The sequence below is a fragment of the Flavobacterium agri genome (genome assembly GCF_013401995.1).
Lineage (GTDB): Bacteria > Bacteroidota > Bacteroidia > Flavobacteriales > Flavobacteriaceae > Flavobacterium > Flavobacterium agri.
Genome location: NZ_JACBJI010000003.1, coordinates 460,125 through 575,467 on the forward strand (window position 1 = coordinate 460,125; position 115,343 = coordinate 575,467).

A 115,343-nucleotide genomic window follows, 5' to 3' on the forward strand; every position below is an offset into this window, starting at 1 on the left:
AAATGAATTCGTGGTCGAAAATGCCCAAAAAATCGAATACCACTACAAAAAAGCAGGACCGATCAAAATCGAATAACATGGCAAAACGCATCAGCAACGAAGGCTCTGTAGGCGATGTCCTGAAACACATCATCTCACAGAACAAACTACAACCCGGAATGGATGCGATCGCGGTTCAGGACGCGTGGTTTTCGCTTATGGGCAACGGTGTGAAAACCTACACGCGTGCGGTCGCCTTGAAAGGGACAACGCTTTACGTGGAATTGACTTCAGCCGTTTTGAGAGAGGAATTGAGTTACGGGAAATCGAAAATCGTTTCGATGATCAATGAAGAACTTGGAAGGGAAGTGGTGAAAGATGTAGTTTTGAGGTAGATTTTTGGATTCCGACGAAGGAGGAATCTAGGCTTGTGCGCCTAGGAAGAGATTTCTCCTTCGTCGAAATCCCAAAAAAAATCCCGTCCAATCAAGAACGGAATCTCATATTTTCAACAGAATCAGCTTACTGCTTAAAGCGTACTGCCATCTTAAAACTGCTCGCGTCCGGCAAAGTGGAAAGCGCCTTCAATAGCCGCGTTCTCATCGCTGTCAGAACCGTGAACCGCGTTCTCGCCGATTGATTTCGCATATTTTTTACGGATGGTTCCTTCTGCCGCGTCAGCCGGGTTCGTAGCTCCGATAAGTGTACGGAAAGCCTCAACCGCGTTGTCTTTTTCAAGGATTGCAGCCACGATCGGTCCGCGAGTCATGAACTCAACCAATTCGCCGAAAAACGGACGCGCGTTGTGTATCGCGTAGAATTGTTCCGCATCAGCCTTTGTCAATTGCGTCAATTTCAAAGAAACGATCTTGAAGCCCGCTTCTGTAATCATATTCAAGATTCCACCGATGTTGCCAGCCTCGACAGCATCAGGCTTGATCATTGTAAAAGTTCTGTTAGTTGCCATAGTGCTTTTTAAAATTTGGCGCAAAAATAAGGCGATAAACCGAATAAAAAAAAGAATAAGAATGCCTTTTCAGGCAATTTTTCAAAAAACGCCGATAATCGCGATGTCAAATGACGATAATGTCAAAACGCTGTTCCAAAGGTTTTAACGTGCGCAAAAGAGTAGGAACGAGGTTTTCTCCGGCTTCGATGTAAAACTCCGAAAAGTTCGCCTGCCGTTCCTGCAAACCTTGGAACGGAAAAAGTTCGTTTTGCAGATTCGTGAGTCTCTCGAGTTCGTCCGCGTGTTTGCGTTTTTGCGCTTTGAGCAGACGTTTCTCGAGGTTTTCCAATCCCTTGGTTTGTTTGGCTTCCTGCGCTTTTACGGCTCCCGAAAACGACCTGTCGGTTTGTTCGGAAAGCGCGAAAAGATCAGCGAATTGCTTTTGCAGCGCGAGTTTTTGTGGAAGAAGATTTAACGGAAATTCCGAAAATTCGGCAACTTTGCGATTCACGAGTTCAGCTTGCTTCGTAAACAAATCCTTCCAGCTCAATCCCAAATTGTCGGCTTTTTTCGCTTGTTTTTCTGAAGAAAGCAAAACCGAATTCCGAACGAGCAACACAGGGAAAGTCACATCAACCGCATCGAAAAACGCCTTGAGCTCAAGCCAGTACGCGATTTCGCCTCCGCCGCCGATGTAGCATAAATTCGGAAGGATGACTTCTTGGTAAAGCGGCCTCATGATCACGTTCGGACTGAATTTCTGCGGATTTTTATCGACTTCCGACAAAATTTCTTCCGTCGAAAAAGCGATTGAAGTCTCGTTCACGACGTATTTTCCGTTTTCGAAAACGATGCGTTCGCGAAGTTTGTCGTCCAGATAAAACAAGTTGATTTCACGAGGATTCACCTGAACGTTATATCCGAAATCTGTTATTGTTTCGGACACTTTTTGATAAGAAACGCGCTCGGTCAATTCCTGCTTCACATAAGGCGCGAAAAGTCGCTTCAGATCACGGTCGTCACCGTCGATAATCACCAAGCCGTATTGGCCGAAAAGTTCATTGGCGAGCCAACGTGTCGCTTCGGTAAGATTTTGGTGTGCTATGTAGGCTTTTTGGAAAAGATCGGTGATTTTTTTCGCATTTTCAGACGGCCCTAAATCCTGTTTGAAAAGCTCGAGTAAACTATTCAACCCTTCGGTAGACAAACGTCCGACAGCTCCTGAGCTTTCGCGATTCCAACGGAACTTTTTGCCTTTGAAATTGAAATACGAAATCTCTTCGAAATCGTGGTCTTCGGTCGCCATCCAATAAACCGGGACGAAGTCGTTCTGCGGATAGTTTTCTTTCAATTCTTTCGCCAGATTCACCGCCGAAATGATCTTGTACAAAAAGTACAGCGGCCCCGTGAAAAGATTGAGTTGATGCCCCGTTGTTACGGTAAAAGTCGTGTTTTTCGAAAGCAGTTCGATGTTCGTTCGGGTAGCCGATGAAACATCGAAACCGGCATATTGTCTTGTAAGCGATTCGACGAGAACCTGTCTGTTTTCCGACCGGAAATTCTTGCCTTTTTCGTTAATCTGATCCTTGAAGTTGTCGATCGACGGAAAACGGTTGTACCAACTTTTAAGCTCGGGTTTCTGATTGAGGTAATCGACGATCAAAGAAGAAAAATAACCCGAATCCTGATAGCTGATACAGTCGCTTGGCATAGTCAAATTGAAAAAGTTGCTCAAAAATACGAAAAGAATTTTGCCGCCTTTTCCCGTAGGGAAAGTTTTATGACGAATGCATTTGGTCGATAAAATTTCGAATTCGGATTTGGAAATCTCAAAAACTATTTTAAATCTTTGCCACCAGAAATGTATAACTCTTAAAACCAAACGCGATGCGTCTATACCAAAGTTTTGACCAAAACAGCACACCGAAGGGATTCCGTGTGTTCGCGTCTTCGTGTTTTCTCAAAGTTTAGCCACTAACTAACCTCAATATGAAAAACCCGAAGGCCATTTAGTCTCCGGGTTTTTTTGTGGATTTCACTTTCCTGTCCCGGAGTTTTTTGACTGTCATTCATCTTGCCACCGATTCGGCTGATGAAAGCTTAGCCACGAATTATCCGATTATCACAAATGGTTTTGGCCACGAATTACACGAATTACACAAATTCAGACCTGACCGACAAGTGATCGCTTTTCGATTAAAGATTTCACGAATCAGATTTGAAATAGAAACCCAACAAAATCGGACATAACCGATTAGTGTCATTTCAGCTCAAAGTCTGCAGCTTCACATTTGTGATATTCGTGTCATTCGTGGCAAAAAAAAAGCCATACGTGGCCCAAAATCACAACAAAAATCATCATGGGAAATAAACTCTCAGGGAAAGACCTCATAAAATTAGGCTTCCCGAAAAATAACGCGATCAACATCGCGCTCGGGCAAATCAACCGTTACCGCAAAAAAGAAAAAAAGGAACGCATACTGCTCGAAGCAAAACAAGTGCTGCTCAACCCCGAAAAATTCACCGCAGACGGGACTTGGGGAAAAGTAGCCGAAGGATTGACCAAACCGGTCGAAGTAAAGTTCAACGAATTGATGAACACGCGCGCACCGTTCTCAATTTTCGGGGAAAACGAAATCGACGAGCAAGCCAAACGGCAGTTGTACGACGCTCTCAAATTGCCGATAGCGGTTTCCGGAGCATTGATGCCAGACGCGCATTCGGGTTACGGATTGCCGATAGGAGGCGTTCTCGCGACAGACAACGCCGTGATTCCATACGGAGTCGGTGTCGATATCGGATGCCGCATGAGCTTGTCGATTTTCGATTTGCCGGCATCTTTCCTCAAAGGAAAAGACCACATGTTGGTCCAGATCCTCAAGGAACACACGAAGTTCGGCATGACCGAAACGCACAAGATCAAAGCCGATCACGAGATTTTCGCCCGAAACGAGTTCAGCGAAATCCCGTTCGTGAAAGCCTTGCTCGACAAAGCCTACAAGCAGCTTGGAACATCGGGCGGCGGCAACCATTTCGTCGAATTCGGGATCGTCGATCTCACTTCGGATCATCCGGAATGGAAAATGGGAGCGGGGTCGTATTTCGCGGTCCTGTCGCACAGCGGCTCTCGCGGACTCGGTGCCAACATCGCTAAGCAATACACGTATCTGGCGACGAAGCAATGTCCGCTTCCGAAGCAAGTGCAACATCTGGCGTGGCTCGACCTGGACACGCACGACGGTCACGAATACTGGCTTGCGATGAATCTTGCGGGCGATTACGCAAAGGCGTGCCACGACGACATTCACCGTCGGATCGGAAAAGCGCTAGGCAAAAAACCGTCAGTCACGATCGAAAACCACCACAATTTCGCGTGGAAGGAAATCGTCGACGGACAAGAACGCATCGTACACAGGAAAGGCGCGACTCCGGCGGCAAAAGGCGAACTCGGCATCATTCCGGGTTCTATGACGGCACCGGGATTTATCGTTCGCGGAAAAGGAAATGCAGAAAGCCTGAATTCGGCTTCTCACGGAGCCGGAAGATTGTTTTCACGTGCCAAGTGCAAGCAGAACTTTACCCAAAGCGACATCAAGAAAGTGTTGGCTGCGGCCGATGTGACACTTGTCGGAGGTAATATAGACGAAGCGCCGATGGCTTACAAAGACATCCGAAAAGTCATGGCGAACCAAACCGAGCTCGTCGAAGTGCTGGGTACGTTCACGCCCAAAATCGTAAGAATGGATCGCTGATGGAAAAGTTTTTACAAATCACATCAGGTCGCGGTCCGGCCGAATGTACGTGGGTCGTCGCCCAGGTTTTGAAGAAAATGTTGGAAGAAGCCGATGCGGAAAATCTCGAAGCGTCGGTCATCCAACACCAATCCGGGCAACAAAACGCAACGGTGGAAACGGCGACGGTAAAAATTTCGGGCAAATCGGCTGAAGATTTTGCCAAATCATGGGTCGGAACAATCCAATGGATCGGACAAAGTCAATTCCGCAAGATGCACAAACGCAAGAACTGGTTCATCGGCGTTTTCGAGATCGACATGTCTAAATCGGTACAGATTTCCGAAAAAGACATTTCGTACCAGGCCATGCGAAGTTCGGGAGCTGGCGGACAACACGTGAACAAAGTGAGTTCGGCAGTACGCGCAACGCATCTCCCGACGGGAATTTCGGTCGTCTCACAAGACAGCCGTTCCCAACATCAGAACAAAAAACTGGCCACCGAGCGCCTTCTGGTAAAACTGGAAAGCGAAAAGTTGGAACAGGTGAAACGACAGGTTTTCTCGGAATGGGAAAACCAATTGAACGTGCAACGCGGCAATCCTGTGCGCACGTTTTCAGGATCAGATTTTAAGAACAAGCCGCCCGTGAAAGGCTTCAAAACCGAACGAAGGCGGCTCAAAAACGATTTACGCAATGAAGACTATCAATAAATTTTTGGCCCAAGCCATCGACTGCTATCCGGGAAATCTCGAGGCAAGTATCGAAGCGCTCGATTACGCATTGTCTTATGACGATAAAAACACTATGACGCTTTGTCTGTACGGACGTTTGATGAGCGAACAGCTTTTGAGGTTCGAAGAGGCGAAGTCCTTTTTCGAGCGTGCATTGGCCATCGACATCAATGCGGTAGAGATTTATCCACATTACATCAGGACACTTGCCAACAACGAAGATTTCGAACAAGCCAAAAAGCTCGCGGCATTTGCCATTACGGTAAAAGGTATCAACAAATACCAGCTAGCCGAGGCCAAAATCGACCTCTTCGAAAAGATGCACGCGTTCGACGAAGCCGAGTCTGCGATTGCCGAAGCCAAGTTGTGGCACGTTTGCTCTTGGGATTTGAACGATTTGGAAGCTGCCGAAAAACGCATCAAAATGAAGCGCGACTTGGTCGATGGCAAGCAGCCAAACCAAAAAAATAAAAAGAAAAAGAAGGAAAAAGCCGCATAAAAGCGGCTTTTTTGTTTTTATCGTTTGAGTGAGAAATGACCTTTGTGTTCTTTTCCGTCGGCGCGAGTAACCGTGAACCAATAATCGGTAGATGGAAGCGGCTTCCCGTCCAATGTGCCATCCCAACCTGGTCCGTTGGGTTCAAGTTGACACAGGAATTTTCCGTAGCGGTCAAAAATATTGACGACCATGGTCGGCTCGATCTGAGAGAACTTGATGCGCCAAAAATCGTGCGACCCATCGCCATTCGGAGTAAAAAACTTCGGATACGTGAGCAAATAAACCGTTTCGTCTTTTGTGCCACATCCGTTTTTGTCGCGCACGTAAACCGTGTACTGGCCGCTCGGCAAATCGGTAAAGACATTCGAATCCTGGAAATGGTCGTTGTCGAGCGAATATTCGTAATCGCCCAATCCCGAAACGACTACCGTAATCGAATTCTGTTCGTCTGTCCAATCCGAAACCATGACTTGCTCGATGATTGCGCTGTTCGATTCCACTACCGACAGGTCTACTGTCGCTTCACAAGTCTGGCCGTTGACGGTTTCGAAAACCGTTACCGAATAATTTCCGGGTTGGCTCACGACAATCGATTGGGTCGTTTGCCCGGTAGACCAAGAGTAAGCGTCGTAGCCCGAATCGGCAGTAATTACAGCGGGACTTCCGGAGCATATTGACCAAATAGTTTTCATTACTGGTCTCGGTTTAGGAATTACATTGAGCACGGTCTTGAAAATCATCGGGCATTCGCCTGGCTGTTGCACGCGTATGAATATAGGCTGAGGATTCACCGTGTTGGTGTACGACGTAGGCAAACCTCCATTTCCCGCTAAAGCATCTTCAACAGACAAATAATAATCGAAGTCATAACTTCCGGAAGGAATCAACGGCAAAATCGTATAGGCCGTGTCATAGAGGTTAAAAGTCGTAAATCCGTCGTAATCGTCGTCGCAGGTGTAAAGATCCGGAATGGACTGGAGCGCAATGGAATCGACATGTAACGTAAGGATCGCGATTTCCGAGCAACCGTTCGCATTGGTGATCTCGACCCAAATCGTTTGAGGATTGATGGTATTGGAGAACGACGAGGCATTTGGGATCGGATTGTCGTTTTCGAGGTTTTCAAGCGATGTGAAATACGCAAAAGTCAGGTTGTTGTCTGTCGAAAGATTGGATTCGGCTTGGGTAAGGTCGAAAATTTGTAAGCCGTTCATCGCAAAATCGCAAAGATGTAATTCGGAATCGGTGAAATTCGGTTCGAGAAAAACGTTTAAGGTCAATTCTGAAACCGAGGAACATCCGCTGCCGTTTTCGACGCGGACATACAGCGCCTGCGGATTGGTTTCGTTTTCGTAATTCGAAAGGTTCCCGATCGCGCCTGTCTGTAAAATGGCTTCATTCAACGTCTTGTAGTACGAAAAAGTATAACCCGAAAGGGGTGTGATGGCTGTTTGTGCTTGGGTAAGATCAAAAAAGAGTTTTCCGTCAGGATCATCATCACAGCCTGAAAGCGAGACTTGAGGCGCGATCGGATCGGTATTCGGAGCCACGACCACAGTTTGGTTTTGAGACGAAGAGTTTCCGTTTCCATCGGCGAAAGTCCAAGTCACGGTATACGTTCCGGGCAAATCGTAAACAAGCGGATCTATCGTCGTGCCGTTGATCGTTCCTGCACAATTGTCGGTAGCGGTTGGAACCTGTGAAACGGTTGCCGAACACAATCCGCTGACCTGAGGCAATTGCGGAAAATCGGGCACAGGGCCGGTCGAATCGCCAACGTTGACCGTTACGGTGATGGTCGCATCACATCCCAATCCGGAAATCGCGCAGGTATATTCGCCTGCTTCGGCCGGAGTAGCGTTTTGGATTTCAGGATTTTGAAGATTGGATGAAAAACCATTCGGGCCAAGCCAAGCGAATGAAGTCCCGCCCGTGGCGTGAAGCGAAATCGTACCGCCCACGCAAACATCCGAAACCGGCTGGACTGTTCCTGTAGAATTGCAATCGAGGAATTTCGCAAGATAAGTGTCTGGATTCGAGGCAAACATGGATTGGTGCGCGCCCGGCGTCGCAATGCCGGTCGTACTGCCGTTTACGTTGCCGAACATATAAATGGCTCCCGAAGAGTCGAGTGAAACGCGTCCTAGTTGGGTTGCCATATTTCCGCCGTAATACGTTCCCCAGACTCTTTGTCCGCTCAAATTGAGCTTGACGATATAGTTTTTGTGGTACGTGCCCATGAACTGGAGATAAGCGTCGGGAGTACCCAGACCCGTTTCTCCCGTTCCGGGTCCTGCACCATATAGCTCGTCGCTGGCATTTACCGTGATGTTGCTCAATGGGGTCGGGAAATACGTACCCCAGATCTTTTGCTGGTTGACGAGATCGAATTTTATGATGAAAGTACTCCCGACAATATTACTGTTCTGGATAAAATTTGGGTAAAAAGTATTGGGCGTGCCGATGCCTGTCTCGCTCCAGGTACGTCCTTGCAGATAAGCGAAATTTCCTTTTATTTCAGCGCCAAGAACCCAGTCGTTGCCTTCACCGCCCATATAAGTTCCCCAAATGCGCTGGCCCGAAGTAGTAAATTTTATGATCATGCCACTGCTGAGTTGTGTCGTTGGCTGATAGGTACCCGGTGTTGCGATATTATCGGTAACCGCCGTTGAACCGATCGCGTAGATTCCGCCATCGGCTCCTTGCCCGCAATGCATAAACCCGGAAGGCGTTGCGCCTCCGTAATAAGTTCCCCACAGGCGTTGTCCGTCGTGGTCGAATTTTGCGAGGAAGGCCGACATACTACCAGCATTTCCCGATGGCGACGTTTCCATAAAAGCACCTGTCGAGGCCAATCCTGTTTCGCTGTTCGTCTGTCCGCACAAATAGGCATAACCTTGGTTGTCTATGGCGATCGAAAGGCCATCTTCGTTTTGCATTCCGCCGTAAAAAGTTCCCCATTGACGTACGCCTTGCGGGTTCATCTTCACCAGATACGCATCGGAATATTGCGCATGTACCGGTTGGAAGGTGCCCGGAGTCGATAAGTTTCCGCCGTAAGGAGTTTGCCACGGACTGAACGCACTGCCTCCGAAAAATAAATTCCCGGCCGTATCGAAAGCCATATGTGACGCGATTTCGTCAAAATAGGTTCCCCAAAGCAATTGGCCGTCGGGATCGAATTTGGAAATGAACGCTGCTGTCCATGACGTCACGAATTGCTGATGGCTTCCGGCTGTCGTGAGGTTTGTGCTGCTGGCGGTTTGCGCAGAAACATATACATTGTCGTCGGGAGAATTTTTGAGTTCGATTGCGATTTCCTGACCTGTTCCGCCGTAATATGTTCCCCAAAGGCGAACCGGAACCGGATCGATAGTTATCGTTTGGTTTGCGTTTAGCTTTTGAGCACCTGAAAATCCGTACGTGTTTTTTGCGATTTGTCGGTAGCGGATGTCTACGATTTGACCGGACTCTTCATTTCCGATCCAACTTTTAGGCAAGGATTCTTCCATTTTTCCGAACCTGAGCCTCATCGAAAGTTTGTCATTCTCGAGTTTCGTTTTTGTGCCTTCCCATTTCATTTTGATATCCGAAAGATTTGCCCCAGGCTTGATCACGAAATTGTACTCTACGGGCTTGGATTGGTCTTCGGGCACAAAAAATACGAGATCAATATTCGGATATAAGTTTTCATAAAGCACTTTTTGGTAATGATGCACGAACAAAACGCCAGCCTTTTGGCCTTTCACGGTGTAATAATTGCGAAAATCTTTCGATTTGCCTTGACTTTTTATCGAAACATTCGGATCACTTCCTACAAAATCGACATCTACACGATGAAAAGCAGTTTTGAAAAAGACATTCCTTCTAGGCTTGGTTACGTCGCAGTTCTCGAACATTTCTTGAGAAAAAGCATCTTCGGCTTCGTAGACATCATATGAAAAACCATTTTTCCTCAATTGGACGTTAAGCCCTTTCGTATTGAGCAAATAAAGCACAGACGTATTCTGATTTCCGTTTTGGTCTACAATCTGTCCGCGATTTTCGTAAAATCCGTTGTGTTGGGCAAACAGATTTCCAAAACAAAGCACAAGCAGTAAGTAAAGTTTTTTCATAAACCCTATTTTTGTAAAAAAATCCTTTGCGACCGAATATTTTTCTGATCACGCCTCCGTTCACCCAGCTGAACACGCCTTATCCCGCGACGGCTTACCTCAAAGGTTTCCTGAACACAAAAGGGATTTCGTGCGTTCAAGCCGATTTGGGGATCGAGGTGATACTGGAATTATTTTCCCGGGTTGGACTGGAAAAATTGTTTGGGCACGCCAAAGATAAAAAAGCAACCGGATATACGGCTAACGCTTCGAGAATCCTTGCACTTTCGGACGATTATATCAATACCATAGATTCGGTCATCGCTTTCCTTCAAGGCAAAAATCCGACACTCGCCTTACAGATTTGCCAAGACGATTTTCTTCCCGAGGCTTCGCGTTTTTCCCAACTCGAAGAACTCGATTGGGCGTTCGGTTCTATGGGCACACAGGACAAGGCCAAGCATTTGGCGACCTTGTATCTCGAAGATATTTCCGACCTGATAGTGGAATGCGTAGACGATAACTTCGGATTTTCGCGCTATGCCGAGCGTTTGGGCCGCAGCGCGAATTCGTTCGACGAGCTGTATGCCGAATTGCAAAAACCGCTTTCGTATATAGACAAGATCACGATTTCGGTGCTCAAACGCAAAATCGACGAAATCGATCCTAAACTGGTGTTGGTTTCAGTACCTTTTCCGGGCAATCTTTTTTCTGCTTTCCGATGTGCGCAATGGATTCGGCAAAACCATCCGGACGTCAAAACCTCTATGGGCGGCGGTTTCCCGAATACCGAATTGCGTTCGTTGTCCGATGTGCGCGTCATGGAATTCTTCGATTTCATCACGCTCGACGACGGCGAACTTCCCGTAGAATTGCTCATCGATTACATCGGGCTGACCAAAAATCCTTCCCAAGGTCCGCTCAAGCGCACATTTTTGCTCGAAAACGGAAAAGTCGTCTATAAAAACGATTCACTACGCCACGATTACAAGCAGAATCACATCGGAACGCCCGATTATTCAGATTTGCTTTTGGATAAATATATTTCCGTCATCGAAATCGTCAATCCGATGCACCGCATGTGGAGCGATGGCCGATGGAACAAGCTCACAATGGCGCACGGCTGTTATTGGGGAAAATGCACGTTTTGCGACATTTCGCTCGATTACATCAAGATTTACGAGCCCGTCGCGGCCACTATTTTATGCGATCGTATAGAAGAATTGATCGCACAAACGGGGCAGAACGGTTTCCATTTTGTCGATGAAGCTGCGCCGCCGGCATTGATGCGCGCGTTGGCGTTGGAAATCCTCAAACGCAAACTCACCGTGACGTGGTGGACGAACATCCGGTTCGAGAAAAGTTTCAGCTACGATTTGTGCCGACTTTTGAAAGCGTCAGGTTGCATCGCGGTTTCAGGCGGACTCGAAGTCGCTTCCGACCGGTTGCTCGCGCTCATCGACAAAGGTGTCACGGTCGAGCAAGTCGCCAAAGTCACGCGTAATTTTACCGAAAACGGCATTCTCGTGCACGCGTATCTGATGTACGGTTATCCGACCCAGACCGTTCAGGAAACTGTCGACAGCCTTGAAATGGTGCGACAATTGTTCGAAGCCGGAGTGTTGCAGTCGGGATTCTGGCATCAGTTCGCGATGACGGCTCATAGTCCGGTCGGTATAGAACCTGCGAAATTCGGTGTCGTTCCCGATTCGGACATCGTCGGAAGTTTTGCCAACAACGACATCGCATTCAAGGATACGACGGGAATCGACCACGACAAATTCAGCTTCGGACTCAAGAAATCGCTTTTCAATTATATGCACGGCATCTGTTTCGATTACGCGCTTCAGGATTGGTTCGATTTTAAGATTCCGCGCACGAAGATCGATCCGGATTTCATTTACAACGCGCTTCAGGACGCTTCGGATTTCGATGCCAAACCGACTTCGAAAATCGTCTGGATCGGCAAGCGTCCGATGGTTTCGGCTTTCACCAAATCGAAAAAAGGAAATTCATGGAAAATGGTATCGCTTGAATTCCACGACAGGCGTTCTGTCACCGAAGTCCAGGTGGGGGAAAAAGAAGGCGAGTGGTTGCTCAAGATTCTCGAACAGGTTTCGGCGGTTTCGGGAAAACCGATGACTTTTGCACAGCTGAAATCGGATTTTGAAAATTCGGGATTGGAAGACTTTGAATTGTTTTGGTATTCGAAACCGGTTGCGAAATTGCGCGAAGCCGGATTATTGGTGTTGTGATTTAGCCACGAATTTCTCGAATGTCACTAATTTATTAGGGCTTTTAATGATACTAATTTTAAGCTTGGTTTACTGATTACAGGTATTTTATTCACTTGGAACTTTAGGGTCATATCTTTTGTGTACAAAAGAAATTTGCGGAATAGCAAGTAGTTATTGCGTCTCGAAATTCGAGATATTCGAGGAATTCGTGGCAAAAAACTATCCCACGAATCGAAATCCGATACCGTGTAAATTTTCAATTGCAATCCCGGGCTCATTCGCCAAAATCTTGCGCAAACGCGAAATGAACACATCAAGGCTGCGTCCCATAAAGTAATCGTCGTCTCCCCAAAGCGCCTTTAGAATCTGTTCGCGCTTCAAAACCTGATTCTTATTGTCGAGAAAAAATTTGAGCAATTCCGATTCGCGTTGCGTAAGCGTGATTTTATCGGAACCCGAAACCAAAACGTAGTTCAAATGGTCGAATGCGAATTTCCCGACTTTGTATTCCGATTTTTGGGTAGCTGTAGATTTTTGGGAGCGCTTGAGGAAAATCTCGATTTTCAGGACTAATTCTTCAATCGAAAACGGTTTGACCAGATAATCGTCGGCGCCCAATTTGAGACCTTTGATACGGTCTTCCTTCAAGGTTTTTGCCGACAGGAAAATGATCGGGATGTTCGCGTCTACCTTGCGGATGTCTTCGGCGAGCTCAAATCCGTCGCGTTTGGGCATCATGATGTCGAGGATGCACAAATCGAAATCCTGTTCGTTGAAATGATCGAAACAAGCGTTGCCATCGGGACAATGCACGACTTCGTAACCTTGCTGCTCAAGGTTGTCTTTGGTGAGAAACGCAAGGGTTTCGTCGTCTTCGGCGTACAGGATTCTGGGCATTGGAATCAGCGAATGAGAAAATTAGCGAATAGGAATCGTCAATGTGACCGTAATTCCTTTATCTGGATTGTTTCTGGCGGAAATCTTCCATCCGTGCAACGTACAAATCTTTTTCACGTAATACAAGCCCAACCCGAATCCGGTGACTTCGTTCGAAAGTTTGTTCGGAATACGGTAAAACTTGTCGAAAATATCCGAAAGCTTGTTTTGCGGGATGCCGATGCCGTTGTCGGCGAAGTCCATTTTGAGCATGCCGTTTTCTTCCGAAATCTTTACGGTTATCGAAGGTTTGCCGTCGCAATATTTGATTGAATTGTCGATGAGGTTGTATACGATGTTCGTGAAATGGAACGCATCGGCCAAAATGAAAACGTCTTTTTCCGCTTTGATCGAAATCGTGAGCGTTTCGTGCTTGAGTTGCATGTTTTCGACGACTTCGTTGAGAACCGTAAGTACGGAAATCCGCTTTTTGTCCATAGTCAACGGTACGGAATCGCTTTTGGCGATGCTCAGGATCTCACCGATATGACTGTTGAGCTTGTTGCTTTGGCTGATGATGATGTTCGTGTATTTGTGAAGTTTTTCGTCTTCTGAAATCTGGGGTTGCTTGCTCAGATAGTTCGAGGCGAGCAAAATGGACGAAAGAGGCGTCTTGAACTCATGCGTCATGTTGTTGATGAAATCGCGCTGCAGTTCGGAATATTTCTTCTGCTGCAAAATCGTCACGATCGAATATACATACACGAGTAAAATGATGATCAGCGCGCCCGACAGGAAAAACCAGAACTTGAGCGAGCTGAACAGATACGTCGTCTCGTTCGGGAAACGGATCGCGAAATAATAGACGAGATTTTTGTGTTTCGGGAAATACACCGTCTTCTTTTCCTTGCTTTTGACCGACGAAGAAACGTAATCGCCATAAACCATCTCGTCGCTTTGGCAATTGTACATGGCATATTCGAAATCGGTGTGGATGTCGCTTTTCTCGAATTCGCCTTTGAGGTAGAATTCCAAGACATCGGGTTCGAAATCGTTGTTGACGTTCACGATGTAATAATCGTTCGAGACCTTGACGACCGGATTTTCACTCGGCAAATCATGGTTCGTGCCCTCATAAAGTTTACGAGCGACTTCGAGCAACGCGATGTGCACTTTTTGCGAAAACTTCTTCTCTTCGAGCGAATACGCCTGTTTCGTCCACAGCAACTGTGCGATCAGGATGCCGATAATGGCGACGAGCCCGAGGATGATGATGGCGTTGAGTTTCCCGATTTTCATATGCCAATATTAGCCAAAAAACGCGCGTGATTTTTCGGTTAACAAGTCATTAACAAACATTTGATAGCGGTTAACAGCGATTCGGAAAGGAACGAGATAGTTTTGGGGTATCGATTTCAACCAATCCATAATCACTTAAAAGAATCCGATCATGAAAACAGTAAAAGTACTTTCGCTTGCCATCGCCTTCGGGTTGATGTCTTTCGCTCCCAAAACAACCATCGGCGATCCTGTCGTGAAAACCGCAACGGCTTCTCCGGTTTCGTGGAAGTCAGAATCCATAGAAATCGGCAACATTCCGCAAGGCACGCCAAAAACCATCGAGTTCAGCTTCAAGAACACCGGAAAGACCGATATCGTCATCACCAACGTAAAAGCGTCTTGCGGCTGCACGGCCACAGATTACACCAAAACACCTATCAAAGCCGGCGAGACCGCGGTAGTGAAAGCTACGTACAACGCGGCGGCAAAAGGTGCCTTCCATAAAACGGTAACCGTTACCACAAACGCCGAGGAAACTCCGAAGGTCTTGTCGTTCCAGGGAACCGTCATCTAAATACTTGTTTATAAGAGGTTAACAGCCCAAAGGTCACTCACTTTAAAATCCCTTGATTCGGTTAGGAAGCAATTTCACCAGATCGGGGGATTTTTTTTGATTGGATAAAACCGTAATTTTCTCACAACCAAATCAAACGGCATGGAACAGAAATACGGTTTTACGAAAATGACGGTTGCGGAATTCGAAACCTGGCTTGCGAATCTTCGCGTGGCGCGCACGATTTTGAAAATCCAGCAGCATCATACTTACATTCCTTCGTACGCACACTTTAACGAAAGTAACCATTTCGAACGCCAATTGGCGATGAAAAACAGCCATTTGAACAACGGTTGGAGTGACATCGGCCAGCATTTTACCATTTTTCCCGACGGAGCCGTCATGACCGGACGTTCTCTAGAAATGACGCCCGCTTGCATCTACAACCAGAACGCGAATTCGATCTGCATTGAAAATCTGGGTTTTTTCGACATCGGAAAAGACGTGATGCGTCAGAGTCAAAAGGATGCGATCATTTCGGTCACGGCCGCCTTGTGCAAGCGATTCAATATTCCCGTGACCACAAACGGAATCGTGTACCATCATTGGTTCGATCTCAATACCGGCGCGCGCAACAACGGTACGAAGAACAATAAATCGTGTCCGGGCACGAATTTCTTCGGAGGAAATAAAGTCGCCGATTGTGAAGCGAATTTCCTGCCGCTCGTATCGGCCAAACTCAACGGTATGATCAAGACAGATGATTCCGCGGTGCTCAAATATGTGGTCGTCGATACCGATTTTTTGAACGTCAGGATGTCGGCTTCGGCTTCATCGGCGAAAGCCACAGGCCGCGAGCCTGCACTTTTCGGGGCTGTGTTACGCGTTTATGAGGTGAAAAACGGTTGGTTCAAGATCTCGAATTCCAAACCGCATTGGGTTTCGGGCCGATATACGCAAGACGTGAAATTTGCGACCGTTTCTGCCGATGCGCTTAATGTGAGGACTGGCCCAGGTGTCGATTTCCCGAAAACCGCAAGTTTGAAAAAAGGAGAGGAAGTTTTCGTGGTTTCAGAGGAAAACGGCTGGTGCAAGATCGCAATGGAAGAGAAATGGGTGAAAAAGAGTTATTTGAAACTTAAGGAATAAGGCCACGGGATGATTAACTTTGAATTATCGATAAAACCGTCCGACAAAAAATCAAACAACAAACACATGAAAAAACTACTTGCTATCTCAGCTGTACTCGCAATGTTCGCGTGCAGCCAACATCCTTCTGAATTCAAAGGTTTGGGCGGAATCGAAATCGGGAAGGATTTCGCTTCGATTCCTTCATCAAAATCGTTCACCAATACGATGAAGAACGAATATTTCATTGAAGGCTATGAGCTCGGCGACGGCATAGGCCGGATTTCAAAACTAAACATAACGACCAACGACGCCCGCCAAATCATCGAAGTAAAATTTTCGGAAGACCCAAAAACAGACGTCGAGAAAATCGAACAAGCGCTTACAGGTTTGAAACCCATCGGAAAACCCATCGTAAACATGGATGGATTTGAAATGAAAGCTTATATGTCGGTAGATTCAAGCGTTGTATTTACGCAGGTCATCTCAAAGTATTCGATGTTCAAAAACGGCCTGCCCAAACGCGAATTCCGTTATTCGAGCCAACAAGCCTTAAAGCAAAACGCTGAAGTCATAAGGAAAAGTGTTTCAGCTCGAAAAGCCGATAGGTAACCATGCAAAAAAAAGGGCTTGACAATCCTATATCGCCAAGCCCATTGCTATTTTAACATTTCGGCTTAAACCGCTTCTCCGTACAAGTCGAATTCGGTAGCGTCGATGATTTTTATGTCGACGAATTCTCCGGTTTTGAGATAGGTTTTGGATGCGTCGATAAGCACTTCGTTGTCTACATCGGGGCTGTCGAATTCTGTCCTTCCCACGAAATATTGACCTTCCTTGCGGTCGATGATGCATTTGAAAGTCTGCCCGATTTTCTCCTGGTTCAATTCCCATGAAATCTGCGACTGGATTTCCATGATGTCGTTGGCGCGTTGTTGTTTCACTTCGGCAGGAACATCGTCCTCGAGCAAATAAGCGTGGGTGTTTTCTTCGTGAGAATATGTAAAACAACCCAAACGCTCGAAACGCATCTCGGTCACCCAATCTTTGAGGATCTGGAAATCTTCCTCGGTTTCTCCCGGATAACCCACGATTAACGTCGTACGAATCGTCATTCCGGGAACGGCCTCGCGGAATTCCTTCAACAATTTTGTAGTTTTTTCTTGGGTCGTGCCGCGTCGCATCGATTTCAAGATCTTGTCCGAAATATGCTGAAGCGGAATATCGAGGTAATTGCAGATTTTAGGTTCGCGTTTCATCAATTCAAGCACATCCATCGGGAAACCGCTTGGAAAGGCGTAGTGCAGGCGAATCCATTCGATGCCTTCGATCGCAGCCAACGCCTCGAGCAATTCGGCAAGATTCCTCTTTTTATATAGGTCGAGACCGTAGTAAGTCAAGTCTTGAGCGATAAGGATCAATTCTTTTACACCGTCTTTCGCGAGGTTTGTCGCTTCCTTGACCAACTTTTCGATCGATTGGGAAACGTGTTTTCCTCTCATGATCGGAATCGCGCAAAATGAGCAAGGTCTATCGCAACCCTCGGCAATCTTGAGATACGCGTAGTTTTTTGGCGTCGTCGTCAAACGTTCACCCAGTAATTCGTGTCGGTAATCGGCGCCCAAAGCCTTGAGCAATTGCGGTAATTCCGTGGTTCCGAAATATTGGTCGACATTCGGGATCTCTTTTTCCAAATCAGGTCGGTAACGCTCGGAAAGACAGCCAGTCACGAACACTTTGTCGACAACGCCGCGTTCTTTCTTGTCGGCATATTCCAAAATCATGTTCACCGATTCCTCTTTCGCATTGTCGATGAAACCGCACGTATTGATTACGATGATGTTGCCTTCGTTTTCGGCGGGCGCTTCATGCTCGACGTCTTTGCCCGATGCTTTGAGTTGGCCCATCAGCACCTCGCTGTCGTACACGTTCTTGCTGCAACCCAGCGTAATCACATTGATTTTGTTCTTCTTTAACGATTTGGTTCTCATATGGTAAACCCTGTTTTGGGGCTGCAAAAGTACAAAAGATGCGCTAAAGTTTTAGGTGTCGGAGTGCTTAAGATGGAAAGTTGTGATTTTTTTAAGTTGCGACAATCGGAAAACACAAAGCGGATTCACGAATTGAAAGGATTGGAATTTGGAATTTTAGTTTTAGTTCCGATGCTTCGGGATGAAAAAAAATCCGCTTCCCAAACGAAAAGCGGACTCCTGTGTAAAACTGGCAAGTTTTAGAAATCGAACGTCATCGACATCGAGACGTTGTGGTTTTTGGTCGTCACTTCGGCCGCATCGGTCATACCAGTTGCAAAGAATTGCTGTTGATAATCGCGTTGCCAATAGTTGTAGGCCAGATCGAGCTTGATCCGTCCGAAATTATAACCCAAACCGCCCGAAAATCCGATCAGGTCGCCCATCACGTCATCGTTCTCATACGGGCTTGATTCGCTTCTGAAACCGCCGCGGAAACTCCATTGTTTGGCTCTCCATTCGGTTCCGATACGCAATTGGTAAGCCGAGGTCAGCTGGTCGCTCATTGCGTCGTTGATGTCGCGGTAATCGCTGCTCGGACTGTATTCGGTATTGCCGTAATCCTTGTAGGTGATGTCGGCGCTGATCAAACCTCTCTTGCCGAAAATATAAGCCGCACTTCCGGTCCATTTTCCGGGTGTGCGCAAACGGTAGTCCTCATATACGTTCACAACGAACGGATCGACGATCACGTTTCCGCCTTCAGCCGAAGTGGATCGCACGTATTGCATCAATCGGTCTTCCAATCTATACCAGGTCGGAGATTCCCAGGCAACGCCCAAACGCAAGCCTTCGGTAACTTTTACGATAGTTCCCAATTGGAAAGAGAATCCATCGCCCAACGTGCGAAGCTGGTTGTTGAAACGCATTTGCTGAACACCGGCGGCATCGTCGTTCGTGTTCGATTCGTAAATGCTGGACCATTGCGTATAATCGGTGAAATGCGAATTGAGGTTGAGTCCGAAAGACAGGAAATCGTCGTATTGCACAGATCCGTTCACGCTGACTTTTCCGTTGTAACCTCTGGTTTCGGCGCTGTATTCCTGGTAATAATTGCCGCCTGCGGGCACATTACTCGTGTAGGTGTCATTGTCCGGATTGTTGGTAACCGGATTGATGATATAACCTTGATAGCCCAAAAATGCTTGTTGCGCGCCGAATCCGTAAACTTCGCCTAAATATCCGTAAAGATCATCGATGGTTTCTCCGTTCTGCAACGTCAAAAGATCGAGCGTCACACCGCCTTGGTTCGCATATCCGAGGAAATAATTGCCGATGGAATTGTTCGGATTCGTTCCGGCCGCGAAAAACGAATTGTCGAAATTGTTTGTGTTTTCGTAATTGGCAGCGATCGCGAATTTTTTCCATTTCGAGTCTTCGTTGTGGTTGCGCAATACGAAAACGACTCCGGCCTGGTTCAGGTCGAGTGCGTTGTAATTTTCGGAATTTTCAGACCCGAAATAGTTCGATTCGTTTTTCGGATTGAAACTCGACAACGTGAAACCGACTTGTGCATTCGAGAAAATTGCCGATCCTGCAGGGTTCACGTTCATAGACGACAAATCGCCTCCAAGCGCGCCGAAAGCACCGCTCATGGCCCTGAATCGGGCGGTCCCGTTCAAGTTGTCCTGCGCAAGACGAACGGCATCGTTAATAGAAAGTTCTTGGGCCTGGATAGCCGAAGCGGCCAAAAGCGTCCCAAAAACAAGTAGATATTTTTTCATGACATTTTTATTTAGGTTCAAAAAAATACCTATGCCGTAACGTTTCGTCGAAAGACATAGGTATCATTAAATCTTGGGCTGTATTATCTGCGTCCGCCTCCGCCACCGCCGGAACGTCCGCCACCGCCACCACCGCCGTAACTTCCGCCGCCTCCCGAAGAACGACCGCCTCCTCCGTATGAAGGGCTTGGACTATAGGTTCTCGTTGGTGAAGAAGGGGTAGAGTATGATCTTGGTTGTGAACTCCTTGGCGTGTTGTAGCTTTGGTTATTATTTCTAGGTGTGGTCGAATACGTTCTTACGCCGTTGTTGGTACGTGTTCCATTGTTTGTGAAGGTGCGTGTTCCGCGTGTCCCGCTATATTGGGACGAACGGACGCCGCCCGCAGTGTAACTCGTGTTGCGTCTTCCTCCGGCAGTTGCGTATTGACGGCCTGCGTAATCACGACGTCCCGGCGAAACATAACCGCGAACGCCTCTCGGACCATTGTTGTAAGCATATCCGTAATGGTAAGGATAACCGTATCCGTAATAGCCGTAGTACGGATATCCGCCCCAGCCATAACCGTAGTAAGGGTAGCCGTAACCCCATCCGTAGTTCCATCCCCATCCTGGTCCGTACCACGAATTCCAACCCCAGCCGACGCTCCAATACGGGCTGTACCAGTAGTTGTTCCAGTAATTATAACCCCAATTGTTGTCGTAGACATTGATGGTCACATTATCGGCAGAACCTTCCCAAGAAGGGTTGCCGTTCGCATAACCTCTTTCGGTCTGTGTTGAATCGTTGACCGATGAATATTGCTCGACATCGGTGATGATTTCGTCGTCCTGAAGGGAATTGAAGTATTGTTTGTAGCCGTTGCCCGAATCGGCGGTCTGGCGTGAAGAGCGTTGTTGCCCGTCGCCGTAGATCCCGTCATTCGAAGCCGTGCTTTGGGAAGCGCCGCAAGAAGCGAGCAACCCAAGCATCCCGAAGAGCAGTCCCAGGGAAGCTAAACGTGTAGGAAAATAGTGAGTTTTCATAAGGAAGTGCATTTTTTTTATTGTCGGTTTGTATTGTCCGACATAACAAATTTAGTTAGTTTTGCCAGACTTTTTAGTTAAAAAAAACGAAACAATTTTTGTGCCAAAGAAAGAGTTATGAGTAAGAACCTTACTACAAGATCGGAAGATTATTCAAAATGGTACAACGAACTCGTCGTAAAGGCCGATTTGGCCGAAAATTCGGGAGTTCGTGGCTGTATGGTCATCAAGCCTTACGGATACGCCATTTGGGAAAAAATGCAGGCAGAACTTGACCGAATGTTCAAGGAAACCGGACACTCCAACGCCTATTTCCCGCTCTTTGTGCCCAAAAGCATGTTTGAGGCCGAGGAAAAGAATGCCGAAGGATTCGCCAAAGAATGCGCCATCGTAACGCACTATCGCCTTAAAAACGATCCGGATAAGCCAGGAAAACTAATGGTCGATCCGAATGCGAAGCTTGAAGAAGAGCTTATCGTGCGTCCGACATCCGAAGCCATCATTTGGTCGACTTATAAAAATTGGGTTCAGTCGTATCGCGATTTGCCGCTTTTGATCAACCAATGGGCGAACGTCGTGCGTTGGGAAATGCGTACGCGTCTTTTCCTGAGAACGGCCGAATTCCTATGGCAAGAAGGGCACACGGCCCACGCCACTAAAGCCGAAGCGATCAAGGAATCTGAAACGATGATGAACGTGTATGCCGATTTCGCCGAGAATTTCATGGCGATTCCCGTCATAAAAGGATTGAAGACCGAAACCGAGCGTTTTGCCGGAGCCGAAGAAACCTATTGCATCGAAGCGTTGATGCAAGACGGAAAAGCACTCCAAGCGGGAACTTCCCACTTCTTGGGGCAGAACTTCGCCAAAGCGTTCGATGTGAAATTTACGTCTAACGAAGGTAAACTCGATTACGTTTGGGGTACGTCATGGGGCGTTTCCACGCGTTTGATGGGCGCTTTGGTAATGACGCATTCCGACGACAAAGGGTTGGTATTGCCACCGAATCTTGCGCCTACTCAAATCGTGATCGTGCCCATCCATAAGACAGATGAGCAATTGGCAGCGATTACCGAGGAAGTGAACAAGCTTGTTGCCGAACTCAAGAAAATGCGCATTTCGGTCAAATTCGACGACCGTACCAATATGTCGCCGGGCTTCAAGTTCAACGAATACGAATTGAAAGGCGTGCCGATCCGTTTGGCTATCGGTCCTAAAGATTTGGAAAACGGTACATTCGAGGTGGCCCGTCGCGATACGCTCACGAAAGAATCGGTTTCTAAAGACGGAATCGCATCGTATTTGCGCGATCTTCTCGAAACGATACAGAACGACCTTTTCGCGAAAGCGCTCGATTACCGCAACACGCATATTACCGAGGTAAACGATTTCGAGGAATTTAAATCGGTTCTTGAAAATAAGGGCGGATTTCTGTCTGCACATTGGGACGGAACACCGGAAACCGAAGAAAAAATCAAAGAATTGACCAAGGCGACTATCCGTTGTATTGCGTTGGATAGGGTAGAAGAGGCCGGAAAATGCGTGCTCACCGGAAATCCTTCAAAAGGTAGAGTGCTGTTTGCCAAGGCTTATTGAGAAAATTCGAAAAAAATAAATCACAGCTCTTGCGAGAATAGAAATTAGTTGTATTTTTGCATCCGCAATAGAGCAATGGCCCGTTCGTCTATCGGTTAGGACGCCAGGTTTTCATCCTGGTAAGGGGGGTTCGATTCCCCCACGGGCTACGAAAAAAATCCTGAAGAGATTCGGGACTTTTTTTTCCAAACCAATGGTCCGTTCGTCTAGGGGTTAGGACGCCAGGTTTTCATCCTGGTAACAGGGGTTCGATTCCCCTACGGACTACAAGTTAGTTGTAAATTAGTTTTATAGGGTAAAACGTCAGTGTCTCGGCCTTTATCTTATTAGTTAAAACCAAAGTGATCGTAGATTGTGGGAGGTTTTTCTTTTTTAACTAAGCATTTTATCACTTACAATTAAATTAAAAGAAAATGGCAAACCATAAGTCAGCCCTTAAGAGAATCAGAAGTAACGAGAAAAAGCGCGTGCTTAACCGTTACCAGCACAAAACAACACGTAACGCTATCAAAGCTTTGCGTTTGGCTACTGATAAAAACGAAGCTTCGTCTAAACTGTCTGCAGTGATCTCTATGATCGACAAGCTTGCTAAGAAAAACATCATCCACGACAACAAGGCCGCGAACTTGAAGTCAAAATTGACTAAGCACGTTACTAAACTGGCTTAATTCTTTTTTTGGATTAAAAAAACAAAAGCTCCCAATCGGGAGCTTTTTTTATGGCTTCATCTTAGAAGATGTGTTGGAGTTCGGCCAGCATTTCCTTCGAAATCGGCTTCGACCTGAAATCGATGACTTGCTTGTACGATTTCGATTTCTCTATGTCCTGCGGATCGATCGTAGATGAAAGTACGATAACCTTCGCATCCGAAAACGCTTCATACTTAGGTGTCGAGAATAGGTCAAGAAATTCCCATCCGCCCATTACGGGCATGTTCAGGTCCAGAAAGATCAATTTAGGGTAGTCGCTTCCGACTTTGAGCAATCCGTCGAAATAAGCAATGGCTTCTTCCCCGTTTTGGGCCGTGTCTACCTGTTCGGCAAATTCGGCCTTCGCGATCACCATCTTGTAAAGCATCAAGGTGATTGGGTCATCGTCCACGCATAATAATTTGTGTAGCATTGTAGTTTTGTGGTTTTTGGGAAATATTAATTAGTCGTCTGTTTTTTAAAGGTTAAGGTGAAGGATGTGCCTTTGTCTACGGTACTTTCCACCGTAATCGATCCGCCCATGCTTTCCACCTGCGATTTTACGAGATAAAGCCCGAGGCCTTTGCTGTCGGGATAATTGTGGAAACGCTGGTACAATCCGAAAATCTTGTCGCGGTTGCGTTCCATGTCGATTCCGATTCCGTTGTCCTTGAACACGAGCTGGATCGAATCGCCTACGATCTTCGACGATACGAAAATCTTGAGTTTGCGTTCGGTCGATCTATATTTGATCGCGTTCGTAAGCAAATTGAGCAAAATACTTTCGAGGTAAGCTTTGTTGATATTGAGGATCGAAACTTTCTCCAATTTGAGGTTGATGATAGGTTTGTACATCCCGATCATAAAACTCAGCTGATGGAACACATTCTCGAACACATCCTTGATCAAAACCTCTTCTTTTTGTATCGACGGATTGTCCTTGATGATGACGACCCTTACCAAATCGCTGATCGTCTCATTGAGCAAATGCGTCGATTTGTGGAAACCGTTGAGGATTTCCTTGAGTTCCTGGTTCTCGATAGGCATGTCCTCGATCAGGTTGAGCAATCCCGTAAGGTTCGACAAAGGTGCGCGCAGGTTGTGCGACGTGATATAAGAGAACTGCTTCAAATCCTTGTTGTTCTGCGTAAGCTCGCGGATTAACTGCTCTTTTTCTTTCTCCTGACGTTTTTCTTCCGTAATGTCGCGCTGAATCGAAATCCAATGCGTGTGCTCGCTTTCGGCGTTCCAGATCGGGATCATCGATACGTTGACCCAATATTCTTCTCCGTTCTTGCGCGCGTTGAGCGTCTCGAACTTGAATTCCTGTTTGTTGCGCATCGATTGCAGCAAACGGTCGAAATCTTTCTTGGCGGGCTTCCGGTTCATGAAGATACCGGGCATTTTGCCGATGACCTCGCTGGCTTTGTAACCTGTCATCGCGGTAAACGCCGGATTTGCGAAAATCACTTTCGGAAGCGAATTCCCCGTCTTGTCGGCTTCTCCGATGATGACCGAATCCTTCATTTGAGTGATCACGGTTTCCATGAGTTTCAATCGGTGCTCTTCCTGCTTTTGGCGCGTAACGTCCTGCATGGCTCCGATCATACGGATGGCCTTGCCTTCTTCGTCCTTGACCAAAAACGCCCGGTCGAAAACGTATTTGTACGATCCGTCGGCGCAGGCGAAACGGTATTCGTCCTGCCATTTTTCGGTCTTCTGCTCCAAAAAGGAATAGAGTTTCACCGACATTTTGATACTGTCTTCGGGATGGATGCGGTCAAACCACCATCTCGAGGATTCTCCGACCTGGCTTTTCTTATATCCGAAAACGCCTTGTATTCCTCTGTTCCAATCGAATTTGTCCTCAAGGATATTCCAATCCCAGATCGTATCGCTGGTCGCTTTGGCCACGATGTCGTATCGTTCTTTGGCGCGTTCGGTTTCCTCGAAAGACTCGCGGTTTTCGATAAGCACGCCTATCATATTGGCCACGCGCTCCACGAGGTTTATTTCGTCCGGATGCGGGGCTTTAGGCGTCTTGTAGTACGTGGCGAAACTACCCACGACCTTGCCGTTTCCTTTCTTTACGGGAATCGACCAGCAGGCGCGAAGTCCGAAATGGCGGGCGACTTCTATGAAATCTTCCCAAAGCGGATCGTTTTCGATATCGGATACGATCACTTTCTTGCCCGTATACATCGATGTTCCGCACGAGCCGGCTTTAGGTCCGATCGTAATGCCGTTCACCGCGTCTATATATTCCTGCCCTAAAGAATCGCCGGCGATGTGACGCGCCGTTTTGCCGTCTTCGTTGAGCATCAGTATCGTGCAATACGAATCGGGAATCAATTCTTCTATGTTCGCGACGAGCTTGTTGATCACGACTTCGAAATTGATTTTCGGATTCGCGTTGAGCTCGTAGATCTGTTTCTCGAACGAAAGGATGGTTTCCTGTAATTTTCGCGTAGAAATATCCTGCATCGCGCCTACTTTTTTCGAGGCGACGCCTTTCTCGCGTATGATGTCGAAACGATCCAAAATGTAGGCATAGCTGCCGTTTTGCCGCTTGAAGCGGTATTCGATCTCGAAATGGCTGTTTTTGCGGTCCTTGATCGCGTTGCGCAATTTTTCGAGCGTGCGTTGTCTGTCCTCGGGGTGCAGATGGTCCTTGAAGAAGTCGTTAGGAGCGACGTCTTCGGCGAATTTATATCCGAAAAGGTTCGTGTAGTTCGTGCCCAAAAGCGAAATCTCGCGCGTGTCGTAATCGTAGCTGTAAATCGCGTCGCTGGTCGCCTTTGCGATGGCCGTAAGCCTTTCGTTGATTTCTTGTATGCGTTTTTCGTGCTCGACACGGGCCGTAACGTCGCGCGAATTCAAAACCAATCCGTTGATGGCCTGGTCGTTGAGCGCGTTCGTTCCGATGGATTCCATCCAAATGTAATTGCCGTTGATGTGCCGCAATCGGAATGGAAGCGAATAAATGCGGCTTTCCGAAATCAAGCCTTTGTAGAACGCGCGCACTTTTTCGATATCGTCCATATGTACCAGATCGAGAATGTTCTTGTTGGCGATCTGGCCGTTCTTTCTGCCTAGTATGGATTCGTGGTTCGGGCTTGTGTACAGGAAATTCCCGTCCTTGTCGAGAATCGTGATCAAATCGCCGCTTTCCTGAACCAACGTCTTGAAGCGCTGTTCGCTCGACAATATGGCTTTTTCGGCGTTGAGTTTTTGGGTGATGTCGTTAGAAATCACCATGCGAGCGCGTTTTCCGTCAAAGTCGATATCGTTGCTTTGTATGGAAACGTCTATGGTTTCGCCCGATTTTATATGGTGTCGGTAATGTCCCGGGCGCAGGTCGAAAACGTTTTGCGGTTGTTTTTCATTCGAAATCCCGACGGTTGCGAGTTCTTCGAGAGGATGGATCTCGTCCATGGTCATGTTCAGGAACTCGGTACGCGAATATCCGTAATGCGAAATGGCCGCGTCGTTGACATCGAGAATCTTCAGGGTTTCGATGTCGTAAATCCAATTCGGCACCGGATTGGTCATGAAAAGATTCCGGTAATTTTCCTCGGAACGCCTTAATTTGCGGCTGATGCGGTTGCGCTCCAAACTATATGTTATGCTCTTGAACAACGCGATCGGCGTCAAACCGTCTTTTTCCAGATAATCGGATATGCCATAGGAAAGCGCCAGATACGCGAATTTCGTATTGATCGAGCCCGTGAGCACGATCACCGGCGTCTGTTCGACGATAGGTTTCATGGCCTCGAGCAAAGCTTCGCCGCTAAGGTCGGGCAGCGTCAGGTCGAGAATAAGCGCGTCGAAAGTCTTTGCAGAGATTTGTCGTTTGGCTTCCTCGAAAGAAGTGGCGCGTTGGCATTCCGGATTTTGGAACGCTTCGGCCAAATACTCGCATATCAAGACATAATCTCCCGGATTGTCCTCTACTATCAACACATGTAATCCGGTAGTTTTATACTCCATTACTGCAGTTTAAGAGGTTCGACATGGGACAAACGCGTCGTTGACAAATCCTGAAATGAAATGCCGCCATGACTTTCACAAGCCTGGGAGAACTAGGGTCAAGGCCGGGTTTCGCCAAAGACATGGAAGATTTCATAGTTAAAGTAGGGATAAACAAATATAAGCGAAAAAACTATTTTTTGATTGAAAAATTAAACGTACTTCCCACGCCCGGTTCGCTCGTCGCCCATATGCGTCCGCCGTGGTTTTCGACGATTTTCTTGCACACCGACAATCCGATTCCCGTGCCCGAATACTGCTCGCGCGAATGCAGCCTCTGGAACAGTATGAAAATGCGTTCCAGGTGTTCCTGGCGCATCCCGATGCCGTTATCCGATACCGAAAATTGCCAATGCGTAGGGCTTTCTTCCGATATTATGACGATTACCGGCTGTATGTCGGCCTTGCGGTATTTTACGGCGTTGGTCATGATGTTCTGGAACACCTGGCGAATCAGTGTCTTGCCTCCGATAATCACGGGCAATTCGTGCTTTTCTATGATCGAATTGTTTTCGGCGAAAAGCGGCTTGTTGAGCGATATGATCTCGTCAACGATTTCAGAAATGTTGATCGACTCCTGTTTGAAATCTTTTCTTCCGACACGAGAATATTCGAGCAGATCCAGAATCGTCTGCCTCATCCGGATCGCACCATCTACGGCATAATGGATGTACTCACGTCCTTTCTCGTCTAGGTTTTCTTCGTATTTTTTTTCGATTTGCGTCAGGAATCCCGTTACCATACGCAGCGGTTCCTGCAGGTCGTGGGAGGCGATGTAAGCGAATTGCTCGAGTTCAATGTTCGATGCGGCCAATGCGTCGTTGCGCTGTTCGAGTTCGCGGTTCATGTCGCGAAGCCGGTTCAGGTAGTGGCGGTTACGCGCTTCATATTGGCGCAGCATGTAAAGAAAAATCATGCCCGAAACCACAATGAAGCCACACCCTTTGACGCTTTGGTAAAAGCGTTCTTCGGGATAGTTGAATTGACCGAAAAACCAGTCGCTCGCCAAAATCCACGTGATTCCGGTGATCAGGTAAATCGAGATGATTCGGGTAGAGGTTCTTTTCACTTATGGTATTTACTCACGATAAATATAACGAAATAGCGGTCGGGTTCTTGCAGTCGCTGTTAAAATATTCGCATGCTGTACAAAAGGACCATTTATCTCCTTATTACGAATACGTTAAGGCTATTTTCAAAAAGGTTTTTTATCCAGAAATAAAGTGTACCTTTGCGCCTTCAAAAAAAGGATATGGAATCTATCAGGAATATTGCGATCATCGCCCACGTTGACCACGGAAAGACGACCCTTGTCGACAAAATCATGTACCACTGCCAGCTTTTCCGCGAAAGCGAGAACGCCGGAGACTTGATCCTCGACAACAACGATTTGGAACGCGAAAGAGGTATCACCATTACTTCCAAGAACGTTTCGGTTACCTATAAAGGAACCAAAATCAACATCATCGACACTCCGGGGCACGCCGATTTCGGTGGAGAAGTAGAACGCGTACTCAACATGGCAGACGGTGTTTTGCTGTTGGTAGACGCTTTCGAAGGTCCGATGCCGCAAACCCGTTTCGTTTTGCAAAAAGCGATCGGTCTTGGTTTGAAACCATGCGTGGTGATCAACAAAGTCGATAAGGAAAACTGTACTCCGGAAGAAGTACACGAAAAAGTTTTCGACCTGATGTTCGAATTGGGCGCCGAAGAATGGCAGCTCGATTTCCCGACCGTTTACGGATCGGCCAAAAACAACTGGATGAGCGAGGACTTCAGAAACGTGACCGACAACATCGAGCCACTTCTCGATATGGTTTTGGAACACATTCCGGCTCCTAAAGTCTCAGAAGGAACACCACAATTGCTGATCACATCACTTGATTTCTCATCGTTTACCGGGCGTATCGCCATCGGACGTCTTCAAAGAGGAGAATTAAGAGAAGGACAACCGGTTTCTTTGGTAAAGAGAGACGGGAAGATCATAAAATCAAAAATCAAGGAACTTCACGTTTTCGACGGTCTTGGCCGTAAGAAAGTACAGTCTGTTGTCGCAGGTGACATTTGTGCGCTTGTAGGGCTGGAAGGATTCGAAATCGGCGATACCGTTGCAGATTTCGAAAATCCTGAAGCGCTTCAGACGATCGCGATCGACGAACCTACGATGTCAATGTTGTTCACGATCAACGATTCGCCTTTCTTCGGAAAAGAAGGAAAGTTCGTGACTTCGCGCCACATCAAAGACAGATTGGCGAAAGAACTAGAGAAAAACCTAGCGCTTCGTGTCAACGATACTGATTCTGCCGATAAATTCATGGTCTTCGGACGCGGCGTTCTTCACTTGTCGGTCTTGATCGAGACCATGCGTCGCGAAGGATACGAACTACAGATCGGACAGCCGCAGGTTATCATCAAGGAAATCGACGGCGTGAAATGCGAACCGATCGAAGAATTGACGATCGACCTTCCGGAGCACGTTTCAGGACGCGCCGTAGAATTCGTAACGGTAAGAAAAGGTGAGATGCTTTCTATGGAACCGAAAGGCGACCGCATGATCATCCAGTTCAACATCCCGTCACGCGGTATCATCGGGTTGCGTAACCAATTGCTTACGGCGACGGCTGGTGAAGCAATCATGGCACACCGTTTCTTGGAATACCAACCGTTCAAAGGAGAAATCCCGGGACGTATCAACGGATCTTTGATTTCGATGGAAAACGGTAAAGCGATTCCGTATTCAATCAACAAACTTCAGGATCGCGGTAAATTCTTCGTGGATCCTAACGAAGATATCTACGAAGGCCAGGTTGTGGGTGAAAACTCGCGTGCCGACGATATGACGATCAACATCACCAAAACCAAGCAGCTTACGAACTTCCGTTCAGCCGGTGCCGACGACAAAACGCGCATCGTGCCAGCGATCAAATTCTCGCTTGAGGAAGCTTTGGAATACATCCAGAAAGACGAATACGTAGAAGTTACGCCGAAATCGCTTCGTTTGCGTAAGATCTATCTTAACGAGAACGACCGTAAGCGTTACAAAATCGACTGATCGAATTTGAGATAAATAAGATAAATAAAAAAGCCGTCAATTTTACTGACGGCTTTTTTTTATGCTTTTACTTCAAAAGAACATTAAGCGGCTAAATACAGTTATTGTTTCGGGTTGAACGAGGTCTTGACACGTTTCGCCTGGCTTAATTAAGCTTAACTTTCTTAATTGTAAAAAAACCATCAGCTACAACTGATGGTTTTTTATGTTTTTATTTTTTTGGAGCTGCAGTCTGAGCTTTCGGTTTCTCGCCCTGCTTCTTTTGCGTCGACTTGCCCGAAGTAATGGTTTTTGGTTTTTCGTCCACCAAAATAGCCGGAGCATTGGTTTTAGGCGTGTTCGGATTGCCAAGCAGGAAAGTCAACGGCTGGCTCAATCGCGTCGCCCACGATTTCTCGGAATGGTCGTCTCCCTTAAATTCTTTGGTAATCCAGTTCTTCGACGTGAATTTGTGTTCGGTCATCAACGCGTCCACCTTTTTTTGTGTCGTACCGTAATTCGCGTCGAGACCTTCCGTTCCGTAATCGAAATAGATTTTATGATTGGCCGGAGAAGGCAGTTTTTTGTTCATGTATTTGAGGAAAGCACCTGGAATCGGGTTTTGGGCCACGCCCGTAGCGCCGATCCAATGCGTAGACATGCAAGCCGCGCCTCCGAAAGTTTCGGGATATTCGCAAATGGCGTAAAGCGAAATCAATCCGCCCATGCTCGACCCGGCGATAAACGTATTGGCTGCGTCGGCCTTCGTATTATAATTCTTGTCGACGAAAGGCTTGAGTTCGGTCACGATGAACTTGAGGTAATTGTCGGCGTTGACTTTTGCGTTGAACATCGGTTTTTCGCCGAAATACAATCCGTAGATCGAATCTTTGGATTTCTGTGTGAGTGATTCGAACGGTTTTTGCGGAAAGTAATCGCTGAAGCGCAAATCGGGAACGTTCCAAATCGCGACGACGATGAATTTCTTGACGGTGCCTTCCTTAATTAGTTTTGACGCCGTATTGTCTACTTCCCACGACATTTTGTTCCAGGTGATGCTCGGATCGAACAGCATCTGTCCGTCGTGCATGTACAAAACAGGATACTTCTCGTTTTTGTCATAACCCGGCGGAAGCCAAATATCCACATCGCGTGGCTGTACGAGTTTCGATTCGAATTTTTCAAAGTGTTTCAAAGCTCCGCTGTTTACTTTGGGTTGTGCGTTTCCGAACAAACCGGCAAGCAACAAAGCGGCAATAGTGATGGTTGAGCGCATAGTTTTGGTTATCGTTGTTATCGTTTTAATGTAAAGTGTCCTTTTGCAGAGCGGCCGTCCTCGAGTTCGATCACGAACCAGTAATCGTCCGAAGGCATAGGTCGGCCATTGTACGTGCCGTCCCAGCCATCGCTCGTGGCCTTGAGTTGTTTGAGCAGTTTGCCGTATCGGTCAAAAATCCTCACGATCGAATTGGTGTTCCGGATTCCGGTCGCGCCTTTGAGGTTCCAGGTGTCGTGGAAACCGTCGGCGTTAGGCGTAAAATATTTCGGGAAGCCCATGACCGATACGTCTGTCCAGATCGCAGACGGGCAACCGTTCGCGTCCATAACGTAAATCGTGTGTACGCCAGGAGCGACATCGGTAAATACATTGCTGATCTGTCCCGCATTTTCGTGGTCTAGGCTATAGGTGTAATTTCCGAAGCTGTTCGCGCCAAGAGTAACCGTGATCGTATTGGAATCCACAAAATCGACCACATCGACGCTTTCAATGATCGCCTGGCTCGAATGTATCACGGGAATGTAACGCAATTTCGAACAACCGTGCGAATTCGTCACACGCACCGAATACAATCCTTCGGCGATTACCGTAAGTGTAGGCGCGGTGTTGGCGATTAATCCGCCTTCGTAATACCACGAATAGTTGTAGTCGGACGGAGATGATCCGTCTAAAATTCCCGCGTCAATCTGCGTCGTGAACGTAGGCGAATTCAAACAAACCACATGCGGAATCAATGCGTCGTTCGTATCGATATCAGGCAAACGGTATACCTTGAGGTTGATGATGTACAGACGCGAGCAACTGTTTGCGTTCGTGTTCTCCAGACGCGCATAAATCGTAGCATCGTAGGCCGTGAGATTCGTATAGTTTTGAGGATTCTGGATCTCGTTCTGTTCCAGAAGTGCATCGTTTACCGTCTCGTAAAAACGCACGTTCTGGCTTGGCGAGTTGCCGATGTCCGCATCCGTAAGGTCGAATTGGGTAAAACCGTCTTCAGACGTAAGTTCGTCGCAAATTCCCGGAAGGTTTATCGTCACGTTCGCCAAAAGGTTGACCGACAAATTCAACGTACTCAAGCTGTAGCAACCGGTAGTCAAATCGGTAAGTTTCACCGTAATCGGCTGCGGATTGGAAATATTGGTGTAATCGTTGTCAAGCGGCGTCCCGTTGTTTTCGGCTTCCGTAGCATTTAAGAAATACGCGAGCGAGAAGTTGGTATTCCCGTTCAAAAAGCTTTGATCGGCTTCAGACAGGTTGAAAATCGTAATACCGTCGGGATTGTCGCCCGTATCGCATTGTACCAATGTCCTGTTTAACACGGGCGGAAGTGCATTGACCTGGATCGTCGCGGCATCGGAAACCTTTCCGCACACGTTACCCGCGCGATTAAGCAACGCGCGATATTTATAACCGTTCATCGCAAAAACGACGTCTGTAATGGTAAGCGTGTTGGTCGTCGTTCCCGAATAGAGCGGCCCGTCCGAAATGTTGGTATAGGTCGTGCCGTTCGTGGAAACCTGCCATTGATACGTCACGCCCGGGTTGACGTCTATCGCAATGACGGCATTCTGTAATTCACATGTGACCGTCGGATTCGCCACGGGTTGTGTATTGATGACGATCGGTGCCGGGATGTTGTAATTCGGATTCGGAGTCGTATAACCGCCGGCCGAGGTCACCACGCCCGATGCATTCACAACAGGAGCGGCATTTCCGATGAAACCGTCGGAATTCGCATCGGTAAACCCGGCTTCGAGCACGTCGTTACATTCATCTCCGTCGTTGTCGCTTTCGATGAAATCCCAAATCCCGTCGCTATCGGCATCGGCCATATTGAAATTGATGATGCCGCTGTTCGGAGCCGTTTCGATCCCGTTGGCCAAACCATTGGATCCGAAAGTTGCGGGCGCTCCGTCGATTATCCCGTCATTATTGGCGTCGATTGCCGTACTGCCCGATTCGGTAAGGTCGAAAATACCGTTGTTGTCGCTGTCAAGATCGAGGAAATCGGGATGGCCGTCATTGTCGCTATCGGCCGCAGCCATATTCTGTGGAAAAGAATCGTCAAGCCCGTCGCTGTTGGTGTCGTTGCCCGAAAGTGGCTCGAATTCATCTCCTTGTGATTCGTAGAAATCGGGAATGGAATCGTTGTCGCTGTCAAGGTCAAGTGCATCGGGCGTACCGTCGCCGTCACTGTCACGAGGCACGCAACTGGCCACGATCCTGAATGTCGCGCGATTTTCGGCTGCCGCGTCGAGGTTTTTATGTGTAAATGTGAGTGTATTGGCCAAATGACACCTGAAGCTGAATGTGCCGCTTCCCGCCGCGAGCGGATTGGTGCCGTTAAGCCTGAATCGGATCTCGAAAGACGAGAATTGTGTGATCCCGCTTTCGTAAATCCCGTCGTAATTGGTGTCGATGAGAAGTTGGTTGTCTGGATTGAGAACGGTAATGGTACGATTCGTCGGCGCACTTACGATAAATTCGCCTTGGGTATTGGTCAAGTCGGCTGCATTCGCCGTGGTCACGTATTCGAGTGAAAAACTTACCGGTTGCGCGAAATTCATCTGATACACCACCGAATTTCCGTTGCCTGCACTCACCGAAGTCACAAAATTCCCATTGGCACTTCCCGCAAAAGGAACGGCGGTCGGCGTGCCGACACCAGCAGGAAAACTTCCCGTAAAACTGTTGGTATATGCGCCCGAACCCGCATTCACGTTGCCTGCAAGCGGATTGCTCAAATTAAAAGGTACATCGCCAAAAGATTCCTGGCAGTTCGTGATGCCGTCGTTATCAAGGTCGATGTCGGAGTTGTCGGTCGTGCCGTCTGCATCGGTATCGGGAGCGCAAAGACTGACCGGGATGTTGTCTGAAATCAATTCGGTCCCGCAAGCGGCTATTCCAGCCTTCACATAGTAATACCCGGGTTCGGTAGGCGTGAAGCTGCCTAAAGTAGCGCCCGGAATCACCGATCCGTTGAGATACCACTGGAACGTATCGAAACCCGTAATCGTGTTTACCGTAAGCTGGACGTTGGGCAAACAGTTTTCCTGAGTGATGTCTATTTGGTCGAAAGTGACTTCTGGTTTGAACGTAAATCCGGAATAATATCCCCCGAAAGTCGCGGCGTCACTCGAGCCGTAAGAAGCTAAGTACAATTGTGTGGTCGAGGTAACGGCTACATGTCCGTCAAGCCCCAAAATCGTATAGGTTTCAAAATCGGCGTTTCCGGTTACCGATGTCGGGCCAACAATCGTCACGCCAGTCGCGGCAAGACCCGCAAGCGTCAAATCGGTACCGTTTACGTTAAAATTCAATGTAGATCCGACTTCTGTAACCATAGTGATTCTGCCGTTGAATTCCCGTGTGCCGACTTCGTTTATGAATGGTATGTTATCAATCACTTTCGGCGTCTCGCAACTCAAAGGCGGAACGAAAAACATCTCCTGGTTCGCCTGATCGCCTCTGGCGTCGTCACCTATGCTTTGGTAGGCGAACACATTCTTGTTGGTATGTACCGACATGTTCCCGTTACCGTCGAACTGGAAACCTTCAAAAAATACGTATTCGCCTGCATTAAGCGTAATGACGCCTGGCGAGCCGTTTCGCGTGACTTCGGTTCCGTCTTCGTCGGCTATGATGAGAACGGTTTCTACCTCGTTCATGCCCGTACTTTTTATGAAAATGTAGTCGGTTCCGGTGCGCTCGGCCGAAACGATCTGGTCAAAACCCAAATCGAGGTTGGCCATCGTTCCGTTCGTGCCTCCGAAAGACCCGCAATTCACCGCGATCGGTTTGTCTGAAGTCACGAGTGTTCCCAATAAACCTTGCCTGTTGCCGTTTGACGGCCCTTGAACCGCTGCCACAAAACTTTCTCCGCTGTTGAGCGTGACCGAAAAAGGCGCATTTCCCGCAAATTCATTGTTGATGAACGTTACGCCGGCCTGCATGCCGCTGAAGTTGACCGTCGTATTGTTGTCTGTGGCGAGTACCGAAATGAACGTCAATCCGTTTTCGCTGTAACCGTCGTTCGGGTTGCGGAAACCGCCCACACGGAAACGCGTGCCCAAAGCCGCCATTCCTTTCGATACGATTTCACCGGCCTGGTTGCCGTTGCCCGCAATCAAACGCGCCGTGACGTATACCAAATCTTCGGCTTCGACGATGAATCCGCGATCGGAAAACGTATTTTGTGAAGACGAGGCGTCGAGTACAAGATTGGTATCGCTTCCGAAACCGATGCTGTACACATACGGAATATCGCGCGAAACCGTACCGTTCACGATTGCGCCTCCGATGTTGATGATCCGGAAGTTTACAGGTGTGATGCTAGGTGTAGAAATGTAAAGGAATTGCTCTTCGGCAGATACGTTGAACGAAGAAACCAAAGGCGGAATGTAATGGGTTTTGCTGAACTGCGCGAGGCAATTTAGGGACCACAGCAAAAGAAGCAAGGGTAATTTCTTTTTCATGCCCTAAAAATAGGGAATTAGCACTTATCTTTTAAGAGAAAAATGCCCTTTAACTATGCGTCCGCCTGCAAGTTGCAACGTAAACCAATAATCTGTCGACGGAAGTTCCCTTGAATTGAATTTTCCGTCCCATCCGATCGAATATCCGTCGAACTGGCACAACAACTTTCCGTATCGGTCAAAAATGCTGACAAGGCTCGAAGGTTGTGAATTTAAGGCAGTTACTTGCCAGTAATCGTGTATGCCGTCGCCGTTCGGAGTAAAATACGTGGGATAGTCTACGATGAACACCGAAAACGGCCCGATCGTATAGCATCGGTGTAGGTCGCGAATGTAAATGTCGTAAGCGCCTCCGGGCAGATTCCCGAAATTCGGAGTGCTTTGGAAATGCTCGCCGTCTACAGAAAATTCATATTCGCTATTGCCCGAATAATGTACGACGATCGAATTGTCGTTGCCTTGGAAATTAGTGATTTCGGCCCATTCGAAAACCGGCGGATCGGGCGTAACGACCGTAAATTCCTTTACCGCCTGGCAACCGTTGGCATCGGTGACGGTAAGGGTGTAGTTTCCTATGGCGTTCACCGTAATCTGGCTTGAGGTTTCCCCTGTCGACCACAAATACGACGCAAAGTTGCCGGCCACCGATAACGTTAGGGTTTCGTCCGGACAGATATTGAGCGTTTCATCTTCGAATCCCGGCGGAGTCAAGGCCGTCACGTTAAGCGTAACCTTGACGATGTCGTAACAAGCCGATCCGCTGACCACACGCGCATAAATGATTTGCTGGGACGCGGTCGTATTCGTGAAATTGTTCGATAGCGGATTAGTTTGCGTCAAAGCATCGAGATTGCTCGCGTAATATTCTACGGTAAGGCCTATCGGAAGTCCGTTGAGCACCAGAGGCGTGGCTTGTTGGTCGAGGTCGAAAGCCGTAAAGCCGTCTACTGTACCGTCCGTGTCGCATACCGTCAGGGCTTGGGGCGATGCCGGATTGTAAGTGAGTTGCAGGATTAGTGTGGCATACACATAACAGTCAAATCCATATTTCATTTTGGCGATGACCTGGGTGTCGTCCATAGCGTCGTAATACAAAGGAGGAATCGGGTTCGTATTCGAAATCGCATCGGCCATACTTTCGTAAAACGTCACCGGGTTGAACGCTGTGTTCCCCAAAGTAAGTGCGTCGATCGCATTGGTCAGGTTGAACGTAGAAATACCGTTGTTGTCGGGATCGCATTGCACCATCGTCACAGGACTTTGGTAGGCCGGTTCTGTCGAATACTCGAGTTTGATTTCACCCGTAGAAACACAGCCGCTTCCCAAAAGGATCTCCACCTTGTAAGTGCCGGGTTGGGTAACATCATAAGTGGCCAATGTCGCACCCGGAATCAAAATATCGTTTTTGTACCATTTATAACTTGTCGCCCCGTTTTCCTGGGCATTGAGCGTTAACGTCGAATTCGGACACAACGCATTGAACGTCGAAAGCAGACGGTCGGCACCCAAGTCTTTTTCTACCTTGAAACTACCGCCTTTGAGGAAAATAGCCGAATCGTAAAGGTTGTTTCCCTGATCGGCGACGACGAGCTTTATGTGGTACAAAACACCGGCTTGCACAAAAGCTTTTGCCGTTAGCGGTTTGGTCTGTCCGTTGTAATTGGTCGGATGTTCGTCTGCGTTGAAAGCGTCAAAATATTCCTCGTTCTGCGGCGGACAAACCGTTCCCGGACCGCGCACCGTATTGACCGTAACCGGCGTAGAAGTCTGGGGCACGACCGCAAGGTTCTGGTAAGGATCGGACGTATTGGCTTTTTTGAGCAGGAACGCGAATCCGTCGGTATACGCGCATTGGTTTTGGGACGGGTTCGACAAATATTGCTCCGATGAGAAAATATATTCAAAACTGAATTCGCTGGCCTGCGGAAGGAAATCGAACTCTAATACGGTCGCGTTTATCGTATTGTTGACATTGAGTGCATTTTCAAGGTCGTTGTCTCCGTTCCAGTTCGTCGGCCCTTCGCTTAGCAAAGAGGTATTTGGCCCGACAGCCGATGCGGCCCGTCCGGTTGTGAGTACGACGCCATCCTGAAACGGAAACGCGCTGCCGTTGGCATTGAAATATCCGAAAGTGTTGCCGCTTGAAAAACTCCATCCCGAAACCACGATGTTGCTGGCTTGTCCGCAAGGGTTGTTGATCAAAACATCGTTCACGAGTTGGAACGTCGTGTAATTCTCGTCTACCGAGATGTATTGGGCCGAGGCGTTGCATCCGAAAAGCCCCAAAACGAAAATAAAAAGTATCTCCCGCATCCTGTTCATAGCACGGGCAAAGATACTATAAATCGCGTTTTTGCAGGATTTTGTACGAGAAATAAACGAAGAATGCGATCCAGAAACACACGACGAGCATCGTGACTAAACTTACATCCGAACTTCCGAAATCGTCCACTCCCAAAGTGCTTCCTGCCTTGCGCACGATACTAAGTTTCGTAAACGGTTCCTTGATTAGATTCGACATGGCTTCGAGCGGTAAAACCGAAATCAACTGGCTAGCGGTTTCGCGTTTGTCGGTCACGTACCAAATGCCAAGGAAGGCCAGTTTCTCGACGATATACCAAAGGATGATGAAACCCAACGAAAATGCAGATCGCTTGACCAAAATCCCTGCAAAAAGACACATCGCGAAAAATCCGGCAAGTTTCAGGAAATACGCCGGGATGTATTCCATGTGCATGAAAATCGTATCGGCTTCTGTGTACGATGAAAAACACAGGCCAAGTATAAACGAGACGACGAACACGAAAAGTGTCGAAATGCCCGCGAACAGGACTACGGTGAGGAATTTCGAGGTAATGAATTCCTTTTTGCTCATACCGTCGATGAGATTCTGCTTAAGCGTTCCGTACGAATATTCGTTTGCCATCATCGAGACGATGATTACCGCAAGGAACAACTTGAAACCGCTGGCGATATAAGTGTTGAAATGCCAGATGTACGGGAAGTTGAAAATGCCCATATCGGCCAAATGGAACTTGAAATTACCGATGTCGAATTTGATCGATGCGATCAACGCGATCGAAGACAACAGCACGAAATAGCTCACGGTCAGTACGCGGCTCGCGCGGTTCATCCAGATTTTTTGGAGTTCTATAGAGAGGAGACGTTTCATGATTTGTTTTGTTTGCTGGTAAGTTCAAGGAATTGCTCTTCAAGGCTGGTTTTGCGGAACACCAAATGGCTCAGTGCGATGTTTTTCGAAAACAGGTAACGGTTGAGTTCTTCGGGCTCCAGATGCGATTTGAGATACACGGTAAGCCTGCCGTTTTCTTCTTTGATTTTGTCGACGGCTTGATGCGATTCGATCGCCGTTTTAAGGTTTTGCATATCCGAAGCCTCGAGTTCGAAGAAACCTTCGTTGGCCGACATGCCGTCTACGCTGCCCGAATACAACATTTCGCCTTTGCGCAGCACCACGACGTGCGAACATACTTTTTCGACCTCGTCGAGTAAGTGGGATGCGAGCAAAATCGTCGTTCCCATCGCGGCGATTTTTCGGATGATGTCGCGGATTTGATGGATACCTTGCGGATCAAGCCCGTTTGTCGGTTCGTCCAGGATCAGGATTTCGGGATCGTTGAGCAAGGCCGAAGCGATGGCGAGACGTTGTTTCATCCCAAGCGAGAACGTGCGGAATTTGCTGTCCTTGCGTTCCATCAACCCGACGAGCGTGAGTTTTTCCTCTACTTTCGAATACGGGATGCCTTTGATCTTGCACACGAGTTCGAGGTTTTTGACCGCCGACATATACGGATAGAAATTCGGGCGTTCGATGATCGCGCCCACTTTCTTGAGCGCTTCGTGCGTTTCGAGCTTGCCGCCGAACCACGAATAGTCGCCGCCCGTGCGGTTGACTACGTTGAGCACGATGCCCAAAGTTGTCGATTTTCCGGAACCGTTAGGGCCAAGGATGCCGTAGACGTTGCCTTTTTGTATGTCGAAAGAAACGTTCTTGACTGCGTGTATCAGCCCGAACTTCTTGTCGAGATTGCGGATGGATAGGATTGTTTCCACTTGGTTGGGTTTTATCTTGAAACGATTCAAGAAATGTTTTGTTACAGCTAAAATAGAAATTCGGCCGATTTTTCGCGCAAATAAAAAAGCGCCCCTTGTAGAGCGCTCTTCCAAAACTAACCTTTATCACGAATTAATCAATTCTTGAGGATGATGATCCAATCCCAATCGGCGGGATTTCCAATTCCTACACTTGGCGTGTAAAGGAAAATCTTGGCGCTCGCCTCGGGATTGCTTTGCAGGTATTGACGCACTTTGACCAAACCCTGCACATGCGACCAGGGCTGGTTGTAGTCGAATTCCTGGCCCGACGGGTTGAAGACGTTCTCGAAACCGTTCGGCGTCGCGTAATCGTCGGTAAGTACATGTTGGAAAGAATCGGCTGGTTCGAAACTTTCTGGAAAATGAAGCGTCCCGAGTCCCATCCAATGGATTTCCCCGTCGAAAATTTTCGTGTCGAGCTCGTCGTAATACAACTTGACCCAACCGAAATCTCCGGGTTCCTGATACTCGTTGGTCACGGTAAAAGTCGTAGCCGGTTCGTCGAACGTGAATTCGGTGCCGCCTTCGAACTCGTTGGTCGTATAATCGACTTTGAGCATGAGTACTTTGTTTCCGGTTACGGGATCGATGTTCGGCGATGATGTCGCATCATCACCCGTACATGCCGACAGCAGTACGAGCGACAGCATGAGAAGTAAATTTTTAGATTTCATAAGCAATTTGATTGATTGTATTGTTGAGATGTAAAATTGCTGATGAGGTTGCGGCTATAAATGTTAAATTTTAAAATAACCGGAAAATGGCAGCAGTTGCAGTTGCAGATTGGAAGAAACCCTACAGAAAGAAACAGAAGCAGGTCAAGGAAAGTGAAGGATGCAGTTGGGATAGTTTTCGGGTACAAAAAAAATCCCGCTGATTCTCTCCAACGGGATTTTCCAATATTTCGACAGCATATGCCGCTACTGCAACTGCCGTCTGATTAAGCCTTCTGTTCCTTATTAAAGTAAACGAGATAATAATACATCTGCTTTTCCTCGTCCCATCCTTTTTCGACGAATTTCTCGGCGCTTTCGGGATTCACGAAATCGAGTTTGATCTGGATGTTCGTGTCGAGGTTGATCACGTTCTTGATGGTTTTGCGCACATCCGAAACCGCGGCGTTCGCGATAGGGAAGGTGGTCACGTCCTCGATGCTGAATTTCTCGCCTTTGTCTACTTTGTAGTTCTTGAATTCAGGGATCAAGTCTGGGTTGTCGAGCACTTCGTTCAAAAATGCGGTTTCCTCGAACTGGTCGTTTTTGGCGAAATGGTTCACCGCGCGGTTCATGAACATGACTTCTTCTTTTTTGTCCTCGGCCGGAAGCACCACGTCTTTGGCGAAGCTTTGGCAGAATTTGAGGTATTTCTTGGTCATGAAGTTCTCATCCTCGAACAAGTCGACGTTAAGGAAATGCTCGAGCCAGTAACGCGCATCGTAGCGGTTCGAATCTACCGACAGGATTTTGTAACCTTCTTCTTTCTTGTAATTGAAGATAAGGCAGCCTTTGTCCAATCTGTTGAGGCTGATGCCGTGCTCGAGACGCATTTCAAGATTGCTTCCCGATTCGTCGAATTGCAAAAAGTCGCTCTGGATTTCACTTTTGAAAATCCCGATTGCATCGACTTTGTTGTTGTCTATCGAAATATTCGTCAAGTACGCCACATAAACCTCGCCGTTCTTGATGTGCGGATGTCCCGACTGCTCGTACAAATGATGCGTGATCCTTTTCGAGATCTCGTGCGCGTTCGACGGATTGGTGAAAAGCTCGTCGGCAAGTTTGAACATGTCGTTGTACTCCAAATCGACCTCGTGCGCGAATTGGTAATAATTCTCTTCCTTGTCGCGGAACGGCTTGAAGAAAAACTCCTTCAAAAGCGGCGTAAGCTCGTCGTTCGGATGGAACGGCTGTTCAGAAAGGAAAGTGCCTTCGTTGCGGCTTTTGTTGCCGACGCGGTGAAGGGAAAGGGTTTCGATTTGGGTGTTGAATAGGTTGATCATTTTTTTGGATGATAGATGATAGACGGATAGATGATAGACAAAATCCGTGCGTTAAATATTGTTTTATAAAGGATGTGTTCTGGATTCGGAAAGGTCTGACTATAGCGTCTATTATCTTAAGTCTGGATCAATTCCAATTCTCCTCAAACCCGTAATCCTCAAAATTCTCACTGTCGCCGAATTCATCGAAATCGTCCTCGTCGAATTCATCTTCGTCGAAATCCATCTCGTTTTCCGATTCGAATTCCTTGTTCGGCGCTTCTCCGGGCATTACGCCATGGCTGAACAAAACTGCCGGATACGCTTCGCCTGCCTGTTCTTCTTCGATGGCGGCCAATTCTACAAGGAACGTCCACATATTCATGAAGTCGTACACGTAAATGATTTTGGTCTGGTCTTCGTTCAGGATCGAAGACAGCTGATAGTCGGCCATGACCATTTGCTCGCCGGCCACGTCGCCCGTGTCGAACAACGGGATCTCGTCTTCCTGGTTCCAGTTTTCGTCGCACGTATAAAAAGAAGCGACTTCGGCACCGTCAAAACCGAAAGCGTTCACAAGTGCGTTGTGGAGGTCTTCGAGCGTGTCTTCGCTAAGGATGGCGATGTCCCTGAAAACGTCTTCTTCGGTGTCCAGAATCGCCCTGAATTTGTAAACCATGATGCAAAAATTAGAGAACGCAAATATAAAACACAAAAGGGCTTCGGGGCGAAAAAGTAATCAACAAAAAACCGCCCCGTATTTACGAGGCGGCTTATTATTCAAGCGTTTTGTTTACAGTACGGTAACTACGCCGTCGATAGATTGGCGCGTAAACGGAGGCGTATCTGCTAAATTCCCCGAAAACGTACAATTGCTTGTAGAGGTGGCATACAAGAAAAGCGCTACGTTGCCTATCACTCCGGTGTTGAGGCTTACGTCCGAATCGGTGAGATTCGTGATGTGGAGCGTCCTGGTGACAGGTTGTTTGAGCGTGTTGCTGTTAAATGTAAGGTTAGCGCAATTCGTAATCTGTACGCAATGGGCGTTGGCGTTGGTCGACGTATTCTCGATAGTGTTGTCCTTGACGATATTAGCCAGCGGATTGTTGTTCAGATACAGCGCATTCGCATTCGCGTTCGGAGAATTGTTGAGTATGCTGTTAAGCGTCATCACCATTGATCGCCCGCCTACGACACTCACCGAACCCAGCGTCACGAAAGAGTTGCTTTCTACTTCGAAACCGCCTACTCCTGCGAATTTACACGAGCCGGTCGTACTGATGTCGTTGCCCAACAAATATACTTTGTAATTTTCCTCACCCGCGGCAACATTTATGTTCTGCAGCCAAATACCGGTAGATGTCGCGCCTCCATCAATATCGATGTCATTGTATTGTATGTAGAGCTCGTCAGACATCGTCGAATTGGTCACTTTTATGCCCGAACTTCCCGAAACCGTACTTGTGATGGTGTTCGATTCGATGCGGCAGTTCAGGACATTGCTGAAGGTCATCGCATACGAAGTACAGTCCGTAAAGGTATTTGACGACACGACGGTATCGCGGTTGTACAGAATCAATCCGATGTTGCAATCCTCTACCGTGTTGTCGTGAATCGAATTGTCGTGGTTTACGATGCTTGTCGCCGAATTGAACCCACATGTGATTCCGAAATTGGAATTCGAAACATGATTGTAGGCTACCGTGATGTTGTCGCCATACACATAACCGATCGCCGATTCGCTCGTATTGTTGGTAATGGATACATGGTCGGCCAACGAAGCGTAGTATGCTCCGCCAATACTGCCCGACTCGTTGTTGTCGTGTATGCTGATGTCGTGCGGATGCTTGAGCCAAACCAGTTGCGTATGATCCGTATTCCACACGCGGTCGCCCTCTACGTTTACCGACATTTTCGGCAAGGCGCCAAGAGACGGAGACATATTGATGCCGGCGTCGCGGAACGTGCAATAAGCGATTTCCATATTGTATCCGTCGGTAACCGAAATATTTGCGCGACGGTTGCGCTCGAACGTACAATGACTTACCGTTATATTATAAGGTTGAGTGTAATTGGGCTGGTTAGAAATGACTTTTCCCGAAATATAAAGCCCGTCGCTATTGGCCTCGCGCATGGCAACGCTCTTGAGGCTCACATCGTGTGCGCTCGTGATCCGGATCAGGTGGCCGTGTACGGTCGTGTTGTTGTGCAGCACGCGATCCCCGTAAATCTGTCCGCCCGAAATCGATACGTTCGCGATATCAGGAACCGAATACGTACCGCCGATATCCATGAACGCATAACCCGCAACACTATTGGGCGTGACCCTGAAAACCGTATTCGCATCCATGACGAGCGCAAAATCTGACGGGATCTGCAAGCTTTTGTTTGCGGCGAACGTCACGTTCACATAACAATCGAGCGCGCCTATCTGCAATCCGTCATAGCCGTTGGCCTTGGCCAGGTTGATCTGGTTCTGGATGCATTCGCGATTGTTTCCCAAAGGGTCGTTGTCTACCGTCGAAAGATTGATACATGAGGCATCGAACGGCATCAGGTTGAGTAACCGGGAGGTTTCGTTGTTTTTCTTTTTGGCTTCGGTCGTCGACAGCAGATCATCGTCCGAACACGAAAACAGCGCCAACAGCGCCAAACTGAAAATTGCTTTTTTCATACGTAGTTTATTTAAGGTTGTTGATTACACACCGTTTCGCACACGTCGAGATGGAAATAGGGCAATCCACGACCAAAAACACCACGGAAGTGTCTGGGAATGGCTATTGTTGTTTGGAAGTCAAAAAGATAACGATAATTCTGCCACGAAAGTATAAAGCATAAAAAAAGCCCGCGTTAACGGGCTGTCAATTTTAGGCGATGCACTTTATTTTATCGTTGCGAGCAACGTCTGTATTTCGGTGAATTGCTGTTTCAGTTCGGTTGCCGATGCCTGCGATTTCGCTTTGCGGTCAAGGGCTTCCACTTTTACAGAAAGTTGGTTTACGGCTTCTTCGGTTTTCTTGTTCTTGAAGTTCGCCGGAGCTTCGGACGCCTTGAGTTGCTGAACTTGTTGCATCAATGTTTCGGTGAACGAAAAAGCGTGCGGGTTGTTTTGCTCGAGGTTCAGATTGATCCTGGCGGCGACTTCTTTTACGTCGTTGAGTTTCGGCCAATTGGTTTTTGCGGTCTGAGCCGATGCGAAGCTTACCGTGAGGAACAAGGCAATAAACGCGAGAGTTTTGATGTGTTTCATGGTTTAGTTGAGTTTTTTATAGCATTCAAATATAACAATTTATTCTATTCGGCCAAGTATCAAATGAGTAAGTGCACCCACGTGATGTCTCACAGTATTTTGTAGGTAAGCTGAAGGCCATACGAACTGTAATCGCCAGACCAATATGGGTCGTTTATGAGTTCTCGCTTGGAATTGTATCGCAATTCGATGCCGAACCTGTTCATCGCAAAGCCGGCTCCGACAAAAACGCTCGACGTCCTCCTGAATTCTACATTGAGCGTGCCCGATCCTGTTTTGTAGGCAATGCCGGAATCCGACAGAAGCGAGCCGAACGCATATCCCAAATTCAAGAACAACCTGCTTTTTGGTGTCAGATAGAAATGATGGCGTATACCCACGGGAATTTCGACGAATTTATAGGTAGCGGTGGCAGAAGCGTCAGGTGTTTCGTATTTGCCTTCATACGACTGGAAATTCGGCGCCAAAAAAACCGACCACTTGTTTTTGTTGAAGGCAAACATATATTCGGCCTCAACGCCTATTACAGGAACGGCTTTTTGTTCGAACTCGCCTTCGGTCGTGGTGAAATAGCGGTATTTGAAATCGAGTTTCGAGAAATTGACTCCGGCTACGATCTTAAGGTTGAGACCTCCGTTTGTCCCTTTCGCGTTTTTGTCTGTCGTTTTTTGTTCGTGTCCGGCATATTTGATGAATAGTTCCGAAAGATCGCGTTCGTTGTATGACAGGCGCTCAAATGTCGAGACCGGGAAATTTTTAGAAGCCATGAGAACCGACAATTGCTGTCTGAATGCACTGTTCTGGCCAATCGTCGCTGCATCTTTGCGATACTCCTTGAAAATAAGCTGCTCGGCTGTTGAATGAGGCGGCGAGCTTACAAAAAAACGAGTGGTATTACCTTGTGTATATTCGTATAGCGTAAGGTCAGATTTTACGAGTACCTTAAGCATTGCCGTCGCTTTTTCCCATTGCGGATTTTTCGAATCGCTGAGGTTGGCAATGTCGGTAGGCGAGCGGTCCACAGAGGTCGTGAACTTTACGAATACTGTATTTCCGACCGAAAACTCGCGCATCTGGTCGATTGGAATCATACGGGTATCGCTGTTTTCGTCTGATCTGAACTCGATCACATCCGGATTTTGGTTCCAGTCGTGGTTCTTTATGAAACCATTTACTTTGGTATTTTGGTTGTCGATGTAATAACCGGGTTCGAACCGGATTTGCGAAAAAGCCGAAAATGCGATGAAACACATAAAGGCAGGTAAAATTTTGTTCATGGTGTTCTGTTTGTTCGGCGGTGAAAATACTAAATATTCAACTTGGTCTCAATTCATCGTCCAAAATCTACAATTCGGTAAACTTTGTTTTCAGGTATCACATTGGCGATGCAAATTTGTCCCGTAATCAAAACAACCGACATGAAATCGATCTTTACATTTTCACTTTTGCTTCTCGCTTGCATCGGATTCGCCCAAACCGAAATCAAGGGCAAAGTCACCGACCAGAAAGGCGAACCCATTCCCGGAGCGAACATTTTCATAGAAGGCGCTTACGACGGTACGAGTTCGCAAGACGACGGTTCTTTCGCGTTTTCGACTGCCGAGACCGGAAAGCAGACTTTGGTCATCTCGTTCCTGTCGTTCGAAACGATCAAGATGGAAATCGATGTGGCCACCTATCAGCCGCAAACCATCAAGATGCGCGAAAGTGTCAATGTGTTGGATGCAGTGATCGTCAACGCCGGAACCTTCGAGGCAGGCGATAAAGCGCGTGTTTCGGTACTGAAGCCTTTGGATATCGTGACCACCGCAGGTTCGGCAGGCGATATCGTGGCGGCGTTGCAAACGCTTCCCGGAACGCAAACCGTAGGCGAGGACGGACGTCTTTTCGTTCGCGGTGGCGAAGCCGATGAGACCCAGACGTTCGTAGACGGTATCCGCGTAGCCCAACCATACGGATCGACCACGAACAATTTACCGACACGCGGTCGTTTTTCGCCATTCCTGTTCAGCGGTATCAGTTTTTCGACCGGCGGTTACTCGGCCGAATACGGCGAAGCGCTTTCCTCGGTATTGCTTTTGAATACGCAGGACGATCCCGACCAAAACAAAACCGACATTGCGCTGATGACCGTCGGGCTCGGGCTTGGACATACCAAAAAGTGGGAGAAGTCGTCAATAAGCGTCAACGCGTCCTATATCGATTTGGCGCCGTACCAATGGGCGATTCCACAAAACGTGAGTTGGAACAGGCCGTTCCAGCAGCTTTCGGGAGAGGCAGTCTATCGCAAGCACTTCGAATACGGATTGCTCAAAGTGTATGTGGCTTTCGATTCGTCTCGCTTCGACGTCAATCAGGAAAGTATCAACACGCCGACCGCGACACGCGTCGATCTTCGCAACGACAATTTGTATTTCAACGCGTCGTACAAAGGCGATTTGGGGCGCACATGGCAGCTCACCGCGGGATTGGGTTACGGATTGGGCAAGAACAACATCGGGCTTGACCTCGACGACGTGAAGAACACCGAAAATGCCGTACACATGAAACTCAAACTCAGTAAACGTTTTTCCGATCGCATCAAGCTCAACGTCGGAGGCGATTACTTCATCACCGATTTCGACGAATCGTACCAATTCTTCCAAGGCGAAAAACTCAACGCGGGTTACACGGCCGGAATTGCCGCGGCCTATTCTGAAGCCGATGTGTACTTTTCTAAAAAACTCGCGATGAAAATAGGAGCGAGGGCTGCTTACAACGACCTTCTGCACGAATCGGTGTTGTCGCCGAGAGCTTCTTTGGCGTACAAACTAGGCAAGAAAGCGGGACAGGTTTCGTTTGCGTACGGCGATTTCCAGCAATCGCCCAAAGCCGATTACCTCAAATATTCCGATTTCCATCGTTTCGACAACGAAAAGGCCACGCATTACATCCTCAATTACCAATACACGCGCGAACGCCAGACTTTGCGCGCCGAAGCCTACTACAAGGATTATCGCAATTTGGTCAAATACGACGACGACGTGCCCCAATTCGATTCGAACTACAGCAACAACGGCTCCGGATACGCAAAAGGCATCGATTTGTTCTGGAGAGACGGGCGTACGTTCCGCAACCTCGAATATTGGATTTCGTATTCGTACATCGATTCCAAACGCGATTACCGCAACTTCCCGATCGAAGCCACTCCGAATTTCGTCGCCAACCAAGGCCTTTCGGTCGTGACCAAATATTGGATCGAGGATTGGAAATCGCAGGTGAGTTTGACACATTCGATGGCAACCGGACGTCCGTTCGACAATCCGAACAAACCCGGTTTCCTTCAGGACAAGACGCGTGCCTACAACAATCTTAGCGTGAGTTGGGCGTATCTGCTCACACAGCAGAAGATTTTGTATTTCTCGGTCTCGAACGTGCTCGGAACGCAGAACGTGTACAATTATGAATATGCCAACACGCCCAGCGCGAATGGTGTTTTCCAGAGACGCGAAATCACGCCGACCGCCGACCGTTTCTTTTTCGTCGGGTTCTTTTGGACCATCAGTGCCGATAAGAAGAGCAATCAGTTGAAGAATCTTTAATGCTTCAGCGATAGTTTCAATTCATCATCAAAAATCGACAATTCATCCACAATTAATTTTTCGACAGGCTTCATCAACCTAATTTTGATTCAGAAATAAAAACAAATAATCAATAAAAAATAACCGACCATGAAAACAATTACCACAATCGCATTATTCATCTGTACGCTGACGTTTGGCCAGAGCAAATACGAACAAGGGATGACAAAAGCCTTCGAACTTTGGGGACAAGGCAAAGACACCGAAGCTTCGGCCATGTTCGAACGCATCGCCGCCGCCGAACAAAACCAATGGCTCCCGAATTACTACGTGGCTTTCGTGAACACGATTTCATCGTTCTCGACCAAAGACCGCGCTACGGTAAGCGCCTTGCTCGACAAAGCTCAGAAAGCGCTCGACGTAGAGATGATCAAGAATCCCGAGAACTCCGAAATTTTGGTGATGCAGGCCATGATCTATACCGGATGGGTGGCTTTCGACCCGATGACCAACGGCATGAAATATTCGGGCCAGGTCATGGAATTGTACGACAAAGCCCAAAAACTCGACCCGAACAATCCGCGCGCCGTTTTCGGTAAAGCCGAGTATGAAATGGGTGGAGCCAAATACTTCGGTACGGATACCGCTCCGATTTGTGCCGAAATCAAACGCTCTTTGGAGCTTTTCGCCAAATTCAAGCCCGAGACGCCATTTCATCCTAAATGGGGACAGGACAGGGCAGAAGCGGCAGCCAAAGAATGTGAGAAGAAGTAATAAACGATTAAATTAGCCGATATGAAAACCAGTTTCGTCATCGTACCGCGACTCATCGGGCTAGGAACCTTGATTTTCCTGCTCATCAATTTCCTGAACATGATTTTTGGGACGAAGCTGGTCATCAACATCGGATTGTTGTACACATTCCTGTACACGCTGGTCTACACGTTCGGGCTTTATTATGCGAACGCTTTGGTTTTCTCGTATCTCGACAGGAAATTCCAGGACGAGCGGTTTTCGATAAAACGCATCGTGCTCGGTTTCGTGATGTCGTTCGTGGCTTCGCTGGCGACTGTTTTCCTGTTGCGCATTCTCGAGGACGTGATCATCGAACAGCGTTCGTTTACCGAGTACATCGCCAACGAACGCGCAAGCAATTATGTGTTCGCGATCGGCATTACGTTCGTGATTACGCTTTCGGCTTACGCGGTCGGATTTTACAAGGCGTACAAGGAAAACCAGATCAAGGAACAGAAAATTATTGCAGGCACGGCATCGGCACAATTCGAGAGCCTCAAGAACCAGATCGATCCGCATTTTTTGTTCAACAGCCTAAACGTTTTAAGTTCTCTTATCGAGGAGAATCCGGAAAGTGCACAAAAGTTTACGACTTCACTTTCAAAAGTATATCGATATGTGCTTGAACAAAAAGATAAAGAACTTGTAAGCGTAGAGGAAGAGCTATCTTTTGCCAAAACGTACATGAACCTGCTCAAGATGCGTTTCGAGAACAGTTTGTTTTACGAGCTTCCGGCGAATATACCGAATGCTGAGGCAAAGGTCGTTCCGTTGTCGTTGCAGCTGCTTCTCGAGAACACGGTAAAGCACAACATCGTAAGCGAGCAGAAGCCGTTGCACATCAGGATTTTTGTTGACCGCGACTATTTGTGCATCGAGAACGATCTGCAGAAAAAGCAAGTGTTGCAGGATCGCAGAGGTGTCGGCCTTCAAAATATCGTGAACCGATACGCGATCGTAACCAAACGCAGCGTACTCGTCGAAGAAAACGAAAAGACATTCACCGTCAGGATTCCGATCCTGACCAAACAAATAACCGTTATGGAAACACAATTCAACGCTCAGGAATCGAGCTATTACAATGCCCAGAAAAAGGTCGAGGAACTCAAGGCTTTTTATGGCAATCTGGCGGCCTATATCATTTTTGTCGGCGGACTCATGGTGCTCAACCTGATGACTTCTCCCGAATACCTTTGGTTTTTATGGCCTGCGGGCGGATGGGGAATCGGCGTGGCCGTTCACGCGATGAAGGTATTCAACTACATGCCATTCTTGGGTAATGACTGGGAAGAACGCAAAATCCGCGAGCTTATGGACAAAGACAAAAACAAAAAATGGAAGTGATGGAAACCGACAAATTCGAACAAAACCGCGAGTATCGCAAAGCGCGTAAGCAAGCGCGGGAATTGCGTGGGTTTTACATCCACCTGATGATCTATTGCGTGACGATTCCGTTCCTGATCGCAATCAACCTGGTCTTCGTGCCCGAGTTCTATTGGTTCCCGTTTTCGGTTTTCGGATGGGGAACGGGATTGCTTTTCCACTGGATGGAAGTCAAGAAGTACACGCCATTCCTGGGGAAAGGCTGGGAAGAGCGCAAAATCCGTGAGTTCATGGAAGAAGAGAAAAACAAATACGACAACTTTAAAAAATAAGCGTTATGGAATTGAACAACGATCCAATGGACCAAATGCGTTTCGATCGCGCACAGAAACGCGTGAAAAAGATAAGCGGGTTCTACAAACACCTTATCGTGTACCTGATCATCAATGCGGCCCATATCACGATGAAGGCAGTGAATCCGGACAAAGGCGAAGAATTCTTTACATTTTCGACTTTTTCGCTCGCCTTCTTCTGGGGTATCGGATTGCTGATGCATGCGTTGAGCACGTTCGGTCCCGGAGCCGTTTTGGGTTCCGATTGGGAAGAGCGCAAAATCCGCGAAATCATGGATAGGGAAAAGAGGCAAGGTAAAAAGTGGGAGTGATTTTTATTTTTTATTATTTATTTTCATTGTTTATGTAGATGGGTGTAAATAATTAATAATCAATTTTAATAAAAAATGAAAACGATAATAATCGAAGACGAAAAACCGGCTGCAAGATTATTGCAACGCAAACTGCAAAAACTAGGTGTTAGCGTCGAGACGATGCTGCATTCCGTAGCCGAATCGTTGGAGTGGTTTTCTTCTAACGAACATCCCGATCTGATATTTCTCGATATCCAATTGTCTGACGGCTTGTCGTTCGAGATCTTCGAAAGCATCGACATAAAAAGCGCGGTGATATTCACTACGGCTTACGACGAATACGCACTTAAGGCGTTTAAGTTAAACAGTATAGATTATTTACTTAAACCGATTGATGAAGAAGATTTAGAAACGGCCATCGGTAAGTACAAAACCCGTCTACCCAAAAACGAAGTGCCGAATCTGGACTTCGACCAAATCAGGAAACTGCTCGTGAATCCGTTCGAGAAAAGCCATAAGCAACGGTTTACGGTAAAGATCGGCCAGCATCTCAAGGTTGTGCCGGTAAGTGAAATCGAGTGTTTTTACAGTCAGGATAAGGGCACTTACATCCATACTTCGGATAATCGCGATTACCTGATAGAATCGACGCTCGAGCTTCTGGAAAACGAACTCGATCCGAAGCAATTCTTCCGTGTGAGCCGCAAGTTTATCGTTTCGTTGCAGGCGAGCCGTGAAATCGTGTTGTACAGCAATTCACGCCTTAGGGTCGCACTTCCGACGTACAAAGAGGATGAGGTGATCGTAAGCCGCGAAAAAGTGGGCGATTTCAAGCAATGGCTCGGTTAGAAGCCAAGTTTGTGATGCAATGACAGCATGATTTGCGCTTTCGAGTCGTTCTCGAGCATTTGGTTCATCCATCCCAATTGCACCGCGAAATTATCGGTGATTTTATAACCTGCGCCAAGATAGATGCGGTCGCGGTCGAACACGTTCTGCGTGTCGTCGGTCTTCTTGCCGTTGATGAAAATTTCGTTGTATAAGGCGATATAAGCCGTTTTCTTGGCAAGCGTAGGGTTGTTTAGCGGAATGTCGAGAAAAAGGCAATAGCGGTAACGGGTGTTGAAATCACGACCTTCCACAAAGCGTTGCTCATACCTGAAACGATGGCGGAAAAACAATCGCCACGCACTTTGGCTCAAAACCGCTTCTTCGTAAATCCTGTTTTCCCTTACCGGATTGTCCGGGGTTTCCTCGACTTCGGACTGTACGAACGCATAACCCGCTGTCGCGTTCAGATTATCCAGAAATTGGTATTTTACGCCCGATCGCAACAGTAATTGCTGCATATCGCCGCCTAAATCGTGGTTGCGATACTGCGCTTCGACGTCTAAAGAGAATTTGGAATCCTTGGGTTTGATATTCCCGAAATAAATATACCAGGCGCCGGTTTTGTCGCTTTGGCTGTTTGCGGAAAAGGCCAGGAATAAGGCAGATAGGGCAAAAAACGTTTTCTTCATGCCGCAAAAATAAGCATTCATGCCTGTTTACAAAAGAACTGTCCCGGGGGCCGAGTGTTCTATTCGGAGTCCGGGACAGGTGTTTTTGGCGACTTGGTATCTCGCGGTCATTCAAATAGCGAGAGGATTTCCTTTTTCGTCTTGCCTAATTTTTGTTGCAATTTTCCCCACATTTCGTCGTCTTTTCCTTCTTCGTAGGTCAAATCGTCATCGGTGAGTTCGGCATATTTTTGTTTGAGCTGTCCTTTTAGCTCGTTCCATTTTCCTTTGATTTCGGTTGAATTCGGCATGGCTTTCTGGTTTTGGATTTTACAATATTGACTTCTGTAAAAGTCCGAAAACAACCATTGTCAACCATTACAACATTCTGTTTTTGGGTTGCAGGATTTCAATTGTGTTTTAAAAATAATTAGTTTAAGTCGTTTGTATTAAATATTTAGAAAACAATTATTTAAGTATTTGGTATAGATTTTTATTATGATGATTTTTCAACCCATTTCCTAAGATTTCGGTATTCCAAAAGCATGTAAAACTGGGTTCCGAACAAAATCGACGCGATCACCAAATGCACCGTTTGCGACCCGAACGGAAAGTCGAAATACGCCATCGCGATTCCCGATACGATTTCTGGCACGAGCAACCACATTACCCATTTGATTTTTTCGAAGCCGAGATTTTTGTTCGTGTTCCGAAGCAACAAAAACAAGTTCACCAAAAACACGACGATCGAAAACGAACGGTGGAAATAAAACGTCATGTGCGGATTTTGGAGGATCATGTCCATTTGATCGTATCCGACGACTTTCACCTGTTCGTCCACATATTGACGTACTTGTGTTCCGAGCACGATCTGGATCAACGTCAACACCAACGCAAACGCAAGGAAATTCCCGAAGAACGCATCGCGTTTACGCCCGACGAATTCGGTTTTCGACTTCCAGATGATCTGTAAAATGACGGCTACGATGACCAAGGCCACAACCATGTGCAACGTGATTTTTATCGGATTCAATACCGAATACACTACCGTCGCGCCGAGCCAGCCCTGGAATCCCATAAGGAACACGCTAAGCCACGACAGCCATACTATCGATTTCTTCTCTTTTCGCCATGCGAACGACGTCACGGCCATCACGAACACGAAAATTCCCGCCAAAGCGCCGCAAAGACGGTTCAGGTATTCGATCCAGGTATGCGTCGGATTGAAAATCGCGTAATCGTGTTTGGTATAAGGACGCCATTGCGAAGCGTCGTAAGTTTCCGCTGTCGTAAAATCTTGTTTCGCGACCCAAAGCGCCTCGTCCTTAATGATGACTTGTCCCGATTCGAATGCTTTGTGCGGTCGCCACGTGAGTTGTTCGACATCTGTAGGCGGAATGTAGTAACCGAAGCATTTCGGCCAATCGGGGCAACCCATTCCGGAGCCCGTCATACGCACCAAAGCACCCGCGATGATTACGGCATAAACGAGTACCAGGCTGATTTTGGCAATAGTGAGGAAGTATTTTTTCATTTGCGAAAGACATTAATTGAATTCATTAGGGATTTTCCTTTCCGATGTCGTCGATTTCGTGTGGTGTTTCCAGGTTGGCCTGCTTGCGAAGCCGCATTCCGCGATATGCATAGAAAATGGCCGGAACGCCAAACAGAAGCAGGATGATGATCAGCGAAGCGATCGCTGCCGGCCCGCGATCGGAAGGAAGGCTATCAGCAAACATGCCTAATATGAACATTTCGACGGTACAGATAAGCAAAGTCAGAAAGAATCCCGAGACAGCGCCTTTGAATACGCTTTTGTGAAATTTATGGCTTTGCAATGCCCAAAGTATGCTCCAAAAGACAGCGACAAAGGCCAAGATGCCCAAAGCGACTGACAATCCGCTGGTCATGATTTTTTAAGCCCCATTTTGTGTGCTTTTTCAATGACGAATGCCAAAGCCGGTTCGTATTCGTTCGGGATTTCGCCTTCGAGGATCGCTTCTTTGACGGCTTCTTTCAAAACCCCGATCTCACGCGACGGCGGAATATTGAAAATCGCCATGATTTCCTCACCCGTGATCGGCGGCTGGAAGTTGCGCACATGGTCGCGTTCTTCGACTTCGACGATCTTTTTGCGCACGATCTTGAAGTTGTCGTGGTATTTCCTGAATTTCTTCGGATTCTTGGTCGTGATGTCGGCCTCGCACAAGATCATGAGGTTTTCGGTGTCTTCGCCCGCATCGAAAACCAATCTCCTTACGGCCGAATCGGTTACGGTGTCTTGCGCCAAAACGATCGGACGCGAACTCATCGAGACCATTTTCTGCACGAACTTCATTTTGTGGTTGAGCGGCATGTGCAGCCTTTCGAAGATTTTCCTGACCATTTTGCCGCCGACGAATTCGTGTCCGTGGAAACTCCAGCCGTTTTTCTTGTGATGGCGTTTCGTAGGCGCTTTTCCGATGTCGTGCAACAAAGCCGACCAGCGCAGCCAAACGTCGTCCGTATTCGGGCAAATGTTGTCGACGACTTCCAAAGTGTGATAGAAATTGTCTTTGTGCGTGTGGCCTTCGGATTCGTCTACGCCTTGAAGCGCGGTCAATTCGGGCAAAATGATGTGCAAAAGTCCGGTTTGGTGAAGCAATAAAAATCCGACCGACGGTTTTTTCGTCATTAGGATCTTGTTCAATTCCTCGACGATTCTTTCCCCTGAAATGATATTGATCCGGTCTTTGTTCCTTGAAATCGCGTCCAAAGACTCTTTTTCGATGTCGAAACCGAGTTGAGCTGCAAAACGGATGCCTCGCAACATCCTCAACGGATCGTCCGAATACGTGATATCGGGATCTAAAGGCGTGCGGATGATCTTGTTTTCCAAGTCCTTTTCACCTTCGAAAGGATCGAGCAGTTCGCCGTAATTGTTTTCGTTAAGTGAAAAGGCGAGTGCGTTTATGCGGAAATCGCGTCGGTTCTGGTCGTCTTCCAAAGTGCCGTTTTCGACAAAAGGCTTTCGGCTGTTTTCCTGATACGATTCTTTCCGGGCGCCCACAAACTCGATTTCGGTGTCCTCAAAACGCAACATGGCGGTTCCGAAGTTTTTGAAAACCTGTACTTTGGGTTTTTTAGGGAGCAATTCGGAAACTTTGAGCGCCAAATCGATTCCCGAACCGATCGCGACGATGTCGATGTCTTTCTTGTAATCGCGACCTAACAGGAAATCGCGTACGAATCCGCCGATGACGTAGCTTTCAATGCCGAGTTCGGCCGATGCTTTCGAGACGATCGGGAATATTTTGTGGGTTAGGGCTTGTTTGTAGTTTGTCGTGTTCGCCACGGAGTTTTGTTTTTTTGCCACGAATTACACGAATGGCACAAATAAAATTCAAATTAAAAAGGTGCTCTTGGTGTGATAAATAGTAACGTAAATTAGTGAAATTCGTGCCATTGGTGACTGACTCACTTCCGGATCACCTTCACCTGCGCATCACCCGTCAACTTAATGATCGCAGACGCTTTCTCGGCTTTTTCGGCACGTCGCAAATTTACCACATAATCAACCCCATTCACGATCGCAGGCGAGATTTCGGCAAACGACAAAGGCGTAGGTTCACCCGAAATGTTCGCCGAGGTCGAAACCAGCGGCTTTTTCATGCGTTCCATCAACTTAAAGCAAAATGGCTCTTTGACGATGCGCATGCCGAGCGTATTGTCGGGAGCGATGATGTTTTTGGCCACGTTTCTCGGTTTGTCCAAAATCAGCGTAGTCGGTTTTTCGGATAAATCCAAAATCTGCCAGGCAACTTCGGGAATCTCGTTGAAAACCTGGTACAACATCCTGTCGCCGTTGACCAAAACGATCATGCTTTTCGATTCTTCGCGCTGTTTCAACGCGTAGATTTTCGCAACCGCGGCTTCGTTCGTGGCATCGCAGCCGATTCCCCAAACCGTATCGGTCGGATACAGGATGATGCCGCCGTCTTTTATGGCTTCGTAAGCGTTGTGGACTTCTTTTGCTAGGTATTCCATCACTTGAATTTGTAAATGCCGAGCGCCTTTTTGATGGTTTTGCTGAGCACTTTGTATTTCACGATCCACTTGTTCTTGAGCGACAGTTTGAGCCACTCGCGATGCGGGATCAGGTTTTCGGATATGAATTTCGAAATCTCGTCGGACACGATGAAATCGACTTTCAGTTTGTCCCATTTCACATTGTCGTATCCGTTGAAATTGTTGACTTTGTTCTTTTCGTGAATCACCGCGATCCACAATCTTTTGTGCGTGACTTGCGTGATGCGTCGCTCTTTTTTCCAGATGTTATGGTCGTTCGACCAGATCGTCTGCGGATTCTCGTTCTTCTCGATCAAACTGATGAACGGATTGAAGATATGTTCTTTCTTGCCCAACATCACCGTCGGTTTCACCTGAAGCGAATATCCTTTTATCACGTCGATCACGCGATATTCCTGCTGCTTGAACTGCTTCTGGATTTCGGCGATGAAATCTTTGTGGATCGTGTCGTCGTTGTCGATGCGCGAAGTGATCAAAAACGGTTTTTCGTTGGAATGTTCCGAAATATATTTTTGGATTTCGGGATAGAAATTCCCCATCCCGTCAATGTAGAACACGAGGATGTTGTCGTGTCCGGCCACGAGTTTTTCGATTTCGGACTTGTATTTTTCGGGAGTCGTCGTATCAAAATAGATCAGCCACTTGAAATTTTTGGTCGATTGGGCCGCGACGGACGGAAAACAAAAATTGCGGAACAACCATAAACGGTCTTCCATCCATTCGTCCGTGAGCAGGCTCTCGTTATTCTTGGTAACGGCCCACTCCGGGTTGCGAAGGTTGAATCGCGTAATCAGGTAATGATCGAAGAAATCAGACATTCAAATAGTCAAATGCTTTTTGCGCAAAGGTAAGATTTGTTTGCCTGCAATCGTCAAGCACGCCCGAATAGGCTTGCACTTTTTTGATGTCGGCTTGCCAATTGTCGAAACTCGAGATCACGGGCTGGTATTTGAAATCGTAAAATTTGGACGAATTCGGGATCACGAGCACTTTTTTTCCGAGCATCAAACTCCAGTACATCGCGTGGTAACTGTCGGTCATGATCGTGTCGGTCTGGCCGATGAAACGCACCACGTCCTCGAAAACCGCATTGTTCGCCGTAGACGGAAACGCCTCGAATTGTTTTTGCACTTTCTCGTTCCCGAGCGTTTTTTTGTGGAAAATGATGCCGATTTCGTTTTCGACCGTCCATTGTTTATCGAAAATCGGATGCAGGCAGCTCGCGCAAGGCACCCATTCTTCTTTCATGCCGTAATCGCGTACGCCGACGAGACCGAATTTCGACGTATCGACGTTGTATTTCGTGATTTTGCCGTAAGTCGACGGGCTTTTCGCGTTATGTCCCAAACCCCAAAGCACGGTTTTTTTGCCCTTTTCGCCGAGTTGTTCGAAAAGCTTCATCTGAAGGTCGAAACCTTCGCGGTTGAGCAATCCGCCGCCGCCGATGATCAGCGAATTCTGCGTTATTTTCTCGAACCAATTGTCGCGGACTTCCTGATCTTCGCGTTTGTAATCGAAGATGTCGAGGTATTTTCCCTTGAGGTTGTCGAAGTAATGGTGCACGCCGCAATAGTAATCACCAATGTTCGTCGGGTCGTAACGGTGCAGGTTGACCACGTCGTCATTGTTCTGGATCGGCGATTTTAAGATGCGGCTGATGACTTCCTTTTTTCTGGCAGAGCGCCCGAAGTGCGAGAATGTCGATTTGAGGAAGTCGTTTATACCCATGAAAACTTCAAAATTCGTTATTCGTTAATCGTTATTCAACATTCAAAAAAATCGAATAACGAATATTGAAGTTGAATTCTCGTCAAAAATACTTCTTTCATTTGAACCCTAAAACCCAAATCCCTACTTTTGTGAGGCAATTCAAACCTTAGATGAAGCACGTCATCCATCCCGATTTCCAAAACCAAAGCGCGGCACTTGACCAAATCATTGCCGATTTTGACAAAGGCGGGACACTTTTCGGAGACGGAAAGCGCAACAAGATCAAACTTTTCGACCTCGACGGAAAAACGGTGAACGTGAAATCGTTCAAGGTGCCGAATTTCGTGAACCGCGTCGTTTATAATTTCTTCCGACGTTCAAAAGCCGAAAGATCGTACGAGTTCGCGAACAAATTGCTCCAAAAAGGCATCGGCACGCCGCAACCGATTGCGTATTTCGAGAATTTCGAAACGCTTTTGCTTGCCGACAGTTATTATGTAAGCGAACACCTGCAATGCGATTTGACGTATCGCGAACTGATCACCGAGCCCGATTATCCCGAACACGAGACCATTTTGCGCCAGTTCGTGCGTTTCAGCTTCAACCTGCACCAGAACGGTATCGAATTTTTGGATCATACACCCGGAAATACGCTGATTAAGAAGATTTCAGACGGCAATTACGAGTTTTTTCTCGTCGATTTGAATCGTATGAATTTTCACGATTCCATGTCGCTTGCCCAACGCATCGACAATATGTCGAAACTCACGTCGAAACGCGAAATGGTAGAAGTTATGGCCGACGAATATGCAAAACTCATCGGAAAACCATACGACGAAATCCTCAGGATGATGGTGAAACAGACCGAATTACACCGCGACCGTTTCCTGCGCAAAAGACGAATCAAAAAACAACTGCAATTCTGGAAAAAATGAAGGCATCGGTAATCATGAGTACGTACAATTCCGAGGAATGGCTCGAAAAGGTCATTTGGGGATTCAGTGTGCAGTCGGAACTCGATTTCGAAATCATCATTGCCGACGACGGATCGGGCCCGAAAACAAAGGAGCTTCTCGATCGTTTGCGTCCGCAGATTACAATGCCGCTCGTACATGTCTGGCAGGAAGACAACGGTTTCCAGAAGTCCCAAATCCTCAATAAGGCAATCGTCGCTTCGAGCTCGGAGTATTTGATTTTTACCGATGGCGACTGTATTCCACGCAAGGATTTTGTCGAAACGCATCTCAAGTTCCGCGAAAAAGGCTATTTCCTTTCGGGCGGCTATTATATGTTGCCGATGAATATTTCGCAGGCAATTTCGAAAGACGACATCATTTACCAAAGATGTTTCGATATCAAGTGGCTGTTATCCGAAGGTTTGCCGAAATCGTTCAAGAACAACAAACTTACCGCGACCGGCCTTTGGGCGAAATTCCTGAACGCCGTCACACCGACGAAAGCCACCTGGAACGGCCACAACGCTTCGGGCTGGAAACAAGATTTGGTGTTCATCAACGGTTTCAACCAGGAAATGCAATACGGCGGACAGGATCGCGAACTTGGCGAGAGGCTTTTCAACAAAGGGCTCAAGGCGAAACAAATCCGATATTCGGCTATCGTGATCCACTTGGATCATGCGCGCGGATATGTGAATGAGGCGACCTGGAAGAAGAATTTCGCGATCCGTGAGAATACGCGAAAGAACAAAGTCGTGAAAACACCGATCGGGATTGATTCGAATTGATCTGGAACGCTGAAGACGCAGATTACACAGATTTTCCTGATTTTTATCTTTTCTTTTGGTTTGTAATTTGGCGCTTCCAAATGTTCTTTGAGCATAGAATCAAGGAATGATGGATTTTGATGTTGTGTCAGAAAAAAATCTCGGTGATGGAGTCATCTTTGCCTTGCGATTTAAGAATCTGCGGAAATCAGGAAAATCTGCGTATTCAGCGTTCCTAATTCCTTTCGAGGTAAATCCTAAGTTCCGGTAAAATCAAATCCGGCGTAAACTGTCCGTACAATTCCATCGCATCATCCTTCATGTCCTTCGCGGATTTGTTGCCGTACAATTGCGGCTTGAAGTCTTTCAGGTGAACGGACACGTTTCGGATTCCATCGTCGAACGCATTCCACGCTTCTTTTTTGATCCACGTAGAAAATATCGTGAACGTCGGTTTCAGTAAGGCCTTGGCCATATTGACCGCCCCGCCTTCATTGCCGATGAGCGCGTCGCAATGATACGTGAGCGACAAAAATTCGCGAATGCTTCCCGGAACGATGTGGAATTTGATGTTTTCCTGGGTTTTCGGGGCGCACATTTCGAAAATTTCGCGTGCCTCGGCTTCCTGGATCGGCATATAATTGAACAACAACGTAGCGTCGGTTTGGGCGACGATTTCATCCAGAAGCCGCGCCATGAAAGGAAACGGATAGGTTTTGTTGCCGCCGCTTCCCAAAACGCCTATCATGTACAGTTTTTTGGAAAGGTCGATGTTGTGCGATTCGAGTATGCGTTTGCCGTTTTCGATCTCATCGTCGGTAAGGAAGATTTTCGGGCGGTTGTCCAATGTTTTTCCGCCGGACAACGATTTGAGCAACAGCAATCGGTTTTCGATAGCCAAGCCTGCGTCGGTATCGGGTTTCGACTTTTCGCGTATCGTTTCGTCGTATACGAATTTGGTGTACGATTTATAGAATCCGATTTTCTTTTTTGCGCCAGAAACGCCCACCACGAGGTTGCTTTCGAGTTTTCCGTAAGCGTCGATGACGATGTCGTATTTGGTTTTTCGGATGGAAACCAGAAATCTAAGCAGCGCTTTCTTGCTTTTGCGGAATTCGTCTTTGAACAGAATCAGGTTGTCGATGTTCGGATTGTTCTCGACCACGGGCCGCGTGAACGGATAAATCAAATAATCGATCCGGGAATCGGGATAAATGGATTTCAGGTTGTTGCAAAGGATCGAGGACGCCAAAACGTCCCCGATCATTTTTTGCTGTATGACAAGAATCTTCTTCACGATCGCTTTTCGTCCTGATTTTCGATGACGTAATAATCCGTGAACAAGTAAATGAAAAGTTGGCTTAATCCGTAGATCGTGTATGACAAAAGTTGAACCTTCCATACCCAATCTTCTTCAATTTTACTCCAGGCAAACATCGGGGTAAAAAAGAAAAAGACCAACGATAGTAGGGAAATATAGCGCTGGTGCCAACGGTTTTCGAACGTATACAACTTTTTCATCTTAAACGGCAACATCGTATTCGCGCAAGGCGTCGTTGAGGCTCGTTTTCAAATCGGTCGACGGCTTGCGTTTTCCGATGATGAGTGCACATGGCACCTGGTATTCGCCAGCTTCGAATTTCTTCGTGTAACTTCCCGGAATCACGACCGAACGCGCCGGAACGTACCCTTTCATTTCGACAGGTTCAGGCCCGGTGACGTCTATGATTTTGGTGGATGCGGTAAGGCAGACATTAGCTCCGAGAACGGCTTCGGCCTCGACACGGACGCCTTCTACGACGATACAGCGCGAGCCAATGAACGCTCCGTCTTCGATTACTACCGGTGAAGCTTGAAGCGGTTCCAAAACGCCTCCGATGCCGACACCTCCGCTCAAATGTACGTTCTTGCCGATTTGGGCGCAACTTCCTACGGTTGCCCAGGTGTCGACCATCGTGCCTTCGTCTACGAAAGCCCCGATGTTGACATAGCTTGGCATCATGATCACCCCTTTGGAAATGTAGGCGCCATGGCGGGCGACTGCGTGCGGCACGACACGAATGCCTTTTTCGGCATAACCGCGCTTCAACGGAATCTTGTCGTGGTATTCGAAAATGCCCACTTCGAAGGTTTCCATTTTTTGGATTGGAAAATACAGCACGACGGCTTTTTTGATCCATTCGTTTACCTGCCAGCCGTCGAGAGTCGGTTCGGCTACGCGGATCGTTCCTTCATCGAGAAGATCGATTACTTTCCGGATGGCGTCGAGCGTTTTCTGTTCGGTGAGAAGGGAGCGGTTTTCCCAAGCGTTTTCTATGGTTTCACGCAGGTGATTCATGATTTTGGTTTTTGACAAAGTTAGGTCAAATTTTGGAAAAGACGACTGATGTCAAAGGAATTCGGACAGGCGTGATTTTAAGAAAATGTGCGGAAAAACTGTAATGGAGTTTGATTTGCGAATCGTTTCTTTGTTAGACCTAACAGGTTTCGGAAACCTGTTAGGTCTAATTGGAGTAGGAGGAGCAGGCACTCATGCTAAAAGAGGCTTTTTCGAGGAAAGTATTTCTATTTTTTAAGAAAATATGCAGAAAAAATGTACTCGATCTACTCCTTAAATGCCTTATTTCGTTAGACCTAACAGGTTAAGAAAACCTGTTAGGTCTAAATCGATTCTTTCATACCAGGTCTTTCATACCCGCCAATCCACAAATCAATACACGCCATGAAAAAAATACCTTTCCTTCCCAACCGTTATTATCATATCAAGAATTGCGCGAACAACAACGAATACCTTTTTTACGAAGACAAGAATTATCGACATTTCCTTCGCCTTTACAAGCGTCATGTCAGCAAAACTGCCGATTTGATCGCCTATTGCCTGCTCGAGAATCGTTTCGAAATGTTAGTAAGGATTAAAGACGACACTGAGCTTCCCGAAAGATTCAAAGAAAGAATCCATCAACCGTTTTCAAATATGTTCAATGCCTATACCAAAGGGATGAATTCCCTATACGGTAGAAATGGAAGTCTTTTTCAGGAACATTTCAAAAGAGAAGAAATCCAATCGTCAGGAGTAGCTTTTGCGATAGCTGAAATTAAACTTTTGCCAAGTGTCTTTCCTAAATCGAAATTCTTATGCAAGGTTACGGAGTATTCGGTAAGCACATAAAAACATCCATACTCGCGGACTTGCCGATAACCGGAATGGCGAAAACGGTCAAGGGCAATATCCGCGCGTATGCATGTAATCGGTAACCGAAGTGATTATTCGGCTTCTGCGTAAGAATTTTGGGCAGAAGCGATTATAGGATGGTTGAACGTCACCTGATAACGGTCGGCTCCCGAATACAGGAACATGCGTTCGTTGGCGATCAACGTGATCGTGACGTCTTTCATTTGCTGGTCTTTACACAAATATACCACGCCGCCGTTCGGAAGATTTTTCTTGCTTTTGACTATAAGCTGGTATTTTCGGTCGAGATTGATGTTGATCTTGGAATCGGAAAATTTCACTTTCCTCGGAGTCAAACGCTGCACGGACGCCCATTGCATATTGGAGTCGCTCGTTTGGAAACCGTTAAAATCATATTCTCTTGTTTGTCCGGTGGCCACAAAAGTGCCGAGTAGCGCGAAAAGCGCAAGGAAATGTTTGCAGGTCATCAATACTAGATTAGGGTTCCGTAATAACGTTCGCTTCATCTGAATATTTTTCTGTAGAATGTTAAAGTTGTAAGGTTTGCTTGAATTTCTAAAAGGATCCTCACGTCCTGCTTCGTAAATTTGACTGATATTTCACTCATAATCAGACAATTTCGAGGGGCTAATATACGTTTTTATTAACAAGTCCCTTAAAAATTGGACAAAACACCATGAAAGACAATTTTTCCGCCCAAGCGACGAAGTACGCCCAGAACCGTCCACAATATCCCCAAGCTTTGATCGATTACATTGCGTCATTTGCCCAGGAAAGGGGAAAGGCGCTCGATTTGGCCACGGGAAACGGGCAGGTCGCCCACAAACTCGCGAGCAAATTCGAAACCGTTTTTGCCACCGACATCAGCCAGAAACAACTCGACCAAGCCGAAAAAGCATCGAATATCATCTATAAGCTAGAAAGAGCTGAACAGACGTCTTTCGAAGACAACACGTTCGATCTGATAACCGTCGCTCAAGCCGTACATTGGTTCGATTTCACTGTTTTTTACAAAGAGATTTACCGCATCCTTAAGCCCGAAGGCGTATTCGCGATTTTGGGGTATGGCTTGTTTTCGACGAATGAGCGTGCCGATGCGATCATCAGTCATTTCTACCGCGACATTATCGGTCCCTATTGGGATGCCGAACGCCGTTATGTCGAAGAGAATTACCAAACGATCCCATTTCCGTTCAAGGAAATCGAAACCATTACGTGGACGAACGATTTCGAATGGACGACAGGACAATTGCTCGGTTATCTCGAATCGTGGTCGGCGACCCAGCATTACAAAAGCAAAACGGGCATCAATCCTGTCGATTTGGTTCGAGGCGAATTGTCATTGGTTTGGGAAGCCAGCGACAAAAAGGTGCATTTCCCTTTGTTATTGAGAGTCGGACGCCCTTATACCAAATTCTGATGAAACAGCTGATTTGCATTTTTTCGATGATTCTCATCATAGGCTGTTCACCCAAAAAAGAAAAAGATCCGCCATTGGCTCCGACCGAAATCGGCGATACCACGATAACTGATACTCCGGACAATTCCGAAAATTCGCTCGATTATCTCGGACGCTACAAAGGCCCGGTTTCGGGAAGTGAAACCGCTTTGGAATTGGCCGAAGATTTTTCGTACGTGATGACACGCATCCAATCGGGCAAAAGAACCGAAGAAAAAGGCACGTTCAAATGGAATACGACCGGAAACGGTATCATTCTCAAAAATACGACAGGAGAAGAGCATCATTTTTTCGTGGGCGAACATTATCTGGTACTTGCAGATACTTCGGGCAAAAGACTTAATCCCGCCAATTCGGGGCAAGATGTGCTCCTGAAACAAAGCGAGGCCGAGGCAGCCAAATCCGACGGCACGCCCATGGACCGTCTTCCGCAAAAAATAACCGGAATCCATTGGAAGCTGTCCGAAATCAACGGTCGGACCTTCCGTCAAAGCGATACCAAAGATTATTTCATCCAGCTCAACGACGACGGCAGTTTCGGGGCTTTCGCCGGATGCAACCGAATGGGCGGAAAATATCAGATCAAAGAAAGCAAAGTGCGAATGTTCAACATCATTTCGACGATGATGGCCTGTCCCGAAATGAAAATCGAGGACGAATTCAAAATGGCGCTCGAAACCAGCGACAATTACGTGGCCAACGAAAAAGTGCTGCAATTCCGAAAAGGCGGGACGAACTTGCTTAAATTTGAGGCATTCGCTTTACCCAAACCCTGATGGAATTCAAAGACATCTCGTTCTGGCGCATGCAAAGCCAGCAATTACTCACTACCAATATCGATTCAATCCCAAGACTCGTCAAGCATTTCGGGGCGATCCAGGCGCAGGATTACGCTATGGCCAAATGGGCGATCGGCTCGCGCGTTCCCAGTATTTCTGATGCCGATGTAGACATTGCGTTGGCGTCGGGCGATATCGTGCGTACCCATGTTTTGCGTCCGACGTGGCATTTCGCGCCATCCGAAGATATAGGTTGGATGCTCGGTCTTACCGCTAAAACCATTCGCGGACAGATGGCTTCGAACGACAGGAAACTCGGACTCGACCAAGCCATTTACAACAAAAGCTTCGGCCTTATCGAAAAAGCGCTCGAAGACGGACATCTGTCGAAACCCGAAATCATGGAAATCCTCGAATTCAACGGTATCCGAACACATGAATACAGAAGCGGGCATATCATGGCTGCAGCCGAACTCGAAGGTTTGGTCGTAAGCGGCGCGCGAAAAGGCAAGGAGCACGGTTATGCACTCATGTCGAAGCAAGTCAAAAAGCCACGGAAATTGTCTAAAGAAGAAGCTCTGGCCGAACTCGCCCAAACCTACTTTAAAAGCCACGCGCCCGCCACGGTAAGGGATTTTCAATGGTGGAGTGGCTTGAACCTTACCGATTGCCGTACTGGGATAAAAGCAAATGAAAAGAAGTTAGAATCGGTGGAAATTGAAGGACAAACGTATTATTTCCCGGAAGAACATCAATCCGTAAATACGAAATCGGTGCATCTGTTGCCGGCTTTCGACGAATTCCTGATCGCATATAAAGACCGGACGCCTTCAATAGATCCGGTGCATAGCCGTCACGCGTTCACGAGCAACGGGATTTTCAAGCCGCTTTTGGTCGTCGACGGACAGGTTTGCGGCATCTGGAAACGGACCATCAAAAAAGATGTCGTATCGGTCGAGGTGCAGGCGATGGTGAAAATACCAAATAACCGCTTTTCGGAAATCGAACATCAAGTCAAGCGTTTCGGCGATTTCCTGGGATTGAAAACCGACCTCAAACTGTAATCACTTCCCGAATATCTTTTGCCTGTGCAGCAAACCCCATTCGCGTAGCGACAGGATGACTTCGGAAAGCGAATCGCTGTGTTCGGTACGTTGATACAGCACCGTCGGCGGGAAAGTATCCAAAACCGTTCTCGTGACCAATTGGTTGATTTCCAAATCTTTTAATTCCTTCGACAGCATTTTGTCGGTAATGCCCGGCACTTCCTTGGCAATCTGCTTGAACCGCATTTCGCCCGATGAAAGCGCAATCAATATAGGGAGTTTCCATTTCCCGCTCAAGACTTCGAGCGCATCGCGAACGTGCATTAGCGCCTGATTGCATTCCGTAGTGCTGAGTTTTTGGCTTGGCAATGTTTTGAAAGACATGTCTTTATCTGTTTTACTATATAAAAGGGTAGTGCTATCCTAAAGGATATTACTATATATAAGAAAGCAAATGTAAATAAGTTTGCGTTGTAAAACAAATACAGATTCACAATGAAAATATTGAACATCCTTTCGAGTATAAACGGAGAGCACTCCAATACCAAAAAAGTCGTCGAGGCGATCAATTCCAGACTCCTCGAAAAACATCCCGACGCGACGATCAACGTAAAAGATTTGGCAAAAAGCCCGGTTCCCCATCTCGAAGCCGCGCATTTCCAGGCATTTTACGCAACCGAAGAACTTCCCGAAAATTACGAGTCGAACGTATTCCATTCCGATACCGCGATTTCCGAAATCAAGGAATCCGACATCATCGTGATCGCTGTTCCTTTTTACAACTTCAACGTTCCGGGAACGCTAAAATCGTGGATCGACCAGATCGCCCGGGCCGGCGTCACGTTCAGTTATGGTGAAAACGGTCCGATCGGGTTGCTTCAGGGCAAAAAAGTGTTCCTGGCGTTCGCTTCGGGAGGCATTTATTCGGTCGAACCGATGAAAAGCATGGATTTCGCCGAACCGTATCTCAGGAACGTACTCGGATTCCTTGGCATGACCGACATCACGACTTTCCGACTCGAAGGCGTAAAAGTTCCGGGCGTTTCTGATCACGCTTTGGATAAAGTGCACAAAGAAATCGAGGCGTTCGAATTCGCATAAAATCCAGACGTCGTATCCACGCGATACAAAACTCACAACTTAAATACCGATATTTGAAGCCGATTCGTTCGGCTTTTTTTATTCATCGATTTTTCAAAACGACCATGTTCAACACTCCAGGAAGGATTCTCGCCATCGACTACGGAAAAAAACGCACCGGAATCGCCATTACAGACGACATGCAGATCATCGCATCGGGTTTGACGACGGTGGCTTCGGATACCGCGATCGCTTTTTTGGCAGATTATTTTTCGACGGAAAACGTGGTCAAGGTATTGATCGGCGAACCCAAGCAAATGGATGGTACGCCTTCCGAAAGTACGCCGATCATCGAAGCCTTTGTCGAGAAGTTCAAGACCGCGTTCCCGAAAATGGAAGTCGTGCGTGTAGATGAGCGCTTTACGTCGAAGATGGCGTTCCAGGCCATGATCGATTCCGGATTGAAGAAAAAACAGCGTCAGGATAAAGGCCTGATCGACGAAATATCCGCCACGATAATGCTTCGCGATTACCTTTCGCGCAAGATGCTGTAAGGCTCAAACGTTATCGTAAATTCTTTCTAAAATCATTCTAAATAGCTTTATTTTCCTGCGCTTTCAAAGTATCTTTGTGCCGCTAATTTTCTGCCATGCAAAGCGACAACACAACGATTCAGCCGGGCACAGACGTAGTCCTGATCGGCGCCGGTATCATGAGTGCCACTTTGGGCGTCATGCTCAAGGAATTGCAACCCGACATCCGCATCCAGATTTTTGAAAGATTGGACCACGCGGCCGCCGAAAGTTCCGATGCCTGGAACAACGCCGGAACGGGTCATTCTGCTTTTTGCGAACTCAACTACACGCCCGAAGACAAAGAAGGCAACATCGACATCTCCAAAGCGATCAAGATTGCCGAATCTTTCGAGGTTTCGCGCCAGTTCTGGAGCTTTCTGATCGAGAAAGGACTGATCGACCATCCCGAGAATTTCATCCGAAGCATCCCGCATGTGAGTTTTGTTTGGGGTCCGGAAAACGTGTCGTACCTGAAGCGTCGTCATGCCGCATTGCAGGCTAATCCGTTGTTTTCGCAGATGGAATTCAGCGAAGATCACGATGTACAGAAAAACTGGATGCCTTTGGTCATGGAAGGACGCGACGCATGGGAACAAACCGCGGCCACGTTCATGAAAATCGGTACAGACGTGAATTTCGGCGAACTCACGCGCGCCATGTTCCACTATCTTAAAAAACAGGACGGCGTGTCGATTTTCTTCAACCACGAAGTACGTCGTCTGAAACAGAAGAAAAACGGCCAATGGAGAATCACGGTACGCGACCGTTCCAATGGTGAAAAATATATAACGAGAACGCCTTTCGTGTTTATCGGAGCGGGCGGAGGTTCGCTTCCGTTGCTCGAAAAAGCACACATTCCCGAAGGCGACGGTTTCGGCGGATTCCCAGTAAGCGGCCAATGGCTGCGCTGCACGAACGAAGCCGTCATCGAAAAACACTTCGCTAAAGTGTACGGGAAAGCTTCTGTAGGTGCGCCGCCTATGTCGGTCCCTCATATCGATTCGCGTATGATCAACGGTAAAAAGGAACTGCTTTTCGGGCCGTATGCCGGATTTTCGACCAAATTCCTCAAAAACGGTTCGTATCTCGATTTGCCGCTTTCGATAAAGGCCAATAATCTGATTCCGATGCTTTCGGCCGGATTCCACAATTTGCCGCTTACCAAATACCTGATCGACCAGGTACGCCAATCGGACGACGATAGGATGGAAGCTTTGCGCGAATATGTGCCCGATGCAAAATCCGAAGATTGGGTTTTGGAAACTGCCGGACAACGCGTGCAGGTGATCAAGAAAGACTCCGAAGGACGCGGAGTCCTCGAATTCGGTACAGAAGTCGTGACCAAAGCCGACGGTTCTTTAGCCGTATTGCTCGGCGCTTCTCCGGGCGCTTCTACGACGGCTTCGATCATGATCGATTTGCTCAACCGCTGTTATTTCGACAAGGCCAATACCAAGCAATGGCAGGACAAGTTCCGCCAGATGGTGCCTTCGTACGGCAAAAAACTCAACGACAATCCGGAATTGCTGGCCGAAATCCGTAAAAAGACAGCCAAAAGCCTCCAAATCGAAAACTGATGACCAAACTTATCGTGACCGATATGGACGGGACGCTGCTCGACGACCATCGCAACCTGCCCGCCGATATCTGGAAGGTGATCGACCAACTTCACCAAAAGGACATACTGTTTGCCGTGGCCAGCGGACGCCAGTTCCAGACGTTGGCCGATATTTTCGAACCTGTAAAGGACAAGATGTTGTTTATGGCCGAGAATGGGACGATCGTAGTGCATAAATCGGAAGTCATTTCGATAATGGCGCTCGACAAGGCGCTCGTGCATGAGTTCATCGGCATAGCACGCGGACTCGACGACTGTCATATCGTACTGTGCGGTGCGGAAACGGCTTTTGTGGAAAGTACGGACGAGCGGTTTTTGAACAAGACACGCGATTACTTCCACCATATCGAGATCGTCGAAGATCTGATGACGGTCGATGCCGACGTACTCAAATTCACCGTATGCGATTTCAAGAATCCCGAAAACTACAGCTTCAAATTCTTCGAACCGTTTTCAGACCGTTGCAAACCCGCGATCGCAAGCGAGGTCTGGCTCGACGTGATGCCGCTTGAAGCGAACAAAGGTGCGGCTTTGCAGAAAATGCAGCAAAAGTTGGGCATCGAAAATACCGAAACGCTTGTTTTTGGCGATTATATGAACGATTTCGAGATGATGCAGTATTCGGTGAATAGTTATGCCATGGTGAATGCGCATCCGGAGATTCTTGCTATTTCTAAGTTTCGTACTCGACTTGATAATAATCATAATGGGGTTGTGGAGACGCTTAGGGAGTTGGGATTGGTGCAGTGACGTGAAAGCTTCGCTTTTCATTGTCTTAGATAGTATTGGCACGGACTTGTAGTCCGTGTTTTTTTTTCGTCGCCTGCCGGCGGGGCCTTCTTTGTCTCGCAACAAAGAAGCAAAATGCGTTGGGCGCGACCGCTCGGCGACCTGACAGCCGCAAGGTTCGGAAACGAAAAAAACTCGCCGGAACGTATCGGGCTAAAGGGATATCTAATCTTGGCTCAAACAGTTTTTCGCTTTTTCCGAACCTTTGCGGCGTCAGGTGCCCGCCTGCGCGCTCATGGCGCTGAAAGCGGAAAGGTTTTCATTTTTCCGCCGCTGCGCTTTGGAAAAAGGAAGGCCTAGGTAACGGGGAATATTAGGTCGGAGTAGAGACTGAAGCGTGTGGCAATTTTTTTTCTCCTTTAAAATTTGTCACAAAACCTGTGTCAAAGTAAAATCACTCTAAAATTTGACACAAACCGTGAATCATTTCCAAATCGACTACTCTTTGGTACGATACCAATACCTCTCGTTTCCCAAATTGATTATATTTACTCCAACAAACATCTACACCATGGAAACACCTTCAAAACCCCACATCGGACGTAAAATTTCCCGCATACGCGAACAGACAAGCTTCTTTCAGCCCCTCGCATTGTACTTTCAATCCGTTAGATAAGATGGTGGAGCTTTATGAGCGATTGGTGCAGGCCGAGAAAGATAAGGTCGAGTATTTGGAGAAGCTATTGAATAAATGATAAAGGCCGCGTTTAGCGGCTTTTCTTTTGCTTCGCTCGCCCGTTCTGGAGTCGGTAGGGGTAAGCAAGAAAAAACCGGCACTAAGGCCGGCTTCAACTAACAAGCAATCAATCAATTCATTTTGTGTATTTGATGAACTCTGAGGTGAATGTGGCCGAGAGTTCGGGATATTGGTGTTGTGGACCGTGACCCGCTTCGTCGAGTACCAAGAGTTGGGCTTTCTTGGTTTTTTTGACAAGTGGCAGCCAGTTTTCGAAAGGTACACTAGTGTCGTTGTCACCCGAAATGATAAGCAGCGGTACGTTGGTGCCGGCCAATTTTTCGAAACGTCCTTCTTTGTCTTCCTTCATTTTTTCATGCCCTTTGAGGTATTCCATGAAAACAGGCATTTCTGACGGGATTTTGTCAACGACCCCGGGACGTGCGTAAATGCGGTCGTGTGATTCTTTTGCGGCTTTGCGGCTGGCTTCCGAAGCGGGTTCGAAAAACAGGATTTCCTCGTCTTCGAGATTGTTGATCGGTTTAAGGGCGCGTTCCACCCAGAATTGCTGGATCGGCAAATCTACTTTTCCCGGAGGATTCGTACCGATAAGAATACCGTGTGTCACGCGGTCGGGATAATCGATCAAAGTGGTTTGCGTGACATATCCGCCCCAGGACCATCCGCCCATGGCGAATTTCTTGATTTTAAGCGCGTCGGCGAACTTGACCACGTAATTGGCTACAATACTGAAATCGGTAGGAAGCTTTCCCGTAGAATAACCGATTCCGGGATAATCGAAATAAATGACGGTATTTTTCTCGGCCAGTTTATTCAGGAACAACGGATCCCATGTGTCGAGAGTGCCTCTCATGCGGTTTGCAAGGATCAACGGAGTTCCTTTTCCGATTTGACGATACGCAATCTTGGCGTCGTCTATTTGTACGAATTGGTTTTTTGCGTTTTCGGCAGTCTGTGCTTCCGATTCAAAGGTAGTGATCGCCAAAATGATGGCAGCCGTTGTTTTTAAAGCTTTGGTTTTCATGATGTGGATATTTTTAAATGAAACTTTTTGTTCTGGTTCAAGAATCGAACCGCGTGATTTAACAATTGATAATTAAGGTTTTACGTGTGGTTTTTGATGGTTGGAGTCGTGATATTTCGTCTTTTTCCCGAAATGTCGAAGCTCATGCTTTCGATTTTCCGTAGTATTCGGCGATGAATTCCTTTAGATGGCTCGGCTTCCTTCCGAGCAATTTTTCGAGCATCGGATCGGTGTAGGCAAATTCCCCGTTCTTGGTGGCGGCTGCCCATTCGGCGAAGAAATCGAGATATACCTCGGGGATCGGGTCGAAGGCCAGGCGATACGACAGGAACTCCTGTTTGCTGACATCCTTGTGTCGGATTTCTTTTCCGCTTACTTCAGAAATCATCGACGCGATTTCCGCAAACGACCAGGATTCGTTATTGGTCAACGTGTAGGTCTGGTTTTCATGTCCGTTCTGCAAAAGCAGTTTGGCGATGGCTTCACCCAATTCGGAACGCAAGGCGAATGCGATTTTTCCGTTGCCCGAAGGAAAGTAGAATCCGCCCTCAAGGACTTTTTCTCCCGCATAAAGAGGCAATGAATCGCTGTAGATCGTGTTTTCGACAATCGTGTACGCCATGCCCGATTCCTTTATGAGGCTTTCGATCTGTCTGCTGCCTTCCGTAACCCACGGAATGATGTAGTCGACATCCTTTCTTTGCTGGATTCCCGTGAAGAAAATGTGCTTTACGCCAGCTTCGATAGCGGCGTTGATAGCGTTGCTTTCGCGTTCCAACCGTTCGTGCGAGACGGCCGGAGCTGAAACCAAAAGCAGTTTTTTTATGCCGGTGAACGCTTTTACGAGACTTTGGTAGTCGTCATAATCGCCGTATCGCACCGAAACTCCTTTGGCGGCAAGATGCTCGCCCTTTTGTTTGTCGCGTACCAAAACCGCAAGGTCTTGTGCCGATGTGTTTTCAAGCAAAGTGTCGATCACCGCGCTTCCTAATCCTCCTGTTGCTCCTGTAACTAAAATCATGGTAAGTAGTTTTTAAAGGTTATATAATTTGTACTAATCAGTACAAAATAGAATAAAAAAAATCAATTCAATAGTTCTAAATTTTTTGCGACCAATTCCTGCATGAGTGCGTCATTAGGGTACATGCGATCGGTAAGGTTCAATCCGTTCCAAAGGTTGATCAGGTGGCGTCCGAGCAATTCGGCACTTGCGGTGGTCTTTAACTTCCCTGATGCTTTTGCCTCGGCGATCACTTGTGTGAACACGTCTTCGAGTTCCATCAATAACCGGCTGGCCAAGTCGCGTATAACCTCGTCTTTTGCCGACATTTCCGCGAGTACGTTCCCCATGAGGCAGCCTTTCACGATTTGCCCGAATTCCGCTGTAGGGATGCTCATGAAAAAGTCCTTCAGGTATTGGATGCGATCGTCGCTGCCCAAAAGGTCCTTCCGTATCCTGCCCAACAATTGATCGACGTATTGACGCATCGCCTTCTCGTAAAGTTCTCTTTTGCCTCCCTTGAAGAAAAGATAGAAACTGCCTTTTCCGATGCCCATGGCTTTGAGCAGGTCGTCCGCCGATGAGCCGTCGTATCCTTTTTCCCAAAAGACGAGGGCCGCTTTTGCGATTACGTCTTTTTCGTCGAAGGTTTTATTCCTGCCTGCCATCTTCTTTTGATTTGATGAGTCAAAGGTATAAACTGTACTAATTGGTACAAAATATAATTTAGTTTTTAACTTTGTTTTAACTTTTAGTACCTTCGCGCGCTTTGCGGGGACATTCTCCGCAATCATGCAGATTTCAAATGACCAACCAATCACCCATGAAATTTAAATCGTTTGTACTGATTGCGTTTGCAGTCACATTCTCGTCGTGCAATACCTTGAAACCTGTAACTTCCGATTTCAGCTTGATCCGTACGACCACTTCGGTAGACATAAATACCTACGGCAAGGGGAAAATCCTGATATACAACGGCGCAGCTGAGTTGCATACGCACGACAATACCGCAGCGATAAACATCTGGATCAACGACAGGCCTTTAGGTCATTTGAAAGCGTACGAATATCTGGTGCTTAACCTGATGCCCGATACTTACGAGATCAAGGTCAAGCATAAGGACGTCGTGAATTTCGAAAGCACGCACAAAGTGGTGATCGATATGGAAACGAGTGTCATAAACGTACGACCGAGCATGGGTTCGAATAGGATCGACATTACGAATGTGCTGCCCCAGAATTTCTGGGATTATAGCAACGTGTTGCGATAGCTTGCGATTCCATGGCAAAGCCTGGTCAAAGGGCAGCCAAAGGGCAGTCAAAGGGCAGTCAAACTGCATTAATGTGCAAGTTAGGAGCGACGCCTACAAAAGTCTCTGTATAGTAAAGGATAGTATTACCCCTTACAGTCACTTCTCCAAAAGCAGCCTCTTCGTGCTTTTAAGTACATTTTCCGAAAGTCCGGCCAAATTCACGAGCTGCTCGATCACCAACTGGCTTTCTTCCATTTTAAGGCGGAATTCTTCGGATTCGTCGAGATGGCCTTCCTGCAATTCGCGCGTGCGGATGTTCTTGAGTTCGGTAAAACGCAACGCAAGGTCTTCATTCTCGGGCGTGTTCTCATGATCGCCTATATCCTGAAGGTTGAGCAGCATGATCGCCTTGTCCAGGTTCTTGACGACGGTTTCGGCCACAATGTTGAACGCCGTCGACGCTTTAGACGTCTTGTGCGACTGTATGTAAGTTCCCAAAGAAGCCGACGCCGACAACAACGTATGGTTCAGCACCGCGAGTTTGTAAATCTGCGGCAATTGCTTCTGTTTCGATTTCGGTTCCTGTGACATGCGCTGGAAAGACGCCATGAGATTTCCCGTCTCGATAAAGGCGTTCTTGCGCGCGAGTCGGTAAGAGGTCGTCACTTCGCCTTTGTTGTTATAAAAAAGCGAAATCTGGTTGAGGTAATCGCGGTTGGCTTCTATCGATTTCTTGAGGTGAGACGGCACGTTGAGGAACTCCCACGACGGCCACAGGAAGTAATTGGCCACGAACGACAAGGCCGCGCCGATCATCGTATCCAAAATCCGGAGTTCGATGACCTGGTTCACATTGGGCGTAATCATCGCATACAGGAAAACCACGTACATGGTCACGAACGTCACGCCTACTTTGTAATTGGTAGAGGTGAACATGAATCCGAGCAGCATGCTTACGATGGTCAACGTGGCGATCACGGCCGAATTATGTACGAAATGCAAAAAGCCGAACGCGATGATGCCGCCCACGACAGTCCCGAAAATCCGTTGGTACGAGCGGTCTTTGGTCAAACCGTAACCGGGGCGCATGATCACGACTATCGTCAGTAAGATCCAATACACGTTTTCAAGCTGAAAAACGGCCGCGACTAAAAAACCGATAAGCAAAGTGGCCGTCATACGCAGCGAATGCCTGAAAATCATAGACGAAAAGCCTAGGTTTTCACGAAAAGTGCTCCACGGATAATACGTCGGCGCCAAAAACTTCTCAAGGTCTTTGTCTCGGCTTTTGAGCAATTTGGTTTCGATCTTTCCGTCCGAAAAGGCACGTTCGATGAGTTTGATTTTCTCGATCTGCCTTTCGGCATAATGCAACATGTTGGTCAGCATGAAAACGCCTTCGGAAGCCTGCAGTTTCCCCAATTCGTTTTCGTAATTGCGGATCGCGTGTTCAAAACCCGACAAGTCGTCGAGAAGGTTGTGTTTCGATTCGTATTTGCGGTTCTGCGAGATGCTTTTGGTGATTTTCTTGAGTACCGACGCCAGATTGTACGCGAGGTTCTGATACGTCCTGAGCACGTTTTCGTGATGTTCGAATTTCGCGTGCAGTTTGTTGTGGTCGAACGAGGTCGAAAGCGCGAGTTCCATGATCTCGACAAGCGAAATGAACACGAGCAGCATTTTGCGGTTCTGGTTCGAATGACCCGAACTGAAACGCGTCCTGATCACGACTTCGCGTATATTCTCGTGGATCGCGTTGAGTTCTACCTGAAGGTTGAGCTGTTTTTCGATGATTTTCGAACGGTACGCTTCCTTTTCCCACAAATCGCCTCTCAGTTTGAGGTATTTCGAAGTCAGGCGGATGCATTCGGCCAATTGCAGTTCGGTATAACGATGCGGTCGGATGAAGTGGAACGCGAGCGAAACCAGCAAATAGAAAATTCCGCCCAAAAGCATAAGCCCGGCCTGCGCGAACATTTGCGCTCCCGAATTCAAGTGTCCGAAAGCCAAAGCCACGGCGAGCAACCCGGAGAAAGAGACCATGTTGGCGCGATGTCCGTAAACCGAGATCATCGATAGGAAAAACAACAGCAAGGCCGTGATCGGATAAAGCACGAACGGGAACGGATGCAACAGGTTGATCAGCAAAGTCCCGCCTGCGACGATGAATGCCGCTACCAAAACCCCGTTTATCTTGTGTCGCAAATTGCTCGGGATATCGGCCGGATACGTGAGGAAAGCCCCGAGCGCTATGGTGAAACCCGTGTCGAAAATCCCGAGGTTCGAACATACGATCACGGGCAATACCGAAGCTACGGTTACCTTGAGAGCGCTTTCGAAATTCGTCGTATCGGTTAATTGTCGGATTTTTTCTACCATATCGAACAAAGTTAGGCATTGGCCCGTCTTTTTTAAAACGGATTTTTAACAATTGTGAAGGATTTAGATGTTGGTCTTTCGGATAGGCCGCATCCGCGCGTTGTGATAAAGAAAAAACGAAGCCCAAACAATTGTGTGTCAATTGGTAAAAGCATCCTCTGATTAAAAAAATCCCAATTCTTCGGGCATTGGATTCCTATCTGTGATTTTTGCGTATTTTTGCCAACGTTTCCGCCCAAAACCGCGGTAACGACAACGAAATGATTTTACCAATTGTAGGCTACGGCGATCCGGTACTGCGCAAGAAAGGGCAGGAGATTTCGGAATCGTATCCCGAACTGAAACAGCTTGTCGCCGACATGTACGAAACGATGTACAACGCCTATGGCGTCGGTTTGGCCGCGCCTCAGGTTGGGTTGCCGATCCGTTTGTTCGTGATCGATACGGCTCCGTTCGGCGAAGATGAAGATCTTCCGGCACAGGAACAGGAAATGTTGAAAAATTTCAAGCGCACGTTCATCAACGCCAAGATGCTCAAGGAAGAAGGCGAGGAGTGGGGTTTCAACGAAGGTTGCCTCAGTATTCCCGAAGTTCGCGAAGACGTATACAGGAACGAACAGATTACGATCGAATACCAGGACGAGGATTTCAATACCAAAACCGAGGTGTTCGACGGACTGATTGCGCGTGTCATCCAACACGAGTACGACCACATCGAAGGGATTTTGTTCACCGACAAGATTTCTCCGCTCAAAAAACAACTGGTAAAGGGCAAACTCCAGAAAATTATGGACGGCAAAGTGCGTCCCGATTACCGCATGAAGTTTGCCGGACCTAAAAAAGGAAGATAAAACATAAACTAATATTTAATTACGAAGGCGGTCGTCCTTTGACTTGCGGCTTTCGATTTTTGACTTTACTATGAACGTAGACAAAATTTTGGCGATTTCGGGAAAACCGGGACTTTACGAACTCAAATTACAAACGCGCACGGGTTTTGTTGCCGAGTCTTTGATTGATGGCAAGAAAATCACGGTAGGTCTTCGCAGCAACGTGAGCCTGCTTTCAGAAATATCGATGTATACCGAAAGCGGTGAAAAACCACTCGTAGAGGTGATGCGTGCGATTGCCGTCAAGGAAAATGAAGGGGTAGCTCCGTCTTCAAAAGAAGACAACGCGACTTTGTTGGCTTATTTCGGTGCGGTGGTTCCAGATTACGACCAGGATCGCGTTTACGTGTCAGACATCAAGAAAGTATTGAACTGGTACAACATCCTTCAGGCGAAGGGCATGGTTTCTAAAGAAGAGCCGAAAGCAGAGAAGGCAGTAGCGGAAGAAGCAGCGGCAGAAAAGCCGGCAAAAAAAGCCAAAGCAGAAAAAGCCGAAGCTACTGAAGAAAAGCCAAAGGCCGCCAAAAAGCCAAAAGCGAAAAAGAGCGAGGAATAGTTCGTATCTTTTGATAACTCATGATCCCGAGGTTCGATATGGACTTCGGGATTTTTTATTTTTGAGTGCCTGAGTGCCTGAGTGCCTGAGTGCCTGAGTGCCTGAGTGCCAAGTCTATTATCTATCCGTCTATCATCTATTATCTAAATGAACACCCGTCAACAACAACTCACCGCCTTTAACCGCCTTCTCGACATCATGGACGAACTGCGCGCCCAATGTCCGTGGGACAAAAAACAAACGCTTCAATCCTTGCGCCATCTTACCATAGAGGAAACGTATGAACTCGGCGACGCGATCCTAGATAATGACTTACAGGAAGTCAAAAAAGAACTCGGCGATTTGTTGCTGCACATCGTGTTTTACGCCAAAATCGGCAGCGAGACCGACGATTTCGATATTGCCGATGTGGCCAACGACATTTGCGAAAAACTCATCCATCGCCATCCGCATATTTACGGGGACGTGAAAGTGCAGGACGAAGAAGAAGTCAAGCAGAATTGGGAAAAACTCAAACTCAAGGAAGGCAAGAAATCGGTTTTGGAAGGCGTGCCCAAATCACTTCCGGCCATGGTCAAGGCTTCGCGAATCCAGGACAAGGCCAAAGGCGTCGGTTTCGATTGGGAAGAGCCGCACCAGGTTTGGGATAAAGTACAGGAGGAACTCGACGAATTCCAGCAAGAGATCAAATCGGGCGACCAAGACAAGATCGAATCCGAATTCGGCGACGTCATGTTCTCGATGATCAATTACGCACGATTCTTGAACATCAACCCCGAAGACGCGCTCGAGCGCACGAACAAGAAATTCATCAAACGCTTCCAATACCTCGAATCCAAAGCATCCGAAATCGGCAAACCGCTAAGCGATATGACACTCGCCGAAATGGACGTGTTCTGGAACGAGGCCAAGAAACTGTAAACCGCCCCAATTCATAATTCATAATTTCTAATTCATAATTTAGAATTGTACGCCGTCATCTTCACCTCAATCCGAACCAACCAAAATGACGGTTACTCCGACATGGCCGATCGCATGGTCGAACTCGCCAAACAACAACCCGGTTTTATAGACGTCGAATCGGCGCGCAACGAGATCGGGATCACGGTTTCCTATTGGGAAAGCCTCGACGCGATCAAAGCCTGGAAACAAAACACCGAACATCTTTTCGCACAAAGAAAAGGACGCGATGTTTGGTACGAATCTTATAAAGTGCGTATTGCCAAAGTAGAACGCGAATATTCGTTCGGCAAATTGTAATACGTCATCCGTTTTCTTAATGCATGGTAAACGATACCGTAAAGTTCTGATGCTTTCTTAATGTTGCGTTTTCCATTTGCTAATCCAACCGTAAAAATTCCGTAACCGTCTTAGGCTTTTTGCAGAAGTAACTTGCAACCGAAACCGACTTAAGACGACATGGAAAAATACGGTTGTTGTGCTGTTTCGGTTTTGAGGTTGTTTCCCACGCTACTTTCACAGCTCGGTAGCTAAAAAAACAAAAATCGTGAACCTCGATGTTTCCAACTTCCTACGGAAATTTACATCATAAAGACTACGGATGGCTTTGCTCAGAAGTTCATCATTGAGTAGATGTTAGTTTTTTATTTTTAGTTAAGGCCGGCTTGAGAGAGTCGGCTTTTTCTATTCGGAAGTGCTCAAGTGAGAAGTGCTAGAGAAGAAATCAATCGCCCGAAAGTCTTTCAAGCGCTTTCCTGTCGAGGATCGTGATGCGTTTGCCGTCGAGCGCGATCAAACGGGTTTTATTGAGTTCAGACAACAATCGGATACAACTTTCGGTGGCCGTCCCGATAATGCTTGCGATTTCCTCTCGCGACAGTTGAAGTTTAAGGCTGCCATCTGCCAAGTTTCCGAATGTATCGCTCAAATAGAGTAGCGTATGCGCCAAACGTTCTTTGACCGTCTTCTGCGCCATGTTTACCATCAGATCGTCGGCGTCTTTCAAATCGCCGCAAATGGTGCGCATCATGCTCATCGTGAACTTTGGGTTTTGGCTGAAGAACTGCAGGATTTCGCCTTTCGGGATAAAACACACCTGCATGTCTTCTATGGCGACGGCGCTTAAATTGGCCGGTTCTTCGGTAATCATCGAACGCTGGCCGAGCAATTCGCCTTTGTGCACGAGTTTCACGATCTGGTCTTTGCCGTTCGAACTGAGCTTGGTGAGTTTGCAAACGCCATCCTTGACGCAATACACGCCGTTCACGTTGTCGCCTTCCGAAAAAATGATGTCTCCTTTGCGGATGCTGCGCGAGGTCTTGCATTCGGCCATATGCAGCAATTCGTCCTTGGTCAAGGTCTTCAGGGAACTGAATTCACGGACGATACACTGTTCGCACTTGCTCATCTCGGAGTTGTTTGGTAACGCAAATTTAATCCAATTATCCGTCGCTGCTTTTCCGTATAAATGAAAACTTCACATCTTCATATCATTCCAAAAAAAATCCCGCCGAAGCGGGACGTTTCCTATTCCTGTTGCATGTTGCGCAACTGTTTTAGTTTTTGCTTGAACATATCGAGTTCTTCTTTGTGGCGTTCGATGTTCTTGCGTACTTCGGCCACCATCGGATTGTCTTTTTTTGCGTTGGCGAAGAACTGGATGTTGTTCTCGAGCTGGAAAATCTCGCTTTGCACTTCGTCTATCTTGCGCATCAGGAAGATTTTCTCGTTGTCGAGCTTTCTCGTATCCTCGTTTCCGGCAAGGGCTTCGACGCGGTTGGTAAAGCGCATCATTTCTCCTTCTTTCTTGCTCAGGCTCAATTTTTCGAACAGCGCATCGAGGATTTTGTTGAATTTTCCTTCGATATGGCGTTTGTTGAACGGCACTTTCCCGAACGACTTCCATTTTTCGATATGGCCTTTGATGGCCGCCAAATCAGTTCTGTGGTCGCCTGTCATCTCGAAAGTACGCAATTCGTCGATATAGTTTTTCTTGTTCTCGAACGCTTCGGCTTCCTCACCGCTCATTTCGGAACGCGATTCCTTGAGACGCTCGAAATAGCGGTTGCAGGCTTCCTTGAAGTCTTTCCAGATTTTATCCGAATATTTCCTCGGCACGTGACCGATCGTTTTCCACTCTTCCTGGATTTGCTTCATGACCGGAGTCGTGGCCGCGAAATCGTCGCTTTCCTGCAAAGCCTTGGCTTTCTCGACCAAAGCGGTCTTCTTGTTGAGGTTGTCCTGCTGGTCTTTTTTGATGTCTTTGTAGAACGAGTTCTTTTGGGCGTTGAAATTGCGAACGGCCGTTTTGAACGCGCTCCAGATTTCTTCGTTGACTTCGGCCGGAACTTTGCCCGTCGCAAAGAACTCATTGCGCAACGCCTCGATTTTCTCTATTTGTCCCTGCCATTGGTTGTGAGCCGTTACCGGTTCTGCCGTTACAGCGTCGATACGCGCAATGATGTCTTTTTTCTTGTCGAGGTTTTCGGTCTCTTTCCCACGTTGCGCTTCGTATAAAGCCTCGCGTTTGTCGTGCATTTGACGCGTGAGCTCGCTGAAACGGTTCCAGATGCTTTCGCGGAATTCACGCGAGACAGGCCCGATTTCTTCTTTCCACAAACGGTGTAAATCCTGAAGCTCGCGGAACGCTTTGGTCACATCGGCTTCGTTGACGAGTTCTTCGGCACGTGCGATGATCTTTTGTTTGCGATCGAGATTGTGTTTGAAATCCTGGTCGCGCGCATCACGGTCAAGGTGAAGGTAATCGTAGAAATTCTCGACGTGGAAATGGTAATTGTTCCAGACGTGGTTGTATTTGTCTTTCGGGATCGGCCCCGCATTTTTCCAACGTTCGCGAAGTTCGTTGAAATGCTTGAGCGTATCCTTTATGTTTTCCTGCGGATTGATGAGGTTCTTGAGTTCCTCTACGATCTCGAGGCGGTTTTTCAAATTGCCTTCAAGATTCGATTGTACGCTCTTGAAATGGGAGTTCTTTTTATCGCGGTATTGGTTGAAAAGCTTATCGAATCGCTGCTTGAGCGGGAAATGGTATTCGAATTCCTCGGTAGTGTCGGGATTTTCGGCATGCCATTCGTCTTTTTTCTCGTCTATGAAATGATTGTATTTCGAAAGGAAAGCCGTGCGCAGGTGTTCTACGTGATCGCGCACCGACATCACTTTGTCTACCGCGACCAATTTTTCGAGTTCGGCCACGAGCTGTTCCATCGAAAGCGTGTCGTAGTCGAGCATTTCTATATCGTGCCTGTCGGCTATGGTCGCATCTTCGCTTTCCTCGGCATTCGCATTGGCGATCGCGGCAACGGCTGCAATCGGATCCTCTTGCCCAAGAATATCAGAATTGTCTTCGGTCACCAAACGGTCATCGGCCACTTCTTCATCCGATAGGGAAACCACATTCGGTTCTTCCTGCGGTTGTTCCGATTCGGCTACGATGGCTTCGGCTATACTGGCCGTGTTTTCCTGTTCTACGGGAACGGCGGCTTCGACTTTCGGTTCCGAAGCAGGTTTGTCGCCTACCGGAATTTCGACCTCGTCCGGTTCCGGAGTTTCTTCGGTTACCGGTTTTTCCGATTCGGCAACTAGCGCTTCGCCTATGCCTTGCGGTTCGGTCGCGTCTTCGGCAATTACTTCTGCAGCCTCATTTTCGGGTGTAGCATCGTTATCGGCGGCAGCTTGTTGTGCGTCGGTATCGGCAATGGCATCTACATCCGCGTTAAGTGGTTCGTTATTCGTTTGGTTTTCAGGTTGTCCGTCTGCGTGAAGCAGGTTATCATTCTTCTCTTCTGACATGCGTTATGCGATTAATTAGCGCCCTAAGGTAATAAAGAGAGTTTAAAGTACAAAACAAAAAACAGCGGCAATCGCCCAATTATAAAGGCATTGCAGATTTGTCTACCTGGTTTTGAATGCCTATCTTTAAGTAAATCGACTACAACAACTAAATCGCGACAACATGAAAAAACAATTTTTATTACCTATGGTCATGCTCATGGCCTTGATGTCCTGTCAAAAGCAGAACTCGCGCGAAGCGACCGAAGTGAACGAAGAAGCCGTAGTGAACGAAGCCGTAACGCCCGATAAGGCTACCGATTCTATTGCAGTAACGGGTTTGGGATGCGACAACGGCTACCAAATGAACATCTCGTGGCCCGACGGTCCGCAATCGGAAACGATAAAGGTAGAGATGGTTCGTCAAGGGAATTCCGAAATTGTCGAAATGACGCACGCTATGTCGGCCGACGGAGCGAAATACGAAGCAACCGACGGTCGTTACATCTGGAACAAAGGTCACGACTGGATGTACGGGAAAGGCGATCAGACGATTTGCGGCTGTACCGAAAAATAAATCCGAAACTTACAAAATCACAATCCTTTGGGGCTGTTTTTTATTTATTCCAGATACTCCAGGCTTTCTCGGCCTGGAAAACCAGCATCTCATAACCGTTTTTGGTCACGGCTCCATATTTTGCGGCCCTTTTCATGAATTCAGTTTCCGACGGATTGTAAACCAGGTCGAAAGCGATATGCTTGTCGGTAAAATATTCATAAGGCAAAGGCGGACAATCCGAAATGTTCGGGTGCGTGCCCAAAGGCGTGCAATTCACGACGATCTGGTAATTGTCGAAAGTCGTGGCGTTGATGCGGTCGTAGTCGATCATGCCGGGTTTGTCTTCGCGAGAGACGAACGTGTAGAAAATCCCTAATTTGTTGAGTGCGAACGCGACGGCCTTCGATGCGCCTCCTGTTCCCAAAATCAACGCCCGGAAATGATGCGGCTGCAAAAGCGGTTCGAGCGCCTTCTTAAATCCGTAAACGTCGGTGTTGAAACCTTTGGTATTCCCTTTTTTGGTGATCCGGATCGTATTGACAGCTCCTACTTTCTGGGCTTTGAGCGAAACCTTGTCCAAATGCGCCATCACGGTTTCCTTATACGGAATCGTCACGTTCAGGCCCGCGAGATGAGGCGTCTGGAGTACGTTCGCTATCTCGGAAATATCGGCTAAGTCGAAGTTTTCGTAACTGTAGTCGTCCAATCCCAAACCTTGGAATTTTTCGGTGAAATATCCTTTAGAGAAAGAGTACGATATGTTGCGTCCCACAAGCCCGAAGACTTTTTTTTGGTGTTCGATGTCGAGTTCCATGCGGCTAAAATAAAAAAACCGGCTTTTTTGAACCGGTTCTTAAGGAAAATATAATAGGAATTTTTAGTGTTCGCTTTTGTACTTGTCGATCATGTTGCGAACGATCTTGCGTTCCCAAGCCACAGGAAACAAATCCTTGAGCAGCTTGTGGTTGTTGAAATTGAGACGCAAGGCGTTGCTCAGGTGGAATTTTCCTTTGGCGTCTTCGCGCAGCATAAAGTAAATTCCGGCAAGGCGGTATTCGATTTCGTACTCTTCGGGGAAATATTCGGCGGCCTGCAACAGCGTTTGTATCGCGTTGTCGAATTCGCCCAAAAACTGAAGGATATCTACCCAAAACAACCACGTGTCGAGTTGGTAATCGCCCAATTCTACGGCTTTTCTGTATCCGAGCTCGGCTTCCTCAAAGAAATTCATCTCTTTGTTGATCACCGCATATCGCTTCCAGTACAAACGGTTCGAATTGTCGATGTTGAGCGCTTTGTTCACATAGAACAACGCTTTCTGGAAATTCTTTTCGCGTACATAGAAATCGGTAATCGCGATCCAGCCTTTATCCAAAAGCGGGTCTTCGTGGACCGTCTTGTTGTAATACTTGAGCGCAAGCGGTTTCTTTCCGAGTTTCTCGTAACATTTTCCGATGCGCAACAAAGCGTACGAAGTCGGGTCGTCGATCTCTATCGTACGGTTATAGCTTTCGATCGCTTCGTCGTATCGTTTGAGTCTTTCGAGCGCTTTTCCTTTTTCCATGAACGCACCAAGGAATTCCTCGTCGATCAACGTGGCGTAGTCAAAAGCACGTAAGGCTTGTTCGTATTGTTTCAATCCGTAGTGCAGGCGACCCATTTGGTGCCATGCGATTTCGGAATACGGATTTTTGTCGATATACTTCTCGAGATAGTCGATCGCTTCCTGGTTCTGATCCAAAAATTCGAAACAGTACACCACATTGTACAATGCGGCCTGATCTTCGGGATCTTCCTCAAGACATTTGATGAAATTCTCTTTCGCGAGCTCCAGGTTGTCCATGAACAGGTATTCCATGCCCATGAGGTTGTATACGTCGGCAAAATCCTCTGTATACCTCAAGGCGATGCGCAACTGTTCTACCGCTTCCTCGTGCTTGTCGCGTTTGGAAAGGATGTTGGCTTTCTGGATGTAGATTTCTTCGTTGTGAGGCTCGAGCGCAAAAAGTTCGTTGAGGAGCTTTTCGGCCTGATCGAGCTTGTCATCGTAAATCAGCATCTCGACGTGCACCAATTTAAGACCGGTAGATCTTGGGTGTTGTTCGAGCGCCAATTTCAGGGCTTTTTTTGCCAATGTGGCTTTACCCGTATCAAGGTAATGGAGAATGATGTCTTCAAATTCCTCAGAGTCGAAAAAGAGGATTTTGTTGGTTTTCAACATCGATTCGAATTTAGATAAGGATAAGCTGTATTCTTCGTCTTCGTTGCTGAGATGCATACTTGAAATGTTTAGAATTATCCTGTGACTAAAATTAGCTAACACGCCTTCTTTTAGCCTTTGCAGCGGACAATTGTTGTGAACAATTTAATTAACAAATGTTTCACAGTACTTTTCGGATAGTCATGATTTTAGGGTAATTCCCTAAGGTGGATGCGAGTCCTTGCTTCGCTTTTGGTGTAATCAATCCGGCCCCTGATTCGGAATTATTGTTGCAATTCCGCCTGTACTTCATTTAGCGCTTCCAGTAAAATCTCACAGCCTTCACGAATTTCGTTTTCCGAAATCGTAAGCGGCGGGGTAATCCTGATCGCGCAGCCTTCAAAGAGCAACCAGAACAGGATGAGACCTTTGTCCTGGCATTTTAAAATGACTTTATTCGTAATCTCTGCAGATGGTGTCATGGCTGCAAGCATGAGTCCTTTTCCGCGTATTTCGATTATCAAATTGTGTTCCAATAGCGATCGGAACAGTTTTTCCTTTTCAAGCGTCTGCGGAATCAACTCTGTTTCAGTCAATTCCTGTAAAGTTGCCAGACAAGCTGCCGCAATGACAGGATGTCCGCCAAATGTCGTGATGTGTCCGAGTTTCGGATCGTGGCTCAACAAATCCATCATTTCGGACGAAGCGACGAATCCGCCGACGGGCATTCCGCCACCCATTCCTTTGCCTATAATAATTACGTCGGGCACGGCATCGTAGTTTTCAAAACCGAACAGTTTTCCCGTACGTCCGAAACCAGGCTGTATTTCATCGACGATCATCAAAGCGCCGACTTCGGTACATCTTTCGCGCAATTTCTTGAACCAGCCGTTTTTCGGTTCGATGAAACCTGCGCCGCCCTGAATGCTTTCGACGATTACTCCGGCAGTTCTTTCAGTGATTTTTTCAAGATCCGATTCGTCGTTGAACGTAATGAAATCGACATCGGGAATCAACGGACGGAATATCTGTTTGCGCTCCTCAAACCCCATAACGCTCATCGATCCCATCGTATTGCCGTGGTAGGCGTTCCTGCATGAGATGAGTTGTGAACGGCCTGTAACGCGACGTGCCAATTTGAGCGCGCCTTCTGTAGCTTCCGTTCCCGAATTGACCAGATAAATCTTGTCGAGCGGAGCAGGCAATAGGTTCGCGAGCATTTTGCAGTATTCCGTCGCCGGATGCTGTGCGTATTCACCGTAAACCATCACATGCGAATATTTCTGCAATTGATCGTTGATCGCATCGTTCACGCGTTTGTTCACGTGCCCGAGCGTACACGCCGAAACACCTGCCACGAAATCGAGATATTTCTTGCCCGAAGTATCGTAAATGTAAGAACCTGATGCGTGCGAGACTTCCATTCCCAACGGGAAAGGCGAAGTCTGCGCTTGGTATTCGAAAAAATCTGCTTTCACGTTATTGACGGTCGGAAACCAATTTTAAGCGAAGTTAATCTGAACAAGTTTGCGAAACCTATCAGAGTTACTGCTTTTTGTTATAGATGTATAAATGATATGGAAGGTTGCGTCATTTCGACGTACCGATGCTCGGTTTTGCCGATCCCGATTTCCGCATCAAACCACGTTTCCTGATTGGCTGTTTTGATGGAACTTTGTCTTCAGGCTTGTCCTTAGGCTTTACAGCTTCGTCGTAGTCGAGTGTTTCCTTACGGATTTCGATCGGCTTGTCGGCATTTTTCTCGTCGGCTTTGGCTTCTTTTTTCGCTTCTTCCTCGTAAGCTTGTTCCTCGGGCGGGAAAATCTCGTCTTTCGATTTGATGCGTTCGTCTCCGCGCCAAATGAATCCTCGAAGTTTACGCACATTTTCGGGGAAATCCTTTTCTGGTGTCAGTTCGCCTGCGGGCGATTCGAAAACCGTTAGGATGTCTATTTTGTTGTCGGTCAGCAAAAGATTGATGCGGCTTCCGGCCGATTTGTTGATCCCGACGAGTTCGTGGTTGTCGTTTCGCACGTAGTAAATACATTCGGTATTCTTGACGATGTCGACCTCGTACAATTTGTTCTCTCGGAATTTTCCGTACAAATTCACGCCTTTTACCTGATTGTAACCCGTTCCCGCCGAATCTTTCGCGATGATGAACGAATTGCCGAGCACTTTCAGGGAATCGAGTTTTTCGGTTTGTTTGTTGCCGATGAGATGCATGATGTCGCCCGTAAGCTGGTTGTCGAAATTCCACAGGATCGGTTTTCCGATGAGTTTCGTAAGTCCCGTAACCTGGCTCGAATGGATCGAATCGCATTTTCCGCTCATGTCCGATTTGTAAAAACGCGCGTTCGGCCAGGCGCGGATCACGCGGTTTTCGGGTTTTCCGGTCATCAACAGTTTTTTCCCGTGGATATACACCGAATCGTTCTCTACCAAATTGATCGCCACGGCGCGTTTGGTCACGAAAAGCGAATCCTTGAGTTTCCAGACTTCGCCATAGTGGCCTTTCACGATGCCTTTGTTGATCGTGTCGGTAATCTTGACGTTGCGCGTGGCCGAAGCGAATTCTACCTTCCTGTCGTAATACAGACTGTCGCCTTCGATGCGTCTGTCTTTGTATTTGATGTATGAATGGTTCAGGAAATGCCCGACGTTCTTCTTGCTGTCGTAGAACCCTTTTTCGGTATAGATGAAATTCTGCTCGCTCGTGATCGTCGACGGCCCGAAAAGATAGGCATGACCCGAATTGTTGAAGTAATCGAGATGGTTCGACTTCATCACATATTTTGGATTCGTAAGCGTCACGGCGGTCAAAAACACGAATTTGTGCTGCTTCGCGTAATAACGCCCGGTGTTGCTTTTGAGTACGTTGTCTTTGTTGGTAATCACGCCTGGCGTGCGATAATAGGCTTCCTGGATGTTTCGGTCAAAGTAGATCGTATCGGTCTTGAGCGTCATATCGGGTGAGCGCATCACGACATTTCCCGTGGCGAACGCCTGTTTGTTCGTTCCGTTGTATTCGGCATAGCGGCTGTCGAGAAAAAGCGTGTCACCTTGAATCAGATGCACATCGCCAAATGCTTTGAGGTAATTCTCGTTCTCGAAAAGATAAGCCTTGTTGCAACGCATGATGGCACCGTCGTGGTTCACGCGCACATTTCCGGTGAGCAATACGGCTCCGGGAATCTCGGTCTCGTTGCGGTCAAAGAAATCGGCGTGCTCGATGTTGATCTTGCCATTTTTCTTTTGGGCAGATGTCGAAATGCTTGTGGACAACGCGATAAGGAAGAAAAAAACCAGTCTTTTCAAAGGGTGAATTTTTGCGCAAATGTATGGAATTGTAGGGATTTGCAGACGATGTTAAGAGGAAATTGGCGAAGTGTTTTGGGGATTCCGACGAAGGAGGAATCTCATCCAGTGCGCACTTGCCGAGATTTCTCCTTCGTCGAAATCCTCCAATCTTTAAACCCATTAATCGTTCAATCTTTAAATTCCAACCCTATATTTGTAAACAACGAACACACGCCACATGAAAAAAACAATCCTCGCCCTTATTGCCTTTTCGGCGTTGTCTATGCAGGCGCAATCGGGCAAAAGCAAAAATATGGAACAATCGCCCAAGCAGAAAATCGTCGTCTATCAAGTATTCACGCGTCTTTTCGGAAACAAGAACACCGTAAACAAACCGTGGGGAACGATAAAGGAAAACGGAGTAGGGAAGTTCAGCGATTTCACCGATAAGGCCTTGACCGAAATCAAGCACCTCGGCGTCAACTATATCTGGTACACGGGCGTTCCGCACCACGCTTTGGTCAACGATTATACGAAATACGGCATCTCGAACGACGACCCCGATGTAGTGAAAGGCCGCGCCGGTTCGCCTTATGCCGTCAAGGATTATTACAACGTGAATCCCGATTTGGCGACGAATCCGGCCAAGCGTCTTGAGGAATTCGAAGCACTGATCAAGCGAACCCATAAGAACGGATTGAAAGTGATTATCGACATCGTGCCGAACCACATCGCGCGCCATTACGAAGGAAAGAACAATCCGAAAGGCGTTCGCGATTTCGGTGCCGACGACAATAAAGAGGTCGGGTACGACAAAAACAACAACTTCTATTACATTCCGGGCCATGCGTTCGAAGTGCCCACGTCGGATTCGTACAAACCGCTCGGAGGCGAACAACATGCAGGTCTCGACGGGAAATTCAACGAAAATCCCGCCAAATGGACCGGAAACGGATCTCGCGCCGTGAAACCCGACATCAACGATTGGTACGAAACCGTCAAAATCAATTATGGAATCCGCCCCGACGGCTTGAAGGAATTCCCGCAATTGCCTTACGGATTCGACAAGCAAGGCTACGAAGCGCATTATGAATTCTGGAAAGAACACGAAAAAGAAGTGCCGTCGTCGTGGAAAAAATTCCGCGATATCGCCTTGTATTGGACCGCGAAAGGCGTAGACGGTTTCCGGTACGACATGGCCGAAATGGTACCCGTCGAATTTTGGAGCTACATGAACTCGGCCATAAAAATGAAGAATCCTGATGCGTTCTTGCTTGCGGAAATCTACAATCCTAACGAATACCGCAATTATATCAACATCGGCAAGATGGATTATCTGTATGACAAGGTCGATCTGTACGATAAATTGAAGGAAGTCATCCAAGGCAAATCGAATCCGGACGGCATTTCCGATATCCAAACCCGATTCGCCGACATCGAGCATAATTTGCTGCATTTTCTCGAAAACCACGACGAGCAACGCATCGCAAGCCCTGAATTTGCAGGAAATGCACATAAAGCAAAGCCGATGGCCGTACTTTCGGCGACCATAAGTTCGTCTCCGATGATGATTTATTTCGGACAGGAAGTAGGCGAACCGGGTAAGCAAGATGCAGGTTTCGGAAAACCGTCGCGCACCTCGATTTTCGATTACATCGGCGTACCGAACCATCAACGCTGGATGAACGACGGCAAGTTCGACGGCGCCAAACTCAACAAAGAGGAAAAAGCGTTGCGCGAATTTTATCAGCGTCTGCTCAATTTTTCATTGGATGCTCCGGCGCTTTTGGGTGAATTCCGCCAGTTGCAGCAAGCCAATCGCCAAAATCCGAATTATCCGCAGGAAGTCTATGCGTTCGCACGCTTTGACGACAAGCAGAAATTGGTTATTGTGTGCAACTTCTCGAATACGAAATCGTCGTTTTTCGAACTCAAAATCCCTTCGGATGTGATCAAGGACATGAAACTTGAAGACGGAACCTATGTCATCAAAGACCAATTGTACGGAAAAAGCACGATCAAGCTCAACATAGCCAATGGCGAAGGTAAAATCGGGATAACGATCGCGCCTTCGGAATCGTTTATTTATCAAATCAATCAATGATGCAAAAAAACGTGGTCACCTACAAGGTTTTTTCGTCAAAGCAGGAAGTCATCGAGACGGCAAAAATTTTACAAGGCGCGGGGATTGAGATTTATTTGGACGATTATTCTCAAATTTTTGATCCTTCGTTTTCGAACATCCAAGGCGAAAAAGAATATCGCATCAAACTCGATAAGGATAATTTTGGCGAAGCCGACGCGGTTCTTGAAGCCGCTATGTCCGAGCAACTCGGGGATGTTCCTGCCGATTATTATTTGTTTTCGTTTTCAAATGGTGAATTAAAGGAAATCCTTGCCAAAAGGGAAGAATGGAATTTGTTCGATTATGTTTTGTCCAAGAAGATTTTGTCGGACAGAGGTTTGGGAATTAACGAATCCGAACTCGAAATAATCAGGGAAAAGCATATGGCAGAACTGGCACAACCTGCCGAAAGCCAACACGGATCGATAATCATCGGATTTATTTTTGCGCTTGCCGGCGGATTTTTAGGAATTCTGATCGGCTGGTACATTTCATCACAAAAGAAAACACTTCCAAATGGTGAACAACTTTTCGCTTTCAATGATGCCGACCGTCGTTGGGGAAAACGCATCTGTTTTTTTAGCGTTTTCATGTGGATTTTCTGGATGGGATTAATCTTCTGGTTAAAGAATTAGGCTTTAATTTACTGAAGATCCTCGCTTGCGCAGGAACAGACTTAGACAGCCAAGCCCTAAAATTCCCGACAGCAACGAAGCAACCAAAATCGCCATTTTGGAAAGGTTGATCATGTGCATGTCGTCGTAGGCGAGAAGTGCGATGAAAATCGACATCGTGAATCCGATGCCGCCAAGCATTCCCGCACCAAGCAAATGACGCCGTCTCAATCCGAAAGGCAATCGGCAAAACCCGAGTTCGGTTGCGGCATACGAAAACCCGAAAATGCCTAATGGTTTCCCGATGACCAATCCGACGAGAATCCCCAGTCCGGCCAAAGTCGTCAACCCCGTTTCAAAACCTGCTTCTATGACGATGGCCGTATTGCACAAAGCGAACAACGGCAAAATGAGAAAAGCCACGGGTTTGTGCAGGAATTCCTGTAAAATATACGAGGTTGATTTTTCGTTTCCGTTGCCGAACGGTATCGCAAACGCAAGCAGAACGCCTGTTATCGTCGCGTGTACGCCCGAATGGTGCATGAACCACCACATTGCGATTCCACCGACTAGGTACGGGATCAGATTTCGGATCTTGAGTCGGTTAAAAATGAGTAACAAAACGAAAATCGCAAGCGACAATCCCAAATTCAAGAACGATATCGATTTGGTATAGAAAACCGCGATCACGATTATCGCACCCAAATCGTCTATTACCGCCAAAGCCGTAAGGAAAACCTTGAGTGCCGTCGGAACACGGTTGCCGAGCAACGACAAAATCCCGATGGCGAACGCGATGTCGGTGGCCATTGGGATTCCGGCTCCGTTTGCCGAATCGGTACCGAAATTCATCAGCAGATAGATGCCGGCCGGTACGAGCATGCCTCCAAGAGCGCCGAACAACGGCAATGCGGCCTTTTTTATGTCCGAAAGTTCGCCTTGGTAAATCTCGCGCTCGAGTTCCAATCCTATCAACAGGAAGAATACCGCCATCAAAGCGTCATTGATCCAACCTGTAATCGACGAACCCGCCAAATCGTTCTGCCAAAAAGCGATGTAGTGGACGCCATAAGGACTGTTGGCCAGCATAAGCGAAATGACCGTCGCGACGATAAGCAACAGGCCGCCGGCTTTTTCGGATTCGAAAAAATGATGGAACAATCGGGTCAGACGCATGATCAAAAGATACGGTTTCGTTGGCACTTACACAAAAAAAAGCCCCGATCAGGGCTTAAATATCGTTTAGCCTTTCGGCCCGCCGTGTTGCTGATCGGATTCCGCTAAAAGCGCCGACGTGGGTTTCGATATGCGTCCGAACGGGTGGAAAGCACGCATCCCCTTGACAGCCTCCTCGGCGAACTGACACCCGTCATCTTCGTACCGAAAGGCAAAACGATGTTCAAAGTTAGCCAAGATTTTGTGCGGAAACAACGTCTTTGACGTTCCGTTAAGGTTTGCGGCGGTCGGCTCGCGTCATCGCATATTGGTATTCGTCGGTCCAGTTGCCGTCGTCGAAATAACTCTGTACGAAATGTCCTTCGCGATGGAATCCGCAGGCTTCGAGCATTTTTATGGACGCCTCGTTGCGCGTATCGACCAATTCGACGATGCGATGGAAATCGGGCAGCGAAAACAGGAAATCGACGATCGCGTTCAACGTTTCCCTCGCGTATCCGTTTTTTTGATGCAAATGTGACACCGTAATCCCGATTTCGGCCACGCGCGTATCGAAAGCGTCGAGTTTGATCGCACAATCGCCTATGAGTCGCCCCGTTTCGCGGTTTTCGATCGCATATTGTACCCATTCTCCGGCGTTACCAAAGTTTTTGGACGTTTGCTGTTCGATGAAATTTTGTGCTTTTTCACGATCCATGATGCCGAAACCTTGGTATTTGACGATTTCGGGATTGGAACGATACACAATAAAATCTTCGAGATCCGAGGTTTTCATATTCCGGATTTGAAGTCTTTCGCTCGTAATGGAAAAAACCCGTTTCCCGAACGAACAGAAAAGGAAGTTTTGCGTCGTCCCGAAAGGTGTCTGATGGTTTTCGGTACGGCACGAAATCGCTTCGAAACCCAAAAAAGCCGATTTCATTTTCGGTTCGTCGTATTGGGTAATTTCGAGTCCGCTGCATTTTTTTGGTCCGTCGGTAGAAAAAGTCCCGATGATGAGGTTGGCGACGACGTGGCGATTTACAAGCGAAGCGTATTTCGAGATGTCGTTTTTATCGGTAAGGAAATGAAACGCCGCGCGGTCGTGCCAAATGTCGAAGTTTTCCGACGGTTCGAAATCGAGTATGTCCGAAACGACCCATTTCACTTTATCCGCTTTTTGCCCGAGGCGTTTTTTGGCGCGTTCGATGGCTTGGCCTGAAATGTCGAGTACGGTGATGTTTTTGCATCCGTCGTCGAGAAGGAAATCGACAAGATTCGAATCGCCCGCACCCACGTCGATGATGCTTTTCGAGCGATAATTTTCTATCGAACGGATAAATTCAAGTGATGTTTTCGGGATTTCCTGCGTCCAACTGACTTCATTTGGCGTTTTGGTCGCATAGACGTTTTCCCAATGTTTCTGTTGGCTCATATTATGCTTTTTTACAGCAACCGTCGAGGTTTTCGTAGGCCGAAGCATCGGCTTTGACCGCATCGGCATCGTAACCCATTTTTGAAATGGCAAGCCTGATTTCGTCGAGGTTTGTCTTTTGCGGATTGTAGAAAACGGTCAATGTCATCTTCTTGTCGTCGAGCTCGAACATTTTCACGCCTTTGATCTTGAGCAATCCCGTTTTCAGGCCTTTTCCGCAACTCGGGCATTCTTTGCAATGATCGCAGTAAATGTTGGTTTTGATGACGGCTTTTTCGTTGGTTTTGGTTTGTTGTGCTTTTGCTTGGAAAGCAGATAAAGACATAAGCAAGAACGCCAATAAGAGGAATTGCTTTTTCATAGTGATATCATTAAGTTCAACCGATGTAAATTCACGATGTTCGTGAAATTCGTGGCGACTGATTCGTCAACCGGCAGTGGCAAATATACAAGTAACATCCAAAAATAAAGCCCCGTAATTACGAGGCTTTATAGCTTTTAACGCATGATCGTCTGTTTCCTGTCCGGACCGACCGAAATTACCGTAATCGGAACTTCGACTTCCTTTTCGATGAACTCGATGTATTCCTTAAGCGCCGACGGAAGCGAGTCGTAAGTCGTCAATCCGGTCAAATCGGCATGCCAGCCTTTGAGTTCGGTATAAACCGGCTCTACGTTTTCGGGTTCGATGTTGTACGGCAAATGGTCGATATCCTGACCTTTGTATTTGTATGAAGTCGCAACTTTCAAGGTGTCGAATCCAGACAATACGTCGCCTTTCATCATCATCAGTTGGGTCACGCCGTTCACGCGGATCGCATATTTAAGCGCCACGAGGTCGAGCCAGCCGCAACGTCTCTGTCTTCCGGTTACCGATCCGAATTCGTTTCCGACTTTAGCCATCGTCGCGCCGACTTCGTCGAACAATTCCGTCGGGAAAGGGCCGCTTCCTACGCGGGTCGTGTAGGCTTTGAAAATCCCGTAGACTTCCTTAATTTTATTGGGTGCGATGCCAAGACCTGTACAAGCTCCGGCAGCGGTAGTGTTCGACGACGTCACGAATGGATACGTTCCGAAATCGACGTCTAGGAGGGAACCTTGGGCGCCTTCGCACAAAATCGTTTTTCCGGCTTTCTGGGCTTCGTGCAGGTATTCCTCAGAATCGATGAACGTGAGTTGTTTGAGCGCTTCGACAGATTCGAAGAACTCTTTTTCAAGTTCGGGCAGATTGTATTGGATGGCTACGTCGTAGAACTTGATCATCGCTTCGTGTTTGTCGGCCAAAGCGCGGTATCTTTCCTTGAAATCATCGAGTTCGATATCGCCTACGCGGATGCCGTTACGACCGGTTTTGTCCATATACGTCGGGCCGATTCCTTTCAAAGTCGATCCGATCTTGGCTTTTCCTTTGGCAGTTTCCGAAGCCGCGTCGAGCAGACGGTGCGTCGGCAAAATCAAATGGGCTTTTCTCGAGATGATCAGTCGCGATTTGATGTCGATGTCGAATTTGGCCAATCCTTCGAGTTCCTGTTTGAAAACCGTAGGATCGATCACGACGCCGTTCCCGATGATGTTGATGTTGTTCTTGTGGAAAATCCCCGACGGAATCGTTCTCAAAACGTGTTTGATGCCGTCGAACTCGAGCGTGTGCCCGGCATTCGGACCGCCCTGGAAACGCGCGATGATGTCGTATTTGGAAGTGAGTACGTCTACGATTTTTCCTTTTCCTTCGTCTCCCCATTGGAGTCCGAGTAGTAAGTCTGCCATTTTTAATTGAATGTCGGAAGGACTTTGTCGTTCCTGTTAGTTAGTTGTTGTTTAAGTTTAAAGTTTGATGTTGAACGTTTGTTGCGTTAGGGATTGCAGTGGAAATCCTTTTGGGCTGGCGAGCGTAGTCGAGGCAGGCCAAAAGATTGGAACGGAAAGCCCCGGGCCGCAGGCAACGCCAAAAAAATATCAATTCGTATTGTCGGTTGCCGGCTTGCGCTTGTTCCCGTACAAATACAACGAATGGTTGTGGATTTCTATGTCGAAAATCTCCTCGATCGTCTTTTTGATCGTTTGGATGCGCGGGTCGCAGAACTCGATCACCTCGCCCGTATCGGTCATGATGATGTGGTCGTGCTGCTTGTCGAAATAACTTTTCTCGTAATGCGATTGGTTTTGCCCGAACTGGTGACGGCGCACCAATCCGCAATCGAGCAACAATTCTATCGTGTTGTATAAAGTCGCGCGACTCACACGGTAGTTCTTGTTCTTCATCTTGATGTAGAGGTTCTCGATGTCGAAATGGTCCTCGCTATCGTAAATTTCCTGCAGAATAGCATAGCGCTCGGGCGTCTTGCGATGGCCTTTGCTTTCCAGATACATCGTAAAAACGTTTTTTACGGTCTCCTGGTTTTTGGTATTATCGGTGGAAATAAGTGTCATGCGGCAAAGATAATCGACAAAACACAAACGGCAATGGATGTTGGGGAATTGTTATTCAAGGTTTTGTTAAAGAAATGCGCGTTTTGTCGGAATCGTCATGTGCCGGTCTATTTATAACGTCGTTCGTCTATTTTGGGTTTTGAAGGGTTTTGGGCTTTGTTTTCTTTGCCTCGGGTTTTGGGATAGCCCCAATCCGGTAAATCTAATTCAAACTAAAACAACAAGTATGAAAAAAGTATTTTTATTCCTGATGGCCTCTATGGCTTTGGTGTCTTGCGGAAGCGATGACGGCGGCGGCGCAAAACGTCCGTCTATGGTCGCTCTTGCGGGCGGAAGCGAATCGCTCGTGTACAACATGACTTACGACAGCAAAGGACGCCTCAATACGTTGACGAGCAGCCAAAGCGGTTCCCACACGTATACGTTCGCCTATAACGAAAGCGGAAAAGTAGCGAGCGCGACAGCCTCGGGTTCGATTACGGGAGTAATTGGATTTGCGTATAACGAAGATGGGAAATTGTCTACAGTAACGCGTACTGGCGAAGAACCGACAACCGTAACGTGGATAGATGCCACAACGGCGACCGTGGGAACGACTACGGTCAAATTGGATGCGAAAGGCGATTTGCAATTGTATGATACGGCTTCTTTTACGCGAGATACAGGAAAAGGCGCATTTGCTTCGGTAAAAGGGGTCGACGGTCTTACGCTATTATTCATCGAACAGCAAACGCTTTTCTTCGCGTCTAAAAAGCCGGCAAAAACCATCAGCGGATCGGGCGTAGCCTACATCATGAACAATGATTTCGAAGGCGGAATGATAAGCGGTGCTACTTTCGATGCGAATGGCACGCCATACACGATGACCATTACTTACTAAGAATATTGTGTTAGTTTTTTTGAAGCCTCGGTTCGCCGGGGCTTTTTTTGTTAGGATAGCTTGACCTTCTCGTTTTCGAGGTGCTCGAGCGCTTTTCCGATGCGTCTTACGATTTCCTCGTCTACCGTAGCCGCAAAAATCCAGTCTGAGATTTCTTTTTTGCGCTTGTCGTCGAATGCCATGAATTTTTTGTGAAGTTTCGGCTCTTCCTTAAGGCAGACCAGGAAATCTTCCGGAATCACCATTGGCGCCTCATCGAGGTAAAGCACGATTTTGACCGAATCGCCTTGTTCCTTTTTTATCGCTTTCCGGATATCGGCCTTGACCGCGAGGAACGTTCCTTTTTTCATCGCCCAAATGTTGAAATCCTTGAGTTCGTGGCTGTCGATGAATCCGCGCACTCGCACCGTACTGTTGCGTTTTTTGGGAACGTTGGTCAAAATAGGCATTTCAACGAACGTCCATGCGCCTTTTCCTTCGCCTTTTTTAAGGATGAACGTATCGTCTATGATCGGTTTTTCCATGGTCGGATATTTGGTCTCATCGCAAATTTCGCAAGTTTTCCGATGAATTGAATAAGGCGAAACCCCGAAAAGCGTACTAATTTACGACTTCAAACCACAAAACTCAACTGTCATGGAAAATACAAGAGACGATCGGAAACAGCCGATCAACGACGGTGACAATCAAGGTCATGATTGGGCGCGCCAGCAGGAGAATGCCAGTGTGCGCTTTCAGCAGGACAAATCGCAAGATACTACCGAAGAGGAAGAGCACCAGTTGCCTGAATGGGGTGACATCGATCCGCTCGACAGGCCGGGACCAGCAGGCCCGATGGATCCGAGCGGACCAGGAAGCGCGGTTTGATAGGGAATAAGTTAGCCACGAATGGCACGAATAACACAAATTATTGGTGAAATTCGTGCCATTCGTGGCTAAAAAAATGATTAGTGGTAAACGCGCGTCACCTTATCGACGCCGTCAATCTTGCGGATGTTCTCCATCAACTTTTTCAAAATCGTATTGTTCTGTACGATCACGGCGATTTGGCCGTTAAAAATTCCGGCCTCGCCGTTAAGCGAAATGCTTTGGATATTCACGTGCATGTTGTTCGAGATGACTTTCGTGATCTGGTTCGTCAAACCGAGCGTATCCATTCCCGTAATGTTCAAAATGGCTTTGAATTCCTGTTGGGTCGAATCGATCCATTTGGCCGACATGATCCGGTATGCGTAATTCGATTGCAGCGTGATTGCGTTCGGACAATCCTTTTTATGCACTTTGATACCTTCGTTGATCGTCACGAAACCAAACACTTCATCTCCGGGAATCGGGTTGCAGCAAGTCGAGAGCTTGTAATCGAGTTTGTCGTGTTCCGGCCCGAAGACGAGCATGTCGAAATTCTGTGTGAGTACTTGCCTGTGCAGGTCTTCGTCGGGAATCGGCTTGTCCGTACGCTTAATGCGGTTCTTGAAGAAATTGATGAACGTATTGCTTTTCTGGGCCGCGTAATCCTTTAGCTGCTGGTTTTCGATTGCCCCGATTCCGACTCTGTAAAACAAGTCCAGACTCGTTTTGAGCTTGAAGAAATTCACGAGTTCGTTCACTACCGTTTCGTTGAGCGTAATCTTAAGGTGACGCAGTTTGCGCGTGAGCAGTTCTTTTCCTTCCTCGGCGATCTTTTTCGTATTCTCGTTGAGCGTGTTCCTGATCTTGTTCTTGGCGCGCGAAGTCGTCACGTATTCAAGCCAATGCGTCGTCGGTTTTTGATGTGGCGAAGTGATGATTTCTACCTGATCGCCGCTCTTGAGTTCGTGATTCAATGGCACGAGTCGGCCATTTACGCGTGTTCCTCTCGTCCTGATTCCGATTTCGGAGTGGATCGAAAACGCGAAATCGAGCGAAGTCGCACCTTTTGGCAACGATTTGATTTCTCCTTTAGGCGTGAAGATGAAAATCTCTTTCGCATATAAATTCATCTTGAAATCCTCGACGAAATCAACCGCGTTCGTCTCCGAATTTTCGAGTGCTTCCTTCAAAAGGTTAAGCCAAACGTCAAGCCCCGATTCTTCGTTTCCGCCGCCTTGCTTGTATTTGTAGTGGGCCGCGTAACCTTTTTCGGCGATTTCATCCATTCTTTCGGAGCGTACCTGGATTTCGACCCATCGGCCTTTCGGACCCATGACCGTAATGTGCAACGCCTCGTAACCTGTCGATTTTGGCGATGAAATCCAATCGCGCAAACGGCTCGGGGACGGGCGATAATGATCGGTGACGATCGAATAGATTTTCCACGCGAGGAATTTCTCGTCGTGAGGGTCGGATTTATAGACGATGCGCAACGCGAATTTGTCGTATACTTCATCGAAGCTCACGTTCTGCGCCTTCATCTTACGCCGGATCGAATATACCGATTTCGGACGCCCTTTGATGATATAATCGATGCCTTCCAGATCGAGCGCATTTTTGAGAATGCCCGAAATCTCGGCAATGTAAGCGTCCTGCTGTTCTTTCGTTTCCTTGATTTTAGAGACGATGTCCTTGTAAACCGTAGGTTCGGTGTATTTCAAGCCCAAATCCTCAAGCTCGTTCTTGATGTTGTACAACCCGAGACGATGGGCGAGAGGCGCATAGATGTAAAGCGTTTCCGAAGCGATCTTGACCTGTTTGTATTCGGCCATGGAATCCATCGTCTGCATGTTGTGCAAACGGTCGGCGATTTTAATCAGGATCACGCGTACGTCGTCGTTCAATGTCAGCAACATCTTGCGGAAATTCTCGGCCTGCATCGAGATGTTCATGTCTTTTTTGACTTGTGCGATCTTGGTCAGACCTTCTACAAGCTGCGCGACTTTTGGGTTGAACATGCGTTCGATGTCCTCGACGGTCACGTCTGTATCTTCCACGACATCGTGCATCAGGGCCGCGGCAATGGACGTCGCGCCCAAACCGATTTGGGAAGCCACGATTTTGGCCACCGCGATCGGATGGAATATGTACGCCTCGCCCGATTTGCGTCTTTGGTCCTTATGAGCGTCAACTGCCACGTCGAACGCTTTCCGGATCATCTTCTTGTCGCTGTCCGAAAGCGTCTGGTAGCTGATGCGCAACAGTTCCTTGTACTCTTGGGCAATGGCTTTGTTTTCTTTTTCGATGAATTCTTCCGTCAACTCCATGTGCTAAATGTAAAAAGAAATTTGGATTTTTTAAGGCGTTGCGCCAGCCGGAAAGACGCGGCAAAAGTAAAATCGGTTGCGGGCTGTCGCCGGGCTTTCCGTTTCAATCTTCGGGTTCCTCGACTACGCTCGGAACCCAAAGGATTTCCACTTCAATCCCTAACGCGCTCCCGTCAAAAATTACGCCAATCCCCATAAATCAAAATTCACTGACACAACGCCCGAAATCCGAATCGAAATCAATCAACCAAACTGAATTTTTTCAAAGTGACCACAATGGTTTTCCTCGAAAAATTAAGCCACGAATGACGCGAATTTCACCAATCATTTGTGTCATTCGTCGCTAAATCATACGCCAATCACTTCACACGCACGAAATCCAGATCCTGGAAATCATAACTGAAATCAGTCAAAGGCGAAATCGGTTTCATCGTAAAATGATCGTTCCCATCCCAGAAAATATGCGCATCGGCGTGGAAATATCGGTTGTCCCATTTTACGACATAATTCTTGTCTTTATAGAAAAACACTTCGCCCGTAAGCTGTGGCGAGCGTTTCGAAGCCATGTACAACTTGCCTTTTTTGACCGAAAACACGACGTCTCCGAACCAATTGTCCTTGAAAGTTCCGAGCAATGGTTTCCAATCGGGCGTTTTTTTGTCCTTGACGTTTTGGTTCACCGTCGCCCAGACTTCATCGGTCACTTTGTCGGCGTCCGATTCGCGTTGACGCATTTTGTTGGCCAGATCGGTCACATGGTCGAATTCGGGCATGCCCAGATAACTGTCCTTGATCGTATTAGAAATTGCCGTAAACGCAGAGCCCGCCTGTTGGTTCGTCAAAACTATGATTCCGAGCTTCAAATCGGGAATCATAAGCGTTTGGGTCACGATACCTTCCAATCCGCCCGTGTGAGAAACCTGCAGTTTGCCTTTCACATCGTTGAGAACCCATCCCAATCCGTAGGTTTTGAAGTTCGAAAAATAAGGCGCGACCGGTTTGTTGGGTTGGATCGTTTGGGGCGTCCACATTTCGTTGGCGACTTTTTCCGAAAAAATCTGCTTGCCTTCGAATTTGCCTTTGTTCATCTGTAAAATCAACCAATTCGACAAATCGTTGACGCTTGCATAAAGCCCGGCTGCCGCATCGAACGTGTGCAGTTTGTAGCGCGAAATGATCTTGAGTTTGCCGTCTATGGGCACATGCGGATCGATCACGTTCGTCGTGTCTTTCAAGCGATAGAACGAAGACGCGCTGTTTTTCATTCCGATAGGTTGCATGATGCGTTCCTCGACGAATTCGTTCCAGGTTTTGCCGCTCACGCGATGCACGACTTCGCCGGCGACGATATACAGCAAGTTGTCGTAATCGTATTTGGTCCTGAAGGCCGAAGTCGGTTTAAGGAATTGCAGGTTGTTGACGATGTCCTGGACCTGGAAGTTGTTCCCGTCGGGCCAAACCATCAAATCGCCTGCGCCAAGCCCGAGTCCGCTCCTGTGCGTGAGCAAGTCGCGTATCGTGAATTCGTTCGTGACGTAATCGTTGTACATCTTGAACTCGGGAATGTGTTTGACGACTTTGTCATCCCAGGAAATCTTGCCTTCGTCTACCAAAATCGCAAGTGCCGCCGAAGTGAAGGCCTTGGAATTCGATGCGATGCCAAAAAGCGTGTTCGCATCCACTTTTTGCTTGGTTTTGATCGATTTCACGCCGTAACCTTTGGCGTGCACGACTTTTCCGTCTTTTACGATTGCCACGGCAATTCCGGGAACGTCGAAGGCTTTTAGGGATTTTTCGACTACTTCGTCGATTTTGGATTCCGAAAGTTGGGCTTGGGCCGAAAAAGCCACGAAAGCCGCCAAGAGATAAATGTATTTCATAATTTTTTAGCCGCGAATTTCACGAATGACACAAATATATTCGAAGCGTGATATTAGTTGTTAAAAGAAGATAATGTTACGGGATGGTGGCTTTTTTAGCCACGAATGGCACAAATTACATAAATATATACGTGGCTTCTATCAAGTTGAGGAAAAATGATTGGCATGGGACAACGGAGTTTTACCTATTCGCGATTATAAAAATTAGTGAAATTCGCGCTATTCGTGGCTATATCAAAACCCACGCTGCCGTTTCGCCTCGAAAATCAAAATCGCCGCCGCAACCGACACGTTCATCGAATCGATCTCGCCTTGCATCGGAATCATGATGTTCTGCTTTGCCGCGTTTCGCCAGTCTTGCGTGAGCCCCGTAGCTTCCGTTCCTACGACAAGCGCGGTCGCCGACGTGAAATCCTGTTCGTGATACGCAATGGAGTCTTGCAACGTTGCGCCGTAAATCGCGATGTTGCGTGCTTTGAGAAAAGCGATCACTTCTTCGGTCGTTCCCGTTGCGATCTGGTTCGTGAACAAACATCCGACGCTCGAGCGCACGATGTTCGGGTTGTACATATCCGATTTGGGATTCGCGATGATCACCGCGTCGAGATTTGCCGCATCGGCGGTTCGCAGCATCGCGCCTATGTTTCCGGGCTTTTCGGGTGCTTCGGCTACCAATACCAACGGATTTTCCGATAATTCCAAATCCGACAAGGACAAACTTTTCGATTTCGCGACGGCAATCACGCCTTCGGTCGTATCGCGATAGGCGAGTTTTTGGTACACCTCTTTCGAGATTTCTATCTTCTGAAAATCCGAAAATCTAAAAATCCGGAAATCAAAATCGGTTTCGGCCAAATACAACACCGTCTCGATTTCATATCCGCCTTTGACCGCCAGTTCGATTTCGCGTTTGCCTTCGATCAAAAAAGTACCCGATTGCTTGCGCGCCTTGGCTTTTTCCTGCAATTGGACCAACTGTTTGATGAACGGGTTTTGTGCCGAAGTGATCTGTTTCATGTCGCGAAATTATCCCTTTTCCGCCGAAACGAAAACAAAAGCGCTGTCAAACCCGTAAACAAGGCCAATTTCCACAGGATGGCTTATGCGATAGACGGAAACATCGCATCGGAATCCATCGACCATGAGCCCGGCAAATAGTCGCGATGCAGCGAGGTAACGATGATCACGAATTTCTCGAAGTTGAAAAACAACAGAAAAGCGATGATGAATCTCGTGAGGAAATTCTCCCGAACCTTGCGAAACAGCAACAAAAACGGGAAAGCCATGTACATCAAAGGCGGAATCCAAAGCGCGAATCCATAAGGGCTTACAAGGCGTTGGTGATAATGCGCCCTGCTTTCTTCCGACAGCATCGTGTTCACCATTTCGCAGGCATAAACGATAAAATACACTGCCGAAACACCGCAAACCACGAGCGCCGCGGACCAATCGAAATCACGCAGTTTTTCCTTCGGTTTTTTGGACCGCAACCCGAAATAAACCAAGGTGTACAGGAAAAATCCGCTCTGGCAGTTGTCTATGAGCTGGTGGACGATCTCTAAAAATCCGAATTCTTCCATAATGCAGATTGGAATTTGGGATTTGGAATTTGGGATTTGGAATTTGGAATTTTTCTACAATATCCCGCGTGCCTTAATCTCCAAATACTTATTGATCGTATCCAAAGTCAGATCTTCGGGCGAAGTAAGCAGCGAATAAATCCCGTATTTGCGCAATTCATTGACGATGAGACGTTTTTCGAACATGAATTTCTCGGCCACGACCTTGTCGTAGACTTCATGGATGTTGTCGGCTTTCTTTTCGATGATCGAATTGAGTTCGGTGTTCTTGAAGAAAACGACCACGAGCAAATGATGCTTCGCGATTCCTTTGAGGTAGCGCAACTGGCGGTGCAACCCGTCGAGCGTCTCGAAATTCGTGTACAGCATGATCAGGCTGCGGTGGTTCACGTTCTTTCGGATATCGGCATACAAACGGCTGTAATCGCTCTCGAAAAAATCGGTTTTGACGTTGTACAGGTTCTCGAGGATTTTCTCCATTTGGGACGAACGCTTCTCGGCAACCACACGGTTTTCTACCTTTTTCGAGAACGAGAACATACCTGCTTTGTCCTGTTTTTTAAGGATGACGTTCGAAAGTACGAGCGTCGCGTTGATCGCATAATCCAACAGGCTCAATCCGTTGAACGGCATTTTCATTACGCGTCCTTTATCGATTGCCATGTACACCGACTGCGATTTCTCGTCCTGGTATTGGTTCACCATGAAATTCGATTTCTTGGCCGTGGCTTTCCAGTTTATCGTGCGGATGTCGTCGCCCATCACGTATTCCTTGATCTGCTCGAATTCCATCGTGTGGCCGATGCGTCGGATGCGTTTCACGCCGTACTGCGTCAAGTGATGCGAGAACGCCATGAGGTCGTATTTGCGCAGCTGTATGAACGACGGATACGTCTTGACCATTTGCTTGTCGCCGAAAATAAAGCGTCGCGACACCAAGCGCAGCGGAGAAGAAATGTACACGTTGAGCTTGCCGAAATGGTATTCGCCTCTTTCGGTCGGACGCAGCGCATAACTGAATTCGTCTGCCGAAGCTTGTTTGATCTTGCGTTCGATATCGAAATTCCGGATTTGGAACTGTTCGGGAATCTCATCGATGATGTGCACTTTCACGGCAAACGTGTAAAAGTTGCGCAGTTTCACGATGACGGGATTCTCGTCTCCGTTAGAGAACTTTTCGGGTAATTCGCGTTCGGCTTCGATCGGATTGGCGGCCATGAAAAGAATCAGCACGTCGAGCGCCAAAAACGTCATGAGCGCCAAAAACAGGTATTTCGACGCGTTGAACAGGTTCGGGAAGAAAAACGCCAATACGAAAAACGTTCCCACCGCGATAAGCAGGTAGAAAAACAGGTTGTTGATGTACAATCCGAAAAGGCGCAGTCGTTTCAAAATTATCTCGGAATTTCTACTGATTCAAGGATCTGTTTGATGATTTCGGTACTCGTAAGGCCTTCCATTTCGCGTTCGGGCGTTACGATGATACGGTGTTGAAGCACCGGGATCGCGGCGTCCTTGATGTCTTCGGGCGTCACGAAATCGCGTCCTCTGAGCGCGGCAAAACCTTTCGAGGCATTGAGGATCGCGATCGATGCACGAGGTGAAGCGCCCAAATACAAGAACGCATTTTCCCGTGTGTTGATCACAATTTTGGCGATGTATTCCACCAATTGCGGCTCGATGATGATCTGCTTCACGAGCGCCTGGAATTCGCTGATCTGTTTGCCCGAAATCACGGGTTTGATGTTTTCGAGTTTGTCGTGGCTCTGCAATTTGTGCTCGCGCATGATGATGTCGATTTCCTGGCTCAATTTCGGATAATCCACAGAAATCTTGAACAGGAAACGGTCGAGCTGGGCTTCAGGCAAACGGTATGTTCCTTCTTGTTCGATCGGGTTTTGGGTTGCCACGACAAGGAAAGGCGCGTCCATTTCGTAACGCTTTCCGTCGATGGTCACCTGGCGTTCTTCCATGACCTCGAACAAGGCCGCCTGGGTTTTGGCCGGCGCGCGGTTGATCTCGTCGATCAGGATCAGGTTCGAGAAAACAGGCCCTTTCCTGAACTCGAATTCGGTTTTCTTCTGGTCGTAAACAGACGTACCCAAAATATCCGAAGGCATCAGGTCGGGTGTGAACTGTATGCGGCTGAAACCGATGTCGGTCGTCTTGGCGAGTAATTTCGCCGTGATCGTCTTGGCGACTCCGGGAACGCCTTCGAGCAGTACGTGCCCGTTCGACAACAGCGCGACGAGCAATTGGTCGATCATTTTTTCCTGTCCGACGATCACGCTCGACAATTCCCTGCGTACTTTTTCGAGACTTTCCGAAAGCGGAGCGAGGTTGATGCGGTTGTTGAAATGCACGTCGCCCGAAGATGCGTTATCGGGTGTGCTTCCGAACGAAGGCATAAAACGGTTGTCGTTATTTTGAGGCTCTTGGTTTTGGTTTTCGTTTTCCATCAGTTTAAGAGTTTTTCCAATGCGGTGTTAATTTGAATCAGGTCTTCTTCCACGGCCGTGTGCGGGCTTTTCCTGTGGTGGTTGATCAAGAAGACCGCCTGTTCTATCAAAGCGAGTTCCTTACCCGACTTTTGGTGCAGCTTCTCTACGAACGCGTCGTCGAGTTTGGTCGTATCTATCAAATAATCGTTTCGGATCTTTTCAAGGAAATAAATGATTTTGCGATCGATGACCGTATGATGGTCGCCTTCCTGGAAGTACAAATTGCCGATGGTCTTCGCAAAATCGACCGTCGTATTCGGAAGTGGTTCCAAAATAGGCACGATACGCTGTTTCCTTCTGGCGTTGAAAACCATGAACGCGAGCATTCCGAACACGAAAATCAGCCAAGCCCAATACAAAGCCGGTTGAGACGTGATGAAACGCAAAGGCGACGAACTTATCGCACCCATATTCTCCGAAACGTACCAATACGTCTGGCCTTCGGGAAGATACGACAACGTTTTCGCCGCATATTCCGAATGGTCGTCCTTGAGCATATGGATATTCGTAAAAGCGGCCGGTGTCGTATGCAAATAAAATGCGCCGTTTCCGAAATTGACCTTGACGAAATTCACACGCGAGCTGTCGGCGGCAAAAGTGCCGAGAACGGTAGTGTTCAACGTATCGATCGACGAGAAATAATTCGCGTCGACACCTTCGTGGAGCGCATATTTTTTGGTTCCCAATCTCGGATTCGCGAACCCCAAACGCAACGTATCGGTCAATTCCATATCGATGCGCGTCGCGATGTTGAGACTGTCCTTGAAGATTTCTGGAAAAGAACTCATGCTGATGAAAGCCGAATTCCCGTGGCTCACATAATAGAAAATCTCTTTTACCGATTGGTCGTCGAGGTTGTCGCTACCCGAAATGTTGAGGATATTGCCCTTGAGTTTATACGTGTTGTTGTCGAAATCGTAAATGGAATCGAGGAATTCATAAGGTGTGTCGTGCAGCCTGCGCACTTTCGTTCCGGTAAGACCGTCTATTTCGTGGTCGAGCACGTACAATCCGAAAGGAATGCGGTCGTAAACGGAGTACGAAGGCGTCCAGTCGATTTCTTTGGGCTTGCCGCTGTCCAAAATGATGATTCCCGCAAACAGCAAAACGAGAACGCCGATGTAAATCTTCAGTTTTCCCATTATACGTTGTTTAAGGTTTGTTTGAACGAGGCGATGGCCTTTTCGAAAGTCGGGCCGTCTATTTCGAATTCACCGTACCAGATGTAATTGTACAGGTACGACAAATAGGCGAACTGCTTTTTGTCCGACTCTTTCGCGATCTCGTACAAATAATCGGAATTCGTCTTTTCGATATCCCATTGGATGATGCCGCGTTTCGAGAATTTCTGCAGCAGCCACAAGTAATAATAGCGGATGGCGAGGCGTTGGTCGCCCGACTGCAGCGTCTCGGCAATCAGTTTTTCGAAATCGGCAGACTGGATGTTCTTTTCGATTTCTTCGGCCGAAAGGATGCGTTTGGTGGTGCTTCTTCCGAAAATCCATTGGCCTTCCTTGTTCATGATGGCGCGCACGATCAAGAAAATTACGCCGATTACCAAAACGATGGCCAATATGCGGATGATCCATCCGACGACGCTCGATGCGGTGCCGCCGAGATTGAAAAGATTGCTCAAAAGGTTTCCGAGCCACGCTTTGAAACGGTCCCAGGCCGTAAGTTCTTTGGGTTTCGGATTGTAATTGAATTCGTCGTCCTTGTACTTTTCCTTGAATTTTACGGGAAAAGTCTTCAGGACCACAGTCGATGTGTCGCGTACGATATCGGCTTCGGTATAGCGAACGTTTTCCTGCTCCACCTCAAGGCTGTCCTGGGCATATGAGCCGAAAGACAATAAAACCAACGTTATGAAAAAGAACTTACGCAAGGTTTTTGAGCTGTTTTTTGTGGACGAATACGGGGTAAATCAAATAGTACCACGAAATGAACGAAAGTGTCGACAGGATGATGGCGGTGCTGGCCCAAATCGGCATGTCGACAGAATAGCGCGTAATGAAACCTTCAAGGAATCCGGCGGCGATCGTGAATGCCCAAGTGCTCAAGTAGATTTTGAACGAGGCCATGAATCCTCTTTTGAGCGAATTAAGCCTTGAATACGTCCTCGGGAACAAAACCGACGCGCCCAGAATGAAGCCGGCCGCCGTTTCTACGACAATCCCGAAAATCTCCATCGATCCGTGGATCCAGATGCCACGCACGCTTTCCCAAAAAACCTTGTGCTCATAGAACATGTATTGGAACGACCCCAGCATGATGCCGTTTTCGAACGCGATCCTGAACGTGCCGATTCCGGCCGAAATCCCATAAAAATAACACATCGCGCCCACGCGAAGGTTGTTCAGCGTGATGCCGATGAAGCTTCCCCAATTGCTGCCCGATTTATAGACCGCGACGGGATTGCCTTTCTCTATGTTTTCCATCGTCATGTTCACATAACCGTCGGAAAGTATCAGGCGGATGAAATCTTTATCGTTGATCGCCGAGATCACACCGATCCCGACCGAAAGGAAAAACAAGATGAACGCGTACAGGAAATAACGTCGGTACGCATAACACAACAACGGCACTTCGGTCTTGAAGAAATACACGAGCCGGTTTTTCTCGACGCGTTTGGTCTTATAGATTTTTTGATACACCTGTGCCGCGAGGTGGTTCAGGTAAACGACGGTCTTGCTTTTGGGGTAATACGTCTGGGCGAACGACAGATCGTTGATGAGTTGGATGTAAAGGCTCGACATCTCATCGGGATTTTTTTTGTCGCCCGAGGTGATGGCACGTTCAAATTCAAGCCATTTTTCTTTATTTTGCCGGATGAACGCAATTTCTCTCATTGGCGGCTAAAATAGGAATTATGACCCAAATTTCAATCAACACCACACAAAATGTAAACATCGTTTTTACGGCGGCGTCGGTAGGCGATCGCATCCTGGCGAACATCGTGGATTGGCTCATAAAAATCGCCTATTTCGTGGTGTTGTTCTTCATGATTTTCAGATGGACGGGCCTTCTCGACGCCATCAATAAAATGGACGACTGGTCGGGCGGCGCAATTATCATGATATTTATGCTTCCCGTGGCTTTCTACACGCTCATTTTCGAAAGCTGGCTCGAAGGACAGACCTGGGGAAAACGCCTCATGAAGATAAAAGTCGTCAAGATCGACGGGTACCAGGCATCGTTTCCCGAGTATCTGATCCGTTGGTTTTTCCGCCTCGTCGATTTGATGATCTTCAACGGACTCATTGCGGTAATATCGGTTTCGACCTCTTCGCGAAGCCAACGTTTGGGCGACATGGCGGCCGGTACTTCGGTGATTACGCTCAAGAACAAGATCAACATCAGCCATACGATTCTGGAAGAAATCGGAACCGAATACGTGCCGATTTATCCGCTGGTGATCAAACTTTCAGACAACGACGTGCGCATCATCAAGGAAACCTTCAACAATGCCGTGGCTCGCAATGATTACGATACGGTGCGCAAATTGGTCGACAAGGTAGAGAAGGTGACGGGTATCAGGAACCAATCGGGCAACCATCACGATTTTATCCGCACGGTGATCAAAGATTACAATTTCTACACGAGAGGCGCGTAGTTCCTCGATTTTTCCGACTTTAAACCCAAATCACGCCCCATGTTTTATTATTTGAATGTCATCGGAACCATGGCTTTTGCAGTATCGGCATCGCTTACGGCCATGAACAAGAAACTCGATCCGTTCGGGGTTTTCGTGATTGCGTTCGCGACTTCGGTCGGAGGCGGGACGTTGCGCGACGTACTTATCGGCTACACGCCAGTCGGTTGGATGCGCGATCTGAACGTCGTCTATTTCATCATCGCCGGATTTGCGCTGGCCGTGATTTTCCGCAAGAAACTCGACAAGTTGCGTGTTTCGCTTTTCCTGTTCGACACGATCGGATTGGGTGTTTTTACGCTTATCGGAATCGAAAGAGGTATCGCCACCGGCTTGCATCCAGTCATTTGCGTGGCTTTGGGAACGATGACGGCTTGTTTCGGAGGTGTGATCCGCGATATTCTGTGCAATGAGATTCCCGTGATTTTCCGCAAGGAGATTTATGCGACGCTATGTATTGTCGGCGGAATCATTTTCTTTACGATCCGCAATAATTTCGACATCAACCAAGACTTGTTGTACATACTCGTTTCGGCCATCATCATCGTTTTACGCCTGCTTGCGGTACGATACAAGTGGTATCTCGCGCCTTTGGATCGTTATTGATTATTGCACGATGTATAAAAATCCCGTGAACGGTTTCGGGTAATCGGGATCGTTCAAATCCAAAACATAATAATACGTGCCGTCGGGCGCTTCGGAATCGGACCATTTGAGGCCTTTGGTGATGCGTCCGTCCCATTCTTCTGTATCGTTCGTGCCCGACCATATCTGCACGCCCCAACGGTTGAATACCGATAATTGGTAATGGATGAAAATGTCGCGCAATCCGTCGATGTGGAAGAAATCGTTGATGCCGTCTCCATTGGACGACACGAAATTGTAGATCGTCGGCGGGCAATTCCGGACTCTCAGATCGAAACTCCCGATGTTGTAGCAATTCTCGCCCTGAACCCTGAAATAAATCGTGAAAGGAGTACTGTTCGCATGGAAATTCGATGTATTCAAGATTTCACTTTGGTTGTTTTCGGCATTTTCGGCCGAAGTGAAAAAAGTGATGACATCGGACGGGTTTACGGCAATCGACTGCGCATAATCCGAAAAATCGAAAGTGCCCGAAGTAAGGCCTTCGTTACAAGAGATTAGATTTTCAGGCTGGTTGTATTCGGGCAACGGCAAAAGTGAAACCGCATACGTGAAATCGTTGTTCGTCTCGTTCAATTCGGTAACAGAACCGACGCCGCTGCCGTTGTTGTCTACGGAAAGTGTAAGCGTGAAATCGGTCGGAATGGTTTCGGGAAGCGTGAGCGTGATTTGTCCGGTCTCGCTTCCGCCGATCGGTATTATGGTTTGGGTTTGCGCCTGTCCGACGAGAATTCCATCGGCAAAAAAAGCGATAGGCGTCAAGGCCGGCAATTCTTCTGTACTGTTCAAATTGTAGACCGTATAATCGACGGTGATATCGAACGAATTACAGAAAACATCGACGTTATCGGCTACAATAGTCGCGTCGGGCAACTGGCTGTTGAGTTTGGTGACGATCGCGTTGATCATGACCACATCCTGGCCCGAAGTGAGTTTGATTTCGGCCGACGTATCGCCAATGGCAATATTTCCCTGGATGTCGTACACGTCGAGATCCATATTGTACAAATCTTCCGAACCGGTAAACGTATTGGTGCCGTTGAACGCGTTGTTCGAAGGGTTGATACTGTTGCTCAGGATATCGCCGTTGATGCTCAGCGTCTCGTTCACCTGGATATTTTCGTCTCCTTCCCAAGCCAGAAAACCGATTTTGGCGTCTTCGTTATCGATTACGTTGAGGCTGTTGAGCGTAATGGTGATTTCGTCTGGAACGGCCTGCAATCCGTCGTAAACGTTGAGCTGGTTGAGCGGAAGCGCCTCGTTTTTGTAGACGACGACGATCGCCCATCCGGCAAAATTCGTACGGTTCGTAAACGCGAAATCCATGTAATCGGAGACGTCGAGGTCGGTTAGTGTATACGTTCCGTTGCCCGTGGATTGGATCAGGGAAGTCACATCGGCGAATGCACTGAAATAATCGTATGTCGTGCCATTGGTCACGCGTTGGTGCGCGAATGTCCTTTCGGCCGATATGGCAGTTCCGTTGAGCGTCACTTCGAAATCCCCGAATCCGCAACCTGCCCAATACAGATAGGCGGCTTCGATCTGGTCGCTCGGAGTGAGCGCGAAATCGGCCGAAGTCGTGGCGTACATATCCGGGAAAAGCATATACGAATTCTCGTTTACGTTCATCGTATTGCCCAAAAACAAGAAGTCGTAGCGGCCGTTGAATTGCTGGTAAAGCGCAATGTCCTGTGCCGAAAGCCAGCATGGAAACACTATAAAAGCAATCAAAATCTTAAGTAAACGTGGCTTCACGAAGCGCTTTTTTGTTTTAAAGATACGGATTTTGGGAATGGTTGCCTTGGGTTAATGAGAAGTTGGCGGATTTGAGATAGCATTTGAAGGAAAGTGTTGATCTTCATTAGAGTCAGATGAATTTTTTTTAACAATTTCGACAGAAAACCTGTAGTCGCTTAATTTGAGGATTTGGTATTTTCGAGACCTAACAGGTTTTCAAAACCTGTTAGGTCTCGGACCTACAAGCCGTCCTCATTTCATCATGCACAATCTTGCGAAAAATCCTTAATTTGCCGCTTAAAAGCATTCCTTGTCTAATTACAGTGTAAAACGTTATCAGGCGTCCGATTTTAAAACCTGGAACGACTTCATCAAGAAGTCGAAAAACGGCACATTTCTTTTTGATCGCGGTTTTATGGAATACCACGCCGATAGATTCGAGGATTATTCCCTTCTGGTTTGGGACAATGACGAGTTGCTCGCCGTGTTGCCGGCACATCGCATCGAAAATCGGCTTTATTCGAATTGGGGTTTAACCTACGGCGGATTGGTATACGACGAAAAACTAAAACTCAGGGAAGTGCTTTCCGTGTTTGAAGCGATATTGAAATCGTTGTCCGATCAAGGAATCGAAAAACTCCACATCAAAACGATCCCGTCGATTTACCACAAATTGCCTTCGGATGAATTTCTGTATGCGCTTTTTATCGCAAAATCATCGCTTACCAGACGCGATTCGCTTTCGGTAATCGACCTGCAAAAGCCATATTCGATTTCGAAAACCCGTCGTGAAAGCATCAGGCGCGGGCAAAAGAACGGGCTTGAAATTCGTGAAGAAGCCAATTTCAAGTTGTTTTGGGATGAAATCCTGATTCCGAACCTCGATAAGAAACACCAGATAAAACCCGTGCATTCAATCGAGGAAATCGAATTGCTGTACAAGCGTTTTCCCGAAAACATCCGTCATTTCAATGTATACCACAACGCAAAAATCGTCGCCGGAACCACAGTTTTCATTACCGACACCGTCGCGCATCCGCAATACATTTCGGGCAATCCCGACAAAAATGCGTTGGGTTCGCTCGATTTCCTGTACCATTTCCTGATTGCCGAAGTTTTTAAAGACAAGCCGTTTTTCGACTTCGGTATCTCGAACGAAGATCAAGGCACGAAACTCAACGAAGGTCTTGTTTTCTGGAAGGAAAGCTTCGGGGCGAACACCATCACACAGGATTTTTATGAAGTCGAAACCCAAAATTTTCCATTGCTCGAAAACGTGCTGATATGATCAAATTTCTCGATTTACAAAAGATAAACGCGCAATATCAGGCAGCTTTCCAGCAAAAGCTCGATGCGGCCTTACAAAAAGGCTGGTTTATTTTGGGCGATGAGGTCAAGAAATTCGAGTCCGATTTTGCGGCCTATTGCGGTACGGAACATTGTATCGGCACCGGAAACGGCCTCGACGCGCTCGTTTTGATTTTCAAAGCCTATATCGAATTGGGGAAATTGAATCCCGGAGACGAAATCATCGTGCCTGCGAACACGTTTATCGCTTCGATGCTTGCCGTGGAGCAGGCCGAACTCAAAAGCGTTCTGGTCGAACCACGTATCGATACGTTCAACCTCGATGCGGAACTCATCAAAAAACACGTCACACCCAAAACCAAGGCGATACTTGCCGTCCATCTTTACGGGCAATTGGCCGATATGGACAGACTTTCAGAAATCGCTACAAAACACGATTTATTGTTGATCGAAGATGCAGCACAGGCACA

The 115,343-nt window shown here is 47.4% G+C and carries 102 protein-coding genes, 2 tRNA genes and 1 pseudogene (2 of these 105 cut by a window edge); 45 read left to right on the forward strand and 60 right to left on the reverse strand.

Annotated elements, in window-relative coordinates; genetic code table 11:
- Window positions 1–76: the end of a lipocalin-like domain-containing protein gene (locus HZF10_RS09435; RefSeq protein ID WP_176005945.1), read on the forward strand. The gene continues 344 nt to the left of window position 1, outside the view; the window shows 76 of its 420 coding nt (coding positions 345–420); the start codon falls outside the window, past its left edge; the stop codon is at window positions 74–76.
- Between the two features lies 1 nt (window position 77).
- Window positions 78–374, forward strand: a complete 297-nt coding sequence (locus HZF10_RS09440; RefSeq protein WP_176005946.1) for a DciA family protein — start codon at window positions 78–80, stop codon at window positions 372–374.
- A gap of 152 nt (window positions 375–526) precedes the next feature.
- Here the strand turns inward: HZF10_RS09440 and HZF10_RS09445 are convergent, their stop codons facing one another.
- Together HZF10_RS09445 and bshC are read right to left on the reverse strand one after the other, a co-directional pair.
- A complete protein-coding gene (locus tag HZF10_RS09445; RefSeq protein ID WP_176005947.1) occupies window positions 527–946 on the reverse strand; it encodes a nucleoside-diphosphate kinase in 420 nt (139 codons plus the stop codon).
- A 106-nt stretch (window positions 947–1,052) separates the two neighbouring features.
- Window positions 1,053–2,639, reverse strand: coding sequence for a bacillithiol biosynthesis cysteine-adding enzyme BshC (gene bshC / locus HZF10_RS09450; RefSeq protein ID WP_176006078.1), 1,587 nt, complete (start codon window positions 2,637–2,639; stop codon window positions 1,053–1,055).
- A gap of 649 nt (window positions 2,640–3,288) precedes the next feature.
- Between bshC and HZF10_RS09455 the strand changes: the two genes are divergently transcribed.
- The 3 genes from HZF10_RS09455 to HZF10_RS09465 are packed head-to-tail and all read left to right on the forward strand — an operon-like array spanning window position 3,289 to window position 5,892.
- The gene (locus HZF10_RS09455) at window positions 3,289–4,680 is read left to right on the forward strand and encodes an RtcB family protein (RefSeq protein ID WP_176005948.1); all 1,392 of its coding nucleotides are present in this window, start codon (window positions 3,289–3,291) and stop codon (window positions 4,678–4,680) included.
- Window positions 4,680–5,372 (forward strand): peptide chain release factor H, encoded by a 693-nt coding sequence (prfH, locus tag HZF10_RS09460; RefSeq protein WP_176005949.1) that lies wholly within the window; start codon window positions 4,680–4,682, stop codon window positions 5,370–5,372. The genes HZF10_RS09455 and prfH overlap by 1 nt, the downstream gene beginning before the upstream one ends.
- On the forward strand, window positions 5,356–5,892 hold the full coding sequence (locus HZF10_RS09465) for a hypothetical protein (protein WP_176005950.1): 537 nt from the start codon (window positions 5,356–5,358) through the stop codon (window positions 5,890–5,892). The genes prfH and HZF10_RS09465 overlap by 17 nt, the downstream gene beginning before the upstream one ends.
- Before the next feature lie 17 nt (window positions 5,893–5,909).
- Here the strand turns inward: HZF10_RS09465 and HZF10_RS09470 are convergent, their stop codons facing one another.
- Window positions 5,910–10,007, reverse strand: a complete 4,098-nt coding sequence (locus HZF10_RS09470; protein ID WP_176005951.1) for a T9SS type B sorting domain-containing protein — start codon at window positions 10,005–10,007, stop codon at window positions 5,910–5,912.
- Window positions 10,008–10,033: 26 nt separating this feature from the next.
- On the opposite strand from HZF10_RS09470, the gene HZF10_RS09475 reads away from it, so the two are divergent.
- A complete protein-coding gene (locus tag HZF10_RS09475; protein WP_176005952.1) occupies window positions 10,034–12,241 on the forward strand; it encodes a B12-binding domain-containing radical SAM protein in 2,208 nt (735 codons plus the stop codon).
- 201 nt (window positions 12,242–12,442) lie between these two features.
- On the opposite strand, the gene HZF10_RS09480 is transcribed toward HZF10_RS09475, so the two are convergent.
- Window positions 12,443–13,120 carry a response regulator transcription factor gene (locus tag HZF10_RS09480; protein ID WP_217703363.1) on the reverse strand — a complete coding sequence of 226 codons (678 nt, stop codon included), beginning with the start codon at window positions 13,118–13,120 and terminating at the stop codon, window positions 12,443–12,445.
- A 21-nt stretch (window positions 13,121–13,141) separates the two neighbouring features.
- The gene (locus HZF10_RS09485) at window positions 13,142–14,398 is read right to left on the reverse strand and encodes a sensor histidine kinase (RefSeq protein WP_176005953.1); all 1,257 of its coding nucleotides are present in this window, start codon (window positions 14,396–14,398) and stop codon (window positions 13,142–13,144) included.
- Window positions 14,399–14,549: 151 nt separating this feature from the next.
- Between HZF10_RS09485 and HZF10_RS09490 the strand changes: the two genes are divergently transcribed.
- The 3 genes from HZF10_RS09490 to HZF10_RS09500 all read left to right on the forward strand — a co-directional run bounded on the left by HZF10_RS09490 (window position 14,550) and on the right by HZF10_RS09500 (window position 16,673).
- The gene (locus tag HZF10_RS09490; RefSeq protein ID WP_176005954.1) at window positions 14,550–14,954 is read left to right on the forward strand and encodes a DUF1573 domain-containing protein; all 405 of its coding nucleotides are present in this window, start codon (window positions 14,550–14,552) and stop codon (window positions 14,952–14,954) included.
- A 141-nt stretch (window positions 14,955–15,095) separates the two neighbouring features.
- Window positions 15,096–16,082 carry an SH3 domain-containing protein gene (locus HZF10_RS09495; protein WP_176005955.1) on the forward strand — a complete coding sequence of 329 codons (987 nt, stop codon included), beginning with the start codon at window positions 15,096–15,098 and terminating at the stop codon, window positions 16,080–16,082.
- 66 nt (window positions 16,083–16,148) lie between these two features.
- Window positions 16,149–16,673: a hypothetical protein gene (locus HZF10_RS09500; RefSeq protein WP_176005956.1), complete on the forward strand. Its 525-nt coding sequence runs from the start codon at window positions 16,149–16,151 to the stop codon at window positions 16,671–16,673.
- Between the two features lie 65 nt (window positions 16,674–16,738).
- Here HZF10_RS09500 and rimO read toward each other — a convergent pair whose 3' ends face one another.
- From rimO to HZF10_RS09515, 3 genes are all read right to left on the reverse strand, one after another.
- Complete coding sequence (rimO, locus tag HZF10_RS09505) at window positions 16,739–18,052, reverse strand: 30S ribosomal protein S12 methylthiotransferase RimO (RefSeq protein WP_176005957.1); 1,314 nt, start codon at window positions 18,050–18,052, stop codon at window positions 16,739–16,741.
- A 239-nt stretch (window positions 18,053–18,291) separates the two neighbouring features.
- A complete protein-coding gene (locus HZF10_RS09510; RefSeq protein ID WP_176005958.1) occupies window positions 18,292–19,815 on the reverse strand; it encodes an OmpP1/FadL family transporter in 1,524 nt (507 codons plus the stop codon).
- A gap of 83 nt (window positions 19,816–19,898) precedes the next feature.
- Complete coding sequence (locus HZF10_RS09515; protein WP_176005959.1) at window positions 19,899–20,840, reverse strand: hypothetical protein; 942 nt, start codon at window positions 20,838–20,840, stop codon at window positions 19,899–19,901.
- Window positions 20,841–20,957: 117 nt separating this feature from the next.
- Here HZF10_RS09515 and proS point away from each other — a divergent pair, with 117 nt between their 5' ends.
- The 4 genes from proS (at window position 20,958) to rpsT (ending at window position 23,104) form a co-directional block, all read left to right on the forward strand.
- Window positions 20,958–22,436, forward strand: a complete 1,479-nt coding sequence (gene proS, locus HZF10_RS09520) for a proline--tRNA ligase (protein WP_176005960.1) — start codon at window positions 20,958–20,960, stop codon at window positions 22,434–22,436.
- Window positions 22,437–22,513: 77 nt separating this feature from the next.
- A tRNA-Glu gene (locus HZF10_RS09525) sits at window positions 22,514–22,585 on the forward strand.
- Between the two features lie 46 nt (window positions 22,586–22,631).
- Window positions 22,632–22,703: transfer RNA gene (locus HZF10_RS09530), tRNA-Glu, on the forward strand.
- 146 nt (window positions 22,704–22,849) lie between these two features.
- Window positions 22,850–23,104 (forward strand): 30S ribosomal protein S20, encoded by a 255-nt coding sequence (rpsT, locus tag HZF10_RS09535; RefSeq protein ID WP_176005961.1) that lies wholly within the window; start codon window positions 22,850–22,852, stop codon window positions 23,102–23,104.
- Window positions 23,105–23,165: 61 nt separating this feature from the next.
- On the opposite strand, the gene HZF10_RS09540 is transcribed toward rpsT, so the two are convergent.
- The 3 genes from HZF10_RS09540 to HZF10_RS09550 all read right to left on the reverse strand — a co-directional run bounded on the left by HZF10_RS09540 (window position 23,166) and on the right by HZF10_RS09550 (window position 28,223).
- The gene (locus HZF10_RS09540) at window positions 23,166–23,558 is read right to left on the reverse strand and encodes a response regulator (protein ID WP_176005962.1); all 393 of its coding nucleotides are present in this window, start codon (window positions 23,556–23,558) and stop codon (window positions 23,166–23,168) included.
- A 26-nt stretch (window positions 23,559–23,584) separates the two neighbouring features.
- Window positions 23,585–27,115, reverse strand: coding sequence for a PAS domain S-box protein (locus HZF10_RS09545; RefSeq protein ID WP_176005963.1), 3,531 nt, complete (start codon window positions 27,113–27,115; stop codon window positions 23,585–23,587).
- A 172-nt stretch (window positions 27,116–27,287) separates the two neighbouring features.
- Window positions 27,288–28,223, reverse strand: coding sequence for a sensor histidine kinase (locus tag HZF10_RS09550; protein WP_176005964.1), 936 nt, complete (start codon window positions 28,221–28,223; stop codon window positions 27,288–27,290).
- Window positions 28,224–28,406: 183 nt separating this feature from the next.
- On the opposite strand from HZF10_RS09550, the gene typA reads away from it, so the two are divergent.
- On the forward strand, window positions 28,407–30,206 hold the full coding sequence (gene typA / locus HZF10_RS09555) for a translational GTPase TypA (protein WP_176005965.1): 1,800 nt from the start codon (window positions 28,407–28,409) through the stop codon (window positions 30,204–30,206).
- Between the two features lie 211 nt (window positions 30,207–30,417).
- Here the strand turns inward: typA and HZF10_RS09560 are convergent, their stop codons facing one another.
- From HZF10_RS09560 to HZF10_RS09610, 11 genes are all read right to left on the reverse strand, one after another.
- Window positions 30,418–31,461: an alpha/beta hydrolase gene (locus HZF10_RS09560; RefSeq protein ID WP_176005966.1), complete on the reverse strand. Its 1,044-nt coding sequence runs from the start codon at window positions 31,459–31,461 to the stop codon at window positions 30,418–30,420.
- Between the two features lie 17 nt (window positions 31,462–31,478).
- Window positions 31,479–35,939 (reverse strand): T9SS type B sorting domain-containing protein, encoded by a 4,461-nt coding sequence (locus tag HZF10_RS09565; protein ID WP_176005967.1) that lies wholly within the window; start codon window positions 35,937–35,939, stop codon window positions 31,479–31,481.
- 24 nt (window positions 35,940–35,963) lie between these two features.
- Complete coding sequence (locus HZF10_RS09570) at window positions 35,964–38,252, reverse strand: T9SS type B sorting domain-containing protein (protein ID WP_176005968.1); 2,289 nt, start codon at window positions 38,250–38,252, stop codon at window positions 35,964–35,966.
- 25 nt (window positions 38,253–38,277) lie between these two features.
- On the reverse strand, window positions 38,278–39,111 hold the full coding sequence (locus HZF10_RS09575) for an ABC transporter permease (RefSeq protein ID WP_176005969.1): 834 nt from the start codon (window positions 39,109–39,111) through the stop codon (window positions 38,278–38,280).
- Window positions 39,108–40,013: an ABC transporter ATP-binding protein gene (locus tag HZF10_RS09580; RefSeq protein WP_176005970.1), complete on the reverse strand. Its 906-nt coding sequence runs from the start codon at window positions 40,011–40,013 to the stop codon at window positions 39,108–39,110. Before HZF10_RS09580 ends, HZF10_RS09575 begins: the two co-directional genes overlap by 4 nt.
- 137 nt (window positions 40,014–40,150) lie before the next feature.
- Complete coding sequence (locus HZF10_RS09585; RefSeq protein ID WP_176005971.1) at window positions 40,151–40,729, reverse strand: hypothetical protein; 579 nt, start codon at window positions 40,727–40,729, stop codon at window positions 40,151–40,153.
- A gap of 266 nt (window positions 40,730–40,995) precedes the next feature.
- Window positions 40,996–42,054, reverse strand: coding sequence for a nucleoid-associated protein (locus tag HZF10_RS09590; protein WP_176005972.1), 1,059 nt, complete (start codon window positions 42,052–42,054; stop codon window positions 40,996–40,998).
- Between the two features lie 127 nt (window positions 42,055–42,181).
- Window positions 42,182–42,712 carry an IS1096 element passenger TnpR family protein gene (locus HZF10_RS09595; protein WP_176005973.1) on the reverse strand — a complete coding sequence of 177 codons (531 nt, stop codon included), beginning with the start codon at window positions 42,710–42,712 and terminating at the stop codon, window positions 42,182–42,184.
- Window positions 42,713–42,826: 114 nt separating this feature from the next.
- On the reverse strand, window positions 42,827–44,707 hold the full coding sequence (locus HZF10_RS09600) for a right-handed parallel beta-helix repeat-containing protein (protein WP_176005974.1): 1,881 nt from the start codon (window positions 44,705–44,707) through the stop codon (window positions 42,827–42,829).
- Window positions 44,708–44,914: 207 nt separating this feature from the next.
- The gene (locus HZF10_RS09605) at window positions 44,915–45,283 is read right to left on the reverse strand and encodes a hypothetical protein (RefSeq protein WP_176005975.1); all 369 of its coding nucleotides are present in this window, start codon (window positions 45,281–45,283) and stop codon (window positions 44,915–44,917) included.
- An 89-nt stretch (window positions 45,284–45,372) separates the two neighbouring features.
- Window positions 45,373–46,560, reverse strand: coding sequence for a porin family protein (locus HZF10_RS09610; protein ID WP_176005976.1), 1,188 nt, complete (start codon window positions 46,558–46,560; stop codon window positions 45,373–45,375).
- A 141-nt stretch (window positions 46,561–46,701) separates the two neighbouring features.
- On the opposite strand from HZF10_RS09610, the gene HZF10_RS09615 reads away from it, so the two are divergent.
- The 6 genes from HZF10_RS09615 (at window position 46,702) to HZF10_RS09640 (ending at window position 52,456) form a co-directional block, all read left to right on the forward strand.
- Window positions 46,702–48,864 (forward strand): TonB-dependent receptor, encoded by a 2,163-nt coding sequence (locus HZF10_RS09615; RefSeq protein WP_176005977.1) that lies wholly within the window; start codon window positions 46,702–46,704, stop codon window positions 48,862–48,864.
- Window positions 48,865–48,993: 129 nt separating this feature from the next.
- Window positions 48,994–49,617, forward strand: a complete 624-nt coding sequence (locus HZF10_RS09620) for a tetratricopeptide repeat protein (RefSeq protein ID WP_176005978.1) — start codon at window positions 48,994–48,996, stop codon at window positions 49,615–49,617.
- Between the two features lie 21 nt (window positions 49,618–49,638).
- On the forward strand, window positions 49,639–50,982 hold the full coding sequence (locus HZF10_RS09625) for a 2TM domain-containing protein (RefSeq protein WP_176005979.1): 1,344 nt from the start codon (window positions 49,639–49,641) through the stop codon (window positions 50,980–50,982).
- Complete coding sequence (locus HZF10_RS09630; RefSeq protein ID WP_176005980.1) at window positions 50,982–51,293, forward strand: 2TM domain-containing protein; 312 nt, start codon at window positions 50,982–50,984, stop codon at window positions 51,291–51,293. The genes HZF10_RS09625 and HZF10_RS09630 overlap by 1 nt, the downstream gene beginning before the upstream one ends.
- A gap of 5 nt (window positions 51,294–51,298) precedes the next feature.
- Complete coding sequence (locus HZF10_RS09635) at window positions 51,299–51,625, forward strand: 2TM domain-containing protein (protein ID WP_246282527.1); 327 nt, start codon at window positions 51,299–51,301, stop codon at window positions 51,623–51,625.
- 75 nt (window positions 51,626–51,700) lie between these two features.
- Complete coding sequence (locus tag HZF10_RS09640; RefSeq protein ID WP_176005981.1) at window positions 51,701–52,456, forward strand: LytR/AlgR family response regulator transcription factor; 756 nt, start codon at window positions 51,701–51,703, stop codon at window positions 52,454–52,456.
- Here HZF10_RS09640 and HZF10_RS09645 read toward each other — a convergent pair.
- The 8 genes from HZF10_RS09645 to HZF10_RS09680 all read right to left on the reverse strand — a co-directional run bounded on the left by HZF10_RS09645 (window position 52,453) and on the right by HZF10_RS09680 (window position 58,902).
- A complete protein-coding gene (locus tag HZF10_RS09645) occupies window positions 52,453–53,127 on the reverse strand; it encodes a DUF2490 domain-containing protein (RefSeq protein WP_176005982.1) in 675 nt (224 codons plus the stop codon). The genes HZF10_RS09640 and HZF10_RS09645 overlap by 4 nt on opposite strands.
- A gap of 107 nt (window positions 53,128–53,234) precedes the next feature.
- On the reverse strand, window positions 53,235–53,417 hold the full coding sequence (locus HZF10_RS09650) for a CsbD family protein (RefSeq protein WP_176005983.1): 183 nt from the start codon (window positions 53,415–53,417) through the stop codon (window positions 53,235–53,237).
- A gap of 185 nt (window positions 53,418–53,602) precedes the next feature.
- Entirely contained in the window at window positions 53,603–54,640 is a 1,038-nt protein-coding gene (locus HZF10_RS09655; protein ID WP_176005984.1) for a COX15/CtaA family protein, read from the reverse strand.
- Between the two features lie 25 nt (window positions 54,641–54,665).
- Complete coding sequence (locus tag HZF10_RS09660; protein ID WP_176005985.1) at window positions 54,666–55,016, reverse strand: hypothetical protein; 351 nt, start codon at window positions 55,014–55,016, stop codon at window positions 54,666–54,668.
- Window positions 55,013–56,440: a CCA tRNA nucleotidyltransferase gene (locus HZF10_RS09665; protein WP_176005986.1), complete on the reverse strand. Its 1,428-nt coding sequence runs from the start codon at window positions 56,438–56,440 to the stop codon at window positions 55,013–55,015. Before HZF10_RS09665 ends, HZF10_RS09660 begins: the two co-directional genes overlap by 4 nt.
- A 122-nt stretch (window positions 56,441–56,562) precedes the next feature.
- Window positions 56,563–57,132 (reverse strand): L-threonylcarbamoyladenylate synthase, encoded by a 570-nt coding sequence (locus HZF10_RS09670; RefSeq protein ID WP_176005987.1) that lies wholly within the window; start codon window positions 57,130–57,132, stop codon window positions 56,563–56,565.
- Window positions 57,132–57,992: a glycosyltransferase gene (locus HZF10_RS09675; protein WP_176005988.1), complete on the reverse strand. Its 861-nt coding sequence runs from the start codon at window positions 57,990–57,992 to the stop codon at window positions 57,132–57,134. Before HZF10_RS09675 ends, HZF10_RS09670 begins: the two co-directional genes overlap by 1 nt.
- On the reverse strand, window positions 57,985–58,902 hold the full coding sequence (locus HZF10_RS09680; RefSeq protein ID WP_176005989.1) for a polysaccharide pyruvyl transferase family protein: 918 nt from the start codon (window positions 58,900–58,902) through the stop codon (window positions 57,985–57,987). The genes HZF10_RS09675 and HZF10_RS09680 overlap by 8 nt, the downstream gene beginning before the upstream one ends.
- Window positions 58,903–59,054: 152 nt before the next feature.
- Here HZF10_RS09680 and HZF10_RS09685 point away from each other — a divergent pair, with 152 nt between their 5' ends.
- Window positions 59,055–59,819 (forward strand): Kdo domain containing protein, encoded by a 765-nt coding sequence (locus tag HZF10_RS09685; RefSeq protein ID WP_176005990.1) that lies wholly within the window; start codon window positions 59,055–59,057, stop codon window positions 59,817–59,819.
- Entirely contained in the window at window positions 59,816–60,628 is an 813-nt protein-coding gene (locus HZF10_RS09690) for a glycosyltransferase family 2 protein (protein ID WP_176005991.1), read from the forward strand. The genes HZF10_RS09685 and HZF10_RS09690 overlap by 4 nt, the downstream gene beginning before the upstream one ends.
- A gap of 214 nt (window positions 60,629–60,842) precedes the next feature.
- Here the strand turns inward: HZF10_RS09690 and HZF10_RS09695 are convergent, their stop codons facing one another.
- Both HZF10_RS09695 and HZF10_RS09700 read right to left on the reverse strand, forming a co-directional pair.
- Window positions 60,843–61,904, reverse strand: coding sequence for a glycosyltransferase family 9 protein (locus HZF10_RS09695; RefSeq protein ID WP_317171612.1), 1,062 nt, complete (start codon window positions 61,902–61,904; stop codon window positions 60,843–60,845).
- Window positions 61,905–62,129: 225 nt separating this feature from the next.
- Window positions 62,130–62,945 carry a 2,3,4,5-tetrahydropyridine-2,6-dicarboxylate N-succinyltransferase gene (locus HZF10_RS09700; RefSeq protein ID WP_176005993.1) on the reverse strand — a complete coding sequence of 272 codons (816 nt, stop codon included), beginning with the start codon at window positions 62,943–62,945 and terminating at the stop codon, window positions 62,130–62,132.
- A 384-nt stretch (window positions 62,946–63,329) separates the two neighbouring features.
- Between HZF10_RS09700 and HZF10_RS09705 the strand changes: the two genes are divergently transcribed.
- Window positions 63,330–63,776, forward strand: coding sequence for a transposase (locus HZF10_RS09705; RefSeq protein WP_176005994.1), 447 nt, complete (start codon window positions 63,330–63,332; stop codon window positions 63,774–63,776).
- A gap of 95 nt (window positions 63,777–63,871) precedes the next feature.
- Here HZF10_RS09705 and HZF10_RS09710 read toward each other — a convergent pair whose 3' ends face one another.
- Window positions 63,872–64,267: a hypothetical protein gene (locus tag HZF10_RS09710; RefSeq protein ID WP_176005995.1), complete on the reverse strand. Its 396-nt coding sequence runs from the start codon at window positions 64,265–64,267 to the stop codon at window positions 63,872–63,874.
- Between the two features lie 209 nt (window positions 64,268–64,476).
- On the opposite strand from HZF10_RS09710, the gene HZF10_RS09715 reads away from it, so the two are divergent.
- From HZF10_RS09715 to HZF10_RS09725, 3 genes are read left to right on the forward strand one after another with little or no spacing between them, the layout of a single operon-like run.
- Entirely contained in the window at window positions 64,477–65,220 is a 744-nt protein-coding gene (locus HZF10_RS09715) for a class I SAM-dependent methyltransferase (RefSeq protein WP_176005996.1), read from the forward strand.
- Window positions 65,220–66,035, forward strand: a complete 816-nt coding sequence (locus tag HZF10_RS09720) for an META domain-containing protein (RefSeq protein ID WP_176005997.1) — start codon at window positions 65,220–65,222, stop codon at window positions 66,033–66,035. Before HZF10_RS09715 ends, HZF10_RS09720 begins: the two co-directional genes overlap by 1 nt.
- The gene (locus HZF10_RS09725) at window positions 66,035–67,102 is read left to right on the forward strand and encodes a winged helix DNA-binding domain-containing protein (protein WP_176005998.1); all 1,068 of its coding nucleotides are present in this window, start codon (window positions 66,035–66,037) and stop codon (window positions 67,100–67,102) included. The genes HZF10_RS09720 and HZF10_RS09725 overlap by 1 nt, the downstream gene beginning before the upstream one ends.
- Here HZF10_RS09725 and HZF10_RS09730 read toward each other — a convergent pair whose 3' ends face one another.
- On the reverse strand, window positions 67,103–67,468 hold the full coding sequence (locus HZF10_RS09730; RefSeq protein WP_176005999.1) for a winged helix-turn-helix transcriptional regulator: 366 nt from the start codon (window positions 67,466–67,468) through the stop codon (window positions 67,103–67,105). It abuts the gene before it with no gap.
- Window positions 67,469–67,579: 111 nt separating this feature from the next.
- Here HZF10_RS09730 and HZF10_RS09735 point away from each other — a divergent pair, with 111 nt between their 5' ends.
- The 5 genes and pseudogenes from HZF10_RS09735 to HZF10_RS18085 all read left to right on the forward strand — a co-directional run.
- Window positions 67,580–68,185, forward strand: coding sequence for an FMN-dependent NADH-azoreductase (locus HZF10_RS09735; RefSeq protein WP_176006000.1), 606 nt, complete (start codon window positions 67,580–67,582; stop codon window positions 68,183–68,185).
- Window positions 68,186–68,289: 104 nt separating this feature from the next.
- A complete protein-coding gene (gene ruvX / locus HZF10_RS09740; protein ID WP_176006001.1) occupies window positions 68,290–68,718 on the forward strand; it encodes a Holliday junction resolvase RuvX in 429 nt (142 codons plus the stop codon).
- A 95-nt stretch (window positions 68,719–68,813) separates the two neighbouring features.
- Complete coding sequence (locus HZF10_RS09745; RefSeq protein WP_176006002.1) at window positions 68,814–70,316, forward strand: malate:quinone oxidoreductase; 1,503 nt, start codon at window positions 68,814–68,816, stop codon at window positions 70,314–70,316.
- Window positions 70,316–71,107 (forward strand): Cof-type HAD-IIB family hydrolase, encoded by a 792-nt coding sequence (locus HZF10_RS09750; RefSeq protein ID WP_176006003.1) that lies wholly within the window; start codon window positions 70,316–70,318, stop codon window positions 71,105–71,107. Before HZF10_RS09745 ends, HZF10_RS09750 begins: the two co-directional genes overlap by 1 nt.
- A 629-nt stretch (window positions 71,108–71,736) precedes the next feature.
- Window positions 71,737–71,841: pseudogene (locus HZF10_RS18085) on the forward strand (transcriptional regulator); the annotation flags it as partial.
- A gap of 117 nt (window positions 71,842–71,958) precedes the next feature.
- Here the strand turns inward: HZF10_RS18085 and HZF10_RS09755 are convergent.
- From HZF10_RS09755 to HZF10_RS09765, 3 genes are all read right to left on the reverse strand, one after another.
- Window positions 71,959–72,867, reverse strand: coding sequence for an alpha/beta fold hydrolase (locus HZF10_RS09755; RefSeq protein ID WP_176006004.1), 909 nt, complete (start codon window positions 72,865–72,867; stop codon window positions 71,959–71,961).
- A gap of 142 nt (window positions 72,868–73,009) precedes the next feature.
- Window positions 73,010–73,888 (reverse strand): SDR family oxidoreductase, encoded by an 879-nt coding sequence (locus HZF10_RS09760; RefSeq protein WP_176006005.1) that lies wholly within the window; start codon window positions 73,886–73,888, stop codon window positions 73,010–73,012.
- A 62-nt stretch (window positions 73,889–73,950) separates the two neighbouring features.
- Window positions 73,951–74,535: a TetR/AcrR family transcriptional regulator gene (locus HZF10_RS09765; protein ID WP_176006006.1), complete on the reverse strand. Its 585-nt coding sequence runs from the start codon at window positions 74,533–74,535 to the stop codon at window positions 73,951–73,953.
- Between the two features lie 155 nt (window positions 74,536–74,690).
- Between HZF10_RS09765 and HZF10_RS09770 the strand changes: the two genes are divergently transcribed.
- The gene (locus HZF10_RS09770) at window positions 74,691–75,137 is read left to right on the forward strand and encodes a hypothetical protein (RefSeq protein WP_176006007.1); all 447 of its coding nucleotides are present in this window, start codon (window positions 74,691–74,693) and stop codon (window positions 75,135–75,137) included.
- A 138-nt stretch (window positions 75,138–75,275) separates the two neighbouring features.
- Here HZF10_RS09770 and HZF10_RS09775 read toward each other — a convergent pair whose 3' ends face one another.
- Window positions 75,276–77,498: an FUSC family protein gene (locus tag HZF10_RS09775; RefSeq protein ID WP_176006008.1), complete on the reverse strand. Its 2,223-nt coding sequence runs from the start codon at window positions 77,496–77,498 to the stop codon at window positions 75,276–75,278.
- A gap of 260 nt (window positions 77,499–77,758) precedes the next feature.
- Between HZF10_RS09775 and def the strand changes: the two genes are divergently transcribed.
- The 4 genes from def to HZF10_RS09795 all read left to right on the forward strand — a co-directional run bounded on the left by def (window position 77,759) and on the right by HZF10_RS09795 (window position 80,204).
- Complete coding sequence (def, locus tag HZF10_RS09780; RefSeq protein ID WP_176006009.1) at window positions 77,759–78,349, forward strand: peptide deformylase; 591 nt, start codon at window positions 77,759–77,761, stop codon at window positions 78,347–78,349.
- A 70-nt stretch (window positions 78,350–78,419) separates the two neighbouring features.
- The gene (locus HZF10_RS09785; protein ID WP_176006010.1) at window positions 78,420–78,944 is read left to right on the forward strand and encodes a DUF5606 family protein; all 525 of its coding nucleotides are present in this window, start codon (window positions 78,420–78,422) and stop codon (window positions 78,942–78,944) included.
- Window positions 78,945–79,091: 147 nt separating this feature from the next.
- The gene (mazG, locus tag HZF10_RS09790) at window positions 79,092–79,865 is read left to right on the forward strand and encodes a nucleoside triphosphate pyrophosphohydrolase (RefSeq protein WP_176006011.1); all 774 of its coding nucleotides are present in this window, start codon (window positions 79,092–79,094) and stop codon (window positions 79,863–79,865) included.
- 45 nt (window positions 79,866–79,910) lie between these two features.
- Complete coding sequence (locus HZF10_RS09795; RefSeq protein WP_217703365.1) at window positions 79,911–80,204, forward strand: antibiotic biosynthesis monooxygenase family protein; 294 nt, start codon at window positions 79,911–79,913, stop codon at window positions 80,202–80,204.
- 424 nt (window positions 80,205–80,628) lie between these two features.
- Here the strand turns inward: HZF10_RS09795 and HZF10_RS09800 are convergent, their stop codons facing one another.
- Both HZF10_RS09800 and HZF10_RS09805 read right to left on the reverse strand, forming a co-directional pair.
- The gene (locus HZF10_RS09800) at window positions 80,629–81,312 is read right to left on the reverse strand and encodes a Crp/Fnr family transcriptional regulator (RefSeq protein ID WP_176006012.1); all 684 of its coding nucleotides are present in this window, start codon (window positions 81,310–81,312) and stop codon (window positions 80,629–80,631) included.
- A 119-nt stretch (window positions 81,313–81,431) separates the two neighbouring features.
- Window positions 81,432–83,714, reverse strand: coding sequence for a DUF349 domain-containing protein (locus HZF10_RS09805; protein WP_176006013.1), 2,283 nt, complete (start codon window positions 83,712–83,714; stop codon window positions 81,432–81,434).
- A 163-nt stretch (window positions 83,715–83,877) separates the two neighbouring features.
- Between HZF10_RS09805 and HZF10_RS09810 the strand changes: the two genes are divergently transcribed.
- Window positions 83,878–84,270 (forward strand): MliC family protein, encoded by a 393-nt coding sequence (locus HZF10_RS09810; protein WP_176006014.1) that lies wholly within the window; start codon window positions 83,878–83,880, stop codon window positions 84,268–84,270.
- A gap of 40 nt (window positions 84,271–84,310) precedes the next feature.
- On the opposite strand, the gene HZF10_RS09815 is transcribed toward HZF10_RS09810, so the two are convergent.
- The 4 genes from HZF10_RS09815 to HZF10_RS09830 form a co-directional block, all read right to left on the reverse strand.
- The gene (locus HZF10_RS09815; RefSeq protein ID WP_176006015.1) at window positions 84,311–85,066 is read right to left on the reverse strand and encodes a shikimate dehydrogenase family protein; all 756 of its coding nucleotides are present in this window, start codon (window positions 85,064–85,066) and stop codon (window positions 84,311–84,313) included.
- A 63-nt stretch (window positions 85,067–85,129) separates the two neighbouring features.
- Window positions 85,130–86,530 carry a tetratricopeptide repeat protein gene (locus tag HZF10_RS09820; protein WP_176006016.1) on the reverse strand — a complete coding sequence of 467 codons (1,401 nt, stop codon included), beginning with the start codon at window positions 86,528–86,530 and terminating at the stop codon, window positions 85,130–85,132.
- 206 nt (window positions 86,531–86,736) lie between these two features.
- The gene (locus HZF10_RS09825) at window positions 86,737–87,930 is read right to left on the reverse strand and encodes an aspartate aminotransferase family protein (RefSeq protein ID WP_176006017.1); all 1,194 of its coding nucleotides are present in this window, start codon (window positions 87,928–87,930) and stop codon (window positions 86,737–86,739) included.
- A gap of 112 nt (window positions 87,931–88,042) precedes the next feature.
- Window positions 88,043–89,770 (reverse strand): OstA-like protein, encoded by a 1,728-nt coding sequence (locus HZF10_RS09830; RefSeq protein WP_176006018.1) that lies wholly within the window; start codon window positions 89,768–89,770, stop codon window positions 88,043–88,045.
- A gap of 220 nt (window positions 89,771–89,990) precedes the next feature.
- On the opposite strand from HZF10_RS09830, the gene HZF10_RS09835 reads away from it, so the two are divergent.
- Together HZF10_RS09835 and HZF10_RS09840 are read left to right on the forward strand one after the other, a co-directional pair.
- Entirely contained in the window at window positions 89,991–91,856 is a 1,866-nt protein-coding gene (locus tag HZF10_RS09835; protein WP_176006019.1) for an alpha-amylase family glycosyl hydrolase, read from the forward strand.
- On the forward strand, window positions 91,853–92,512 hold the full coding sequence (locus tag HZF10_RS09840) for a hypothetical protein (RefSeq protein ID WP_176006020.1): 660 nt from the start codon (window positions 91,853–91,855) through the stop codon (window positions 92,510–92,512). The genes HZF10_RS09835 and HZF10_RS09840 overlap by 4 nt, the downstream gene beginning before the upstream one ends.
- 3 nt (window positions 92,513–92,515) lie before the next feature.
- Here the strand turns inward: HZF10_RS09840 and nhaA are convergent, their stop codons facing one another.
- The 5 genes from nhaA to HZF10_RS09865 all read right to left on the reverse strand — a co-directional run bounded on the left by nhaA (window position 92,516) and on the right by HZF10_RS09865 (window position 97,511).
- Window positions 92,516–93,667, reverse strand: a complete 1,152-nt coding sequence (gene nhaA, locus HZF10_RS09845; protein WP_176006021.1) for a Na+/H+ antiporter NhaA — start codon at window positions 93,665–93,667, stop codon at window positions 92,516–92,518.
- 271 nt (window positions 93,668–93,938) lie between these two features.
- Window positions 93,939–95,081, reverse strand: a complete 1,143-nt coding sequence (locus HZF10_RS18135) for a GNAT family N-acetyltransferase (RefSeq protein ID WP_176006022.1) — start codon at window positions 95,079–95,081, stop codon at window positions 93,939–93,941.
- A 1-nt stretch (window position 95,082) separates the two neighbouring features.
- Window positions 95,083–95,442, reverse strand: a complete 360-nt coding sequence (locus HZF10_RS09855; RefSeq protein ID WP_176006023.1) for a cation transporter — start codon at window positions 95,440–95,442, stop codon at window positions 95,083–95,085.
- A gap of 137 nt (window positions 95,443–95,579) precedes the next feature.
- Window positions 95,580–96,848, reverse strand: a complete 1,269-nt coding sequence (locus HZF10_RS09860) for an adenylosuccinate synthase (protein ID WP_176006024.1) — start codon at window positions 96,846–96,848, stop codon at window positions 95,580–95,582.
- Between the two features lie 189 nt (window positions 96,849–97,037).
- A complete protein-coding gene (locus tag HZF10_RS09865) occupies window positions 97,038–97,511 on the reverse strand; it encodes a Fur family transcriptional regulator (RefSeq protein ID WP_176006025.1) in 474 nt (157 codons plus the stop codon).
- A 226-nt stretch (window positions 97,512–97,737) separates the two neighbouring features.
- Here HZF10_RS09865 and HZF10_RS09870 point away from each other — a divergent pair, with 226 nt between their 5' ends.
- The gene (locus HZF10_RS09870) at window positions 97,738–98,391 is read left to right on the forward strand and encodes a hypothetical protein (RefSeq protein ID WP_176006026.1); all 654 of its coding nucleotides are present in this window, start codon (window positions 97,738–97,740) and stop codon (window positions 98,389–98,391) included.
- A gap of 50 nt (window positions 98,392–98,441) precedes the next feature.
- Here the strand turns inward: HZF10_RS09870 and HZF10_RS09875 are convergent, their stop codons facing one another.
- Window positions 98,442–98,915 carry a YdeI/OmpD-associated family protein gene (locus HZF10_RS09875; protein ID WP_176006027.1) on the reverse strand — a complete coding sequence of 158 codons (474 nt, stop codon included), beginning with the start codon at window positions 98,913–98,915 and terminating at the stop codon, window positions 98,442–98,444.
- Between the two features lie 112 nt (window positions 98,916–99,027).
- Here HZF10_RS09875 and HZF10_RS09880 point away from each other — a divergent pair, with 112 nt between their 5' ends.
- Window positions 99,028–99,258 carry a hypothetical protein gene (locus HZF10_RS09880; RefSeq protein ID WP_176006028.1) on the forward strand — a complete coding sequence of 77 codons (231 nt, stop codon included), beginning with the start codon at window positions 99,028–99,030 and terminating at the stop codon, window positions 99,256–99,258.
- A gap of 80 nt (window positions 99,259–99,338) precedes the next feature.
- Here the strand turns inward: HZF10_RS09880 and HZF10_RS09885 are convergent, their stop codons facing one another.
- The 9 genes from HZF10_RS09885 to HZF10_RS09925 form a co-directional block, all read right to left on the reverse strand.
- The gene (locus HZF10_RS09885; protein ID WP_176006082.1) at window positions 99,339–101,561 is read right to left on the reverse strand and encodes a RelA/SpoT family protein; all 2,223 of its coding nucleotides are present in this window, start codon (window positions 101,559–101,561) and stop codon (window positions 99,339–99,341) included.
- A gap of 365 nt (window positions 101,562–101,926) precedes the next feature.
- Entirely contained in the window at window positions 101,927–103,447 is a 1,521-nt protein-coding gene (locus HZF10_RS09890; RefSeq protein WP_176006029.1) for a serine hydrolase, read from the reverse strand.
- Window positions 103,448–103,681: 234 nt separating this feature from the next.
- The gene (locus tag HZF10_RS09895) at window positions 103,682–104,464 is read right to left on the reverse strand and encodes a TrmH family RNA methyltransferase (RefSeq protein ID WP_176006030.1); all 783 of its coding nucleotides are present in this window, start codon (window positions 104,462–104,464) and stop codon (window positions 103,682–103,684) included.
- A gap of 83 nt (window positions 104,465–104,547) precedes the next feature.
- Window positions 104,548–105,027 carry a hypothetical protein gene (locus HZF10_RS09900; protein WP_176006031.1) on the reverse strand — a complete coding sequence of 160 codons (480 nt, stop codon included), beginning with the start codon at window positions 105,025–105,027 and terminating at the stop codon, window positions 104,548–104,550.
- 54 nt (window positions 105,028–105,081) lie between these two features.
- The gene (locus tag HZF10_RS09905; RefSeq protein WP_371315648.1) at window positions 105,082–106,422 is read right to left on the reverse strand and encodes a DUF58 domain-containing protein; all 1,341 of its coding nucleotides are present in this window, start codon (window positions 106,420–106,422) and stop codon (window positions 105,082–105,084) included.
- Entirely contained in the window at window positions 106,422–107,435 is a 1,014-nt protein-coding gene (locus tag HZF10_RS09910; RefSeq protein WP_246282556.1) for an AAA family ATPase, read from the reverse strand. Before HZF10_RS09910 ends, HZF10_RS09905 begins: the two co-directional genes overlap by 1 nt.
- Window positions 107,436–107,485: 50 nt before the next feature.
- Window positions 107,486–108,670 (reverse strand): DUF4350 domain-containing protein, encoded by a 1,185-nt coding sequence (locus HZF10_RS09915; protein WP_176006033.1) that lies wholly within the window; start codon window positions 108,668–108,670, stop codon window positions 107,486–107,488.
- Entirely contained in the window at window positions 108,670–109,413 is a 744-nt protein-coding gene (locus tag HZF10_RS09920; protein ID WP_176006034.1) for a DUF4129 domain-containing protein, read from the reverse strand. Before HZF10_RS09920 ends, HZF10_RS09915 begins: the two co-directional genes overlap by 1 nt.
- Entirely contained in the window at window positions 109,406–110,377 is a 972-nt protein-coding gene (locus HZF10_RS09925; protein WP_176006035.1) for a stage II sporulation protein M, read from the reverse strand. Before HZF10_RS09925 ends, HZF10_RS09920 begins: the two co-directional genes overlap by 8 nt.
- 20 nt (window positions 110,378–110,397) lie before the next feature.
- On the opposite strand from HZF10_RS09925, the gene HZF10_RS09930 reads away from it, so the two are divergent.
- Both HZF10_RS09930 and HZF10_RS09935 read left to right on the forward strand, forming a co-directional pair.
- Window positions 110,398–111,141 carry an RDD family protein gene (locus tag HZF10_RS09930; RefSeq protein ID WP_176006036.1) on the forward strand — a complete coding sequence of 248 codons (744 nt, stop codon included), beginning with the start codon at window positions 110,398–110,400 and terminating at the stop codon, window positions 111,139–111,141.
- 39 nt (window positions 111,142–111,180) lie between these two features.
- On the forward strand, window positions 111,181–111,786 hold the full coding sequence (locus tag HZF10_RS09935; protein WP_176006037.1) for a trimeric intracellular cation channel family protein: 606 nt from the start codon (window positions 111,181–111,183) through the stop codon (window positions 111,784–111,786).
- On the opposite strand, the gene HZF10_RS09940 is transcribed toward HZF10_RS09935, so the two are convergent.
- Window positions 111,787–113,583, reverse strand: coding sequence for a T9SS type B sorting domain-containing protein (locus HZF10_RS09940; protein WP_317171613.1), 1,797 nt, complete (start codon window positions 113,581–113,583; stop codon window positions 111,787–111,789).
- Between the two features lie 292 nt (window positions 113,584–113,875).
- Between HZF10_RS09940 and HZF10_RS09945 the strand changes: the two genes are divergently transcribed.
- Both HZF10_RS09945 and HZF10_RS09950 read left to right on the forward strand, forming a co-directional pair.
- On the forward strand, window positions 113,876–114,853 hold the full coding sequence (locus HZF10_RS09945; protein ID WP_176006038.1) for a GNAT family N-acetyltransferase: 978 nt from the start codon (window positions 113,876–113,878) through the stop codon (window positions 114,851–114,853).
- On the forward strand, window positions 114,850–115,343 hold the beginning of the coding sequence (locus tag HZF10_RS09950; RefSeq protein WP_176006039.1) for a DegT/DnrJ/EryC1/StrS family aminotransferase. It continues 604 nt past the right edge of the window; the window shows 494 of its 1,098 coding nt (coding positions 1–494); its start codon is at window positions 114,850–114,852; its stop codon lies off the right edge, out of view. The genes HZF10_RS09945 and HZF10_RS09950 overlap by 4 nt, the downstream gene beginning before the upstream one ends.

Bases quoted from the DNA above. Each gene is read 5' to 3' on its own strand.
- HZF10_RS09440 (WP_176005946.1), top strand. From the start codon at position 78: ATGGCAAAACGCATCAGCAACGAAGGCTCTGTAGGCGATGTCCTGAAA.
- HZF10_RS09445 (WP_176005947.1), bottom strand. From the start codon at position 946: ATGGCAACTAACAGAACTTTTACAATGATCAAGCCTGATGCTGTCGAG.
- bshC (WP_176006078.1), bottom strand. From the start codon at position 2,639: ATGCCAAGCGACTGTATCAGCTATCAGGATTCGGGTTATTTTTCTTCT.
- HZF10_RS09455 (WP_176005948.1), top strand. From the start codon at position 3,289: ATGGGAAATAAACTCTCAGGGAAAGACCTCATAAAATTAGGCTTCCCG.
- prfH (WP_176005949.1), top strand. From the start codon at position 4,680: ATGGAAAAGTTTTTACAAATCACATCAGGTCGCGGTCCGGCCGAATGT.
- HZF10_RS09465 (WP_176005950.1), top strand. From the start codon at position 5,356: ATGAAGACTATCAATAAATTTTTGGCCCAAGCCATCGACTGCTATCCG.
- HZF10_RS09470 (WP_176005951.1), bottom strand. From the start codon at position 10,007: ATGAAAAAACTTTACTTACTGCTTGTGCTTTGTTTTGGAAATCTGTTT.
- HZF10_RS09480 (WP_217703363.1), bottom strand. From the start codon at position 13,120: ATGCCCAGAATCCTGTACGCCGAAGACGACGAAACCCTTGCGTTTCTC.
- HZF10_RS09485 (WP_176005953.1), bottom strand. From the start codon at position 14,398: ATGAAAATCGGGAAACTCAACGCCATCATCATCCTCGGGCTCGTCGCC.
- HZF10_RS09490 (WP_176005954.1), top strand. From the start codon at position 14,550: ATGAAAACAGTAAAAGTACTTTCGCTTGCCATCGCCTTCGGGTTGATG.
- HZF10_RS09495 (WP_176005955.1), top strand. From the start codon at position 15,096: ATGGAACAGAAATACGGTTTTACGAAAATGACGGTTGCGGAATTCGAA.
- HZF10_RS09500 (WP_176005956.1), top strand. From the start codon at position 16,149: ATGAAAAAACTACTTGCTATCTCAGCTGTACTCGCAATGTTCGCGTGC.
- rimO (WP_176005957.1), bottom strand. From the start codon at position 18,052: ATGAGAACCAAATCGTTAAAGAAGAACAAAATCAATGTGATTACGCTG.
- HZF10_RS09510 (WP_176005958.1), bottom strand. From the start codon at position 19,815: ATGAAAAAATATCTACTTGTTTTTGGGACGCTTTTGGCCGCTTCGGCT.
- HZF10_RS09515 (WP_176005959.1), bottom strand. From the start codon at position 20,840: ATGAAAACTCACTATTTTCCTACACGTTTAGCTTCCCTGGGACTGCTC.
- proS (WP_176005960.1), top strand. From the start codon at position 20,958: ATGAGTAAGAACCTTACTACAAGATCGGAAGATTATTCAAAATGGTAC.
- rpsT (WP_176005961.1), top strand. From the start codon at position 22,850: ATGGCAAACCATAAGTCAGCCCTTAAGAGAATCAGAAGTAACGAGAAA.
- HZF10_RS09540 (WP_176005962.1), bottom strand. From the start codon at position 23,558: ATGCTACACAAATTATTATGCGTGGACGATGACCCAATCACCTTGATG.
- HZF10_RS09545 (WP_176005963.1), bottom strand. From the start codon at position 27,115: ATGGAGTATAAAACTACCGGATTACATGTGTTGATAGTAGAGGACAAT.
- typA (WP_176005965.1), top strand. From the start codon at position 28,407: ATGGAATCTATCAGGAATATTGCGATCATCGCCCACGTTGACCACGGA.
- HZF10_RS09560 (WP_176005966.1), bottom strand. From the start codon at position 31,461: ATGCGCTCAACCATCACTATTGCCGCTTTGTTGCTTGCCGGTTTGTTC.
- HZF10_RS09565 (WP_176005967.1), bottom strand. From the start codon at position 35,939: ATGAAAAAGAAATTACCCTTGCTTCTTTTGCTGTGGTCCCTAAATTGC.
- HZF10_RS09570 (WP_176005968.1), bottom strand. From the start codon at position 38,252: ATGCGGGAGATACTTTTTATTTTCGTTTTGGGGCTTTTCGGATGCAAC.
- HZF10_RS09575 (WP_176005969.1), bottom strand. From the start codon at position 39,111: ATGAAACGTCTCCTCTCTATAGAACTCCAAAAAATCTGGATGAACCGC.
- HZF10_RS09585 (WP_176005971.1), bottom strand. From the start codon at position 40,729: ATGAAATCTAAAAATTTACTTCTCATGCTGTCGCTCGTACTGCTGTCG.
- HZF10_RS09590 (WP_176005972.1), bottom strand. From the start codon at position 42,054: ATGATCAACCTATTCAACACCCAAATCGAAACCCTTTCCCTTCACCGC.
- HZF10_RS09595 (WP_176005973.1), bottom strand. From the start codon at position 42,712: ATGGTTTACAAATTCAGGGCGATTCTGGACACCGAAGAAGACGTTTTC.
- HZF10_RS09600 (WP_176005974.1), bottom strand. From the start codon at position 44,707: ATGAAAAAAGCAATTTTCAGTTTGGCGCTGTTGGCGCTGTTTTCGTGT.
- HZF10_RS09605 (WP_176005975.1), bottom strand. From the start codon at position 45,283: ATGAAACACATCAAAACTCTCGCGTTTATTGCCTTGTTCCTCACGGTA.
- HZF10_RS09610 (WP_176005976.1), bottom strand. From the start codon at position 46,560: ATGAACAAAATTTTACCTGCCTTTATGTGTTTCATCGCATTTTCGGCT.
- HZF10_RS09615 (WP_176005977.1), top strand. From the start codon at position 46,702: ATGAAATCGATCTTTACATTTTCACTTTTGCTTCTCGCTTGCATCGGA.
- HZF10_RS09620 (WP_176005978.1), top strand. From the start codon at position 48,994: ATGAAAACAATTACCACAATCGCATTATTCATCTGTACGCTGACGTTT.
- HZF10_RS09625 (WP_176005979.1), top strand. From the start codon at position 49,639: ATGAAAACCAGTTTCGTCATCGTACCGCGACTCATCGGGCTAGGAACC.
- HZF10_RS09630 (WP_176005980.1), top strand. From the start codon at position 50,982: ATGGAAACCGACAAATTCGAACAAAACCGCGAGTATCGCAAAGCGCGT.
- HZF10_RS09635 (WP_246282527.1), top strand. From the start codon at position 51,299: ATGGAATTGAACAACGATCCAATGGACCAAATGCGTTTCGATCGCGCA.
- HZF10_RS09640 (WP_176005981.1), top strand. From the start codon at position 51,701: ATGAAAACGATAATAATCGAAGACGAAAAACCGGCTGCAAGATTATTG.
- HZF10_RS09645 (WP_176005982.1), bottom strand. From the start codon at position 53,127: ATGAAGAAAACGTTTTTTGCCCTATCTGCCTTATTCCTGGCCTTTTCC.
- HZF10_RS09650 (WP_176005983.1), bottom strand. From the start codon at position 53,417: ATGCCGAATTCAACCGAAATCAAAGGAAAATGGAACGAGCTAAAAGGA.
- HZF10_RS09655 (WP_176005984.1), bottom strand. From the start codon at position 54,640: ATGAAAAAATACTTCCTCACTATTGCCAAAATCAGCCTGGTACTCGTT.
- HZF10_RS09660 (WP_176005985.1), bottom strand. From the start codon at position 55,016: ATGACCAGCGGATTGTCAGTCGCTTTGGGCATCTTGGCCTTTGTCGCT.
- HZF10_RS09670 (WP_176005987.1), bottom strand. From the start codon at position 57,132: ATGGAATACCTAGCAAAAGAAGTCCACAACGCTTACGAAGCCATAAAA.
- HZF10_RS09675 (WP_176005988.1), bottom strand. From the start codon at position 57,992: ATGTCTGATTTCTTCGATCATTACCTGATTACGCGATTCAACCTTCGC.
- HZF10_RS09680 (WP_176005989.1), bottom strand. From the start codon at position 58,902: ATGGGTATAAACGACTTCCTCAAATCGACATTCTCGCACTTCGGGCGC.
- HZF10_RS09685 (WP_176005990.1), top strand. From the start codon at position 59,055: ATGAAGCACGTCATCCATCCCGATTTCCAAAACCAAAGCGCGGCACTT.
- HZF10_RS09690 (WP_176005991.1), top strand. From the start codon at position 59,816: ATGAAGGCATCGGTAATCATGAGTACGTACAATTCCGAGGAATGGCTC.
- HZF10_RS09700 (WP_176005993.1), bottom strand. From the start codon at position 62,945: ATGAATCACCTGCGTGAAACCATAGAAAACGCTTGGGAAAACCGCTCC.
- HZF10_RS09705 (WP_176005994.1), top strand. From the start codon at position 63,330: ATGAAAAAAATACCTTTCCTTCCCAACCGTTATTATCATATCAAGAAT.
- HZF10_RS09710 (WP_176005995.1), bottom strand. From the start codon at position 64,267: ATGACCTGCAAACATTTCCTTGCGCTTTTCGCGCTACTCGGCACTTTT.
- HZF10_RS09715 (WP_176005996.1), top strand. From the start codon at position 64,477: ATGAAAGACAATTTTTCCGCCCAAGCGACGAAGTACGCCCAGAACCGT.
- HZF10_RS09720 (WP_176005997.1), top strand. From the start codon at position 65,220: ATGAAACAGCTGATTTGCATTTTTTCGATGATTCTCATCATAGGCTGT.
- HZF10_RS09725 (WP_176005998.1), top strand. From the start codon at position 66,035: ATGGAATTCAAAGACATCTCGTTCTGGCGCATGCAAAGCCAGCAATTA.
- HZF10_RS09730 (WP_176005999.1), bottom strand. From the start codon at position 67,468: ATGTCTTTCAAAACATTGCCAAGCCAAAAACTCAGCACTACGGAATGC.
- HZF10_RS09735 (WP_176006000.1), top strand. From the start codon at position 67,580: ATGAAAATATTGAACATCCTTTCGAGTATAAACGGAGAGCACTCCAAT.
- ruvX (WP_176006001.1), top strand. From the start codon at position 68,290: ATGTTCAACACTCCAGGAAGGATTCTCGCCATCGACTACGGAAAAAAA.
- HZF10_RS09745 (WP_176006002.1), top strand. From the start codon at position 68,814: ATGCAAAGCGACAACACAACGATTCAGCCGGGCACAGACGTAGTCCTG.
- HZF10_RS09750 (WP_176006003.1), top strand. From the start codon at position 70,316: ATGACCAAACTTATCGTGACCGATATGGACGGGACGCTGCTCGACGAC.
- HZF10_RS09755 (WP_176006004.1), bottom strand. From the start codon at position 72,867: ATGAAAACCAAAGCTTTAAAAACAACGGCTGCCATCATTTTGGCGATC.
- HZF10_RS09760 (WP_176006005.1), bottom strand. From the start codon at position 73,888: ATGATTTTAGTTACAGGAGCAACAGGAGGATTAGGAAGCGCGGTGATC.
- HZF10_RS09765 (WP_176006006.1), bottom strand. From the start codon at position 74,535: ATGGCAGGCAGGAATAAAACCTTCGACGAAAAAGACGTAATCGCAAAA.
- HZF10_RS09770 (WP_176006007.1), top strand. From the start codon at position 74,691: ATGAAATTTAAATCGTTTGTACTGATTGCGTTTGCAGTCACATTCTCG.
- HZF10_RS09775 (WP_176006008.1), bottom strand. From the start codon at position 77,498: ATGGTAGAAAAAATCCGACAATTAACCGATACGACGAATTTCGAAAGC.
- def (WP_176006009.1), top strand. From the start codon at position 77,759: ATGATTTTACCAATTGTAGGCTACGGCGATCCGGTACTGCGCAAGAAA.
- HZF10_RS09785 (WP_176006010.1), top strand. From the start codon at position 78,420: ATGAACGTAGACAAAATTTTGGCGATTTCGGGAAAACCGGGACTTTAC.
- mazG (WP_176006011.1), top strand. From the start codon at position 79,092: ATGAACACCCGTCAACAACAACTCACCGCCTTTAACCGCCTTCTCGAC.
- HZF10_RS09800 (WP_176006012.1), bottom strand. From the start codon at position 81,312: ATGAGCAAGTGCGAACAGTGTATCGTCCGTGAATTCAGTTCCCTGAAG.
- HZF10_RS09805 (WP_176006013.1), bottom strand. From the start codon at position 83,714: ATGTCAGAAGAGAAGAATGATAACCTGCTTCACGCAGACGGACAACCT.
- HZF10_RS09810 (WP_176006014.1), top strand. From the start codon at position 83,878: ATGAAAAAACAATTTTTATTACCTATGGTCATGCTCATGGCCTTGATG.
- HZF10_RS09815 (WP_176006015.1), bottom strand. From the start codon at position 85,066: ATGGAACTCGACATCGAACACCAAAAAAAAGTCTTCGGGCTTGTGGGA.
- HZF10_RS09820 (WP_176006016.1), bottom strand. From the start codon at position 86,530: ATGCATCTCAGCAACGAAGACGAAGAATACAGCTTATCCTTATCTAAA.
- HZF10_RS09835 (WP_176006019.1), top strand. From the start codon at position 89,991: ATGAAAAAAACAATCCTCGCCCTTATTGCCTTTTCGGCGTTGTCTATG.
- HZF10_RS09840 (WP_176006020.1), top strand. From the start codon at position 91,853: ATGATGCAAAAAAACGTGGTCACCTACAAGGTTTTTTCGTCAAAGCAG.
- nhaA (WP_176006021.1), bottom strand. From the start codon at position 93,667: ATGCGTCTGACCCGATTGTTCCATCATTTTTTCGAATCCGAAAAAGCC.
- HZF10_RS18135 (WP_176006022.1), bottom strand. From the start codon at position 95,081: ATGAGCCAACAGAAACATTGGGAAAACGTCTATGCGACCAAAACGCCA.
- HZF10_RS09855 (WP_176006023.1), bottom strand. From the start codon at position 95,442: ATGAAAAAGCAATTCCTCTTATTGGCGTTCTTGCTTATGTCTTTATCT.
- HZF10_RS09860 (WP_176006024.1), bottom strand. From the start codon at position 96,848: ATGGCAGACTTACTACTCGGACTCCAATGGGGAGACGAAGGAAAAGGA.
- HZF10_RS09865 (WP_176006025.1), bottom strand. From the start codon at position 97,511: ATGACACTTATTTCCACCGATAATACCAAAAACCAGGAGACCGTAAAA.
- HZF10_RS09870 (WP_176006026.1), top strand. From the start codon at position 97,738: ATGAAAAAAGTATTTTTATTCCTGATGGCCTCTATGGCTTTGGTGTCT.
- HZF10_RS09875 (WP_176006027.1), bottom strand. From the start codon at position 98,915: ATGGAAAAACCGATCATAGACGATACGTTCATCCTTAAAAAAGGCGAA.
- HZF10_RS09880 (WP_176006028.1), top strand. From the start codon at position 99,028: ATGGAAAATACAAGAGACGATCGGAAACAGCCGATCAACGACGGTGAC.
- HZF10_RS09890 (WP_176006029.1), bottom strand. From the start codon at position 103,447: ATGAAATACATTTATCTCTTGGCGGCTTTCGTGGCTTTTTCGGCCCAA.
- HZF10_RS09895 (WP_176006030.1), bottom strand. From the start codon at position 104,464: ATGAAACAGATCACTTCGGCACAAAACCCGTTCATCAAACAGTTGGTC.
- HZF10_RS09900 (WP_176006031.1), bottom strand. From the start codon at position 105,027: ATGGAAGAATTCGGATTTTTAGAGATCGTCCACCAGCTCATAGACAAC.
- HZF10_RS09910 (WP_246282556.1), bottom strand. From the start codon at position 107,435: ATGCCTTCGTTCGGAAGCACACCCGATAACGCATCTTCGGGCGACGTG.
- HZF10_RS09915 (WP_176006033.1), bottom strand. From the start codon at position 108,670: ATGGGAAAACTGAAGATTTACATCGGCGTTCTCGTTTTGCTGTTTGCG.
- HZF10_RS09925 (WP_176006035.1), bottom strand. From the start codon at position 110,377: ATGAGAGAAATTGCGTTCATCCGGCAAAATAAAGAAAAATGGCTTGAA.
- HZF10_RS09930 (WP_176006036.1), top strand. From the start codon at position 110,398: ATGACCCAAATTTCAATCAACACCACACAAAATGTAAACATCGTTTTT.
- HZF10_RS09935 (WP_176006037.1), top strand. From the start codon at position 111,181: ATGTTTTATTATTTGAATGTCATCGGAACCATGGCTTTTGCAGTATCG.